Origin of the sequence: Staphylococcus sp. CWZ226 (genome assembly GCF_018986355.1) — a bacterium.
Classification (GTDB): Bacteria; Bacillota; Bacilli; order Staphylococcales; family Staphylococcaceae; genus Staphylococcus; species Staphylococcus simulans.
The window spans coordinates 1-115343 of sequence record NZ_JAHMSB010000003.1 but is presented as its reverse complement, the minus strand read 5'-3'; the positions used below and the strand labels follow the sequence as shown (position 1 = coordinate 115343).

The window sequence follows — 115343 nt, the reverse complement described above, 5'->3', positions numbered from 1 at the left end:
GCGGATTAAACGCTGCACTTAATGTCATCAAAACAGGCGATACACCAACACGCTTGAACTAATTATTGTGAGTCGAAGTTATTTTATATAAAGGAAGTCGGATCAGCTCAACTGATCCGGCTTTTTAATTTGTTTCATTTACACAAAAAACAGGTGAAGACTTCAAATCTCCACCTGTTTGATGTGTTGTGTATTAATGTTTAATGCGATTTAAGCCACGGTTTTTAAAGCCGCCGACTTTATATGCGATAAATAATAAGATTAACCAGAATGGTGAGAAGTATAAGGCTACTCTTGTATCTTCAGCTAAGAATAAAATCGCGATGACAATAACGAAGAAGACAAGGGTACTATATGAACCAACTACACCAAAGAAGTTTTTAAATTTTGAAGCAGCATGTAATTCAGGATGTGCTTTACGATATTTGATATAACAAACTAAAATAATTGTCCAAATAAAGATAAAGAAAATTGTTGCGACTGTAGTTACGACTGTGAATACAGTATCTGGAATAACATAGTTCAATAATGCTGCTAAGAATAAGACAACCCCTGAGAAAATCAATGCATTATATGGGACCCCGTGACGATTGGCTTTACCTAAAGCTTTAGGTGCGCTGTCTGAAACAGCTAAACCATAAACCATACGACTGTTACTGAATAATCCACTGTTTGCGGCACTAGATGCTGAAGTTAATACCACAAAGTTAACGATACCCGCAGCAGCTGGAATACCGGCTAATACGAATAAGTTAACGAATGGACTTTCTTTAGGATCTAATTTATCCCATGGTGTGATACTCATAATAACCATTAAGCTTAAAACATAAAAGATGATGATACGAATACCGACGCTGTTGATGGCTTTCGGTAAGTTCTTTTCTGGATCTTTTGTTTCACGTGCAGTAACACCGACTAATTCAATCCCTACGAAACTAAATACTGCCATTTGGAAAGCGAGTAAAAAGCCCATAACCCCATTAGGGAAGAATCCGCCGTGAGAGTAAAGGTTGCTGAAACCACTTTGAATGTGGTTAGGTGATGAGAATCCAGTAAAGATTAAATAAAGACCAATGACAATTAAGAATAAAATCGCAATAACTTTAATGATCGCAAACCAGAATTCGATTTCCCCATAAGCTTTAACTGTCATTAAGTTTAGTGCGAGTAGTAAGATAACTGTGATAATCGCTGTTAAGTAAGGTGGGAAAGACGGCCACCAGAAATTAATATATTTAGTTACAGCTGTGATGTCCGCAATACCTGTAGCTACCCAACAAAACCAGTACGTCCAACCTGTAAAGAAACCAGCCATATGGCCTAAATAATCTTCCGCAATATCAATAAATGAATTGTATTGACTGTTTGATAAAAGAAGTTCACCTAATGCACGCATCATAATGAACAAGAAGAACCCGATAATGATGTAGGCCAAAAGAATGGATGGCCCAGCTAACGCAATACTTTTCCCTGCCCCCAAGAAAAGCCCCGTACCGATAGCGCCCCCGATGGCGATCAGCTGAATGTGACGATTGGTCATACTGCGTTTTAAATCATTGTTTTCCATGATGTTACACCTCTTTGTAGTTTTTATATAGAGAATGGATGGCGTGCAGAGTGAAACTGCGAACTGCATATCATCTATTTTCTTTTTATGTTGTACGGAATAGAATATGTGTATGGAAGTATTATACACTAACTTTAATGAGTTGCGTGACTAATTTTTAATTTTTCTAAATCAAATTTCAATGAAAGCGTTTTATATATGATTTTAGAAGATAACATCATACATTATGAGATTTAGGGTAAAAAATGACTGAGCGAGTGAATTATTAAAAAGATAAAATAAGGCGCAGAATCAAAGGAGAAGGTAACAGTGAAAAAATTAATAACGGGATTGCTTTTTGCGTCTATGACATTGATATTATCAGGATGTGCTTCTTCAGAAGTGAAAGAAGTCAAACAAGAGGCCAAACAAGAACCGACGCAAAAAGCACCGCCACAACAAGAACACAAGAAAGATACTGGATCTGCGAAATCAGAAGGACAACAAGTGGATTTAAATCCGTCTATCTTTGACAAGAAGAAAAAGAATCAAAAATTGACTAAAGCAGAATTAAAACAAGATATCCAAACGTATTTGAATGCTGACCATGATATCACACGTATTTATGAACACTATCAACAAAAGCTGCATTCAAAAGAAGGGCTTTCTAAACGCGATGCAAAACATATTGAAAAAGCCAGTGAGCTAGCAAGTACGAATGATAATAACTTTGCGCAATATATTAATGAAAATCGTTTACCGAAAGGTTATGACGGACATGCGCATAAAATTAATCGCTACATTACAAACTCTAACCAATACCTCAGAGATATCGATGAAAAAATAGATACCGCAATTGCTTCTTCAAAAAATGGACGTGTTTCTGTAAAAGAAGTCGGTGCGATTGAAAAAGGAAACGATAAACCTAACAAACGTGAACAAAAGAAAATTGAAAAAATATTGGAAGAAGAAAATATAGATACACGAGCATTCAAATAATCATGAGGGCATTCTTTTTGGAATGTCCTTATTTATTTGTGAGCCTTTTCTTGAGTGAAACAAGTGTATAATGGAATCAAGTTCTTAAAGTATAGATGAATAATAGAAATAAGAAGGTGATCTATATGACATCAGTTCTAGAAATTAATAATCTCACAAAATGCTTTGGTAAATTCGAAGCACTCTCTAAATTAAATATGAGTGTTGAAGAAGGAGAAATCTTCGGCTTTATTGGTCCGAACGGTTCAGGTAAATCAACGACAATTAAGATAATGTTAGGCCAATTAAAACCAAGTTCCGGCAGTGTTACGTTATTTGGTAAGGATGCGTTTAAAGAAGCAGTAGCCATACATGAACGCATTGCGTATGTCCCGGGTGATGTGAATTTGTGGCCGAATTTAACTGGAGAAGAAGTTATTGAGTTCTTATTAAGTTTACAAAAGTCAGTGAACCATGAACGTAAACAAATGTTAATTCGAGATTTTGAGTTGGATATTCACAAGAAATGCAGTACGTATTCTAAAGGGAATCGACAAAAAGTTGCTTTGATTGCCGCACTAAGTATGGAAGTAGATTTGTATATTTTTGATGAACCAACGTCTGGTTTAGACCCATTAATGGAGCGCGTCTTCCAACATCATGTAAAAGCGTGCCGTGAGCGTGGAAAAACAGTATTATTATCAAGCCATATTCTTTCTGAAGTAGAACAACTATGTGACCGTGTAGGAATTATACGTAAAGGTGAATTAATAGAAACAGGCACATTGGATGAGATGCGTCATTTAACACGTATGCGCTTTACCGTCATGACACAAGAGATACTAACACATTTAGAAGCGCAACCAGGTGTACATGATGTAACCAAACAAGATGAAACGTATCAATTTCAAGTGGATACTGATCAAACCAGTACAGTGATTCAATATTTAAGTCGCTTCAACATTAAAAAGTTAGAAAGCCAACCGATGACTTTAGAAGATTTATTCATACGACACTATGGCGAGCAGCTAAAAGAAGGTGAGTAAGATGACACAAAAGCGACTGACACTTTCTAAGATAATGTTGTTTTATTTGAAGCGGAATAAATGGTCTATCATCTTTTGGTTAGTAGGATTAATCGCATTAACCTTAATGATTCCACAATCATTTGCGAATTTGTATCCTGATAAACAAGCATTAGTACCACTGTTTGAAATGTTTAAAAATCCTGCGATGCAAGCGATGCTTGGTAAATTCTCTTTAGACCAAATGACTATAGCGACGATGTTCAGCTATGAGATGTTGATGTTTACTGTGATTCTCGTCAGTATTATGAATATCTTATTTGTTTCGAAAGATTCAAGAGGGGATGAAGAAGCGGGACGTTTAGCGATGTTATCTGCTTTACCGATAGGACGTACTACATTGATTTTGAGTACGATAATTCAACAGGGAATCATTAATGTCATTTTAGGTATATCAATCAGTATAGGCTTGATGTTTACAGGTATTGATCATTTTAGTGTTGAAGGTGCATGGTTATACGGCATGCTTATTGCGGTATCAGGTTTTATGATAAGTATGTTGACATTACTTGTCGCGCAATTAACCACGACACAAAGTCAGACAACAGGCATCAGTATTAGTTTGTTATTGATAATGTATTTAATCCGTGCCATAGGCGATGTGTCAGTTTCTTGGCTCTCTTACATTGTTCCCCTTGGTTGGATCACACGCGCCGATATTTATAGTCATAACCATTGGTGGCCGGTTGCTGCGTTATTTGGAATGTCTCTCATATTATTAATTATTGCGGTGATATTGAATAGACACCGTGATATGGAGTCTGGGTTATTGCCAACGTTTAAAGGGCATTCGCGTGCATCATCTTTATTAAAATCACCTTTAGGACTACAACTTCATTTACAGCGTACGGGAATAATCGTTTGGGCTATAGGTATGTTGATGTTAGGTTTGTCGTATGGTTCGGTATTTGGAGAATTAGAAAATTTCTTTAAAGAAAATCCGCTGTTACAAAGAATGTTGACTGGCAAAGGAAATAACTATGCTGAACAATTTGTGCCGATATTGATGGCAATTATGGGCATGATTTCAACCATACCTGTTTTAATGGCAATCTTTAAAATCCAAAAGGAAATCAGATTAAGCCATACAGAAAGTATACTGGCTTTGCCCATACATCGCATACGTTATTTAATGAGCTTTATTTGGATTGGATTGATCAACAGTGTCTTGATGATCAGTTTAGCTGCGTTAGGAATGTATATGGGTGCTGTCTCAAGTATGGATAAACCTATTGCTTTTAATAAAATCTTCACTGCAGGGTTAGTTTTTATTCCAGCAATATTAGTCTTTGCGGGATTGGCTGTTTGTATTATCGGTTGGTTTAAGAAAGGGAGTTTAATTGTCTATCTCTATTTAGCTTACTCTTTCTTAGTCGTATATCTAGGACAATTATTAAATATAAAGCAATGGTTGAAAAAAGTGACGCCGTTTGGGCATGTACCACGTCTGCCGATTGCAGATATGGATTGGTCTGCGACTATAATTATGCTTGTGATAGCAACGATGCTATTTATTTTGGGCATTGTTGGTTTTAAATATAAAGATATTTCTTAGACATGAATATAGAAAACAATTCGAAAAAATTAAATTCTAATCGCTGATATATCTTTTTCTATGGAAATATGGTAGATTTAGAGGGTGTTTACAGAGCATGGAGGAGAACATGGAACAAACATTACCTAATTGCCCGAGCTGTGGTTCGGAATATACGTATTTAGATGGTGCGTTATTTGTCTGTCCGATGTGCGGACATGAATGGACGCAAGATTCAGTAGAAGAAGCTGAGGAAGCGTTAAAAGTACGAGATGCCAATGGTCAAGAATTACAAGATGGTGACACTGTGACAGTGATTAAGGACTTGAAAATCAAAGGTGCTTCATCTGTGATTAAGCAAGGTACGAAAGTTAAAGGTATCCGTCTAGTAGATCCTGAAGACGGTCATGACATCGATTGTAAAATTCCAGGTGTCGGTCAAATCGGTTTAAAATCGATTTATGTTAAGAAAATCAAATAGTCTTGTATCGATGTAAACAGATATCAGCGTTGGAAAGCCCTCCTATTCAAACCGAGTAGGAGGGCTTTTTGTTAATGTTTGTATTTAAGTTTTCGTTTTAAAACGGTACTGATGATATCGCTGATTAAACAAGTAGCAAATAACAGTGATACAAAAATAATGTTAGTAGTGCTTTCGATTTTGAACCCTGCTGAAAAACCATTTGTTTGCATATTAAAATAGAAGTTAATGGACAATAAAACTAATAAAGCAATAAAGCTGACAATCGTGATAATATCGGCAACACGCTTAGCAAAAGAAAGATTCATAGTAGACACACCTTCTTTGTATGTGATTTATATTGCTTTTCTTAATTGTAATATAACATATTTTTTAATTGAATGATTGTAGAATCTAACCTCTTATCACATGAATAATCATTAGTCAGACTATATAATAGAGGTGTATCTAAAATATGAATTGATGATTGAACACAAAAAGGGGTTGTGCACATATGAAAAAATTAATTCAAGATAAAACTACAATACTTTCAGATATGTTAGAGGGTTTAGCACTTTCAAATCCCGAGCAAACTGTCATTTCTGAGACGGTTGTTGTTAGAAAAGAGAAAAAGCAACAAGGTGTTGCGTTAGTTTCTGGCGGAGGAAGCGGACATGAACCTGCACATGCAGGCTATGTTGCACAGGGAATGTTAGATGCGGCAGTATGCGGTGAAATCTTTACATCACCGACACCGGATAAAATTTTAGAAGCGATTAAAGCTGTTGATAATGGTGACGGTGTCTTATTGATTATCAAAAATTATGCCGGAGATGTTATGAACTTTGAAATGGCGCAAGAAATGGCTGAAATGGAAGGTATCAAAGTCGGTAAAGTGATTGTCAGAGATGATATTGCGGTAGAAGATAAAGAGATGCGCCGTGGTGTAGCAGGCACAGTTTTTGTGCATAAGTTTGCAGGTTACCTTGCTGAACAAGGTGAATCGCTAGAAACGATTGTAGAACAAACCGAAGCATTATTAGCTGATATGCGTACAATAGGCATGGCACTCACACCGCCATTTGTACCATCCACTGGTAAGTATGGCTTTGATTTAGAATCTGGAGATATGGAAATCGGTATCGGTATTCATGGGGAACGTGGATTGAAGAGAGAAGCGGTTAAACCTATCCAAGATATTGCGACTGAATTAGTTCAAGCTTTGAACGAAGAAGTCCAAGAGAAAGAAGTCATAGTGATGGTAAACGGCATGGGCGGCACACCGCTTTCAGAATTAAATATCGCAGTGAAGTATATCCAAGCAGCACTTGAAGCAGAAAATGTTTCAGTCAAAGACTGGTTTGTCGGTGATTATATGACATCGTTAGATATGCAAGGTTTCTCATTAACATTATTAGAAAGTACTGAGGACCGTTTGAAAGCATTAAACGCACCGACAACAAGCCGTTATTTCGGATAACGCACAAGGAGGAAATGAACTATGAATGCAGAAACATTAAAACAACGTTTAATTCATTTACAAGAAATTTTTCAAGAACGTGAAGATACATTAACAGAACTTGATCGTGCCATTGGTGATGGTGACCATGGTGTCAACATGGTCAGAGGCTTTAATGCCTTACCACAAGCATTAGAAAATGCGGACACAGTCCAAGATGTTTTGAAAACAACGGGAATGACTTTAATGTCTAAAGTTGGTGGTGCTTCAGGTCCATTATACGGTTTCAGTTTTGTCAAAATGGCACAAGTTGCGGAAGATGAGATTACAGAAGGCAACTTACCTCAGTTGTTAGAGGCATTTTCACAAGCGGTACATCAACGCGGTAAAGTTGAACTAGATGAAAAAACAATGTACGACGTGATTGAAAGAGCGAGAGAAGCGGTAGAAAATGGAGAGACTGTTGATATCGCATACCTTCAAACACTCGCAGATAATACAGAAGATTTAGTTGCGACAAAGGGACGTGCAGCTTACTTCAAAGAAGAGTCTAGAGGTCACACAGATCCAGGTGCACAAAGTAGTGTTTATATCTTAAACGCATTGATAGGAGATGAGTAAATCAATGACAGCGATTATTGTAGTCAGTCATAGTGAAGAAATCGCAAACGGCATCAAAAAACTTATTAGCCAAATGGCTGAAGGCGTGCAAGTGATTCCAGTCGGCGGCAGTGACGGTACTATTGGAACATCCTTTGAACCTATCCAACAAGCAATTGAAGGTTTAAAAGACGATGCGATTTGTTTCTATGATTTAGGTTCAGCAGAAATGAACTTAGATATGGCTATTGAAATGTACGATGGACAATATAGAGTAGAGAAAGTAGAAGCACCTATTGTAGAAGGCAGCTTTCTAGCAAGTGTCAACATCTCTACTGGTATGAGTTATGAACAAGTTGTAGAATCAGTTGAAAGTGAATATAGATAAAAATAACGGCGCATTTGTGTAAGCAAGTGCGTCGTTATTTTATTTAGTATAGAGCAGAAATGCGTTAAATGATATAATTTTATAAAGGAATTGTGCGAAGTAGAAAAGCATCAAAATATAGATGCTTTATTTTTAAATACTACATCAATAGAAAATACGAAAGAGTGAAGACTATGAAAAGAGTGATTACATACGGTACATATGATTTACTGCATTACGGCCATATTGAATTGTTGAGAAGAGCAAGAGAAATGGGAGATTATTTAATAGTTGCCCTTTCAACTGACGAGTTTAATAAATTAAAAAATAAGAAGTCTTATTATAATTATGAACAAAGAAAGATGATGCTGGAGTCAATTCGTTATGTTGATCTAGTAATTCCCGAAAGTAATTGGGATCAAAAAACGAAAGATGTTGACCGTTATGAAGTAGATACTTTTATTATGGGGCATGATTGGGAAGGTGAATTTGATTTTCTCAAGGACAAATGTGAAGTGATTTACCTAAAACGTACGGAAGGCATATCTACTACTCAGATAAAAAAAGAGTTATACGGAAAAGATGCGAAGTAAAAAAGAAAAACACCAGAATTAACTAAAATTTTTATTACAGGCAACAGGAGTGTTCAAATTGAAAAATTTAAAGCAATTAGCAAGAAATCAATTTAAAAGAAAATATAAATTTCTAAGTGATCCGATTAAATCTAAATTTAGAAGTCGCGGTGTGAATATAGCTACGAAATATGCATGGTTTTATAAACATTTAAAGGTAAATAATACATCCATTTTATATGAATCTCGAGATGGTCAAAGCATGACTGATAGTCCTTATGCAGTTTTTGAATATCTATTCACTTCGGCATCACATAAGAATTTCACACATATTTGGGTGGCAGATTCTAAAGAAAAAATTCGAGAATTTAAGAAAAAATATATTAATAAAAAACAGGTTCGTTTTGTAGTGAAAGGTTCTGAACAATATTTAAAAGCTTTAGCAGAATCAAAATATTTAATCAATAACTCTACATTTCCGAATTATTTTTCAAAAAAACCTGATCAAGTGTATGTAAATACATGGCATGGCACACCTATAAAAGCTATGGGGTTAGACATGGAAGATAACTTATTAGCATCACAAAATGTTATTAAAAACTTTTTGAGTTCAGATATATTAGTGAGCCCTAATGCTTATACAACAGAAATTTTTCAAAGAGCATATAAACTAAAAGGGTTATATGAAGGTGAAATTGCTGAAATAGGTTACCCTAGAATCGATTTGACCATTCATGCTAATAAGGATGAAATTTTGAAAGAATTAAAACGTACAGGTTTAAAAATAAATAATAACAAACTTTTGGTTTTTGCCCCAACATGGAGAGGAGAAGATAATAAAAATCCAGAGGATAGTTTAGATGATTTATATAAAATTATAGAACAATTAAACAATAACACTGACTATGCTACGCTTATCAAAGTACATCCCTTTGTTTATAAAAAGGCCGAAAATATGCATATGCTACGTAAATACCTAATTCCTGATACTTTTGACACAAATAAACTATTGGGAGTTACTGATTTATTGATAACAGATTATTCTAGTATCTTTTTTGATTATCTCATAACAGGAAATCCGATTATTTTCTATACCCCTGACTTTGATTCATATAAAAATAGTAGAGGCTTATATATTGATACAAAGTTACTACCCGGACCTACACTTTTCAATGTAGATCAGTTGATTGAAGCAGTACAAAACAGTCAAAAACTTATGAGACAGTATAAAGAAAATTATAAACACTTTCAATCTTTGTATGTATGCAATGATGATGGTAATGTAACACAAAAATTAGTACAAAGAATGTTTAATCACAACAATTTTAAAAGCAAACACAAGAAGACAAAAATACTAATGTATCCTGGCGGGATGATTAATAATGGGATAACATCTTCTGCAATTAACTTATTGGATAATATTGATTATGACCAATATGATGTAACAATTTTTTTGGGTTATACTCGTAATCTAGAAGTTTTAAATAATATTAAAACGGTGAACCCTAATGTCAGAATCATGTTTAGATATGGACCTTTATTAGCAACAACTATTGAGAAATATCAAGATACCTTTATAAAAAATAGGGGTATACAATCCAAAATTGAAAAAGAACTTTATCCAACTGAACTTTATGAAAGAGAGTTTAGAAAGATATTTGGTATTTCTGAATTTGATGTTGTTATTGATTTCAGTGGATATTCAATGTTTTGGTCTAAGATTTTATTGGGAACAAATTCTAAAAAGAAACTGATATATCTGCATAGTGATATGGCTAGTGACATGAATAGAACGATAAATGGAGTAAAGCCACATCATCAAAATCTCAAAGGTGTTATGAGCATGTATGATAGATATGACTATTTGGTAAGCGTATCTAACGAGACAGAGAAGGTAAACAAAAGCAAAATAAGTAATGCAAATACAATTGAAAAATTTACATCAGCTATGAATACTATTAATATTGATAAAATAAATGAATTTTCAAAAGACGATTCTGAAGTATTTATTCGTCATGAAGAAACTGTTTTAGCATATGTTGAAAATAATATGATTAAAAACGTTCCTTTTAATCAGAATGATTTTAAAGTGATGGCAATGGGAAGACTCTCACCAGAAAAAGGTTTTGATATATTAATAAAATCTTTTAAAACGATAGTCGAATTGAATGTACATGCTAAACTTTATATTTTAGGTGAAGGCCCAATAAGATATTCTTTGGAAAATTTAATTCATCAATTAAACCTTCAAAACAATGTGTTTTTAATCGGCCAAAAAAGAAATCCATTTAGTATCATGAAACAATGTAATTTATTTGCATTAACCTCGCATTATGAAGGCCAATCTATGGTGTTGCTAGAAGCTTTAACACTTGGGATGAACGTTATAGCATCCAATATTCCAGCTAATCGATATGTTTTGCAAGAAGGTAAATACGGTATGCTAACAGAAAACACTCCAGAACAAGTTGCTGCTAGTATTGTAAGATTTATGGATAATAAAATTCCGGAATTCGAAAAGTTTGATAGTGAAGCTTATAATAAAATAGCAATCAGTCAGTTTTATAAATTGATTAAATAAAACTATTTTGAAAAGGCACTAGATTTGTACATTATCTACAAATTTTAGTGCCTTGTTTTTATCATGTTAAATGTAAAATTCCCTTACAAGTGTTATACTTTTGTAAAGATTCATTAAACTCTATTAAATATATTAAGTTTATACTAATGAGTAAATGTATTTATGAACGTATTTTCGGAATAAATGCATGATTGTTTGCAAAATACATAGTAGAGTATGTGTTTCATCATAAATAAAGAAAAACGAATGAAAGAGTGGACAGTATGAAGAGAGTAATTACTTATGGAACTTATGATTTATTACATTATGGACATATTGAATTATTAAGACGTGCAAGAGAAATGGGAGATTATCTTATTGTGGCATTGTCTAGTGATGAGTTTAATAAAATTAAGAATAAAAAATCTTACTATAGCTATGAACAAAGAAAGATGATGTTAGAATCAATTCGTTATGTAGATTTAGTAATCCCTGAAAATGATTGGGGCCAAAAACAAAAAGACGTTGATCGATATGAAGTAGATACATTCGTGATGGGGCACGATTGGGAAGGTGAATTTGATTTCTTGAAAGAACAGTGTGAAGTCATTTATTTAAAACGTACGGAAGGTATTTCTACGACACAAATCAAGAAAGAGTTATACGGTAAAGAATAAAGCTTTTGTTTTAATGTTGATAAAAAAGATAAATAGGAGTGTCTACATTGAATAAAGTAAGCGGATTTATACTGAATCAAGCGAAAAGAAAATATAAGTTTATTGAGCAACCTGTCAAATCGAAGTTTAAGAGCAAGTATGTCTTAAAAACAACTAAATATGCGAACTTTTATAAAAAGAACAAAGTTAACGATAGACAAATAGTTTATCAAGCACGAGATGGTAAGAGTATGACAGACAGCCCTTATGCAGTTTTTAAATATCTATTAAGAGATAAGAAATATAAAAAATTAGAACATATCTGGGTTGTAGATTCTGAGAAAAAACGTAAAGCATATACTAAACAATATAAATCATTTAAAAATGTGCGATTCATTGTAAAAGAAAGTGACGATTATTTAAGTGTACTTACAACTGCTAAGTATATTATCAATAACTCAACTTTCCCCGCTTATTTTACAAAGAAACCAGAACAAGTGTATGTAAATACTTGGCATGGTACACCTATTAAAGCTATGGGCCTAGATGTAGAAGATAACTTAGTCGGCTCTCAAAATATCATTAAAAACTTTTTAAGTGCAGATATATTAGTCAGTCCGAACCCTCATACAACAGAAGTGTTCAAAAGAGCGTTTAGTTTAGAGGGTATTTATAATGGTGATTTAGCTGAAATAGGTTATCCAAGAATTGATTTAACATTGAATAGTGATAAAAAAGATGTACGTAAACATTTAAAACAAAATGGTCTTAAATTAAAGAAACGTAAAACACTTTTATTTGCGCCAACATGGCGTGGGACTGATGTTAATGACCCCGAAGATAGTGTGGCTGACATTCATGAAATGGTCTTAGAACTTGAAAAGAAAACAGACTATCAGGTTATTGTTAAAGTACATCCTTTTGTTTATAAAACAGCATTAAATTATAAAGAACTAAAGCCATATCTTGTTCCTGATTCATTTGATACGAATGAATTGTTAGCAGCTGTAGATTTGTTAGTAACGGATTACTCTAGTATTTTCTTTGATTATCTTGTAACAGATCAACCTATTGTTTTTTATGCGCCTGATTATGAGGATTACAATAGTGACCGCGGACTTTATATTAATACAGATCTACTTCCTGGACCGTCGGTCTATGACATAGATGAGCTTGTATCAGCTGTTAATGAAGCGGAAACAAACCAAGATGTATATCAAACTAAATATGAGCGTTTTAAAGATTTATATGTTCCTTATGAAGATGGACATGGAACTGAACGTCTTGTTAACAAAATGTTCCAACCGGTTGTTAGTAATCAAGAAAACACTAAGAAGAAAATATTGATGTATCCAGGCGGAATGAAAAATAATGGTATTACTACATCAGCAATTAATTTATTAGAAAATATTGATTACGATAAATATGATGTAACGATTTTCTTGGGAGATACAAAGAATCGTGAAATCTTAGATAATTTGAAAGAAGTTAATAAAAATGTACGTATTATCTTAAGAAAAGGACCTTTATTAGGTACTACTTTAGAGAAATACAGAGATATCTTTGTTAAAAATAGAGGTGTTAAATCTGTATTGGAAGAATCAGTTTATCCAACAGAAGTATTTGAACGCGAATTTAGAAAGATTTTCGGAATTTCAAAATTTGACGTTGTAGTAGACTTCAGTGGTTATTCTATGTTCTGGTCAAAAATTCTATTAGGAACAGAATCTAAACGTAAACTAATGTACCTTCATAGTGACATTAAGAGTGATATGAATCGTAACGTAAATGGTATACGTCCGCATTACCAAAACTTAAAAGGTGTCATCAGTTTATATAATCGTTTTGACTATTTAGTCAGCGTTTCAGAAGAAACATGTAGAATAAATAAAGAAAACTTAGCAACGTCTAAAACAAAAGATAAATTTACATCAGCTATGAATACAATTAATTTAACACGTATTAATAAATTAAAAGACGAAGATACAGATTTCTTTATGCATCGCGGACAAAAAGTATTAGCATACTTAAATAATGGAGAAATCGTGAGTGTTCCGTTTAATGATCAAGATTTCAAAGTTATGGCGATGGGTAGGCTTTCTCCAGAAAAAGGCTTTGATATTTTAATTGAAGGCTTCAAAGATGCAGTTAAAGAAAATCCAACTGCGAAATTGTACATTTTAGGTGAGGGGCCGTTACGCTCTAACTTAGAACAATTGATTCGCAAACTGCAATTAGAGGACAATGTTTTCTTGGTGGGTCAAAAACGAAATCCATTTAACATTATGAAGCAATGTGATGTCTTTGCGTTAACTTCTCATTATGAAGGGCAGTCTATGGTGTTGCTTGAAGCGTTAACAGTTGGTGTTAATGTACTTGCCTCAAACATCCCGGCTAACAGATATGTTTTACGTTATGGTGACTTCGGAATTCTTACAGAAAATGAACCAGAAAAAGTCGGTGAAAACATTAAGAGTTTCATGAATGGTCAGATTCCTGTCTTTGAAACATTTAAAGGACAAAACCATAATGAAACTGCACTAAATGAGTTTTATTCATTATTAGATTAATAAAACGGTTAAAGATAGGCTTGCGCGCCATGCGTAAGTCTATTTATTTTTGAAAATAACTTTCGATAGAACTAAATAGTGTTCTTAACTCTATTGCGTAAATGATGTAAGTTACATATAATTAATGATGATGAACGTATTTGTGAAAACATATCTCTTTTAAATATCGCTTGCTGATATTTAAAAGAATTTTTTATGTATTCATTGAAAGCGTTATAATACTAGGGATAAATATTAAGGGAGTACGCAAAATGAAAAAGAAAGTAGAGCTGACATATGCGCGTGCTATTTTTTGTGTCATTATCGTTGTTGTTCATGCAATGACAGGTTTTGTGAATGATCCGCATATCACAGAGTTCCAAAAACGAAGCGCAAGTTACATTCAAGTCTTATTATTTAGTGCGACACCGTGCTTTATTATGTTATCTGAAATGTTGTTAGGTATGAGGTATTCTAAACATATACCTAATAACTTTTTAACTAAACGCGTGAAGTTTATTTTAATACCATACATTTGCTTTGCATTATTTGTGATTGTCGAGATATATTTTGATCCAAGTAAAAATTTCTCAATGAGTCACTTATTGATTAATATTTTGTTAGAAGGTAAATTCTTTGGATGGTTTGTACTGGTTATTTTCCAATTCTTTGTATTACATATGTTGTTTTATAAAGTGCTAGATCGCATGAAACCACTTATACCTATCGTTGTGTCATTAGTTATTAGTTTTGGACATGCTTTTTTAATGTACTATAGTACAACTTATTTAGAGTTTTGGAATACGTATTATCCATTATTTAACCGTACAATTATTTTAAATTGGTTGTTTTACTTTGTTATCGGTTTCTATATTGGTAAGAACTTTGATGCAGTGATGCAGTATGTGCAACAAAAAGTACTATATGTACTTGGGGCACTTTTACTAAGTGGACTAGTTATAGCATTCGATTTCTTTGTGTTGAACGTTACATGGAGAGAATCAAATCGTTTTGACCTATTCATCTTCACAGCAGCATTCTTTGTTTTAGCTATTTATGTCGCAAAACAATTAAGTCGATACCACTTAACAGCTTTATATATGATTAGTGAAATCTCGTTCTTTATCTATTTATCACATCAAATTATTATCCAACATATTTCTAGAGGACTAGCTTCATTTGTGAAGTATCCTTTCGCATTCTTTACATTAACTACTATATTCACACTAGGTTTTTGTGTAGGCTTAGCTATCATACTATCTTTCTTCCCATACGTAAGAATAGTCGTTGGCAGAAACACACTTTATCCGATGGTGTTGAACAATTATAGTATTAAACCAGAAGAACCTAAGTCTGTTGTGGAAACTAAATAATATCATTTTAAGCATTTGCACTAAGTTGCAAATGCTTTTTTTGAGAAATAAAAGTAAAAAAATGATTTAAAAGAGGGAGAAGCAGGTAATAGAAATAAGTATGATTGGTTGGGGTTATTCAGATATTTTAAGTTTGGTTTAACTACCTCAAATAAATAACAGTTTTCTTTAATACATTCAAAACACCTTTTCAAAGTTTGTTCATAAATTGTGTATATATTAAAAGAAAATGTTATTGCCCATTATGCGAGCGTGCGTTAAACTGTAACAGGAAGCTATGATTAACATTATCAAAAGGGATAAAAGTAACAGAGACAAATAAAAAGTTATTTTTTTCAGTATGTAAGCGCATTCAATAAGGAAGGGTTAAAGAAGCGGCTGAACAGTACGACACATACAAAGATTTTTAAAATCCATGTATGTGTTGTGCGGTATGGTCTTTTATTTTTGTAATAATATTGAATGATACTGTTTTAATAATGTATAGCGTCTCTCTACTTGCTTATCACGTATGAGTAAATGGAGGATAGATAGAAATGAGTAATCAAAATGAGCTTAAACGTAATTTAGGTTTCTTCTCAGCCATTTCCATAGTTATGGGAACGGTAATCGGCGCTGGCGTATTCTTTAAAGTTTCCAGTGTCGCAGAAGTAACGGGCTCTACAAGTATGGCAATGTTGGTATGGCTGTTAGGTGGTTTAGTAACAATCTGTGCAGGGTTGACTGCAGCCGAACTTGCCGCCGCAATTCCAGAGACAGGCGGACTTGTTAAATATATTGAATATACTTACGGTAACTTCTGGGGTTACTTATCAGGATGGGCGCAAGCATTTATTTATTTCCCAGCAAACGTTGCTGCTTTAGCAATTGTCTTTGCGACGCAATTTACTAACTTATTCCATATTAAAGCACATTGGATTTTGTTGATTGCATTAATAACTGCGCTAACTGTATACTTTATCAACTGCTTAGGATCTAAAGCAGGAGGTATGCTTCAGTCTATTACATTAGTAATTAAACTGATTCCAATTATCTTAATTGTAGCCGTCGGCTTCTTTGCACCTAGTAATGTAGAATTCTCACTATTCCCAATTCAATCAGGTGAGCAGCAAGGCTTCTTTACAGCCTTAGGTGCAGGTTTACTTGCGACTATGTTCGCTTATGATGGTTGGATGCACGTTGGTACAATTGCTGGTGAGTTGAAGAATCCAAAACGTGACTTACCAGGTGCAATCACTATCGGTTTAGGTGCTGTAATGGTTGTTTATCTTTTAATCAACGCAGTATTCTTAATGACATTACCAATTTCAGAAATCAGCGGTAACTTGAACGCAGCAAGTGAAGCTTCTGTTAAAATCTTCGGTAATGGCGGAGGTAAAATTGTCACAATTGGTATCATGGTATCTGTATATGGTGCTTTAAATGGTTATATGATGACAGGTATGCGTGTACCATATGCGATGGCTGAACGTGGCGGTTTACCATTCAAGAACTTCTTCTTGAAATTGACACCAGGACAAGCACCATGGGCAAGTGGTTTAGTTCAAATCGTTATTGCTTTCGTTATGATGTCTTTAGGTGCATTCGATACAATTACAAATATGTTGATCTTTGTTATCTGGACATTCTACACAATGGCTTTCGTAGCAGTAATGATTCTTAGACGTAGAGAACCAGAAATGGAACGTCCTTATAAAGTACCGCTTTATCCAATCGTACCATTAATTGCGATTGTGTCAGGTGTGTTCGTATTAATTAATACATTGTTCACTCAAACATTACTCGCATCAATTGGTATTGTCATTACTTTATTAGGTATTCCAATCTATTATTATACAAAGAGAAAAGAAGCTAAATAATCTCAATCATTACGATTAGCCGGCAAAATTGCCGGCTAATTTTTCAATATAAGTTATCTCAATATTCAAAAATAACAGAATTAAGCGTTATAATATAAACAGATACAACTTTAGATACGGTAATAACTTACCGCAATACAAACATAAGGAGTACGATGAATATGAAAATTGCAGTTGCTGGTGCCGGCGCTATGGGCGGCCGTGTAGGCACACAAATTCAAAAAGCAGGTTACGACGTTACATTTATTGATAGTTGGTTACCTCACGTTGAGGCTGTACAAAAACATGGTTTTGAAATTCAAACAGAAACTGAGACTTATCAAGTAGATGCGACAATGATTACACCTGAAGAAGTGAATGATCAATATGATTTAGTCATCATTCTTACAAAAGCAATGCAATCTGTAGAAATGTTGCAAAAGCTGAAAGATAAAGGGGCTATTACTAAAGACACAGCAGTATTGACAATGATGAACGGTTTGGGTCATGACGAACGTTTTAAACAAGTCGTACCTGAGGAACAAATATATCTTGCTGTTACAATGTGGACAGCTGGTTTAAGAGGACCGGGTAAACTATTACTTGAAGGTGTAGGTACTGTAGACTTCCAACGTGTTGATGGTAAAGAAAGTGAAAGAACAAGAGAAATTAATCAAGTCTTTGAAGACGCAGGTTTAAATCCAACAATCAGTAATCAAATTATGCAAACAGTTTGGTTAAAAGCAGCACTTAATAGTGTAGTTAATCCACTTTGTACAATTTTAGATAAACGTATCGTTGATTTTGCAGCATACGAAAATTCACGCGAAATGATTACACCAATCATACGTGAAATCGTAGAAGTAGCAGCTGCTAAAGGCGTTGAAGTAGATTTTGACACAATCGTGCATAAAATCGAAGGATCTTATCCTGTTGAAACACAAGGTTTACATCATCCTTCAATGCACCAAGACTTATATAGTGGTCGTTTAACAGAAGTTGATTACCTAAACGGTCAAGTTGAAGAATATGGTCAAGAATTTGGTATTCCAATACCAAACAATACAATGTTGAAACATTTAGTACACCAATTAGAAATGACACATGTAAAAGCATAATTAAGATCTTTAAAAGCTCTGCATGATGCAGGGCTTTTTTTCATTTGAATGGATTCATAAGCACATTGTATGACTAACTTATTTAATTATGTGATAATTAATATACAACTGAAAACGCTTCACAATGGGTTTTAACAAGGTTTCCAAGCTTTTCATAAACCTTGAGCAATAAATAAATTAGCTTTAAAGGAGGCTTTTAATCATGAGTGTAAATGTAAGAGACTATATCCAAGACAGTTATGATTTATTTATTAATGGTGAGTTTGTACCGAGCGAATCAGGAGAAACAATTGACGTTTCAAACCCAGCAACAGGTGAGGTTATCACTAAAGTAGCTAAAGCAAGCGAAAAAGATGTTGATAAAGCTGTTCAAGCAGCACAAGCAGCATTCGACAGCTGGAGTAAAACACCTAAAGCAGAGCGCGTGAAATTATTACGCGAAATTGGTGACAAATTATTAGAACAAAAAGATCGTTTCGCAGTTATCGAAACATTAAATAATGGTAAACCGATTCGTGAAACATCCACAATCGATATTCCATTATCAGCACGTCATTATGAATACTTCGCAAGTGTAATTGACACAGATGAAGGTACAGTTAATGACATGAGTGAAGATGTTATGAGTATTGTACGTCATGAACCAATTGGTGTTGTAGGTGCCGTAGTAGCATGGAACTTCCCAATGTTATTATCAGCTTGGAAATTAGCACCAGCACTTGCGGCTGGTAACACAGTAGTCATCCAACCATCATCATCTACACCAGTCAGCTTAATTGAATTAGCTAAAATCTTCCAAGAAGTATTACCTAATGGTGTAGTAAACATCTTAACAGGTAAAGGTTCTGAATCAGGTAATGCAATCTTCAATCACGAAGGTGTAGATAAATTATCATTCACTGGTTCAACAGAAGTAGGTTATCAAGTTGCTGATGCTGCAGCGAAACGCTTAGTTCCTGCAACACTAGAACTTGGGGGTAAATCAGCTAACATCATCTTAGATGATGCAAACTTAGATGTTGCGGTAGAAGGTATTCAACTTGGTATCTTATTCAACCAAGGTGAAGTCTGCAGTGCTGGTTCACGCTTGCTTGTACAAGAAGATATCTATGATAAATTAATGGATCGCTTAAAAGATGCATTCAGCCGTATTAAAGTAGGTGACCCTCTAGATGAAAATATTCAAATGGGTTCACAAACAGGTGAAGCACAATTAGAAAAAATCCAAAATTATGTAGATTATGCTAAAGAATCAGGTGCAGAAATCTTAGTTGGCGGTAACCGCTTAACAGATGGAGAATTATCTAAAGGTTATTTCTTCGAACCAACAATCATTGCAGTAGAAAATAATAAAAACAAACTTGCACAAGAAGAAATCTTTGGTCCTGTCTTAACAGTTATTAAAGTTAAAGATGAAGACGAAGCAATTCAAATCGCAAATGATTCTGAATATGGTTTAGCAGGTGGCGTTTTCTCTGAAAACATCAACCGTGCATTGAAAGTTGCACGTGAAGTTAGAACAGGCCGTATCTGGGTTAACACTTATAACCAAGTACCAGAAGGCGCTCCATTTGGCGGCTACAAAAAATCTGGTATTGGCCGTGAAACTTACAAAGCAGCTATCCAAAACTATCAACAAGTTAAAAACATCTATATTGATACAAGCAACCAAACTAAAGGACTATACTAAGTTTCATTTGGTCCAAAAAATGTATTAATTTGAATTTAACCACCAACCATCTTATTTATTGAAGATGGTTGGTGCTTTTTATTTTGTTAGAAGGATAGAGTCCTCATATACTTTGAAGTCATTGTATAACCTTCATTAAGAATATATAGATTTTGTAAAGATGCTAGGTTTTATTAGAAAAAGTCAAAGTCATCTATTATAATGTGAAACAAATTCTAAGTAGTATATTAAAAACATACTGTTTCTAAATTTAAAATACAAATTTGGGTATATAGATAAATAACCCTTAATATAAATAGAAGAAGTGGAAACATTTTACAATAGAACGGAGAAATAGAATGGTTAAAGTAAGAATGTTAATCCCATGCTTTAATGAAGAAGATGTTATCAACTACACATACAAAGAACTAAAGAAAGTTCTAGAAGAAGATTCGAAAAAACAAAACTATGAATTTGATTTGCTTTTTATTGACGACGGGAGTAAGGACAGCACAATTGAAAAGGTTAAAGATTACAGCCAATATGACTCACACGTAAAATACATTGAATTCAGTAGAAACTTTGGTAAAGAAGCTGCAATGTATGCTGGACTGGATCAAAGTAGAGATGTAGATGCAGTGATTATTTTAGATGGTGATCTACAACATCCACCTGAATTAATTCCACAAATGATTGAGAAGTATTTAGAAAATGGTACAGACCAAGTTATTGCTAAACGTAATCGTGAAGGTGAAAAAGCTACACGTAAATTTATGACGCATTGTTATTATAAGTTGGTCAATCGCTTCGTCGATGTACCAATTGAAGATGGTGTAGGTGATTTCCGTTTATTAAGTCAACGTGTCGTACGTACACTTGCTGATTTAGGAGAGACACAAAGATTCTCTAAAGGATTATTTTCTTGGGTAGGTTATAAGACAGAAACGATTGAATACGAAAACCAAGAACGCATAGCTGGAGACTCTAAGTGGTCATTCTTTAAATTATTAGATTACGGTGTAGACGGTGTTATTTCGTTTAACAACAAGCCGTTACGTACAATTATGTACTTTGGTATGGGAATCTTTGGTATTAGTTTATTATACTTGTTAATCAATTTCTTAATGATTATCTTTAACGGTATTGATGCACCAGGTTATTTCACTACAATTTTTGCGATTTTATTCTTAGGTAGTATTCAGTTGATTTCATTAGGAGTTATTGGTGAATATATTGGACGTATTTATTATGAAGTGAAGAATCGTCCGAAATACCTTCAACAAGATTCAAATTTAAAAGAACAGTCAGCAGAAAAGAAGAAAACAGAGGAATTCGAATCAACATCTGATCAACGAGAGAAATATCCTAATATAGAACCCTTGCATCATGCGATGCCAAAACCTCAAGAACCTGTATCATACAAAACAAATTTACAAGAAAGAGAAGAAAGTGAATTAAAAGAAAAAGAAAAACAGGCACAACGTATCAAACAAATGAATGTATAAAATAAAGCGGCGCGTTTAAGAAAGCAAAATCTTTCGTTAAACGTGCCACTTTTATAATATTAGTCAGTTTCATCATGTGCTTTATCAGATTTGAAACCTTGAAGTACGATGAAGAATTCACCGACTACAATAAAAATAACTGTATGAGCTAATAAGATAATACCTTGCAAGTTATACCCGATAATTATAATGAAGAATAAAACAGGAATGATAAACTTAGCTTTGCCACTTGCTTTTGACGCAATTACTTTTTGAAGAAGAATCGCAATAATCAGTGTAACAAGCGGTACAATCCAATGCATTAAAAATGGAGACATGTTTTATGACACCTCTTTCTTTTTGTCTGCTTCAGAATGTTTCTGTTTATTTTCCTCATGCCGTTTAAGTTGTTGTTCAAGGCCAAAGAGTTGAACTGCGCCTAATATAAAGAAAATAATAAAAGTTGGTAAGTTAATGATATGTGTTAAGAACAACACCAACAAAATGACTGAATATACAAGCGGTACTACAAACTTATATTTCTTATTGGTATGACGCAGTATGTAGTGCTGCGTAAATAGTGCGGCAACATAAAGAATGACGATACTGATAGTACTTAGAAAAGTAGCCAACGTTGCACCTTCTTTATAATATATTATTGATTATGGTTATAGTTTATCATATTAGTTGAGCTTGTTAAGACAATAAAAAACATACCTAAAATCAATTAGGTATGTGTGTAAGTCAGTCTTTGAAACCTTTAAAGTTTTTGACAGTACCGTGTGTGTATCTATAAACGTGAAACACAGTCACAAGTACATATAGAATGTAGACTGGAACGACGATATAGTTTGCGATGAATAAACCTGTCATCACGAGTACAGAAATTACAGGCACGATTAAATTCCAGTCGCTTTTAATACGTTTCATTAAAGAACCTTGAATTAAAATAACCGTCACGAAGAAAATTAATGATAATACCCACATTAAAACTGGAGACATATTAGACGAACCTCCTCACTTATCTATGTTTTTGAGCTTACTTTCATTCTAAAGGCAGTTGGTATGTTAAGCAAATACATGAGAAGCGGGACAGTGCCGTTTTGACACTGCCCCGCACTCTACATGATTATTAATTTAATGAGTTGTTAGAATAATTGATTGTCTTTAGGGAAGACATCATCGCCTAATGCACGTTGTGCCAAGACGTTTAGATAGTTCCATGGACGATCAAAGTTAGGTTGGAAGAAGAAGTCAACTAATGCTAAATCTTCCAATTTCCAACCCGCATTGATTGCGACTGAAATTGTATTGATAGATTCTACTAAGTCTTCTTTACTCATAATTTGACCACCTAAGATACGGTGAGAATCTTCATCATAGATAATTTTCAGATGCACAGTTGTATCATCTTGTCTGAATTTAGGACGTACAGGTACTTCGATATACGTTGCACCTAAATTACCGTCATAATTATCTTTTTCTGATTCGTGTACACCTGTTTGACCAAATTTATAATCGAATAATGATAAGCCAGATGTACCAGAAACTCTAGGCATTTTCATATCATGGCCAGCCATGTTGCGTGCTGCGACATAACCTTGACGACGAGAGTTTGTCGCAAGGGCAATATAGCGTTCTTCTTCAATAGGTGCATAAGGAATCATTGTTGCGTCACCACTTGCGTAGACATCTTTTTCAGATGTTTCAAGGTGGTCGTTAATTTCAATAATACCTTTAGTACCTAATTTCACTTTACCATCTAACCATTCTGTCGCAGGTTTAACACCTACGGTAAAGATAACTGTATCGGCTTCAAATTCTCCGTTGTCTGTCACAACGCCAGTTACGTTATTGTTATCATCTGCTTTTAATGCTTTCACATTTTCGTTACCTCTGAATTTTAAACCGTGTTCTTTCGCATTCTCTTCGAGAATATCAGTAAATTCTTTGTCTAGGTACGTCTTAATTAAACGATCTCCGTCATCCATCACTGTTGTATCAATACCAGCTTTAACGAAAGCTTCTGCAGCTTCAATACCGATATAACCGCCGCCGACAACGATTGCTTTTTTCGCAGATTTCATACGTTCTTTGATTTTGCCTGCCCAGTCAGCACCACGCATGAATAACACATTATTATAGTCATTGATGCCATCAATTGGCGGTGCGTTTGGTACGCCGCCTGGACTTAAGAATAATTTATCATAATCAACTTTAGATTCATTATTGTCTTTATCTTGAACTGTTACAGTTTTATTTTCAGTATCTAAGTCAGTTACTGTAGTATTCACATGAACTTTAATACCACGATTTTCTAGTGATTCCACGCTTGCATAGTGTAGTGAATCTAAGCTAGGCGCAACATCTTCTAGATAACTTTGAATACCGCAGGATAAGAATGAAGGTTTATCTGCACTTTCAAACACTTCAATTTCTGCTTCTGGATCTGAAATTAATAGCGTTTCGATTGCCGCATAACCTGCGTGAGAAGTTCCGACAATTACATATTTCATAAAGAAATAGCCTCCTCTAATATAAGTTGTATTTATATATAAATAGTCTCATTATCATATTTACCCATAAGGTTAATTGCTAGACTTACATATCAGGCTATTGTTCAAAGTTGATAAAATTGTCATATTTAAAATGTGTGATTAAGATGTTTTAAAAAGGTGATACGTTGTTCATAGACCAGAATGGCTTATAATGAAAGTAATATGAATATGCAATGCAGAGATAGGAAATGGGGGAGAAGTTATGCAAGCTGTCGCACAGTTAACACATGCATCTAAAGCGTTTAATAAGCAAACGGTGCTGGAAGATATTTCGTTGACGCTTCAACAAGGTCAAATTATGGGATTAATCGGACCGAGTGGTTCAGGCAAAACAACAGCTATTAAATGTTGGCTAGGTATGGAACAGTTAGATGGAGGAGAAGCTTCTATTTATAATCATTCAATGCCAAATCGTAAAGTATTGAGCCATGTCGGTTATATGGGACAAACACTCGCTTTGTATGAGAATTTAAGTGCGAAAGAGAACTTAGTATTCTTTGGAAATTTAAAAGGATTATCCGGCAAGCAATTAAACGAGGATATTAAACGCTATATGAAACTGGTCGATTTAGAAGATAAACAATCGCAAATTGTACATACATTTTCAGGCGGTATGAAACGGCGTTTATCCCTAGCAATTACTTTATTAGGGAGACCAGACCTGCTTATTTTAGATGAACCGACTGTGGGTATTGATCCGAGTCTACGTCAAAAAATCTGGCATGAACTGCGTCAACTAGCTGAACAAGGCCAAACCATTTTGATGACAACACATGTCATGGATGAAGCAGAACGTTGTGATCAAGTTGGCTTATTAGTAGACGGTCATATCTTTGCGTTAGGCTCACCAAATGAATTAAAACAACAGTTTAATGCTTCAAGTATTGAAGAGGTATTCTTAAAAGCAGAGGAGGCGAAGGATCATGAGGTTTAAAGCAGTCTTAAAACGTGTCATGATTGATCTAGTTCGTGATAAACGTACGCTCGCTTTAATGTTTATCGTCCCTTTAATCATTTTGACAATTATGTTCTTCTTGTTTAATAGCGATAATGAAGAACACTTAAATATCGGCTTCTCTGAAGATGTCCCTAAATCTTTTGTTAAAGCACTGCCAAAAGATAAAGTGCAGACAGAAACTTATTCTAATTCTGAATCTGTCAAAACCTTAATCGAACAGCATGATTTAGATGCTTATGTTCAAAAAGATGATAAACAATTAGTGGTCACTTATACGAATGAGAATCCAAGTAAAACGACAGCAGTAAAACAAATGCTAGCTGGTACCTTTCAAAAAGATAAAATGCAAGCACTTGCGGGTGAAATGAAAACTATCAAAATAAAACTGGCTGAGATGCCTCAAGCAAGTAAAGCAGCTATGAAATCAAATCAAACATCAGAATTAACCTCACTTGATGCGCATTATTTATATGGAGATGCTAACAGCAGTTATTTTGATAAAATGTTTCCGATTTTAATGGGCTTCTTTGTCTTTTTATTTGTATTCTTAATTTCAGGTATTGCGTTACTAAGAGAAAGAACGACAGGTACTTTAGAACGTATACTTGCGACTTCAATCAAGCGTAGTGAAATTGTGTTCGGTTACCTAGTTGGATACGGTATCTTTGCGGTGATACAAACGTTGATTATTGTACTGTTTTCAATTTACTTATTGAAAGTTGATGTCGCAGGCAATATCTTGTGGGTACTATTAATCAATATACTGATTGCCTTTGCGGCACTTACTATGGGATTATTCGTTTCCACGTTTGCGAATTCAGAGTTTCAAATGCTGCAGTTTATTCCGATTGTAGTCGTACCGCAAGTATTATTCTCTGGTATTATTCCGTTGGATAATGTGAATCGCTTTATCGCAAGTATCGGTTATTTGTTCCCATTACGGTATGCAGGGGATGCGTTGACTAAAGTTATGATTAAAGCACAAAGTATTAATACATTCTGGTTTGATATCGGTATTTTAGTCCTCTTTATTGTAATATTTACAATACTGAATATTGTAGGTTTAAAACGTTATAGAAAAGTGTGAGTGATTCATACATTGAGATCTGTTCAAAAAGGACAGGTCTCTTTTTTAGTTTTTGTCTACTTATTTCAATATTCATAAACATGATGCTATTTACTGCGCTCGAAAATACATGAACCACCAAACACTACTAATATTTAGTAAATCACTTGTTAAAGTGTAAGAATAAACCTTAAACGTTTAAGATATTTATTGACAACGCTTTCATTGTGGATTACGATTTATGATAACGGTTACACAGTTGTATATACAACTGTTACATAAATAGAGAAAGTGAATGAATATTAGGAGAAGGTGGAAACTGTGGAAAGGATTAAGGAACAGATTGAAGCTGGAGATATCAGTGTAGGTATAGAACTTGGGTCTACACGAATCAAAACAGTCGCGGTTAATGCACAATGTGAAACAATCGCAACAGGGTCATTTGAATGGGAGAACACATTTAAAGATGGATTTTGGACGTATTCACTTAATGATGTCTGGAACGGACTTCAAATCAGTTATCAATCGATGACAGATGAAGTAAAAGACAAGTATGGTGTAGCTATTAAACAGTTAAAGTCTTTAGGTATCAGTGGTATGATGCACGGCTATTTAGCGTTTGATGATAAAGACGATTTATTAGTACCATTTCGTACTTGGCGTAATAATAACGCACATGATGCAGCACGTAAGCTGACAGAACATTTTGGGGTGAATATTCCTGAAAGGTGGAGTATTGCGCAGTTATATGATGCGGCGATTCATGATGCACCGCATACGCAACATGTCCGATATATGACGACATTATCTGGTTATGTACATTGGTATTTAACAGGTGAACGCGTTTTAGGCGTTGGAGATGCTTCAGGTATGTTTCCAATAGACCCGAAGACGCATCGCTTCAGGGAAGATTTATTAAATCAATTTAATGACCTTTATCACAAAGAAGGTTATACGCAAGATGTGTATGATGTTTTACCGAAAGTGTTGGTAGCTGGAGAAGATGCAGGCTACTTAACAGAAACAGGTGCGAAGTTGATTGATCCAAATCAAGAGTTACAAGCTGGATGCCCGATGTGTGCACCTGAAGGGGATGCGGCAACAGGTATGGTCGCAACGAAAAGTGTCGCACCAAGAACAGGAAATATATCTGCAGGGACAAGTATCTTCTCTATGATTGTCTTAGATCATCCACTAGAGAAACTGTATCCAGAAGTTGATTTAGTGACGACACCTGCAGGTGATGAAGTCGCGATGATTCATGCGAATAACTGCACGTCTGATATCAATGCTTGGATGGATTTATTCGCAGAAGTGCTGGATACGATGGGAGCTGCATATACGAAGGAAGACTTATTTACACGGATGTTCGAAAAGGCGCTTGAAGGGGATAAAGAACTTGGTCATTTATTATCTTATGGCTATGTTTCGGGTGAATTTATTACAGATGTGCCAAAAGGTTATCCAATGTTCATTCGCAGTGTAGAAAGCCAGTTTAATTTGGCGAATGTGATGAAAACACATATTTTCAGTGCTTTTAGTACGTTGAAAATCGGTATCGATTTATTGAAACGTAATGAAGCGTTGGAAATCGACAGTATGATTGGTCACGGCGGTATTTTTAAAACAGAACGCGTAGCACAAAGCTTCTTAGCTGCAGCACTTGAAAGTCCAGTCAGTGTGATGCAGACAGCCAGTGAAGGCGGCGCATGGGGTATTGCGGTGCTTGCCCGTTATCATGTGGACCACCAAGGTCAAAAACTATCAGATTACTTAGATTATCATGCATTTGGTGATGTCGAAGCATTAGTGCTTGAACCAAAAGCAGAGGATGTAGAGAGTTTCAAACAGTATATTGAGCGGTTTGAAGCGGGATTACCTTTAGAACGTCAAGCAGATACACACTTTAATTCATAAAGATAAACAAAGGAGAATATTGTGCAGACATTAGAGAGAAATAAGTCAAAATCAAAGAAATCCGGTAAGGATAACGGCCATTGACCATTTCCCTACCGGGTTTCAGTATAGGTGTTAATTTTTAGAAAGAATAACGATTAAATTATTCGTTTTCTTTACGACGACGTGCATTTAATAAGAATAATGTACCAGCACTTGCGAATAATGAACCAGATAATAATCCGAATAATACTTGATCTTGTTCACCAGTTGCAGGTAATTGTTTTTTAGCGTCTTTAGCTTTTTGTTGAGCAGCTGCTTTGTTAGTAGTAGCTGTAGTTTGACCAGCTTTTTGAGCAGCTTTTTGACCAGTTACAACTTTACCATTGTTTTGAGCAGTTGTAGTTTGACCAGCTTTGTTAGCTTGACCTGGAGTAGTTGTAGCTTTTTGAGCAGGTTTAACTTCTTTATTAACTGGTGCTTGTTTAGCATTTTCAGCTTGAGCTTTTTGAACTATTGCTGCAACTTCATCAGTAGCTGCTTTAGCAATTCTGCTGTTGTATTCATCTTTAGCTTCTTTAGAAAGGTTTTCTAATTTGTTAACTAAAGCTTGAGCATCAGCAAGTAGTTGAGCGTGAGCTTTTTGAGCTGTTTCAATTTTTTGTTTAGCAACAGCTTGTGCTTGAGCGATTTCTGCTTCGTGAGCATTTTTAGCTGCTGTAATTTCTTTTTTAGCAGTAGCAGCATGAGTATCTTCAGCTTGAGCTTCATTAACGATTGCTTCTACTTCATTAGTAGCTGCTTTAGCAATTCTGCTGTTGTATTCATCTTTAGCTTCTTTAGAAAGGTTTTCTAATTTGTTAACTAAAGCTTGAGATTCTTTAATTTGTTCAGCATGTGCTTTTTGAGCAGCGGCAATTTCTTTTTTAGCAATAGCAGGTTGTTTAGCAGCATCTAGAGCTTTAACTTCTTTAACTAATGCTGGAATCTCATCAGTAGCTGCTCGTGAAATTTTTTCGTTGTATTCAGCTTTAGTATTTTTAGAAACGTTTTTCAATCTATTAACTTCAGCTTGAGCATTAGCAATTCTTTGAGCATGAGCTTTTTGAGCTGTTTCAATTTTTTGTTTAGCTCTTTCGTTATTACCTGGTGCTTGGTTAGCATTTAATTCTTTAGCTTGAGCTACAACAGTATCAATAGCTTTAGCATCTGTACGTGCTACTTCGTTAAGTTTGCGATGTGCAGCAGCTTTTTGTTCTGGTTTTAAGTTTTTCAAAGCTTCAACAGTATTGTGAGCTGCTTTAACTTTTTTAGCTACGTCTGCTGGAAGGTTAGTGTTGGCAGCTGCTTCACGAACGTGTTTAGCTTGAGCACTTTCAGCATCTTTTTGTTTAGCAGCAGCAACGATGTCATTAATTTTTTGACCGTTGTTGTTTCCGCTATCTACTAAGATTTGATGGTTGAAATCATCTTTTTGAGCATCTGTTAAGTTTGGTAAATTGTTAACTGTGTTATAAGCAACAGAAGTTAAAGTGTTTAATTCTCTAACTGCTTTGTCTTTTTGTTCAACAGTGCTAGCACCTGCTTCACGAGCATGTTTAGCGTTACCATTTTGTTCGTCTAAAGCTTTTGCATTAGCAACGATATTGTTAATGTTATGACCGTTGTTGTTACCACTGTCTTGTAAGATTTGTTTGTTGAATGCATCTTTTTGTTGATCAGTTAAGTTGTGTAAGCCGTTAACTGTGTTATAAGCAACTTGAGTTAAAGTATTTAATTCTCTTGCAGCTTTTTGTTCAGCTTTAGCTTTTTGTTCTTTATCATAAGCGAATTGAGCGTCTAATTGTTTAGCATCAGCAACGATAGCATCGATACGTTCGCCGTTGTTAGTACCGCTGTCTACTTCAACTTGATGTAAGAAGCTTAATTGTTGTTTGTCAGTGATGTTTTTCAAAGAGTTGATTACTTGATAAGCATCAGCAGTTTTTTGGTTTAAAGCTTTAACAGCTTTATCTTTAGCAGCAGTGTCAGCTTTAGCTTGTTCTTTACCTGCATTTTTAGCAGTTGCAATTTTAGCATCTTCAGCTTTAGCGTTTTGAACTAATCCTGCAATTTCATCAGTAGCTGCTTTAGTAATTTTTGCGCTGTATCTAGCTTTTGTAAAATTAGAAAGGTTTTCTAATTTATAAATTTCAGCTTTAGCGTTAGCGATTTTTTGAGCATGATCTTTTTTAGCTGTTTCAATAGCAACTTTTTTAGCAAGTTCTACTTGTTGGTTAACAGCTTTAGCGTCTTGTTCAGCAGCAACTTTTTTAGCAGTTGCAACTTGAGCATCTTCAGCTTTAGCGCTGTTTACAATGCCTTCAACATCAGTAAGTTTGTTATTACCAGCTGCAGCAGTGATTTTTGCGATATAAGCATCTTTTGTTTTATCAGAAATATTTGGTAAGTTATTTACCACGTTATAAGCGTTTTGTGTAATAGTTGTAGCATCTTGCGCATTGGCTTGAGCATCAACCGCTTGCGCTCCGCTTAAAAATACTACTGTTCCTAATGACACAGATGCGATACCGACTGTTAATTTACGTAAAGAAAATAGTTGTTTTTTCTTCATGATGTATTTCTCCTCCTAATGTGACTATGCATAGTAGTGATGACAATATGATAGATTATTTATAGATATGCATATATTTTACACTATGTATATAGACATGATGCTTCACTTAAAAAATAAGTGTGAAAATTTTCTGTAAATTTAGACGTGTCTTTTACATTTAGTATGACATAATATGTCTTTTATAGAGTTTTGAAAATTATTTAATGGTTTAATGTGTATAAATTAAAGTTTTAGAAGAACTATCTTAACTTACTTTTTAAGTTTCTCCTTAGAATCAGAAAAAACAACCCGATAGATATTTCTACCAGGTTGTTTGAGATAGGGGAGTTTTTATAATGTTAGATAGAAGAAAAATATTACTTACTTTCTTTACGACGTGCGTTTAATAAGAATAAAGTACCTGCGCTTGCAAATAAAGAGCCAGATAATAAACCAAATAGTACTTCGTCTGATTCACCAGTTGCTGGTAATTCTTTTGCATCAGCTTTAGGTTTCGCATTTTCTTTCGCAACTTTAGCGTCTTCTGCTTTAGCTTCTGTTAAGATTGCTTCGAATTGTGCACCTTTATCCTCTTTAGCTGATTTATCGATTTGTGCGATATAAGCGTCTTTTTGTTTTTGAGTTAGATTTTCTAATTTGTTCACTGCATCATGAGCTGCTTTAGTTCTCTCTTTTACTGAAGTTTTTTCATCCGCAGCTTTTTTAATATCTTTCTCTACAGCTTTCTCATCTGTTTTGTTTTCAGGTGTTTTTTTCTTCTTTTACTTTACCTTCAGTTTTAGCATCTTCTTTAGGTTGTTCTTTTTGATCAGCTTTCTCTTCAGACTTGTTGTCTTCAGGTTTTGCTTCTTCTTCAGTAGCTTTATCTTCTGATTTTGAATCTTCTTGTTTTTCTTTATCGTCAGCTTTGTCTTCTTCAACTGGTGCTTGTTTAGCATCTAAAGCTTTTGCTTCAGCTAAAATAGCTTCAAATTTTTCTGTGCTGTTTTGACCACTTTCAACTAAGATTTGGTGGTTGAAGTCATCTTTTTGTGCATCTGTTAAATTAGGTAAGTTGTTAATTGTGTTATATGCATCTTGAGTTGCTTTGTTTAATGCTTCTAGTGCTTCAGGTGTTTCTTTAGCAGCTTGAGCATCAGCAGCTTTAGCTTCTGATAAAATTGCATCGAAGTCAGTGCTATTTGTACCTGCAACTTCTAAGATACGCTGATTGTATGCATCTTTTTGAGCATCTGTTAAGTTAGGTAAGTTATTGATTGTGTTATAAGCCTCTTGAGAAGCTTGGTTGATATCTTGAGCTGTTTGATCATTTACTTTTTGAGCTTCTGCTAAGATAGCGTCGAAGTTTGTGTTGTTAGCACCAGCTGATTCAAGAATTTGTTGGTTATATGCATCTTTTTGCGCATCAGTTAAGCTAGGTAAGTTGTTGATCGTGTTGTAAGCATCTAAAGAAGCTTGATTGATATCTTGTGCTGCTTGATCATTGGCAGCTTGTGCTTCGTCTAAAATTTTGTCGAAGTCAGTGTTGTTAGCACCAGCTGATTCAAGAATTTGTTGGTTATACGCATCTTTTTGTGCATCAGTTAAGCTAGGTAAGTTGTTGATAATATTGTAAGCATCTTGAGAAGCATAGTTAATATCCTCAGCTGCTTGTGTATTATCTTTTTGAGCTTCAGCTAAAATCGCATCAAAGTTTGAGTTGTTTTGTCCGCTTTGTTCTAAAATTTGTTGATTGTACGCATCTTTCTCAGCATCTGTTAAACTCGGTAAGTTATTAATCGTGTTGTAAGCTTCTTGAGTTTTTTGATTTAAATCTTGTGTTTCAGCGCTTACTGTTTGTCCTCCGCCTAAAAATACTAATGTACCAAGTGATACTGAAGCAATCCCCACAGATAGCTTACGTAAAGAAAATAGTTGTTTCTTTTTCATTTTCTAATCCTCCTAATAATAAATATGCATATACTTTGATAGACTTACTAAGATGAAAAAAATATATATTGCTTATACATTTATTTTACATAATAGGTGTAGACATAAATTTTCATTTATCAGAAAAATGAATGCGCTTTTCATAAATAAAGCACACGACTTATCCACATTGTATGACACATTATGTCATCTGATGACTATATGTTTAAACAGAAAGTTAAAATGATTAAGAAAGAGTGAAAGCGTGATAGAATAAACAGAAAGTGGCTATTAATATAGGAAGAAACTCATTATAAGTTTCGACAAAAAAGCTGCATGTCCAAATTGAACATACAGCTTTCATGTTAATATTCATTTGCGCTTAGTCGAGTAAATAAGTATGTTTCTTGAAGTTTCAACAATTCTTTCATCACAATTTGATATGTACTTTCAGGTCCGACAAGCCGTGCTTGATTTCGTGCAGTGAAACAGAAGTTAATCGCATCTTCAACACACATTTTAATACGAATGACATAATACTTTTTATTAACTAATTTAATGATTTTGTGTTGGTAACGATGTCGAATCAATTCATAGAGTTCTGGCACGAGTTCAAATGTGACCCATTCTATAGAGTTATAGACGGATTGTGCATGGAAGTGATTTGGACTGAAAGTGACAACTTTTTGTTTTAAGTCAGTAGAAAGGATTTGATCATGCATCTTATAAATTAGGTTGAATGTAAAGTTATAATATTGAATGCCGATAGGGGTAATCTCTTGGTGGTTATCAGTATATAGCTTTTGAGATTTATTGATTGCACGTGAAGCAGTCACAATATGATTGAGTTCATCGAAACGTTTGCCTACTTTCAACTTAGACAAATGTGCACGTAATTCGCTTTCATGTTGCGTATGGAAAGTCGCAATCAGTAATTCTAAATAATTATAAAGATGTTGATCAATATCAGGTGAAACGGTTTCTAACAACGTCAGCAAAAAGTAAAGTGAGACTTCATGGTTTGAACTGGAACTGTCCATTTCATAAGATTCTAACTTATGATTGTAGGTAATCTCTTTACGATAACCATGCCATTCGTCTGTATCGTAAAGAAAATTCCGAATATTATCGATATCTCTTTGTATTGTCCTTGAAGAGACACCCCATTCGTTAGACAGCTCATACTTATTTACAACCTTTTGTTGAAGCAAACGCGTATAAATACTTAAAATTCTGTGAGCTTGTTCCATAAACATGCCCCCTTGTTCTCAAGATGAAAATTCATAGATAGTGAGGAAAGATTCGAGTTTATGTGAGGTTACGAAGGTCGTCCGTCCAAATCTAAACACTGTAAAATCCTCGTTCATAATTAGTATACAATAATTTTGCATACAAAAGAATAATGAATTGGATTGTGTGGTGGATAGATTATAAAGCTAACTCATTCTTTCTCAATAGCACTATGATAAAATTAAACTGCTTTGAAATAAATTTTATTAAAGGAAAGGTGGTCTGTATGTCTGATATCGTCATTCAAACCGAAGCAAGCCGATTAACAAAAGCACAATTAAATGATGTGTTGAACATAGATCGTGGCTACATTGCACAATGGGCAAACCAAACAAAAAGTATTGGTATATTAATTCAAGATCCGGCACAATTCTTGCGTGTCTATCTCGCTATACAATCTAGCGGTTATTTACCGGTAGTGTTAGATGCGAAGTGGACGTCTGAACAACTACATCAAATTTTAAATCATTATCAGATTACACATGTGATTGCTGATAAGAAGATTGAAGGTGTTAATTCACTACGTCTTGAACAATTAAATGAAGCAGAAACACCTTCCTCACAAAAGGTGACATCACCGACTGATGATTTATTGCACATCGGTTTTACTTCTGGTACGACAGGCATGCCAAAAGCATATTATCGTAATAGGTACTCTTGGTTAGTCAGTTATGATGCGAATGACGATATCTTAAACGCACCGCCTTCATGCGTAATTGCGCCAGGTCCAATTGCGCATTCACTGACCCTTTATGCCATGATGTATGCGTACCATTCTCATTGTCCGTGTTATATGCAGATGGATTATCATCCTGCGCAATTATTTCATCAGCTTATTGAGCATCCAAAGGCTGTCGTCTTTATTGTACCTTCGGTTTTAGAACAAATTTTACAATTAAACACCAAAAAGTTAAGAGATATCTCTGTGACATTTCTAACGTCAGGTGCGAAATTAGAACCGCATACGATTAAACGCTTTAAAGAAAGTATGCCGAAATCACAAGTCATTGAATTCTTCGGTACAAGTGAAGCGAGTTTTATTTCATATCATCACGTGACAGATTATGCGCCAAAGAATGTCGGGAAACTTTTCAAAGGCGTTAAAGTTATTCTAACTGATGACACTGGACAGAAATTGTCTGACCCTACTCAGATCGGCCAACTTCATGTTCAAAGTGATATGGTCTTTTCAGGCTATGTAGACGGAGAAAGCATCTCTAATCAAGACACTATTGCGACAGGTGATTACGCAAAAATGACAGAAGATCAAGAACTGATATTAGAAGGACGCGTCAATAATAAAGTAATTGTGGGCGGTATGAATGTCTATCCTGAAGAAGTGGAACGTGTAATTTTAGAAACGACACCGATCCAGCACGTTATGGTGACAGGTGAAAGGCATTATGAGTTAGGAGAAGTGTTGATTGCGTATTACCAAACAAAACAACCTATAACGATTCGAGAGATAAAACGTGATTTACGTCAATATTTAGAACGTTATAAAGTACCGATGCGCTTTATTGAAGTACCAGAAATGTTATGGACGAATAGCGGAAAAATCGCACGTAAAGAGATGGATGAACGCTATGGGAGGAAAGAAAAATGAGAGAAGCAGTCATTATTGAAGCGAAACGAACACCAATAGGCAAGTATGGCGGTATCTTTAAACATTTAGAACCTGAAGCTTTACTCAAGCCACTTATCGATGAATTGATACAGCTGCATCCGTCTATCGCTTCAAATATACAAGATGTCATCATTGGTAATACAGTAGGTAACGGTGGTAATCTCGCACGTAAATCATTACTTCATGCCGGACTCTCTTCTGATATTCCAGGTATGACGATAGATCGCCAATGCGGCTCAGGCTTAGAAGCAATCAACCTGGCATGTCGTATGATTCAAGCCGGTGCAGGAGATATTTATCTTGCAGGAGGAGTGGAATCAACAAGTCGAGCACCATGGAAAATTCAAAAACCGCAATCACTGTATGAGAAACACCCACCAGAAATATATGAACGTGCGCCTTTTACCCCAGAATCTATGGGAGATCCAAGCATGTTAGAAGCAGCTGAAAATGTAGCGCAAGTTTATCAAGTTGCTCGTGAACGTCAAGATGCTTTTGCGGCACGTAGTCATCAAAAATACTTTGAACATTTATCACAAATCCAACGTGAAATCGTACCTTTAACAATCCGTGGTGAACAAGTAACACAAGATGAAGCACCCAAACAAAAGATGTCTGCACAACGTTTAGCACGATTGAAACCGCTGTTCGATGCAGGCTCAGTCACTGTCGGCAATGCTTGTCCTAAAAGTGACGGTGCTGCGTTAGCGTTAGTTATGTCACGTGAAAAAGCAGAAGCACTCGGGTTAAAAGGTCAATTGAAATTTATAGATGCACAGGTCTCAGGAGTCAATCCCAAATTATTAGGTATTGGACCTGTCCCTGCGACTGAACAACTATTAATGAGACATCAATTATCTATTTCAGATATAGATTGGGTCGCATTTAATGAAGCTTTCAGCTCTCAAGTACTCGCTTCTATGGACTTGCTTGGTATAGAAGAAAGACAAGTAAATCCATTTGGTGGTGCGCTCGCTGAAGGACATCCATATGGCGCAAGCGGCGCAAATTTAGTCGCACGACTGATTTCTATTCTTACGTATTTCCCTGGAAATCATGCATTAGCTACAATGGGCATTGGTGGCGGATTAGGTATTTCGACTTTATTTGAGAAGGTAGAGCACTAAATGAAACAGACATTTACTTGGAAATTATCGTCAAAATACGCTTCTATTCCTTTAGATGCGTTTTATTTAACAGATATCTGGCATCGTTTTGAACCCTTTCAAGCATCAGCTGAACATTCTTTTATCTTAAGACAGAAACGCATCCATCGTTATCATTCTTTAATAGAAGGAAAAGCTTATACAGCTGAACTTAAATTAATAGATCAACGAGTGCTTAAACACTTTGATCAATCACGTTATTTACTGACAGTTACCGCAACGGATAGCGCTGATATATGGATAGAGGTTGAAACAATGTTTGTTACTATGAAAGAGACATTTCATCAACAATCCTCATCATCTAAAACACTTAACGTTAAAGAAGCATTTTCATTACCAGCCCAAGCTTTACCGTTAGAAATAAAGTGGGATGATGTTGAAACGTATTTAAAAACAGTCTCTGATTATAACCCTATTCATTGGCAAGAGGATGTGATGCCTGGAGATTTTGTGGTAATGAAAGTATTAGAGGTAGGGGCATCGCATGATCATGAATTAAAAGCTTATCGCAAGTTAGACATTAAATATAAACAGATGATCATAAAAGATGAATGGTTATACATTCAAGTGGATTCAAAAGACAGTTATACGCATATGATTGTATATAATACAGCGCATCAACCATGTATAGAGATTAAAGTAAGATAGATAATGGATGATTTATAAGAAATAGGTATGAAGAAAGAACATATTAATAAATGTTGAAAACCACACCGTGGTTTTCTTTTTTTATGCAGTTTGGTACAATTTTAAAGTTTTGTAAAGAAGCGGTTATTTAATCAAATACGGGTAGAGCCACATAAGGAGGGATTTATATTGGACCTTTATGCTGGTTCTTTTTTTATGTCTCAAAATACTAAGACTGAGATGCATTGTTAAAAGGGCCACACTGACACGGTTTATGAAACATAATGTATATATTCTCTAAAAAATGAATAAAATTTTTTCTTTGGGATTTAAAGCACATTAAATTCGCTTATTATTCATAGTTTATACATGTAAACCCCATATAAATGTATTAAATATACAGAAACATGTAATGAATAAAAAGATAAGTGTGAAAAGTACAACAGTTGTAATGTGATTTAATTCACATGAGTATCATTTGAAAGGGCTTACAATATAGATAAATAAAACAAGGAGGTTTCACAAATGAATGAACATCCAATTAAAGTAAACAGTGAGATCGGTAAATTAAAAACGGTATTACTTAAACGACCTGGTAAAGAATTAGAAAATTTAGTACCTGAGTATTTAGGAGAATTATTATTTGATGATATCCCGTATTTAAAAGTAGCACAAGAAGAGCATGACAAATTTGCACAAGTGCTACGTGACGAAGGCGTAGAAGTGCTTTATTTAGAAAAATTAGCTGCAGAAGCCATTGAAGATCCAAAAGTACGTGAACAATTTATTGAAGATGTATTAGCGGAATCTGAAGATACATTATTAGGCCATGAAGAAGAAGTAAAAGAGTTATTCGAAACATTAAATAACGAAGACTTAATCGAAAAAGTAATGGCAGGTGTTCGTAAAGAAGAAGTAAGACAAGACCATGCACACTTAGTAGAGTATGTGGACGATTCTTATCCATTCTACATGAACCCAATGCCAAACCTTTACTTCACACGTGACCCACAAGCGTCAGTAGGTAATGGTATGACAGTTAACCGTATGTTCTGGCCAGCACGTCGCAGAGAGTCTATCTTCATCACTTATATTTTAAAACATCACCCAAGATTCAAAGATGCTGATATTCCAGTATGGTTAGACAGAAACTCACCTTACAACATTGAAGGTGGAGACGAATTAGTTCTTTCTGAAGAAGTAATCGCAATCGGTATCTCTGAAAGAACATCAGCACAAGCGATTGAAAAATTAGCACGTCAAATCTTTGCGAACCCAGATTCAAAAATCAGAAAAGTTGTTGCGATTGAAATCGCGAATACACGTGCATTCATGCACTTAGACACAGTATTCACAATGATTGACTATGATAAATTCACAATCCACTCAGCTATCGAGAAAAAAGGTGAAGACATGAATATCTTCACACTTGAACCAACTGAAGATGGCAAAGATATCACAATCACACGTACACACAATTTAAAAGAAACATTAAAAGACGCGTTGAATTTAGACCACATCGACTTCATTCCGACAGGTGACGGTGACCGCATCGTAGGACCTCGTGAACAATGGAACGACGGATCTAACACATTAACAATCCGTCCAGGTGTCGTTGTTACTTACGACCGTAACTATGTATCTAACCAATTATTACGCGACAAAGGCATTAAAGTTATCGAAGTAACAGGTAGTGAATTAGTTCGCGGACGCGGGGGCCCACGTTGCATGAGCCAACCGTTATACCGTGAAGATATCTAATTCTAAAGTATACAGTGCTTTAAGTGATAAGGATTGCATCAATAGAGGCAGTTTAGCGTCATCACTTAAAGCCTGGCTTTAGATTGAATACTGCTTTGACTTAATTTGATACCTATTCACGGCGACATGTTTGTACATGGCCTATGATTTTGGAAATAGCAAGAGGCGCAGGCCCTTTAAAACAATTAAAGCAGTATAGCGTCAAAAAATAAATAAATTGACAACACATGCTTTGAGAGAGTCTCAAGCATTAAAGGAGTTTTGAAGATGAGCGGAGAACAAAGTAAACTCAGTAAAACGGCTTTAATCGGTCTGGTCGTTGGTTCAATGATCGGCGGCGGCGCCTTTAATATTATCTCTGACATGGGCAGCAATGCCGGCGGATTAGCAATTATCATCGGATGGATCATTACAGCTGTAGGTATGATATCACTCGCATTTGTATTCCAGAACTTAACAAATAAACGTCCTGATTTAGACGGCGGTATTTACAGTTATGCACGTGCCGGTTTCGGTGACTTCGTCGGTTTCTCCAGTGCATGGGGATACTGGTTCGCAGCATTCTTAGGGAACGTTGCATATGCCACGTTGCTGATGTCAGCAGTCGGCAACTTCTTCCCGATATTTAAAGGCGGCAACACACTTCCAAGTATTATCGTAGCCTCCATTTTACTTTGGGGTGTACACTTCCTGATTCTGCGAGGCGTAGAAACAGCAACCCTAATCAACAGTATTGTCACAGTTGCCAAGTTAATTCCTATCTTCCTAGCGATTGTATGTATGATCGTCGCATTTAACTTTGACACGTTTATGGCCGGTTTTGCAGGAATGAAAGGCAACATCGCATTACCAATCAACTTCTCAAACATTATGGAACAAGTGAGAGGTACAATGTTGATTACAGTATGGGTATTCACTGGTATTGAAGGTGCGGTTGTATTCTCAGGCCGTGCTAAAACGAAGAAAGATGTGGGTACAGCTACAGTACTCGGTCTATTGATTGTATTAGTGATTTACTTCTTATTAACTGTACTTGCACAAGGTGTTATCGAACAAAATCAAATCTCTGAATTAAGCAGTCCATCAATGGCAGCTTTACTTGCTCACATCGTCGGCCCATGGGGTTCAGTTGTGACAAACATTGGTTTAATCATCTCAGTACTTGGAGCTTGGTTAGGTTGGACATTGCTTGCTGGTGAGTTACCATTCATCGTCGCAAAAGATAAAATGTTCCCGAAATGGTTTGCGAAACAAAACAAAAATGGTGCACCAGTCAATTCACTCCTAATCACAAACATCTTAGTACAACTGTTCTTAATCAGTATGTTATTTACAGATAGTGCGTATCAATTCGCATTCTCACTCGCATCCAGTGCGATATTGATTCCATATGCATTCAGTGCATTCTATCAGTTCAAATATACATTGCAGTATGATCGTAAAAGCAACCTACAAATGGCAATCGGTATTATCGCTTCTATCTATGCGGTATGGCTCATTTACGCAGCAGGCGTGGACTACTTGCTACTGACAATGTTGCTATATGTACCTGGTCTGTTCGTTTACTGGATTGTACAACGCAACAAAGGTATCAAATTCATCACAAGAGACTACATTTTAATGGGATTCATTGTCATCTTTGCCATTCTTGGTTTAATAAGATTGTTCAGTGGCGCAGTAAGTGTCTTCTAATTACTGACGCATGAAATCCTGACAACAGATAAAGAAATGGCAGCCTGCAGGACCTCGCTACATCCTGTAAGCTGCCTTTCTATCTGTATACATAAGAATGTGTGTGCGAACGCAATATGATACAATAAACACGTTGCACATGTTGAAAAAAGGGCAGATATTTCAGCTGTCTCAATTAATAAAAACTATATTTTCAACACACATTCATGAAAAAGAGAGAAAGAGATGAGGTGAACGTGTATGAGCAATAGTACTGAAGATTATCAAGCGTCGATTCAAGCATTATCGAAAATATTAGAGGTACCATCAGGGCTGCTCGTTCCTCATCTTTCTGAGATTTATGTCAGGAACTATGAAAAAGGGCAAGTGATTTATTATCAAGGATCAGAAGCGGATAGTATCTATGTATTATTAGAAGGTTATGTATCAAGAGAAATGTTGAACGAAAACGGTGACGACTATTTAATGTTGAACCGACCGATTAATATGTTTCCTTTAAATCATTTATTCCATTCTGATCATTACCATGAATCATGTACAGCGCTCACAAGCAGCTTGATTGTCAGAGTACCTAAAAATGTCATTGAATATTTATGTAAAAACCACGAAGATACGTTTATTAAAATCTTTGATTTATTACGTACAGAAGCCAACCAAAACATTGAACGTAATATGGCTTTACTTGGTCGTAATGCCGAACAAAAGGTGATAAACACATTGCGCGTAATGTGCGAAACGGTAGGAAACGATCAAGGTGCTTATTACGAACTAGATAAGATTATGACTGTGACACTGTTAAGTGAGTTAGCAGGTGTATCAAGAGAAAAAGCCAGTCATGTGATCAGAGATTTAAGTAAACAAAATTTAGTGTTAAAAAATCATCAAACTTGGACTGTAAGTAAGTCCTTGTAGAAGAAGAGAGAAGCGACATGATTACTTTTGAACAAAGTAATCATGTCGCTTCTCTCTTTTCATTTATCTTTATTTAGCTCATCAAGGCTTCAATAATAAGTATTTCACATATTCTGCTTCTTCATTTGATTTCATTAACATCATAATAACATCATTACCACTGACTGTGCCCAAAACATGCGGCAGTTGCATTTGGTCAATACAGTAATTGATGGTACGGGCAAATCCCGGTTCTGTTTTAATTAGGATATAGCTGTCTTTAACGATAATAGAGTTAATACTATCGTCGCGATATTTCTTGAAAGCTTCACGAAAGCTGTTTGCTTCATTTTTTTCTGGTAATACATAATAAGAAGGGGCTGAGCCATTCGGAACTTTCGTCACTCTTAAATGTTGTAAATCTTTTGCGACTGTGGTCATACTGAAAATTAAATTGTATTGCTCTTCCATGATTTCAGCTAACTCACGTACTGTAGAAATCTTGTTATTCTTTAGTAATAATTTAATTAAATCAAGACGTTTCTCTCTTTCCATATCCTCATCCCTTAAATTAATAATTATACAGTATTATTGTATTCTATAAGTTAAGTGAACTCAAATCATTTTTGCTTATTTAACAATATTATCGCAAAGTGCTTTGAATAAATGAAAGAACTTGTTTGTAAGTTAGAAGTAATATTGAGATTAAATAATTAAAGTTTCTTAATAACTGAACGCCTTATTCAGTAAAAAAGAAGTGTACACGCGTTTTAGGTGTACACTTCTATTGTGTGGTTTCATTGTTATTTTACTGCTTTTAATAAAGTGCGATAAAGTGTTTCTGCAGTGTCTTCATCTTCAATATGATGAACATTCATGCGGCCATCTTTAAAGAGTGTGGCTTCATAACCGTCTACATTTAAAAGTTTGACGTAAGGATTCGCTTTAAGAATTTGACCTGGGAATAAGTCAGCGTTGTCAAAATGATCAGGTTTGAAGCGGAAGACGAATGTATCCCCGCAACTGCCTTCGATGACGTTTGATTGACGTTTACCTAGATATTCGTAATTACCTTGTGCACAGACTGTGCAATTAGGGTTTTTGAAGCGGCTGACATCCATAGATTGTTGTTTGACTTCAAAGGGTGACACCGTAATGAGTTTGCCAGAGAAGCCTGTGCCTGATACATAACGCATCAGCTCCGCAATCTGATAACTCACGACCTGCATAATGACAGGTGGTATCACACCATTAATTGCACAACTTTCTGCAGTTTCAGGTGTTTCTTCCATAAAACAACGTAAACAAGGACCTGTATAATCAATCGCATAGACAGAACCCTTACCTCCAACAGCTGCACCATAAATCCAAGGTAAATTTAATTTATGACAAACTTCATTAAATAAGAAGCGAATCGCAAAATGGTCCATTCCATCTAATAAAATATCTGGATTAATATCTTGAATCATCGTTTCAATATTTGTTGAAGTGATTTCTTCATAGATAGGATCTACTTCTACATTAGAGTTAATAACTTTTAGTTTATCTGCTAATGCATAGACTTTCGGACGCATTTCTGTGACATCTGTTTCATCATAAAGTGTTTGGCGATGAAGGTTGGTTAATTCAACAATATCCATATCGACGATGGTTAATTTGCCGATACCCATACGCACAAGTTGTTCAGCTATATGACTGCCAAGGGCACCCGCACCCATGACTAATACATGTGTGTGTTCAAGGTTGTGTTGACCTTGTGCGCCAAAAGGCGCAAAGCGTGTTTGGCGGCTATAGCGTTCGTTGAATTCTGGTGTTTCTGACGGTGTAGGCATTATAAGAATCCTAAACCTTCGGTAGGGCTTGATGCTTGTGCAGTATATTTAATTGGGATACGGCCAGCTTCATAACTTAAACGACCTGCTTCAACACCAAGTTTCATTGCTTCTGCCATTTTTACTGGATCTTTGGCACGTGATACAGCAGAGTTTAATAAGATACCATCTGCGCCAAGTTCCATCGCTTGTGCCGCATCTTTCGCTGAACCAATACCTGCATCAACGATAATCGGTACATTTGAATTCTTAATAATATAGCTTAGGTTTAATGGGTTGTTGATACCACGGCCTGTACCTATAGGTGAAGCTAAAGGCATTACCGCATGAACACCTAATTCTTCTAAACGTTTGGCTAATACTGGGTCTTCAGAGATATAAGGACATACAATGTAGCCACGTTCTAATAAAATTTTACATGTTTCATACGTCGCAATCGGATCAGGTAGTAATGTTTCATCGTCACCGATAATTTCGACTTTAATCATGTCGCAAACACCTGCGTGTTTTGCGATTTCTGCGATACGAACAGCTTCTTCAACTGTTTTCGCACCAGCTGTATTAGGGAACGTAACGAAGTCTTTTAAGTTAACGTTCGCAAGGGGGTTCGGTAAGTTTTTGTCATAGAGATTCATACGACGTACCGCAAATGTCAGTACGTTTGTACCTGAAGCTTCGATAGCTTTCGTTTGTACATCTTCATTTTCAAATTTTCCTGTACCGAGTAATAATCTTGATTCCATTTCATAAGGTCCAATTTTTAACATATTATCCGCCTCCAACAAATTCTAATAGTTCTAAACGATCATCTTCGCGTACGATTTGGTTTGCGAAGTCTTCACGTTGTATTAAGTTTTGGTTATGTTCTGCGATGACACGTTTTTTGTCGAGTTCTAAATGATCTAAAATATCTTGAATTGTGACTTCAGTATCGAATGTGAACGGATCACCATTAATGATGCACTTCATGTTTCTCCCTCCTTAATTCAAATTGAAAGGGTTCGAGTGTTTGTGGACGATGTCCAGTCGCAACCCATTCGGCCATTAATTCACCGATAACAGGTGATAATAAAATACCATTACGGTAATGGCCAGTGATAATCCATAATCCTTCTTGTACTTCATCCATAATCGGCTGTTCTTCTTTAGTCCATGGACGAATACCTGACCAGTATTTGAGTTCTTTGCTTCCCGCAAGTTCAGGCACACGTTTAATCGCTTCTTCTAATAACCATGTTTTACCTTGTTCAGATACACCGACAGAGTAATCATCAAAGTAGCTTGTTGCGCCGATTAAGAAACGATGCGGGGGTTTAGGTACGATATAGCATCCGTTAGTCATAAATAACGTTTGTTTTAAATCTAAGTCTTCATTTTCAACGAGCAAGACTTCGCCTTTAACGCCGCTGACTGCTTCTTGAATGTCTGGTTGTTCTGAGACATTGCCAGCCCAAGCACCTGTAGCTTCAATTACTTTATGTGCTTTTGTTAAAGTGCGACGTCCGTTACGCTCTGCCTCAATATCATAACCTTCACCGACACGATGAATTGCGGTTACGTTCGTGTGTGAGAAGCGATCAATATTTGGTGCGTTTTCGAGTGAAGCATGAAGCGCCTTAGTATAATGATTGGCATTGATTTGATGATCGTGCGGCACAAACATCATGGCTTCTGTACTTTTAACTAAATGATTGGTCAGTAATGCTAAATCAGTATCTGATAAATCTTGAACATCCTCATCATGTGAATGAAGAAATGCATATTGTTGTTTCAATGATGGGACATCTTCTGTTTGAGTGGCTAACTTAATCAGGCCATTTTGTTGGTACTGAATATCAATACCTGTTTCTGAAAATAAGTCTGTACTTAATGCGTTGAACTTAGCACGGGATGTAAGTGCTAAACGAAAGAGGGGGCTATCCTCTTTAAATTCATTTTGTGCACCTAACATACCGCCTGCTTTATAAGAGGCATGTTTGCCTTCGATATCACGGTCGATTAATGCGATAGATAAACCACTGTCTTTTAAATGTCTTGCGATAGACATTCCGATGACGCCTGCTCCGATAATGGCTAAATCATACATAATGTTCACCTTCCTTGAGGGTGCGAAGTGTTTGTATATCATGTTGTAAGAAGAAAGAAATGGCTGCGATACCACTAAAACCATGCGACACTTGTGATAAGGTATTTTCGTTAATACCGCCAAGTGCGATGGTAGGCATATCTACTTGTAAGGCATCTGATATTTCAGATGGCGTACGTGGCGGTAAACCTGGTTTAGAACCGGTCTCGAAAAGATGACCGAATAACACAAAATCTAAGTGATGATTTTTAGCGGATTGAATTGTATCTTTATGATGTGTAGACATGCTGACACATGCATCTGGATACTTGTTTTTAAATTCAAAGGCACGCTCGTCCATCTCTTTAAAATGAATACGCTTTAAATCAAAATTTTCAAATAGTTTTATATTGGAATGCGCAGTGATTTTAGCTTTAGGAAATCCAGCATCTAGTAAGCGTTGAATATCCGTAGCTTGAGTTGCTTGGTCAGTACGTACAATTAAACAGTCAATCACAGGCGCTATTTCAACATATTGAGCTATGGTTGTTTTTGTGAGTTCATATGGCGTTATCGCGACCCACACGATGGATTCACCTTCTTTAATCAATAAGTCGCAAGAAAAGCGAAATAAAAAAACGCTATTTCCATATAAGAAAATAGCGCATTAAACGTACAATACGCCACTTTCCTACGCTAGTATAAACTAGATCAGGTTCCAAGAATTTCCTTATCATACATAAGGATCTCAGCCTGTAGGAACAGGCACTTCCAGTGGACTTATTGAAATTATTTGATTCATAGTATTTCAGGAAGTCATCATATTCAATACTTTAACTAATCGTGTAGCGAGGCGTTAACGTATTGGACTGACTTTTTCATTCTTGAAATATAACTTCCTTCTATATACAAACACATCATAAATCACTTGCATTAAAATTGCAATAGCGAATCGCTTTCATTGTAGGTTTTTACTGCTTACAAGTAAGACTATTGAAACAAGCAAATACAGCCGTTAATACGTGTGATACAATGAGAAAAAACATAAGGGGATATACATGAAACATATATTCAAAAGTGCAGTTGTATCACTTGCGGTTGTGGCTAGTTTAACTTTAACAAATACAGAAACGTTAGCAGCAGGTAGCTATTATTATAATGGGATGACGGATTATAATGCGTCTAAAGCTTATCCTAAAACAAAGCGAATTTCTAATAATGATGTACAAATTAAACACATCGCAAATGCATACAAAGGAAAATATAAAGCAGTAGGACGTATTAGTAATAAAGATGGTTGGAAAGGTAAAGGTAAAGACAGTATGGGGACAGGGACTGTTATAGGACCTTATACATTAATTACCAATGCACACGTGATAGATGATGCTAAAGGTGCGGCAGCTAATCCTAAATATATTACGTTTGATTTAAATCGCGATGGTAAGGCAAAAACTTATACTTTCCACGCAACAAAAGTAGTTAAAGTACCTGAAGCAGATGTCGCATTAGTCTATACCAAAGAAAAGCTGACGAACTACACACAAGCATTACCTCTTGCGTCGAATTCACAAATCAACAACTTAACTTATAATCGCAATCTCTATTCAGTAGGTTATCCATGGCAAAATGGAGATAATACAAAATCCTACTGGAGTAAATTAAAATTCATACAAAAATCTTCAAACGGAACAGAACTACAAACCAAAGATAAATTCCGTGCAGGTGCTTCAGGATCAGTCATGGTTGATGGTAATTATCGTATCTATGGATTACGCACATACGGCTATAACCTCTGGGGTACATCACCTTATAATTACGCCAAAGTTGAAATGGCAGGCGGAGAAGCGTTAAATGGATCAACAGGAAGTTTTGTGAGAAGTCATATTAGATAGACTTTAAATACAATCTCTTTAAAAGTGTGAAATGAGTCGCACGGATTAGGGGGATTGTGTTTTTTGTTTTTTATTTACCTAGTTTGATTCAATTTCGTAAAAAAGATGACAATTATTTTACCTAAATAGTAAAATTAAAATTCAAGTTGTATATGGAATTAAGAATTGAACCGTAGTATAATTATATTAATAAATATCTAGGGGAACTAGTGAGTGCTTCAGTGTTTAAATATAAGGAAGGGCGGTATCAACTATGAAAAAATCTTTAAAATATCTACATCGTATGCCTTATTTTGCTGGGGTTCAGCCGTCTTAGCGTAATGACTTTATAACTATTCAGCGAAGTTATAAATAAGTAATTAATAATCGAGGACGCTTAAAAATATAAATCTATACTTCAAAGGAGAACATCAAGATGACTACGGCAGATAATAATTTAGTTCCTAAGTATAATGAGGAAAAAGGTAATGAAATTTTTCCAGTGAAAACACCATTAGAAAGATTAACAGCTATTGAAAATAAATTTGAAATTTTAGCACTTGACGTTAAAAATATCCAAATAGAACAAGCAAGAACAACCCAACATTTAAGTAACATACAAGAAAATTTTAAAATAGAATCCGAAAATGTAAAAGAAAGATTTAATGGAGTTAATCAACGCTTCGAACAGGTGAATCAACGATTTGACCAAGTAGATAAACGTATTGATCAAGTAGATAAGCGTTTTGAACAGGTAGACAAGCGCTTTGAACAAGTAGACAAACGATTAAAAGAGATGAATAATGAAACGAATCAAAACTTTAGTGAAGTTAAACAAGCAATAAATAAATTAGATGAGAAGTTTGAATCTAGATTAGAAAACAAGTTTTGTACATGGAAAAAAGAAATGATAACTACCATTACAATATCTTGTACTATAATCGGAGTCATTGTATCGTTGTTCAATTTTTATATCGTTCATTAATTAGTACTTTAAAAATTAAAGATTTAGAAAGCAGTAAACATCATGAGTGTAAGACAAAAACATTGAGTGATACGGCAGAAGTCTGACAGGCTTCTGCTTTTTTTGATGTTTTGTTATGAAATTAATTTTCAAGTTTGGGGCGCTGTTATGTGTTAAAATACCAATGGTATATATTATGAATAAAGAAGGTTAGAAAATGACTGAATATGTAGTGACAAACGGTAAAGTTTATACAGAAACAGGTGTCTTAGATAAAGGTTATGTGAAAATTTCTGATGGCAAAATTTCAGAGGTTGGTCATGGTGATTATCAAGGAAATCTAGAAGTAGTGGATGCACAAGGACAATATGTTTTACCTGGGTTTATTGATATTCATATTCATGGTGGGTACGGACAAGATGCGATGGATGCTTCCTTTGACGGATTGAAACATTTAGCTGAATCGTTACTTTCTGAAGGTACTACATCTTTCCTTGCGACAACAATGACACAATCAGTGGAAAACATCGATCGTGCCTTAGAAAATATTGTGGAATATAAAGCAGTTCAAGATAAAGAAAATGCGGCTGAAATTGCAGGAGTTCATTTAGAAGGTCCGTTTATTTCAGAACATAAAGTAGGCGCCCAAAACCCTAAATATGTACAACGTCCTTCAGTAGATGCGATTGAACACTTCCAAGAGAAAGCTGACGGTAATATTAAAGTGATTACCTTTGCCCCAGAAGTAGAAGGTGCAAAAGAAGTTCTAGAAAAATTATCCGACCAAATTATCTTTTCTATGGGTCATACTGTTGCGACATTTGATGAAGTGAATGAAGCAGTAGAACATGGCGCAAAACATGTCACTCATCTTTATAATGCAGGAACTCCATTTGAACATCGTGCGCCTGGACAATTTGGTGCGGCATGGACCAACGACGGTATCCATACAGAACTAATCGCAGATGGTATTCATTCACATCCAGCATCAGTTAAAATCGCTTATACAATGAAAGGCAATAAACGATTCTACTTAATCACAGATGCGATGCGCGCAAAAGGTATGTCAGATGGCGAGTATGATTTAGGCGGACAAAACGTTATTGTCAAAGGCTCAGAAGCGCGATTAGAATCAGGTGCTTTAGCTGGCAGTATCTTAAAAATGAATGACGGCTTACGCAATATGCTTACATTTACTGGTGCATCACTCGAAGAAATGTGGCGTGTAACAAGCCTAAATCAAGCCATTGCGTTAGGTATAGACGCTCATAAAGGCAGCATTAAAGAAGGCAAAGATGCAGACTTAGTCTTATTAGATCAAGACATGCATGTCAAAACAACAATTAAAAACGGTCAAGTTCATAACTATTAATTTATAGTTAGAGGCACTCGTATTTAAAACGGGTGCTTTTTTTATTTGTGTTTTTTGATGTCTACAATTAGATATATAACGTCGTATAATAATGTGTTTCATTATAAAAATCACATACAGTATACCCATGTATAGTTGTTTTAGTTATTGTTTATACTTTTGTTTAAATAGAATTTACAAACCAAACACCAACTTAATAATAGCTTAAAGATTGCTTGCTACAATTTGTGTTGAGAGGAAGTAAAGGTCTATTGAAGACAGATATCACGGTGTCTTTTAATTTTGGGACTTCCTTTAAATTTCAACCTATTTTGGAGGTAGCGCATTGAAGAATATCAAGATGACTAAGATTGTAGCAGGAAGTATGGCAAGTTTAATGCTTTTATTATCAACAGGGGCAGCACAAGCAGATGCCAGCGGCCAACCAGCGCCACAAGCAGCACCGCAAGCGCAACAAGCACATCAACAACAACAAGGTATTAAATTATTAAATAAGAAACCAAAAGTAGCACCTGTTAAAAAGAAAAACAGTCCGAACCGTATTATGACAAACTTTAATGGTGATACTAAAACAGAAATGGGCTTCAACTGGTTTACAACAGATAAAGCTGAAGCACCACAAGTTTGGGTCTCAACTTCAAAGAATATGAAAGACGCGAAAACATTCACAGCTAAAGCAGAACAAGTGGACTCTCAATACATAGAAAGAGATCATTCAGGCCACTTCATTTTCGCTGATGTGGAGAAAGATGATAATGGTGAGCCAGTCAAAGATGAAAATGGCAAACCAAAAATTAAAGGTTATTACACAGATAAAGGTGCAGGCGGTCCAGAATGGACAAGCGGTGATCAACACGGTAAAGCATCTTTAATGAACGTGAAAGAATATAACTATAAAGCACAAGCAACAGGCTTAAAACCAAATACAACATACTACTACCAAGTTGGTAGTAAAAAAGGCAAACAAAGCCAAGTCGGTACATTCAGAACATCTGGTAACGCAGGTGATCCATTCAAATTCGTACAATATACGGATACACAAAATGCTTACTGGAACGAACACGTACGTAACGAAGCGAAATTCGGTGCAAACACAATCGCTGAAGCAATTAAAACAGCAGGTAATCCAAACTTCGCATTGCATACAGGTGACTTCGTAGAGAACTCACAAGTTGAAGATGAGTGGAATGACATTTATGACCAATCTCGTCCATCATTCATGTCTTTACCAGTTGCAGCAGCAGCAGGTAACCATGATGAATATGCATTCGATGAGAAGAACAAAAAGTTATTAGATCGTTTCAACCGTCACGTGAACGTACCTAAAGCAAATAACGCAGTCAACGGTGGTTCATACTACTCATTTGACTACAACGGAGCACACATGGTTGTCGCAAATACAAATGACAACAAAAAAGGTGAAGATAATCCAGAAGGTAAAGCCATTGGTAAAAAACAAATGGAATGGATTAAACAAGATATCAAAAAAGCACGTGAAAACGGCTCAAAATGGGTTATCTTAAACTTGCATAAACCAATGTACTCTAAGTCTTACCATGCCTTAGAAGATGAAGACATTAAGAAATTACGTGAAGAATTAACGAAAGAAATCGATGATTTAGATGTGGATTTAGTATTACAAGGACATGACCACGTACTCGCTAGAACTAAAATGTTACAGCATACTTCAACAAAAAATAGCTTCGTAAACGCTAAAATTGAAGATGCAAAACAAGTTAAAGGTGAAGATGGTGTCACATATTACGACAATCCAAAAGGTTCAGTTTACGTGTTGCCAAACACAGGTGGTACAAAAGCTTATGATGATATCTACAGCAAACCATTAGAACATATCAAGAAAATTCGTCCGAAATTGAGCTGGTTAACTGAAGCACAACGTCAAGAATACAACAACTTATTCGCAGTAGGTGAACAACCTCAAAAAACAGATGCGTTTAACGATAGCCATGAAAATAACCGTGACTCATCAGCTCAAAACTTCTCAGTTTATGAAGTGAAAGGCGACAAATTGATTGTGAAAATCTATCAATTAAACGGTGACATCAGTAAAGGCGAACAAAGAACAGTTAAGTTAATCGACCAATTCGGTATTTCAAAAACTGACAAAAAATAATAACTGTTGATAGCTTTAATTAAGTCATTTGACTCAGGTAGGGACTCGTAAATCATACGAGTCCTATACCTTTATACATAGGAGGCAACAAAATGAAGAAATTTTTAACATATACTGCGGCAGTCGCAAGCTTGAGCTTATTATTAACAGGATGCAGCGATCAACAAGAGAAAAAGACAAGTGACGCTAAAGCACAGACACAACAAAATCAACCAGCCTCAAGTTCTAAAGACATTAAAATAAACAAAGAGAAATTATCTAGTCAAGAACAAGCAAAATTAAAAGAAGAAGTGATGAAGTGGGCAGACAAACGTGCTAATCAACAAGGTTTAGCAGCTTCTAATCGTTATTTTGGAGCAGGGGAAATTTCAACAGGAGACTGGTATGCGATGACACCTAAAGGTGAGCTGCAAGTCAGTAATCAAAATGAACCAGGCCCTAAAGCTTTTGAACGTCATAATTTAGTAGGCGTGGTATTTTATCACTCTAACCAAGGTGTAACAGGATTTGATGAGAAAGCGAAAGATTTATCTAATATAGAAGGTTATCGTAATGTGGCAGATTTAAATCAACCCATCACAAAATACTTATTCGCAGATGACGGTAAAGTTTACGAATGCCAATTTAAACCGAGTCAACAAGTAACATTGTCTTCAGGGTTTGCGCCAAAAGACCATAATGACAAAGATCCTAACTTAAGACCAGACGAGTTATTTAAACCGACTGAAGATGAAACTGCGACAGAATTAATGAATCAATTGATTAAGCAATACGGTAAACAATGATGTACAAATATGTGCATAAGCTTTAATAATTTTGTTTAATTTGTACATATTTAAAATAAGAAAGTCATAGTAATATACAGAATAGAAGTTGATTTCTTATAAGTACCCTAATGAATTGAAATGCTAAAATTCCCAAGCGAACGATTGCCGCTTGGGAATTTTTTTATTTTAAAGTTAATTTTTATTATATTCTAGATACTCCGCAATACCTTTAGATACAGGATATTCAGGTTGATAACCTAATGCTTTTAACGGTGTCACATCTGAACGAGAATATTTAATGTCACCTGCACGTTCATCTTCAAATGAATAATGAACCTCATAACCGAAGTAGTCAGAAAAGGCTTTGAAAACAGTTAATAAATCTGTTTCTTCTCCAGTACCCGCATTATAAATCTTTCCGTTTGTTTCTTCTTTTTCTAACACAATCCAAATTGCTTGAAGTAAATCTTTGATGTAAATAAAGTCACGTGTTTGTTTGCCGTCACCAAAGAAAGTGAAGTCATCTTTGTTTAAGAATTTTTGATTTAAAATTGATAATACCCCTGAGTAGTCTGACTCTGGATTTTGTCTTGGACCATAAACGTTGAAGAAACGTAAAGAAACAGTCGGCAAGTTATAGAGTGAATGATAAATCTTTGTATACTGTTCACTTGCGAATTTTTGTACTGCATAAGGTGATAAAGGATTAATTTTGGAATCTGTTGATTTTGGTAAATCTGGCAAATCACCATAAATTGCGGCAGATGAAGCAAATAAGAATTTTTTCAAATTCGGGTTATGTTGACGGTTTGCTTCTAATAAATGAATCGTTGAATCAATATTGTCCCCATTAGATTCAACTGGTTTGCCCACAGTTTCTACGACACTGACCATTGCAGCTAAATGAAAGACGTAATCGAATTGATGCACTTTCACAAGTTCTTCGAGTAATTCAAAGTCTTTCACGTCATTTTGATAAAAATGATCTTCATCTATAAAAGGAATATTGTCTCGTTTACCTGTAGAGAGGTTATCTACGACAAACACTTCTCCACCTTCGTTGTTAAATTTCTCTGCGATGTGCGAACCGATAAAACCAGCGCCCCCTGTAATCAATACTTTCATAATAAGTACCTTCCTTGTTAGAAAATTAATGTCTTATATCTATTTTAATATGTATACGTCTAAAGTGTAGCATTATACTTTAAAAGTTGAAAGACAAAAGACATGTTAAACTATTAAAATTATGTAAAGGGATAAAACGCTGTCATGACAATGTTTATAAGACATACGGCAGTCTGACTTTACACTAATTTAATAATAAAGTGCTTGCTAGTAACGCAACGTTATAGCGTAAGCTAAGAGTGTAGAGAAATTAAAGAGGCAAGGAGGAAGTTTAAATGGAATATTCAACAGGTGAATTAGCCAAAGCTTGTGAAGTATCTGTCAGAACAGTCCAATATTATGACCAAAAAGGATTGCTGAAACCAAGTCGTGTTGAACATAATCGCAGAGTATACAGTGAAGCAGATAAAACACAATTAGAAAGTATTGTTTTATTAAAAAGCATGGGCGTTTCGCTTCAAGAGATTCATCATATATTAAATGAATCAGAAGATACAGCGACATTAAAAGTTTTGTTGAAAAAGAAAGAAGTTGAATTAGAAAAAGTTTTAACTCAAACGAAACAAAAATTAGAACGTCTTCAAAAGTTAGATGAGCTTGTAGGAGATGACAGCACAGGTTTACTAGATAATGCGCATCATTTTGAACAATTATCATCACGTATGGACCAAATGAGTCAGATTCGTCGTAATATGTTAATAACTGGTATTGCTGTTGGTAGTTATCAAGTTAGTGCTTTAGTACGTGCACTAACTAAAAAAGATTGGAAAATTTGGGCGAAAGCCATTCCATTCAGAGTGCTTGTTGCGGCAGGGTTAACAGCGTATTACTACCAAAATGTCAGTTACGTTTGTCCAAATTGCCAAACAGTCTTCAAACCTAAATTAAGTCACATGATTTTCGCTAATCATACTTTCAAAACGCGCAAACTCACATGTCCAAATTGCGGTGAAACGCATTATTGTATTGAGGTAGCGGATAACAATAAGTTGATTTGAAGAGAGGAAGATCATCATGATTGCGAAAGTTGAACATTTATCTAAAAGTTTTGGAGATGTGGAAGTTATAAAGGATATTTCGTTTGAGTTAGAAACAGGAAAAATTCATGCGATACTTGGTCCGAATGGTTCCGGTAAAACAACAACCATAAAATTGATGACCGGTTTGTTGAAACCGGATAAAGGTGCGGTCACCTTATTTAATCAAACTTTAGACCAACCGCACTTCAATGAAGTACGACAAGCTATGGCTGTCCAAAATGATGGGGCTTTATATGAAAATTTAACTGTTGCTCAAAATTTAAAGTTTTGGGCGCAGTTGTATGGTTTAGATACAACTGATTTTAATCAAAACAGTACTTATTTATTAAAAGTGTTTGATATTGAAGCACATATGCAAGCCAAAGCAGGTGCTTTAAGTAAAGGTATGAAACAAAAGGTATTGTTAATTCGAGCGATGATGACAAACCCTAAATTATTAATATTAGATGAACCAACTTCAGGGTTGGATCCTATTGCTTCAGAACGCTTTATTGAATTACTTAAACAGATGGCTAAAAAGCAAGGAACTACCATTTTAATGTGTACGCACCAACTTCAAGGTTTAGAAAAAATTGCGGATAATATTTTCATTATGAAAAAAGGAACATTTATTGCGCAAGGGACAGTATCACAATTGATACAAACAGAATGGCCAGGACATGAATTTCATTTAAAAGTGTCAGATATTCAAGAAGCAGAACGTCTTTTAAGTCAAGCATCTATTGATCTAGTTTCTTTCTATGATGTTAGAGATGATCAATTGATTGTGAAAGTGGATGCATATAAGGACATTTCTGAAGTTATTACTGTTTTAGTAAAAGAAAATATAAAGGTTTATGAAGTTACACAATATCAACATGCGTTACAAGAACTCTATGAGAAAAAAGTAGGTGGTTTATAAGATGAATACACATCGTATCAAAGCATTGGTTAAAAAAGAATTGTTAGAAATGATGTATGATAAGTCGACGTTATATCCTATGCTTTTCATCGCTGTCTTTTTCAGCGTCATACTGCCGAATATCTTGATTATTTTCAGTACGAAAGTTGATTTAGTTAATTTGCCGAGTGAATTTGAAAAATCGATTCACCAGTTAAATACACTTGATTTACCTGTTCATGCATCGCCTGAACATATTTTAATTTATATAGTATTGATGTATTTCTTAATGCCACTCTTTCTTTTGATGCCTGTCATTATTTCAAATGCTTCTGCGAGTTATAGCTTTGTGGGAGAAAAAGAACACAAAACGTTAGAGGGATTGTTGTATACACCATTATCAGATAAATAAATGTTGTTAGGAAAAGTTATCGCATCTTTTATACCTTCCATCGTCATCACATATGGCGCCATTGTACTCTATGGTATAACAGTGAATTTATTTGGTTGGAAACAATTCCTTCAATTAATTTTTCCTAATGGAGCATGGCTCTCTTTAATTCTGTTGATTATACCATCAATGACTTTTCTTTCGATATGTCTCGTGATGATGGTTGCGAATAAGGCAAAGAGTATGAAGTCAGCTCAAAGTGTTGCGTTATTCTTAGTTGTACCGATTATCGGTTTAATCATTTCTCAAGCTTCAGGTATTATGCTGTTAGGTTATCAAATCATCTTAATCGCAGGTTTCGTGTTAATTATCTTAGACATCATTATATTCTTATTACTTGTGAAGTCATTTAATAGGGATAAAATGGTTTCGAAATTATAAATGTGTAAATACAAAATATTTAATGGTTTTTAACGGTCATCAGTAGTGTCTATGAAATCGTATTTTAAAATTTCTTTAGGTTCTTTTTTAGTGAATTTATCAAATAAGCTTTGATTGATATTGGCTAACTGTGTTAAAAATTCAGGTTCTACTTTTAAGATGTCTAACAATTTTTGCGGTGTAATGAGTTTTCTTACAAACATGTATTCTAAATGAGCGGTTATTTTAATTGGATGTCTGCGAGCCAGTGTATCATCTAAAGGTTCAACCGCTTCATATTGCTTTTCATGAATCGCATGACAAAAAGCAATATATTCTTCAAATGTGAGTAATCCTAACTCATAAGCACGCTGACCCATGGCTTTGATAGATACATACCACTTCTGTTTTAATGGTGTGTAATCATCTGGATTAGACAAGTTAGATACCTTCTTCATGTCTTCCTTAAATGCTTGTTCAGGCAATAGGAATGAAGCGGCGAAGATATTTGCTTCACGTTCTATATCTTGAAATTCTTTATACGTGAGTAAATCAAATTGAATATGCTTATGTAACAGTAAATGACCTAATTCATGCGCAACATCAAACACGCTTTTTACCGCAAAATCATTGTTGTGGTTTAGAACAATATAAGGCATACCTTTTTCAGACCAAAAACTGAAAGGTTTCGCTTCGTTATTGATATTTGACTCGCATATACATAAACCTGCTTTTTCTAACATGAATAGCAACCTTAGGTTCGACGGTTCTTTTATAAGTAATGTGCGTGCTTTTTCAGCAGCGTTTTTAATAAAATCGATTTGGCTATTAGCTTGATCGTAAAGAAGCTCTATTTCAGCCGTGATGTCTAAAATCTGTTTAAAAGGTGATTTGACGAATCTTGATTGGAATTCTACAAAGTTCGCTAGATATATGGATTGGTAAAATTGCTGGGTGTGTGTATGAAAGTTATAGTTGCTTATAGAAACATGGCCGCGTTGTACTGTATTGGTTCTAGAAAAGACTGTATGTTCGGCTGTTAGATAACTGGTTCTTACTTTGAAAAATTGACTTAAAGTTAAAGTCAGATTGAAATCAAAAGGTGCATGCTTATTCTCGCATTGTCTTAATTGGTATTCACTTATATTTAAGTGTTTAGCTAAAGCTTTGTAACTATAACCGTGTAATTGACTTAAGCGGACGAGTTGTTTTCCAATATTCATAGATGTTGTGTGCTCCTCTTATAGTTATGTAATTATGACTGACTTCTGATGGAGATGGAAAGTTGTTTGCTATTTATTATTTTATTATACATAAAACCCGAGAGGAAACATGAATTTTTCTCTCGGGTTTGTTTTAACTGTTTAATATTCAGTTTGGTGTTTTTATTGTAGTTTGACGTCTGCTTTTGCCACTTCAATCACTGTATCGATAAGTGTTTGAATACCTTTTTCAATTTCTTCTGGTTCAACAGACTCTTTAGGTGAGTGGCTGATACCGTCTTTACATGGAATGAATAACATGCTGGTAGGGCAGATTAATGCCATGTTCATGGAATCATGACCGGCACCGCTGAACATGAAACGGTAACTGTAGTCATGTTGTTCGCACACTTGTTTAGTAATTTGGGCAATTTCTGCATTCAGACCCACAGGCATATCTTGTCCTAAGTCTTTAACCTCAGCTTGTATATTACGACGTTTTGTAATCTCTGAAATGGCTTGTTGTACCTCAGTCGCAACTTGTTCACGTGATTCTAATTCTTTACCTCGAATATCAATCAATAATGTTACATCGCCAGGGATAGCATTCATGATATTAGGGAAGGCATCTAAATGACCGACTGTCGCAACGACACCTGCTTTATGGTAATGTTGTGCGATGGCTTCAACTTGTAAGATGATTTCTGATGCGGCAGTTAAAGCGTCATAACGCATTGGCATAGGTGTTGATCCGGAATGACTTGTTTCACCTGTTAATTTAACTTTAAAACGGTGAGGTGCTGCGATATGTGTCACAATCCCAATGTCTTTGTGTTTGTTTTGTAAGATAGGTCCTTGTTCGATATGCAGTTCTAAGAAGGCCTTTAAATCTCCTTGATGATAGAAATCTTGTTCTGAAGGCAAGCTTTGTTTTAAAGTGTCGACCAATTGGAATAGCGTTTTGCCTTCATTATCTTTAATTTCTTTCATATCGTCTTGAGACAAGTTGCCTGTAATGTATTTACTGCCGAGTGTCGCAGTGTTGAAACGTGCAGATTCTTCTGCTGTAAATGCGACGATTTCAATCGGATGATCTGTTTCAATTTGGTGTTCGTTTAAATGCAGCATAAGTTGTAATGCAGCTACAACACCAAGTAAGCCGTCGTAACGTCCGCCATCTTTTACGGTATCGATATGTGATCCAATCATGACAGGCGGTAAGTTAGGTTGCTTACCTTCTCTTCTTGCGATGACGTTGCCGAAGTAGTCGAAGCGGACATCTAATCCCGCTTCTTGGCACAACATTGAGAATTTCAATGCGGCTAAGCGTTCAGCGTGACGAAAGGCAATGCGGTTTGTGCCGCCTGTTTCTGTATTAAAACCATAGTTATTAAAAGTGTCTAAATGAGACATGACAGTATCTAAATTCATGGAGCTCCCCCTGTTTGATTAATGATTGATAGATAGTTATAACGTTATTATTGATCGAAGAGTATTTCTTCTGATGCATATAATGCGAGACGGATATTTAGTGAGTTGAACGGATCTTCAACCGTGCAACCTAATATTTCTTCACAATTTTTAATTCGATATTTTACAGTGTTACGGTGAATGAACATTTTCTTCGCAGTTTTGGTAATATCACATTGATAATCCATGTACATTTTAAGCGTATCTTTTAACTCTTCATCCTTTTTCGTTTTAGGATAGGCTAGGTCACCTAAAGTATGTTGAATGAAAGGTTTCAATTTACTTGGTGGCAACAGCTGTAAGAGTTCTTTCATACTCTTTGATTGATAGAAGTTCATGAATGCTTTACGTGCTTTATCTAAGCCGCTTTCATAAGCTTCGTTCGCTTCCATAAAGGACGTTGATAATTGAGAGAATTCTGTGACTCTATTACCAATCCCGAATGAAATACTGCTGTCGAAGAACTCATGGTATTCTTGTTGAATATGTTTTAAGTAATTTAAATAATACTCATGTTTAGATTGTAGTAAAATCGCAAATCTGCGATTACTTGGCATACTGTAAACACTGATACGTGAATCTAAATCTGTGAGTTTGTGTATGAGCCATGTGTAAACGAATTGATAACGCTCTTCAACGTATTGACTGTTTTCTAAATTATCCATTGGGTCAATGGCACAGATAATGACTTGATAATAATCGGAAGGGTAAATACCGTATTGTTCAAATAAAATCGGATGATTATGAACAGATAAAGATTGATCAGAACGATTCGTAATCAGGGATTCAAAGAAACGATTGATATCTGAGTGTTCAGCTTCTTCAATCTTTTTATTTTTATATATCGCAAAGCTCAATGTTGAGACAATTTGTTCAATCGTTAATAAACTGAAAGGATAAGACAGCTTATTGATATCTGACACCATTAAATAATATGGGAAATAAGCATAGGCTTGTACTTTGAAAATCGCCACGTCATTAGTGAACTTCGTTTGATTGCGAGTAATTGTATTAGCGTTTTCTGAACGTAAGTATTCTAAAAAGTAACGGATATGTTGTTGTTTCAACAAATTATTCTGTTGGTAATGCCAGCTTTGAGAATCAACCATATAGAATGGATTGAATAACAGAACGGGTACGCCTAAAATACGGCTCATTCTTTCTATCATTGTTTCGACACCGAAACCTTTAATCAGCATATCGTTCAGTTCTTCTTGAATATTCAAAGCGTAGTTTAATTTAGCTGTTTGTTCATCTGAAATATAAGTTGAAATTTGTCTTGTGATTTCCCCTAAATTCCACTCTTCAGAGATTTCTATCAATGGAAATTCTAATTCGTTTGCGTAATCAATCACTTCTTGATTGATATGTTTTAAATAACGAGACGTTTTAATACCTAACCCCGCGGTATCAATATCATTTAATTCTTTAATCATTTGTTTCAAGCCTGCTTGATTATCCCGAAATAATAACCCCGTCGTGAGTATAAATGACTCTTTAGCAGTGTAGTCTTTAATATCAATATTTTCTGTGATGTCTAAGTGGCGAACTTCTCTTTTTAAATCCCCATTTTCGTTAATGAGTTTCAACCCGGCAAAGCTCGGAGCAGCGAGTATGTTTTGCAACGTCGGCATTTAATCACCTTCCTTAAAGTTGGTATGTTGAATTTCAGATGTTATTACAATGGTTTCTCTTTATACAAGTGAATTTACTTATTAATTCTATATGTTTATTTAAATGAGTAGTATTTAAACGCCTTCAAACACTCTATGTAATCGTCATTATAAGTTTTTGAATACTATATGCTCTTGTTATTGTAACGCATCTACTGAAATAAATTTTAACATGAAATGGCAGAATTTGTTCGAAATCGATAATTTTATAAAAAATTACTGTCAAACTGCACAAAGAAAAACGCTTCCAGTAACTGTAAAATTTTAAGTAAAGATTATACGTATAGTCATATTTATTCCAACTCAAAGGAGATATAGAAATGACGAAACAGGGGCAAGCGCAAAGCGGCATTCATGATGCGGCTTTCTTCGAACGCAGAGGCTATAACAAGGATGTTATGCCTAAAACAGACAGCCAAAGAAATATATCAACATTCAACTTCTTCACCCTTTGGATGGGTGCTGTCCATAACATTCCTAACTATACTGCCGTAGGCGGATTTTTGCTACTAGGGCTTTCGCCGTTACAAGTAATTTTCGCATTGATCTTCAGTTCATTTATTATTGCGACATTACTTGCGGTTAACGGTTATGCTGGTTCTAAATACGGCATTCCATTTGCCATGCAGTTACGTCAAACGTATGGTGACATCGGGGCAAAACTTCCTGGTGTGTTACGTGGTGTAATTGCGGGTATTGGTTGGTTCGGATTACAAACCTTCGCAGGCTCACAGGCATTACTCATTTTGCTTATTAAGATCTTCCCGGGGTTCGAGCATTTTGGTAATGGAACGACAATTTTAGGCATCACGATACCTGGTTTAATCGCATTTTTAGTATTCTGGGCTATTAACTTTGCGATTGGTATCGGCGGCGGTGAGACACTAAATAAATTCACTGCAGTTTTAAACCCGTTAATTTACATTGTATTCGGCGGTATGGCAATCTGGGGCTTCATGGTTGCCGGCGGCTGGGACAACATCATGCATTATGAAATCACAACAAAATCAAGTGGTATTATTTATCCAGCTATTTTATCATTCATCCTAATTTTCAACTCAATGATGGGTGTTTGGGCTGGACCTGGAGCAAGTGTTTCTGACTTTACACAAAAAGCAGTTTCAACACGTGCACAAATTGTAGGACAAGTTTCAGGTATTGTTGTTGCACACTTATTATTCGCATTCAGTAGTGTGTTCATCATTATTGGTGGTTCTATCTTCTTAGGTCACCAAGAATGGAATATCTTAACAATTATCAATAACTGGGATAATATCTGGACGATTTTAATCGCCACAGGTGTATTATTGATGACTACAATTTCAACGAACGCGACAAGTAATATCATTCCAGCAGCATATCAATTAAGTGTATTGATGCCGAAGTTGATTAACTATCGTCGTGGTGTAATTTTAGCTTCTGTTGTGAGTGTTCTGATTATGCCTTGGAAATTAATGGAAAATGAAGATAGTATTTTCGTTTTCTTAAATATGATCGGTGCAATTTTAGGACCGGTTGCAGGTGTATTAATCGTACATTTCTACTTAATCAACAGATGTAAAGTCGACATCGAGAGATTGTATTTTGATACAAATAATCCAAATCATGGCGGATTAAGATTTAACTTCTCTGCTTATGTGGCTACAATTCTTGGTGTTGTTGTTTCACTATTAGGTTTCATTCCGAAATTCCAAGTCATTTCTGACTTCTCATGGTTTATCGGATTTTTCATCGCAGGCATTTCTTACATCATTTTATACGTGTTAGAAAAGAAATTTAGAAAGGATAAAGGAGAGAAAGCTAATGAAATATGATTTATTGATTAAAAATGGTCGTGTCATTTTAGACGAAGGCGAACAAGAAGTAGAAGTAGCTGTTAAAGACGGAAAAATCGCAGCAATTGGTCATGACTTAGGTGACGCAGAAAAAGTTATCGATGCAAAAGGACAAGTCGTTGCACCAGGTATGGTAGATGCACACGTGCATATTACAGAACCAGGCGGCGGCTACCGTGACGAGTGGGAAGGCTACGAAACAGGATTGAAAGGTGCTGCAAAAGGCGGCGTTACTACAATCGTTGAAATGCCTTTAAACCAAGTACCAGCAACAACTGATAGAGCATCAATCCAAGAAAAATTTGATGCAGGTAAAGGCAAATTATCAGCTGACGTTGCAAGTTATGGCGGTTTAGTGCCTTATAACTTAGATGGTGGTATCCAAGAATTAGACGAAGAAGGCGTTGTGGCTTACAAAGCGTTCTTAGCTACTTGTGGTGACCGTTCAATCGATGGCGACTTCGAAAACGTAGATGACTATTCACTTTACGAAGGTATGAAACAAATTGCGAAAACAGGTAAAATCTTATCTGTACACGCAGAAAACGCTGATATTACAGACCGTTTAGGCGAAATCGCTTATAAAAACGGCGAAAAATCATTGGCAGCTTACGTAGATTCAAGACCTGTATTCACAGAAGTTGAACCTATCCGCAAATTGATTTTATTCGCAAAAGAAACTGGCTGCCGTTTACACATCGTACACGTTGCATGTGAAGAAGGCGTGGATGAAGTTATTAAAGCACAACAAGAAGGTGTAGACGTAACATGTGAAACTTGTACACACTATCTATACTTCTACAAAGAAGAATTAGATGACATTGGTCCAGTTGTTAAATGTTCACCACCAATCCGTGAAGAATCACGCTTACCAGGTATGTGGGAACGTGTTATCAATGGTGACATCAACTTCGTAACATCTGACCACTCACCAAGTACACCTGACTTAAAAGATACTGACAACGCATTTGAAGCTTGGGGCGGTATCGCAGGTATCCAAAATAACGTGGATATCTTATTCGACGAAGGTGTTCAAAAACGCGACTTATCACTTAAACGTTTCGCTGAAATTATTGCGACTGAACCTGCAAAACGTTTCGGCTTAGACAATAAAGGTAGTATCACAGTTGGTAAAGATGCAGACTTCGTCTTCATCAAACCAGAATCTTCATACACATTACAAGCTGAAGATTTAGAATACCGCAATAAACTAAGCCCATATGTAGGTCGTACAATCAACGCACAAGTTGCGAAAACAATTTTACGCGGTGAAGAAACTTACAGTCTTGAAGACGGTGTTTCTAATGACTTCCGTGGTGAATTTATCTAAGTCTTGGTTAAATTCAAATAAGTATGCATGCTGTATCACAGCATTAATATAAAAAAGGCCTCCGAACCATTTCAGTTCGGAGGTCTTTTGTCGCATTTAAACAAGATTTAATAAGAATGTTTTAGCTTGTTGGTAGATATCTAAATTAAAGTCATTCACTTCGCGATCGAAATCGTGATCTTTGTTATCGAAAGCGATGAATTTAGTTTCTGGAATATTACGGTCTAAATGTTGGGCTTCACCGAAAGGCACATCTGGATCTTGTTTACCATGCACAATAAACGTAGGTGGAAATGCTTTAAGTGTTTTAGGCGCAATATTATAGGCAGCATCTGTAGATTGTTGAATGCCTAGTAACTTCAGCCATTCGTTTTGTCCGCGTGCATAAAGGTAAATGAGATAACGTGTCTGTAAATCACCTTGTGTTAAAGGTTCTGTTTGAATCATATTATTTAACAGTTCTGGTGTGATTTGTTGAGACATGGCTTTGTATTGTGGATTCGCACGTAAGAATTGCGGTACGTGGAAACGGCTATAACCATAGAAATCAAGAATACCTTGGACATCGCGTTTAGAAGCAATGATTAAAGATAAGAATGATCCTGCTGAACGACCGAATAAGAAAATCGGCAAGTCAGGATGATTAGCTTTGACATCGTCGAATTGTGTTAATGCATCATTCATAATCGTATCGATATTGCTTTCAGGTGCTAAACGATAATCTGCTGAAATTATTGTGAAATCTTCAGTTAACAAATCAACGTAGGCCTGTGGTAAATCATCAGGTTGACCGAAAATTAAGCCGCCACCATGAAAGTAAAGAATGATACCTTTAGGTTCATTTTGAGCGGGTGTAATGAGTTGCGTTAACTGAAATTGGCCTTGGGTTGTGATGTGTTTTGTTTCTGACAACAAAAGAACCTCCTTTGGTTATGTTAGATTGCTTTAAATTGTTCATATTTACCCAAAATAATTATCGCAAATCTTATATCTATCGTATTTGTACAAAATGAATAAATACGAGGATGTTAATTGTCGGAATTGTGGATGTAGTAACAAAAGTAAACATTTATAATAGATGATGAGATGAAAAGGAGTTGTTGAATATGAACATCCGTTCCTCTTTTGAAGCTTTAGATAAGCAGTTTACCGCATATGGCGGTTTGATTGGCGGAGGAATTACACGCTTGCTTTATTCAGATGAATGGCAGCAAGCCGTGCATGCTTTAAAAGAAACATTAGAATCAGCTGGATTTGACGCAACTTTCGACGACATCGGCAACTTAACAGGTCGTTTAGAAGGCAGTAAATATCCAGATGAAAAAATTGTTTCAGGTTCTCATATTGACACAGTCGTTGAAGGCGGTCATTTAGACGGTCAATACGGAATCTTAGCTGCTGTGACAGCAATGAAGGCACTTAAAGAAGAACACGGCCAACCGCTTCGTTCTCTAGAAGTCCTTGCCTTAGCTGAAGAAGAAGGCAGCCGTTTCCCATTCGCATTCTGGGGCAGTAAAAACTACTTCAATCTTGTAGACAAATCAGAAGTTGAAGAGATTGCAGACGCAGAAGGTGTGCGTTTTGAAGATGCGATGAGAGACTCTGGCTTTGACTACAGAAAACAAGACCAAAACCACGATGACATCAAAGCCTTTGTTGAAGTGCATATCGAGCAGGGGAAAGTGCTTGAAACTGAAAACAAAGCAATTGGTGTAGTGAATGGGATTGTCGGCCAAAAACGTTACACAGTTACATTAAAAGGTGAAGCGAACCACGCAGGTACAACACCGATGGGCTTAAGAAAAGACGCAGTTGTAGGATTTAGTGAGATTGCTTCTAAATTAACACAACGCGCTAGAGAAATCGGCGATCCGTTAGTACTGACTTTCGGCCGTGTTGATCCTGTACCGAACACAGTTAACGTAGTTCCAGGTGAAATTGTCTTCAGTATTGATACACGTCATATTGACCAAGACGCATTGAATCAATTCGCTGACGAAATCACAGAAACAATCAAATCAGTATCTGAGTCAGAAGGCTTAGAGTACGATATTGATTTATGGATGGACGAAGCCCCAGTATTAATGGACAAAGGTTTAGTAGATAGAATCGAAAAATCAGCTGACCAAATAGTGGGTAAAGAACAATATAAAGTCATGGCATCAGGTGCCGGACACGATTCGCAAATCTTTGCGAAATTTGTTCCGACAGCAATGTTGTTCACGCCATCTATCAATGGCATCAGTCATAACGTTGAAGAAGAAACAAACATCGAAGACTTAGTAAAAGGAATCGAAGTATTAAAAGACGTTTTATATGAATTAGCTTACAAAGAATAATTAATGTAAAGGAGTTTTTAATAATGGGTTACTTAAATCACAATCAAGGTTATAGAGAAGGTTTATTAGAAACAAGAGCAGTTATCAAAAAAGACAATTACGCAGTTATCGTTCCAGACGGTTTAGTAAATAACGTAGTACCAGGATTCGAAGATTGCGACGTTACTATTTTAGGTTCACCACGTTTAGGTGCACGTTTCGTTGACTACCTAGTTACATTGAAAGACCAAGGCGGCAACACTCAAGGCTTCGGCGGAGACGGTATCCAAACATTCATCTATGTTGTATACGGAAACATCAATGCGTATGCTGGCGATGAAAAATACGAATTATCACAAGGTGGTTACTTATACGTACCAGCTGATCAAGTGATGAAATTCGAAAACAACAACAATAACGAAGACAGCCGCGTATTCTTATACAAAAAACGTTACCAACCACTTGAAGGTCACAAACCAGAAGTTGTGACAGGCAATGTTAATGACCTTAAAGCAGAACCATATGAAGGTATGAAAGAAGTATTAGTTCAAGACTTATTACCAAAAGATATCGCATATGACATGAATATTCACATCTTATCATTCGAACCAGGTGCTTCACATGGTTATGTTGAAACACACGTACAAGAACACGGTGCTTACGTATTAAGCGGTCGCGGTATGTACAACCTAGACAACGAATGGTTACCAGTAGACAAAGGTGACTATATCTTCATGGGTGCTTATGCTCCACAAGCAACTTATGCTATCGGCTTAGAAGAACCATTCGCATATATCTACTCTAAAGATGCTAACCGTGACATCGAACTATAAGAGAGGGTTTCTAAATCATGAGTGAAGAGAATTTAGTTTATGTTGGCTATGATGAGTTACGCCAATTATTTAAAGAAAAGCTTATGCTTGCAGGCATGCCTGACAAGTATGCAGACAAAGTCGCTGAGCTGATGGTATTCGCAGACGCACGTGGTATCCATTCACATGGTGCCGTGCGCTTGCGCTACTATGCAGAACGTACAGCAAAAGGCGGATTCAACTTAGAACCAGAAATTAAATTTGAAAAAACAGGCAAATCTACAGGTATTTATCACGCAGATAATACAGTGGGTCATTACGCAGCTTACCATGCGATGGAAGAAGCGATTCAAATGGCGAAAGAAAACGGTATTGCTGCAGTAGGTGTCAAAGAAATGGGACACAGCGGTGCGATTGGTTACTACACACAAATGGCTGGTAAACATGGTTTAGTGTCATTAAGTGTCTGCCAATCAGATCCGATGGTTGTACCGTTCGGAGGAACAAAACCTTACTTCGGTACGAACCCGATTGCATTTGGTGCACCTCGTAAAGACGGCAAGCCTATTGTCTTTGATATGGCTACAACTGTACAAGCGTGGGGTAAAATCTTAGACGCACGTTCAAAATATCATTCAATCCCAGATACTTGGGCAGTGGATGATAAAGGTGAACCGACGACAGACCCTTATAAAGTCAGTGCATTGTTGCCTGCAGCTGGACCGAAAGGTTACGGCTTGATGATGATGGTAGATATTCTATCAGGCAGCTTGCTTGGCTTACCATTTGGTCAGCATGTGTCTTCAATGTATGAAGATTACAGTGCGTACCGTCGTCTGGGCCAATTCCATTTAGTAATCAATCCAAGTTACTTCGGTGACGAGGAACAATTCTTATCACAAATGGAACAAATGGTTCAAGAACTTCATGACATCGATCCTGCAAAAGGCTTTGACCAAGTCTACTATCCAGGTGAAATTCAAGAAGATGTGGAAGCAAAATACGACGAAACAGGTATTCCAATTCCACAATCTATCTATGATTACATGAAGTCAGAACAAGTTTACTAATTCAATTGAATGAGCGGTGCTGGTCATTGCACCGGCACCGCTCTTTATTTAGTTTTGCAGACTAATAAATTGCAAGAATCTTCAAAAAAGTCAGGAGGGTTTTAGTGATGCGTGTTACAAAAAAAGAACTTTATGAGTTAATGAAAAATAAATTGATGAAAGCAGGTTTGCAAGAAGATGCAGCTGCTGACGTCTCAGATGTTTTAACATTCGCAGACCATCGCGGGATTCATTCTCATGGTGCAGTACGTGTTGAATATTACGCAGAGCGTATTGCCAAGGGTGGTATTAATGCTCATCCGAATTACGAGTTTGAAAAAACAGGTCCATCTTCTGCAGTGTTCCACGGCGACAATGGCCCAGGACACCAAGCAGCAAAACAAGCTATGGACAAAGCGATTGAAATGGCGAAAGAAAATGGTATCGCAGTTGTGGGTGTGAAAAACATCAGCCACAGTGGTGCGTTAGGCTATTTCGTTGAAATGGCAGCAGACCAAGATATGGTCGGCATCAGTATGTGTCAATCTGACCCAATGGTTGTACCATTCGGCGGCACTGAACCATATTTCGGTACGAACCCGATCGCTTTCAGTGCGCCGACAAATGATGATCGTGTGATCACATTTGATATGGCAACAACTGTACAAGCATGGGGCAAAGTGTTAGATGCACGTTCAAAAGGCCAATCTATCCCAGATACATGGGCAGTAGATGAAAACGGTGAACCTACTACAGATTCAAGAGCAGTACACGCTTTAGTACCTGTTGCAGGACCTAAAGGTTACGGCTTGATGATGATGGTAGACATTTTATCAGGTAGCTTGCTTGGTTTACCATTTGGCGGCCACGTGTCATCTATGTACAAAGATTTAACAAAAGGCAGAGATTTAGGCCAATTACACGTTGTAATTAACCCGGCTTACTTCACTGACCCTAAACAGTTCAAACAACAACTTTCAACAATGATTGATGAGTTGAAAGCACAACCAGCTGCGAAAGGTTATGGCGAAGTTTACTACCCAGGTGAACGTGGACGTTTACGTAGTGAACGCTATGACAAAGATGGTATTGAAATTGTAGATGACATCTATGACTACTTGAAGTCAGATGATGTGCATTATGACCGTTATCACGGTAAAAACAGATTTGCAGAATAATAATGGAGGACTATTATGTTATATACAATCATTAAAGAGAATACGTATCAAGACTCTATTGTATTGATGTTGTTATCAAACAAATTATCAGCAATGGACGGCGTTAATAAAGTATCAATTATGATGGGTACACCCGCAAACAAAGACATCTTCAGAGCTTCAGGCTTCGATTCACCTGAACTAGATGAAGCAAAACCAAATGACATTGTTATCATGATCGATACAGATGATGAATCAATGGTTGATGAAGTGAATCAACAAGTTGAAGATGAATTAAAAGGTAAAGCGGAAGACGATAAAGCTGAATCAACACAAGAAGTTTCTAACTGGAACCAAGCGTTAGATAAAGCTACTAACCCTAACCTTGCGTTAATTTCAGTGCCTGGTCAATATGCGGCTATGGAAGCTGAAACTGCATTAAGAAACAACTTGCATGTATTCATGTTCAGTGACAACGTACCTAAAGATGATGAAGTACGTTTGAAAGAAATGGCACATGACAAAGGTTTACTTGTAATGGGTCCTGACTGTGGTACAGGTATTATCCATTCATTACCATTAGCTTTCACTAACATCGTTAACAAAGGTGACATTGGTATCTTAGGTGCTTCAGGTACTGGTATCCAAGAGGTCACTACAATTGTTGACCGTGAAGGTAAAGGTGTAACTAACGCAATCGGTACAGGCGGCCGTGACTTATCAACAGAAGTCGGCGCAATTACAATGATGGACAGTATCAAAGCGTTAGCACAAGATCCAGCTGTTAAAGTCATTACAGTTGTTTCAAAACCACCAGCTAAAGAAGTAGAAGAAAAAGTATTGAACTTGCTTCGTAATATCGACAAACCAGTTGTGACATTATTCTTAGGTCACAAACCAGAATACACTGAAGCAAACATTTACCATGCATATACGTTAGAAGAAGCTGCACGCGTATCAGTTCAACTTTCTAATGGTGAAAAACCTGAATTCAAACCAGCAACAAAAGAAATCAAAGCAACATTGAAAGATGGCCAAGACGGCATCAAAGGTTACTACTCAGGTGGTACATTAGCAAGCGAAGCAGCAATGCTTGTAAAAGATGCGTTCGACGGCTTAAAAGATGAAACTACAGAAGGTTTCACTTACAAAGCTGGCAACCATGAAATCATTGACTTAGGTGATGACATGTATACACAAGGTCGTCCTCACCCAATGATCGACCCAGGTAAACGTATCGAAAAATTACAAGAAGCTGCAAATGATGAAAACACTGCAGTAATCATGTTAGATAACGTAATCGGTTACGGCAGCCATGATGATATGGCAGGTCAATTAGCACCAGCTATCGAAGATATCATCAGCGAAGCAAAAGCAAATGGTCGTGACATTGCTGTATTAGCAACTGTTGTTGGTACAGAACACGATCCACAAAACTATGAACAACAAATCAAAACATTAGAAGAAGCAGGTGCACAAATCTGCGAAACAAACGATCAAATGGTACGTTCAGCAATCGAATTAACAGGTCATAAAGCTGAACAACCAGAATTGAAAGAAGAGTCATTCGACGCAACTTCAGTTGACTTATCTGTAGACGATAAGATTCTTCAATTAATCAACACAACTCCAAGCGTTATCAACGTTGGACTAAAAAGCTTTGCGACTGCAATTGATGAAAGCGGCGCAGACGTTGTGCAATTCAACTGGAGACCAGTTGCTGGCGGAGACGAAAAACTAATGAAAGTATTACAATTCTTAAACAACTATGAAGGAGAGTCTGTATAATGGGTTACCAAACAATTGATGAAGCAAACCAAGCTGTCATAGATAAAATGATCGCAGCAGCACCATTCCTAGTTGACGTGGTACCTGCGAAAGATAAAATTCCTGAATTGAAAGAGCATGTTTTACTACATGCAGGTCCACCGATTAAATATGAAAACATGACTGATCCAATGAAAGGTGCATGTATCGGTGCAATCTTATTCGAAGAATGGGCAAATGATGAAGATGCTGCACGTGAATTACTAGAAAACGATAAAATCGAATTCATTCCTTGTCATCACGTGAATGCAGTAGGACCAATGGGCGGTATCACTTCAATGAACATGCCTGTATTGGTTGTTGAAAACAGAGAAAGCGGCAACGAAGCTTATTGCCAAATGAACGAAGGTATCGGCGCAGTATTACGTTTCGGTGCTTACAATGAAACAGTTGTTAACCGTCTACACTGGATGAAAGACGTATTAGGTCCAGTATTAGGTAAAGCTGTTCGTCAAATGGAAGACGGCTTAAACGTTAACGTTTTAATTGCGAAAGCAATCGCAATGGGAGACGAATTCCACCAACGTAACATTGCAGCTTCACTTGCATTCTTAAAAGAAGTTGCGCCAATCATCTCTGAATTAGAAGATGTTGAACCAGAAAAACGTACAGAAGTTATTCAGTTCTTAGCAGACACTGACCAATTCTTCTTAAACGTTGCGATGGCAACAGGTAAAGCAATGATGGACGCAGCTCGTGAAATTCAACACGGTACAATCGTTACAGCAATGTGCCGTAACGGTGAAAACTTCGGTATCCGTATCGCTGGTATGGGTGACGAATGGTTCACAGCACCTGTAAATACACCACAAGGTTTATATTTCACAGGTTATTCATCAGACGATGCTAACCCTGATATCGGTGACTCAGCAATCACTGAAACAATCGGTGTCGGCGGTATGGCAATGATCGCAGCACCTGCAGTTACACGTTTCGTAGGTAGCGGCGGCTTTGCAGATGCCTTAGCAACTTCAGACGAAATGACTGAAATTTGTATTGGTGAGAACCCTAACTTCTCTATCCCGACTTGGGACTTCAAAGGTGCTTGCTTAGGTATCGATGCACGCTTAGTAGTTGAAAAAGGTATTACACCAGTGATTAACACAGGTATCGCACACAAAATTGCCGGCTTCGGTCAAATTGGTGCAGGTACAGTGCATCCACCAATCGAATGCTTCGAAAAAGCAATCACAGCTTATGCTGAAAAATTAGGATTTAATGGATGATTCTCACAGCACAAGCCATTGGCGCAAGTGCAAGCAGAATCTTGAATCATACAACAGAACTTAAAGTACACAGTTGCTTTAAAAAAGGTTTTAATGTGGTGGATAAAGATGACAATCTCATCTTTATCGGTACCACTGAAAATGGGATGTTCCCATTTGGCGTTGTAGTTGATGCATACACTAGAGATCGATTACTACAATCGATTCAGGTGGGTCAAACGTTAAAAGCACATCCACGTGCTTTAGCGTTTGATCGCAATCTACAACTGAATATCAATGTGAATGTATTTAAAGCGAGTCAAAATTTTGAAGTCATTCATTTGAACCAATTAAAGGAGAGTATCCAAGCATTTGATTTTTGTGAATATGCTGACGGTGACTTTAATCCTGCTAAAATGCAATCGATTTATGATGCATTGTCAAACCCACATGGAGATGCGAAGACTGAATTACGCTATTTAATAGGTCGAGGACAAGGTTTGACGCCATCAGGCGATGATATGTTAGTCGGGATGTTGTTTGTTCACTTTATTAGACCGTTTATTCAGCCGCAGCATTTAACAGAAATTGAACAGCTGGTGGATGAACCTTTAACGACATTGGTCAGCCAAACCTTTTTAAAGTATGCCGTTAAACGTATTTTTAGTTCTAAATTAACTGATTTGATGGAAGACGCCTCTAAGTCGACGTTAGAAAAACTTCTCCAAGTAGGCTCATCATCAGGTAAAGACACACTTTATGGTATGTCTATAGCTTTATTGAAGGAGTGAAAGAAGAATGGGTAAATATGTTGTTTTAGCACTTGGCGGTAACGCAATTTTACAACCTGGCCAAGAAACAACGTTTGAAAATCAATATAACAACGTAAAAAATGCGGCAAGCAAAATGGCCGACATTAAAGAAAGTGGACACAAAATTGTTGTGACACACGGTAACGGACCGCAAGTAGGTAACATCATCGTTCAAAACGAAGCGGCTAAAGACCAAGTTTCACCAATGCCGATTGATGTTTGTAACGCTGAATCTCAAGGTTTCATCGGTTATATGATGGAAAGCGCACTGAAAAACGATTTATACCAACGCGGTATCGATTCAAATGTTGTGTCATTTTTAACGATGGTTGAAGTCAGCAAAGATGATCCAGCTTTCGATAATCCAACGAAACCAATCGGTGTGTTCTTCTCAGAAGAAGAAGCAAAACGTATGGAACAAGAACAAGGTTTCACTATGGTTGAAGATGCTGGCCGTGGCTATCGTCGTGTTGTACCTTCACCAGAACCAATGGTGATCAACGGTGTAGACGCGATTAAACGCTTAATGACAGACACAGTTGTCATTTCATCAGGCGGTGGCGGTATCCCTGTATATCGTGACGATGACGGTAAAATTCATGGCTTAGAAGCGGTTATTGATAAAGACCGTTCAGGCTTGAAATTAGCTGAACAAGTGAACGCTGATACGTTCATTATGTTAACTGACGTACCGAATGTTTATATCAACTACGGTAAAGAAAATGAAGCGAAATTAGAAAACATCTCAGTTGAGGAAGCGGAACAATATGTTGCGGAAGGTCAATTCCCAGCAGGCAGTATGTTACCGAAAATCCAAGCTGCGATTGAATTCGCGAAAACAGGTAAAGAAGCGATTATCTGTTCATTAGCAGACGCTGTCGATGCTTTAGAAGGTAAAGCAGGTACACGTATCACTTTAAATAAATAAGTGACGTGATGCATAGTAAGGTATGTTAATCTTCTATACCTGTACTTGCATTGATGAAACGAAAGACATAGAATAAAGTTAATTCAATGAGGTGGGGAGATTAGGTTCTGTCCTACCTCTCTCTTTATTTTCAAATAAACTTAAATAAATGGAGAAAGGGTGAGCATATGGTACAGGATGAACGCTTCCAAAAACATAGATTGCGCGATTCGTGGTTGATTGTTCTTGCGATGGTCTTTGTCGCATCAACATTACGTGCACCGTTAACAGCAGTTGGTCCGGTTATTGATCAAATTAAAGATGCCTTATCAATAAATAACAGTGTGGCAGGTATCTTAACAACGATCCCGCTGTTGATTTTTGGTATTGTATCACCGTTTGTATCTAAAGTATCCTCGCGTCTGACAATGTCTAAGACGGTGTTCTTATCTACGATTTTAGTCATTATTGCGTTAATCGTACGTGTCTCTGGCGGATTCCCGATTTTCATCCTTGGTACAGTGTTGCTAGGTATTGGTATTGCCTTTGGTAATGTCGTGCTGCCAAGTTATGTAAAATGGAAATTCCCGCTTCAAATCGGCCTAATGACAGGCTTATACAGTGGTACAATGAACTTCACTGCAGGTTTAGGCGGCGGCTTAAGTTATCCGTTATCTGAAGCGGGTACATATCGTCTATCGTTAGGTTTTTGGTTAGTATTTGCGATTATTGCGATTATATTATGGGTTCCGCAAATGCTTTCAGGTACGAAACAAGAGAAAGCCATGCTTGAACAAGCAGCTAAAGAAGAGAAAAAGTTATTTAAAATCAGTCGTTCTAAACTCGCATGGACAGTCGCATTCATGATGGGCTTCCAATCTATGATTTTCTATACAGTTGTCGCATGGGTACCGTCTATCTTAGTAGATAGAGGTGTAGATGCTTCAACAGCAGGCTACTTATTGATGCTGAACCAATTCGCACAAGTACCGATGACGTTTATTTTCCCTATTTTAGCGTCACGTATGAAGAACCAAAAACTATTAGTGACTATCGTTTCCGCATTCTTTATTATCGGATTCGCACTGTTCTTCTCACAATCATTCACGCTATTAATTATCGGTATGATTTTAGCCGGCTTTGGTATGGGTTCTGGATTTAGTTTATGTATGACATTCTTCTCAATCCGTGCACGTACAAGTGATGGCAGTATCGCATTATCTGGCTTCGGTCAATCCATCGGTTACTTCATCGCCGCAATCGGACCATTCTTAATTGGTTTACTACACGATGTGACTGGTGGATGGATTTCTGGAATTATTTCACTCGTTGCGATGGGTGTCTTATTCTATGTATTTGGATTGCTTTCTTCACACGGTGAAGTAGAAGATGAATTAGCATAGTTACTTTAAGCATGACAGTAAATAGACTTACGCTGTCATGCTTTTTTAATGGAAATTTAGAGATACATTCATAGCCCTTTTGAGAATGGTCTCATATAATGGAAGTAAGTCGAAATAAAGGGAGAAATCAATGGAAAATTTTAATGAGTATTTAAATAAAATCGAGGATCCAAAACAAAAGGAAATTTTAACAACTGTTTTTAACTGGGTAGATGAAACGTTTCCTGAGTTGGAAAAAGCCATTAAATGGAATCAACCTATGTATACACATCATGGTACCTATATTATCGGGTTCAGTCGTGCAAAGGCACATTTCTCTATAAATCCTGAAGCTGCAGGAATGAAGCCGTTTATAGACCGTTTTGACGCAAATGGCTATACGTATACTGAAAACTTATTCCGTATTAAATGGACGCAAGATATAGACTATGACTTATTAAAGGATATGATTCAATTCAACTTAGAGGATAAAGCAGACATTACGTCTTTTTGGCGTCATTATAAATAAAGTCAGTAGGTGTTTATATGGATGATAAGACAATTGAAATGTTGAAAACACATGCAATGTACTTATTAGGGCTAGAATTAAAAGTGTTTGATAATCGTCATATTAATCAAATTGTAAATGAAATTAAAACGCCGTTTATGAATTACGAAAGTAAACAATTACGTAAGTCTTTAAAGACTTACATTAATGAGATGAGCAGTCAGCACATTTACTTTTATACCAATGCGTTTAATGTCCATTATTATTTCTTCAAGTATCGTAAACAAAAACAATTTATTATGATCGGTCCTTTCTTAAATGAACGACCGACTGAAAAACAGAGTCATGAAATGCTGCAAGAAGCGGGCATTAAAATATCAAAGATGGCTACTTTGAAACAATATTTATTGAGCATTCCGGTTTGTAATCGTAGAGACGCATTGAAAATGACACGATTAGCCGTACGTTTTATTAAAAATCGAGATGTGAATTATGAAGTCATTCCATTTACATTAAAGATGCATACAACAGAACTAGGTTATACAGCGACACAAGAACAATATGAATTCACATTGAATGAATTAGAAGAAAGATATAAAGTTGAGAATCAATTAATCACTGCGATGGAAAATGGTGATAAAGAAACAGTATTTAATTGTCTGATAAAATTAATGAGTAGTGTGGCTGGTATGAAACGTTCAAATGATTACGCTTTAAACGCAAAATATAAAGCTTATATTTTAAATACATTCGGACGTAAAGCAATCGAAAAAGCAGGCGCAAACTTGTTGCTAGTCGATCAGATTTCTAAAAAATATGCTGCTGAAATAGATGAAGTAGTTAATTTGCAGGGACTCAGTGATGTGATGCATGCGTTAACTATGGAATACACCGATATTGCTCAAAAAGTGAAACAGTACGAACACACACCAAAAGTTAATAAAATTCTGCAGTATATCGATTTACATTTAGATCATCCACTCACGCTTCAATATTTAGCAGAGATGGTTGATTTATCTCCTTCTTATTTATCTAGAATCTTTAGCGAGGAATTAGGCGTTACCTTATCACAATACATCATTAAAGCTCGCATTAAAGTTGGGCGGGACTTGTTAGTGCGAACCAATATGTCTGTCTCTGACATTGCAGTTTATGTCGGGTTTAAAAATCAAAGTTATTTTACTCAAAGATTTAAAGAAGTATATCACATGTCTCCATTAAAGTATCGAAAAATGAAAAAACATACAAAATGATGAAACCGTTTACAATCGCTACACCATTATTGTATCTAAATTCATAAACATAAACAATTTTTCATAGTATCAATTTGTCAGAAATCTCGGAAAAAACGCAAATAAGGTAAAAATTTGTATAAAAACGTAAAAAAAATGATAAAAACAGCGGATATTCCAAGAGTAAAAAGTAAAATAGTAACGTAAAATTTCATATCATTTTTCGCCGGAAATTCATTGTTCGTGTAGATAAATATTACAAAGAAACGCTTTTATATCAAGGGTTTAACTTGATTGATAAAGGCGTTTTTTTATTTGCATTTTTTGCATAAAAAGAGGCCTGAAATCTGATGGAAAATTGACCATTCTTAAAAAAACTTTTACTTTAGTGGTGAGCTAGCTAGTTAAAAAAAGTATTTTTAAGGGAGGATTAAACAATGCATAAATATACAATATTGGAACAGTTGCATAACAATTATCTGGTCGCAGTTGTCAGAGGCAAATCACAAGAAGATGCACAAAATATGATTGATCAAATTATAGAGGGCGGAATCAAAAATATTGAAGTAACATTTACAACACCAGGTGCAGAACATGTGATTCAACATTTACAACAACATGCTGATGACACAGTTGTGATTGGTGCTGGCACTGTACTTGATGCGCATACTGCGCGTATCGCAATTTTAAACGGCGCTAAATATATCGTCAGTCCAAATTTTGATGGAGACATTGCACAGTTATGTAACTTGTATTCAATTCCGTATCTGCCTGGTTGCGGGTCGGTCACAGAAATTACAGATGCATTGAAATCAGGTGTAGATTTAGTCAAAGTCTTTCCAGGTGATGTGCTTGGTTCAGGTTTTATCAATGCAGTTCACGGACCTATTCCAAATGTCGAAATGATGCCTTCAGGTGGTGTATCCATTGATAATATGGACGAATGGTATAAAAAAGGTGCCTATGCAATCGGTATTGGCGGCGGATTAACAAAAGGTGCGAAAGACGGCAGTGATAACATCATTTATCAGAACACGAAGAAATTTGTAGAACGCTTCGAACGTATTCGAGGTGATAAGTCATGAATTTTATCACACTAGGTGAAATCATGATGCGTTTAACACCTCCAAACCATCAAACGATTACAGAAACCACATCGTTTGATGCGGTCTATGGCGGTGCAGAAACGAATGTAGCTGTCGGGTTAGCTGGATTCGGCGTATCAACACAAGTGATAACGGGATTACCTCAAAATGAGCTTGGGCAAGCTGTATTAAGAACTTTAAGAAAGTACGGTGTCGGGACAGATCATATCGTACAAGCTGATGGCAGATTAGGTGTGTATTACTTAGAAAAAGGATTTGCTTATCGACCTTCTAAAGTAGTGTATGATCGTGCGAATTCAGTATTTTCACAGTTGGATACAACGTCAATTGATTTTGAAGCAGCTTTTAAAAATCAACAGTGGTTCCACTTTACAGGTATTACACCTGCATTGAATGAACAGTTGTTTAAGGTTACGTTACAAGCCGCAAAAGCCGCAAAATCACAAGGCTTATTTGTAAGTTGTGATTTAAACTTCCGCGCAGCATTATGGTCTTTTGAAACAGCACGTGAGGCGATGTCTGAGTTGTTACCTTATGTTGATTTAATCTTTGGTTATGAACCTTTATCACTTACAAATGAAGATGGAACGGATAAAAAGGATGGCTTAGATAGATTAGCTTCGATTGAAACATTAAAACCATATTTAGCTGAAATACACGAACGCTATGACATTGAATACATTGCTTTTACACAAAGAAAAAATTTTACGAACTCAAGAAACCGCTTACAAGGTTTTATATCACATAGAAACCATATAGAACAGACAGCACAATTTGATTCAGATATTTTAGACCGCGTCGGTACTGGTGACGCATTCAGCACAGGGATTATTTATGGATTAATGGAAAATTGGGATTTGAGAACGACAGTTCAATTTGCGATTAACAATATGTTGTATAAGCACGCCATCCATGGTGATTATCATACAGCGGATGTTGAAACAATTTTCCAAATTACAGATTCAGCGGATATTAAACGCTAGAAAAGAGGTCATGCTATGGAAACGATGACAAAACGACAAGAGGAAAAAGTTGAAACATTTAAAGCGATAGAAAAGCCGAAATTACCGCTCAAAGAGAAAATTGCTTATGGATTTGGTGACTTAGGTAACGGAATGATGTTTGACTTAGGTCAAATCTACTTACTTAAGTTCTATACAGATGTTTTAGGAATATCAGCAACGTATGCAGGTTTAGTATTCCTAATTTCAAAAATATTTGACGCTTTTGTCGATACAGGTGTCGGATCTTATGTAGATTCACGTAAAAATATTGGTCCAAGAGGTAAGTTCAGACCATATATCTTATTTGGGACAGTACCTTTAGCAATTATGACAGTAATGACCTTTATCACCCCGAATTTAGATTATACCGGTAAAGTGATATGGGCATTCGCAACTTATATGATATTCAGTATGGCTTATTCAATTGTTAATATTCCTTATGGTTCACTTTCTGCATCTATGACAGTAAACGCAGATGACCGTACACAACTTTCAGTGTTCAGAAATATGGGGTCACAAGGTGCGTTGTTCATTACAGGTATCATTGTTTTACCTATGGTAAGCCAATTCCCTAATCAAGCAATTGGGTTCCCAGTTGTTGTAGGTGTACTTGCGGCAATTGGTGTGATTTTCCACATCATTTGTTATAAAGGTGTTAAAGAACGCTTTACAGTAGAACCCCCTGATACAAAAGGACAAAGTAGAATTGCGTTTAAAAACTTATTGAAAAACGGAGCATTCGCAGTGCTTGCCTTCTATACATTACTAACAATTACAGCCATGTTCTTAAAGCAATCTACACAATTGTATTACTTCCAATATGTACTTGGCGAAGTTAATTTAGTAGGCATTGTTAGCTTGTTCAACTTTATCGCACTGATTCCAGCATTATATCTTACAACTGTTTTAAGTAAGAAGTTTGGTAAAAAAATGACTGCGATTATTGGTGTTGTAGGCTTTATCATTTGTGAAATGTTAAACTATGCATTCTTTGGAGAGAACGTTGTAACCTTCTTAATCTTTAGTACATTAGGCATGTTCTTCCTAGTGATTCCTAATACAGTTACATGGGCATTTATCGCAGACGTTGTAGAATACGGACAATGGAAATCAGGAGTTCGTACTGAGGGGATTATTTATTCAAGCTACAGCTTCACACGTAAAGTATCACAAGCTTTAGCTGGATTTATTCCAGGTATAGCACTAACGTTTATTGGTTATCAACCGAATGTCGAGCAAACTGCCGATACATTACAGGGGTTAGGACTTTTATACTTTGTCGTACCTGCTGTTATCAGTTTAATTGCGGTAATTGTCTTCGGAATATTCTATAAATTAACAGATAAACGACATGAACAAATTGTAAAAGAATTAGCGTTAAGAGAAGAAATTTAAAAGGAGCGTATATACTATGGCATTTATCAATGAAACTTTTATGTTACACAATGATAAAGCAGTACAACTTTATGAAGATTATGCAAAAGACATGCCAATTTATGACTACCATTGTCATTTAGACCCTAAACAAATCAGTGAGGATCATCACTTTGATAACATTACAGATTTATGGTTGAGCGGCGATCATTATAAATGGAGAGTTATGCGTGCTCAAGGTATCGAAGAACATTACATCACTGGAGATGCGGACAAAAAAGAAAAGTTTGTCAAATGGGCACAAGCACTTCAAAACGCAGTCGGCAACCCAGTGTATCACTGGTCACAATTAGAACTTGCGATGTACTTCGGTGTCTATGATTTATTAACTGAAGATAACGCAGAAGAAATTTATGAGCGTGTGAATCAATATCTGAAAGACAATCATGTGACAACGCAATCTTTAATTAAAGAATCAAAAGTTAATTTGATTTGTACGACAGATAATCCAACAGATGATTTACATTATCATGATGAAATTAAAGCCCAATCTGATTTCAAAACAGCAGTTTTACCAGCATTCAGACCTGATGCAGCATTTAAAATCGGTTCACAAGATTTCTTAGATTTTGTTGAAAAACTAGCTGAGATTACTCAACCGATTCAAAGTGTTGAAAGCTTCATTGACAGTTTGAAACAACGTATCGATTACTTCCACAGCAAAGGCGGCAGATTAGCTGACCATGGTTTGGAACGAATTGATTATGAAGGTTTCACATCAGAAGAAATCACGGACATCTTCAGAAAAGCATTAAGCAAAGAAACGGTTTCTGATTTTGAAAAAGCACAATTTATCACATTCGTCTTAAATGAGTTAAGCAAAGCATACGCTGACAAAGGATGGACAATGCAAATTCACTTCGGTGCGATCAGAAATAACAATACGAGAGCATTTGAAAAGCTAGGTCCAGACACAGGTTTTGATTCAATTAACGATCAAACGAACTTAGCCTATAACTTGAACCATTTACTAGACATGATGGAACGTGAAGATCACTTACCAAAAACGATTCTTTACAACTTGAACCCAAATTATAACGACGTTGTAGGTTCAACAATTGCGAACTTCCAAACAGAGCCAGGTATTGCGAGTAAAATCCAACACGGTGCTGGCTGGTGGTTCAACGATACAAAACGCGGCATGTTGAGACAAATGTCATCACTAGCTGATCAAGGTATGCTGATGCACTTTGTAGGTATGTTGACTGACTCAAGAAGCTTTATCTCATACGCACGACATGAATACTTCCGTCGCATTCTATGCACATATATCGGAGAGATGGTTGAAAATGGAGAAATTCCAGATGAACCATCATTATTAGAAAAATTAATTAAAGGCATTTGTTACAACAATGCTTATCATTACTTTGGATTAATTAAGGAGGAGAATAATCAATGAAGATGACATTTCGTTGGTATGGTAAAGAAGATCCAATTAGTTTAGAGTACATTCGTCAAATTCCTGGTATGGAAGGGATTGTCAGCGCAATTTATGATGTACCTGTTGGTGAAGTTTGGCCATTAGATAAAATCGAAGCACTAAAGAAAGAGATAGAAGATGCTGGTTTAGAGTTATCTGTGATTGAAAGTGTACCAGTACATGAAGATATTAAGTTAGGACGTCCTACACGTGACAAGTATATTGAAAACTACCAACAAACATTACGTAATTTAAGCAAAGCAGGAATTAAAGTTGTGTGCTATAATTTTATGCCAGTGTTTGATTGGACGCGTTCAGACTTAGAATATCGTTTAGACGATGGTTCAACTGCTTTAATCTATAACGAAGACCATATCAAAAAGATGGATCCATTAAGCGGGGAACTTTCATTACCTGGTTGGGATTCAAGTTATACGAAAGATGATTTAGCAGATTTATTTAAAGCTTATGAATCTGTTGATGAAGAAAAGCTATGGGAAAACTTGTCTTACTTTATTAATAAAATTATCCCTGTAGCTGAAGAGGAAGATATTTTAATGGCGATTCATCCGGATGATCCACCATGGAATATTTTCGGCTTACCACGAATCATCACAAATAAAGAAAACTTAGAACGCTTCATTAATCTATATGATTCAAAATCAAACGGTTTAACAATGTGTTCAGGTTCATTAGGCTGTGATAAAAACAATGATTTCCCTGAAATGTTACGTTACTTCGGTAAAAAAGACCGCGTACACTTCGTGCATGCGCGTAATATCAAACATACAGGTACACATTCATTTGAAGAGTCTGCACACCCTTCAGATAAAGGTTCTTTAGATATGTATGAAATTGTTAAAGCTATGCATGACTTTGGTTATGAAGGTCCTGTACGTCCAGACCATGGCCGTATGATTTGGGGCGAAACAGGTAAACCAGGTTACGGTTTATATGACAGAGCACTAGGTGCGACATATTTAATCGGACTTTATGAAGCAGTAAGTAAAGGTAAGGAGTGAGCATATGATTCCATACGAAATTGATTTGAACAATAAAACAGTAGTAGTGACTGGTGGTAATGGTGTCATCGGCTCAGCGATGTCGAAATCATTAGCTCAAGTCGGTGCTAATATTGCGATTATTGGGTTGAATGATGAGACAGGTGCACAAGTTGTACGTGAGATTGAAGAAGCGGGCGGTAAAGCACTTTTCATTTCAGCAAGCGTTACAGATAAAGCACAGATGGAACAAGCAAAAACAAAAATCCATGAAGCATTTGGCAAAGTGGATGTGTTAATTAATGGTGCAGGCGGTAACCATCCTAAAGGTACAACGGATGATGAACATTTTGATAAAGATAATAAAGATCAAATGCAGACGTTCTTTGAATTGGATGAAGCAAGTGTTGGTTTTGTGTTCGACTTGAACTTCTTAGGTACGTTCATTCCATCACAAGTCTTTGCGCAAGACATGATTGATAACAAAGAAGCAACAATCATCAACATTTCATCAATGAACGCATTTACACCATTAACTAAGATTCCAGCATACAGTGGAGCAAAAGCAGCTGTCAGCAACTTCACGCAATGGTTAAGTGTTTACCTTGCTGATACAGGCGTACGTGTTAATGCGATTGCGCCAGGGTTCTTAGTGACATCTCAAAATGAAAAGTTATTAATTAAAGAAGATGGCAGTTATTCAGCACGTGCAGAAAAAATCTTGAATGCGACACCTTTACATCGTTTTGGTAAACCAGAAGAATTAATCGGTGCATTATTCTTCTTAGTCGATTACCGTTCATCAAGCTTTGTGGACGGCGTAGTATTACCAGTTGATGGCGGGTTCAATGCATATTCAGGCGTATAATAAATGAAGGAGAGAATGATATGTTATATCCAATTACAACAGAAACAAGAAATATTATTGATTTAAATGGCACTTGGAAATTCCGATTAGAACATGCGAATGAAAAGTTAGATGCGACACAACCATTAGATACTGATTTAGTGATGAGTGTCCCAGGTTCATATAACGAGCAAGGTGCGATTAGTGAGATTCGTAACCATGTGGGTACTGTCTTTTACGAAAGAGACTTTATCGTACCAAAAGCATTACGTGACGAGCGTTTAGTTTTACGTTTCGGATCAGCTACACATGAAGCGATTGTATATATTGATGGTGAAGAAGTTGTATCTCATAAAGGTGGTTTCTTACCATTTGAAGTAGATATTACAGATAAAGTTGGAGCAGGCAGCCACCGTTTAACTGTGTCAGTAAACAACATTTTAGATCACTCAACACTACCTGTAGGTAACTATGAAGAGTTTACAGATGAAGATGGCAACTTAATCAGAAAGAACACACCAAACTTCGACTTCTTTAACTATTCTGGCTTACACCGTCCGGTTAAAATCTACACAACACCACATAAATATGTAGAAGATATTACAGTGGTGCCTAAGGTTGAAGGTGACAATGCGACAATTCGTTATGAAACTGAGGTTGTCGGTGATGTGGAAGAGATACGTGTTGAATTATTAGATGAAGAAGGTACAATCGTAGGTTCAGCCACAGGTGTACAAGGTGACATCAAAGTAGAAAATCCACGTCTATGGGAACCGTTAAACGCATATTTATATAACTTAAAAGTAACATTATTCGACAATGGTGAAGTGGTTGATACGTATACAGAACGTGTAGGTATCCGCTCTGTTGAAGTGAAAGATGGTCAATTCTTAATCAACAACAAACCATTCTACTTCAAAGGATTCGGTAAACATGAAGATACACCTATTAATGGTAGAGGCTATAATGAAAACGCAAATGTTATGGACTTGAACTTAATGAAGTGGATCAATGCGAACTCATTCAGAACAGCGCACTATCCTTATTCAGAAGAAATGATGCGTCTTGCGGATGAACAAGGTATTGTAGTAATTGATGAAACTACTGCAGTAGGGGTTCACTTGAACTTCTTAGTACACTTAGGTAAATCAAATAATCCTATTGATACATGGAAAGACATTAAAACAAAAGAAGCGCATGAACAAGTGATTCGTGAATTAATCGCACGTGATAAAAACCATGCATGTGTTGTAATGTGGTCTATCGCTAACGAACCAGAATCAGATGCTAAAGGTGCGAAAGAATATTTCGAACCGCTTGTACAACTGGCAAGAGACTTAGACCCACAAGATCGTCCAATGACAATCGTAACAATCATGTTCTCGCAACCTGATAACTGTCAAGTTCAAGATTTAGTCGATGTACTTTGCTTGAACAGATATTATGGTTGGTATGTAGACCAAGGTGATTTAAGAGCAGCGAAAGCATCATTGAAGAAAGAAATGGATGGCTGGTCTAAAGTACAACCGAATAAGCCAATTATGTTTACAGAATACGGTGCAGATACTGTAGCTGGATTACACGCAATCGATGACATTATGTTCACAGAAGAATACCAAGTGAAATATTACGAAGCTAACCATGAAATCGTAGACCAATATCCACAGTTTATCGGGGAACAAACTTGGAACTTCGCTGACTTCGAAACAAGTACAGGCCATATTCGTGTCCAAGGTAACCGTAAAGGTATCTTCACAAGAGATCGTAAACCAAAATCTGTAGCGTTCTACTTCAAAGAGCGTTGGGCAAATATTCCAGATTTCTACTATAAAACAAAGTAAGCCAATGATTGAAACTCACTGAACATTAAAATATTAAATAATAATTACTCCCAAAATCCAATATGTAAGTATATAAACAAAGCCTACTATATAAAAACAGCGCAACCTCCCAGGGTTGCGCTGTTTGTTTCTGTTGATTAATTCAATTGTTTATTTCGCTTATCTTTCAAGTATAAGAGTGTTTCTATAATAAAGACGATAATGAGTGAGAAGCCGAATAAAGGCATTAAAACTCCTAAGATAATCAAAGTAATTATAAGTGAAATAGACATCGGCTTTTTCACACGTCTTGGTAGCATTTCAGCTTGTTTCATGTGTTTTAAGCGTCTAAACCAAGACATGAAACCAAAGATGATTCCGCCTAAAAAGGCGATACATACGAGTAAGTTAATAATTTTGTTAGCCATACCGAAGAGGTGGCCTTCGTGAAGCGAAATGCCCCAAGTTAACCATTTCGCTAGGATACCGTAATCTTGATAATCCACTTTACCTAATTGTTTACCAGTATATTGGTCCATATAACGTGTGGTTTCTTTTTCAGGTGCGACATCAAAGCCGGTTACACCACTATTGCTGGCTTTAGATAGCGTAAAGGAACCATCAGGACTGGTTGGATAAACAATCGCAAAAGGACGTGTTAAACCTTGCTTTTCAGCGTTGTGAATCACTTTATCCAAAGATAATTGACCGGGAATATTTGTCATCGGCATCGCCATACTACCGTGATGCCCGCCACCTTCTGATTGTGGTGCTGCTTTTTGTCTTAAAGCCCATGGAATTTCATTGGCTTCTGATTTAGGTGGATTTGCGACGAGTTGAGTTTGTCCTAATTGTGGGTACGCAGTTGAAATCTGATTGATTTTAGCACCCATGAAGCCAGACCAAGGTAAGCCTGTAAAGACTAAGATTAACATCGGAATGGCGATTATTAATCCGACAATCGCATGCCATTTTTGGAATTTGAGTACTTTGTTGTTAGATTTTAATAACTTTTTACGTACTAACATATAAATACCAGATAATATCATAAAAACAGTCCAACATGCGGTTAATTCAACTAAGTAGTTAATCGCAGTATTTTCAGTCGAAAGGGAACTATGTATACTTCTGACCATATTGGAATAGGTGTATTTCGCATTTTGTTGATCGACAATTTGGTTATGATTGTCTAGAAAAATATAGTAAGAATTACCTTCCATATCACCAATTGTGATGCGGTTATTGTAAGGTGACTCCATCACACTGACTTTATTGATAGTGTAACCAGGATGTTCTTTTTCGATTTGTTTAATCGCATCGGTCATAGATTGTTGTTTTGTATGTTCGCTTTGACCATAGAATTCGTGCTTATACAATTGATTTTCAACTTCAGGGAAGAAAAGATAAGCAATACCTGACAAAGTCAAAGTAATTAATAAAGGCGTAATAAAGACCGCAGCGTAAAAGTGTAATCGCTGCATAGGATTAAATGTGTTGGGTTTCATAATTTACCTCTTTATCTATATAAAATATAATGATTTCGCTTTATATAAAAGCTACATTATATTATTACAGATTTTTAAATAGATGAAAGGACAAATGTTTGTCATATTTTGAAAATTGTATGACGGAAGTGTGAAAATTATTGGTTTTTAATAAAAAGAATGAGAATTAAGTAGCATTGTTATTCATAAAAATTAAAATTGTTTAAAGTAGTCAAAAGGTCGTGTGAAAATTGGAATTTTTGCCAATGTTCGCCTTTTTTATGTTCGGTAAGCTTAAATTGAAAGTAATTTTAAAGGAGCGATCATTATGAATAACAACAAAGCAAATCAAGTTAGTAATCGATATTGGATAAAACTTGTTGCAGTCTTTACATTAGGTTGGTTAGTTATTTATGCAGCACGCACAATATTAAATCCGATTATGGGTAATATTAAAGCTGAATTTACCTTAGATAATGCTCAATTAGGATTAATAATGAGTTTGTTCTTTATTGGTTATACCGTTACACAAATTCCTTCAGGTATCATGGGGGATAAAATAGGTCGAAAGAAAATATTAGTACCTAGTTTTTTAGTTTTTGGTATCTTTATGGTTATTACAGGTTTGATGCCTAGCTATTTCTTATTTGTTATCGCATGGGTGATTGTAGGTTTAGCACAAGGTATGTTCTATGGTCCACAATATGCACTTTCGTCAGAAGCTATACCAGAAAAAAATATCACTTTAGGCAGTGCTTTAATTAATAGTGGTATGGCTTTTGGAACATCAATCGGTTATTTTATCTCGAGTATTTCAGTTTCTGAGATGGGAATGAGCTGGAGAATACCATTTTATATTATGGCAGTACCGATACTTATCATCGCGTTTTTAATGTATCGTATTATTAAAGAACGCCCACGTAAACAAGTGCAGCAAGACGAAAATATAGCGCCATTTAAAATGTCTAGTTTATTTAAAAATCGAAATCTAATTCTAGCTTATATTATTATCTTCTGTTCCATTTATGGATTCTTTATGATTATTACTTGGTTACCGTATTACTTAGAATCAGAAAGAGGTATCAATGGTGCACAGGTAGCTTTTGTTGCATCACTCGTACCTTGGGCAGCTATTCCAGGCTCTTTATTCTTTAGTTGGTTATCAGATAAGTTAGGAAGAAGAAAACCAGTATTAATGATTATGTTACCGTTAGCGTTTATTTTTACAGCATCTATTGTATTTTTCGATAACTTAGTCATTCTATATATTGCATTAATCGGCTATGGAATTGTTGGTAAAATCAGTACAAACCCAGTTTTAATTGCTGTTGTTGCGGATAATGCGCCTAAAAGTGCATTAGGTACATCATTCAGTGTTTATAACTTCATCGGAATGACCGCTTCAATCTTAGCCCCATACATTACAGGCTTCTTAACCGATCTTACAGGTTCAATGGCCATTGGGTTCTATTTAGCAGCGCTATTACTTGTGGTTGGTTTAGTAGCAGCATTGATGCTAAAAGAAAAAGGAAAAGTACAAGCACATTAATAATATAGTAATCATGAATAAAACGATAAATAGAAGTTTATAATCATATTTAAAAATTCCCTCGCTATTCGTAGTAGTGAGGGGATTAGTGCATCCATGTCAGTTTCTTTGTTAATAAATTTTTGCATTGTTCGATGAGACAGTGAAAAAATGAGCCACCTCTATTTCATTTACGAACATTCCGCAAAGTTTGTTTAGTTACTGTAAATAGGGTTTTTAAAGAAGGCAAGTTTGGTTACGTTAAAGATGAGTAAACTAGATAAACTTAGGAGGCCTATAATGAGAAAAATCGGTATCTTTTTAACAACGTTAGTTGCGGTAGCATTAATTTTTACTGGAATTGAAGACATTGTGAAAGGTGCAGAAGCGCAAGCAGCTAAAGCAGTTACGGGTGAAGTAGTTTCTGATGAATTGGATCCAGACGGTGACGGATGGGCAAATATCGGATTTGAAAATATCAAATTAGATGAACCTTACCAAACTAAGTTAGTTCAATTAACACATCTGAAAGATACAGGTAAAATGTCTACGACTGAATATAATGAAAAAGTTGCTGCATTAATTTCAGAAGCAAGATCAATTGATGCATCTCAATCACAAGAATTACCAGCAGCCGGTGAAGCTGAAATAAATCTTGTATTAGTAATCTTTGGCTTGTGTATTTCATTAATAGGTATGGTAACTGTTATGGCTAGTAGAAAACGTAAAAGTGAATAGTTCAGTACTCTGTAATTTTTAAGCAGCTTCGGCTGCTTTTTTCTATTTTCTGTCATTGACATACTTTAATGATAGGCATACAATAATTCTGAAAATTACGAAAACATCAGGTCTTTTGCATCACGAGAGGAGTCTTTTTATGGAACACACAGCGATGAATCATACTTCACCCACACATCCAGGGACCAAGATAGGTCCCAAATATTTTCTTTTTAACTTATTAAATGGGGTTGCGATTGGTATCGTAGCAGGTTTAATCCCGAATGCGATTTTAGGAGAAATCTTAAAAGCACTTGTCCCATTCAATCCAGTCTTTACTCAATTACTACACGTTACGACGGCTATTCAATTTGCGGTGCCTTGTTTAATCGGTGCGTTAGTTGCGTATCGTTTTAAATTTACACCTTTAGGTATCGCGGTAGTTTCAGCGGCTTCCTTTATCGGTAGTGGCGCTGTCGTCTTTAAACATAATGCATGGGTTATCACAGGTATTGGTGACTTAATCAACACTATGTTCGCAGCTGCAATCGCTTCACTTATGATTTTGTTTATTGGTGAACGTTTTGGCAGCTTGAACTTGATTATATTACCAACATTTGTGGCAGTAAGTACAGGTTTCATCGCATTGCATACACTACCTTATGTCAAACTCGTCACAACAGCCATCGGTAATATGGTCAACAGTTTTACTGAATTACAACCGATACCGATGTGTATTTTGATTTCATTAGTTTATGCATCAATTGTTATTTCGCCAATTTCAACTGCCGCATTATCCATGGCAATCGGTATTGAAGGATTGGCTGCAGGTTCAGCTTCTATCGGTATAGCGGCAGTAGAAGCAGTATTAACAATCGGAACATTGCGCGTTAATCGTTTAGGTGTACCGATGACAATCTTTTTAGGTGGCGTTAAAATGATGTTGCCGAACTTAGTACGTCATCCGATTATTTTCCTACCTATTACTACGACTGCGGCAGTAACCGGCTTTGTGGCAAGTTTAATCGGTATTGGAGGAACGAAAGAATCAGCTGGTTTCGGTATCATCGGTTTAGTTGGACCGATCAATGCGTTCAGATTTTTAGATTACGGGGACTTCTGGCTTAAAGCGATACTTTGTGCAGTCGCATTCTTTATCGTTCCATTTATTACTGCGTTTATCGCGCACTTTGTTTATAGTAAAATTTTTAAAATTTATGATGAAGAAATCTTTAAATTTATCGATTAATACATTAATGAGACAGTAATCATATGTGTGGTTTCTGTCTCTTTTTTATTGTGATACAAAAGACAGCTTATTTAGAAAGGGTTATAAGATAATTCATTCTACCATTTTAGTGGTTTCTTACTATTATATGTTCTTAAAACCATTATTAAATTCGAGCAGATATTGACTTTAAGTATTTTAAATATTAGAATTATCAGAATATTACAAACATAATTAACAACACAGAAAACGGAGGAGAATATATGGGAGGAACTATGACAAGACCAGGTACCAAGGTGTCGGTGGGTACATTTTTTTATAACGTATTAAACGGGGTCGCATTCGCAATTATCGCAGGACTCGTACCGCATGCGGTATTAGGGGAAATTTTAAAAGCATTATCACCGTACTCTAAATCAGCAGGTGTTCTATTACAAGTAGCAACAGCCATTCAATTTACGGTGCCGATGTTGGTTGGTGCATTAGTCGCACATCGCTTTAAATTCACACCGCTTGGCATTGCGGTTGTTGCGGCAGCTTCATTTATCGGAAGTGGGGCAGCGCAATTTAAAAATGGTGCATGGGTAATCACAGGTATTGGTGACTTGATCAATACGATGTTAGCAGCTTCAATCGCCTCACTTTTAATTTTATTCATAGGTGAACGCTTCGGAAGCTTGAATTTAATCATTTTACCTACTTTTGTAGCAGTTATTACGGGTTTTATTACATTACATACTTTGCCATACGTAAAATTAGTCACTACAGGTATTGGACATATCATTAATACCTTTACAGAGATGCAGCCAGTGTTAATGTGTATGCTGATTGCGATTGCTTATAGTATGATCATCATTTCACCGATTTCCACAGTAGCAACATCTATGGCCATCGGTATCAGCGGTCTAGCAGCTGGTGCAGCATCAATCGGTATTACAGCAGCTGAAGCAACATTAGTCTTTGGGACAATCACTGTAAACCGTCTCGGTGTTCCTGCCACAATTTTACTAGGCGGTGTTAAGATGATGCTTCCAAATATGGTTAAATATCCTGTGATGTTAGTACCGATTACAGTTACCGCAGCCATTTCAGGTTTTGTGGCAAGTTTTATCGGTATTGGCGGAACAAAAGAGTCTGCAGGTTTCGGTATTATCGGTATGGTCGGACCGATTAATGCCTTTAGATTTATGCATGTTGATGAAGTTTGGTTGAAATTAGTCTTGATTATCACCGCATTCTTTGTCGTTCCATTTACGGTTGCTTATATCGCGCACTTTATTTTCATCAAAATCTTTAAACTTTATGATAAAGAAATCTTCAGATTCCTAGGATAATCGTATTTCTGACAAATAAAATCAGAAATTTAATAGGATTGTAATATCGTCTAAACCCTGTTGTACCATTGGATATTAAATTAAACACAATTAGAAGTGTAAAATTATAGCAAAAAAAGTCTTTTACTTAGGCAACAAATGTATTATATTAAAACAATACGCATGAAAAGGTTTTCATCTAAATTGTCAGAAAACTTATGAAAATGGCGATAAAAGGCATGATTTCATATTATTAAAATTTCTTATAGAATTTGAGTTGTGATTTTAATACCCAAGTTAATCGATACGGATGGGGCATAAATGTTATAATTAAATTTGTTGGCCGTTTTTAAAACGGTTACAATTTTCAAAAGTATCTTAACAACTGAAGAGATAACAGTGTTAAACATATAAAGACTGCCCGAGCTGAAGCTGAGTTTCAGTTTGTGCAGTCACATTCTTAAACAAAGGAAAGAACGTCTGGATAGATGTTCAGTATTACCTAACACAAAGGGGAGGCAAAACAATGGATTACCAAATTATCAGTGAACAAGCTATCTTAGTTCGCTTTGAACCACAGATTGCACCTGAGACATTCAAGAAAGTACAACAACTTGTGGTTTATTTGGAACGCCAAGATCATGAAGCGATTAAAGAGATTGTACCGTCTTATCGTGCAGTGATGATTCACTTCGATGATCATAAGATTCATGCGAAAGCATTAATCGAAGACTTGAAGCTTGATACGCTCGATGTAAGTGATATTGAGACGTCAGAAAGCTCCAAAGTGGTACGTATTCCAGTCATTTATGGAGGAAAATATGGACCTGATATTGAAGAAGTCGCTAAGCTTAATGATTTAACAGTTGAAGATGTGATTCAATTACATACAGAACCAACTTATTTAATTTATATGCTAGGATTTATGCCTGGTTTCCCATATCTTGGTGGATTAGATGAGCGTCTGTATACACCAAGAAGGGATGAACCAAGAGTACGTATTGATGCTGGCTCTGTCGGCATTGCGAAAAACCAAACTGGTTTGTATCCGCAAGATTCGCCAGGCGGTTGGCAAATCATCGGACGTACACCTTTAGATGTGTTCGACTTGGACCGTGAACCAATGACACTTTATGAAGCGGGAGATCGTATTGAATTCTATCAAATCTCACAAGATACGTATGATGAGATTATCGCACAGAAAAACGATCCTGATTTTGATATAGAAAGATGGGTGACTGTTCAAGATGAGCATTAGAATTATTAAACCAGGACTATTCTCAACAATTCAAGATATCGGACGTTATGGTTACCAAAAAGAAGGCTTCTCTAGTGCAGGTGCATTAGATAGATATAGTTACCGTTTAGGTACACAATTAATCGGTAATGAAGGTCCAGCAATCGAAGCAACTATTATCGGACCGACATTACAATTCTTAGAAGATAATACTGTAGTTATTACAGGCGCAGAATTTAAAGCAACATTGAATGGTGAGCCGATTTCCCACCAAACGGTTGTACAAGTATATAAAGGTGATGTACTCGCATTAAACGCCGCAATTAAAGGCGCAAGAAGTTATTTACACTTCGGTCATCCGATTGACGTACCTGAAGTTGCAGGAAGTTATGCGACGCATACACGTACTAAAATGGGTGGTTTCCATGGCCGTGCATTAAGAAAAGATGATATGATTCCGGTTCATTATAATAATGATTACCGTCGTCATGTCGGTTATACGAGCGATTTAGATTTAATCCATGAAGGGACAGATGCGATCAGAGTTGTGGAAGGCCCGCAATATGATAGCTTCCCTGATGCTAGCCATGAAGGGTTAGTGTCAGAACCTTTTGAGATTTCTGAACAATCGGATCGTATGGGCTTTCGTTTGAAGGGTGCTTCTATTCCGCCGACTGACAGTGCAGATATTATTTCTGAACCTGTTGCACTCGGCAGTGTACAAGTACCGAATGACGGTAACCCGATTGTATTGATGAATGATAAACAAACAGTCGGCGGTTACACTAAGATTGCGACAGTCTGCCAGTCAGACTTAAGTGTCTTAGCACAAAAACAACCCGGTCAAAAAGTGAACTTTGAGTGGGTAACTGTGGAAGAAGCCATTCAACATTTAGATGATTATAATAAAGGTTTCGAAGCTTCATTAGAAGCAATAGAAAAAGAACCGTTGTTTGACATGAGGGAAATGAGAACAACATCAAAACGTATTAGCGAATTACTAGAGGGGGATGAATAGAAATGAAATTAGAAGAAATCAAAGATTTAATTAACTTAGTTAAAGAGAACAAGGTGAACAAGTTCAAATATAAAGATGAGGCACATGAAATTGAATTAGATTTTTCATCACCGCAACAAACACAACCAGCAACACAAATTCAAAATCAAGCAACATCTAATCCAGCACCAGAAGCGGCTCAAGAACCACAAGCTGATAACCAAGCATCTGGTGAAACAGTGAATGCGCCAATGGTCGGCACATTCTTCTTGCAAGATACAAAAGAATTAACTGAACCGATTGTGAAAGTCGGAGACAAAGTTAAAAAAGGCGATGTTATCGGTTATATCGAAGCAATGAAAGTCATGAATGAAGTAACTAGTGAAGTAGAAGGCGAAGTTACAGATATCTTAGTTGATCATGGCACAAATGTAGAATATGACCAAGCACTGATTGAAGTTAAGTAAAGGGGTGAGAAATTATCATGTATCGTTGTTTAATTGCGAATAGAGGAGAAATCGCTGTACGTATTATTCGTGCCTGCCGTGAAGTGGGCGTTGAAACAGTAGCCGTATATGCGAAAGGAGACGAAAAGAGTCTGCATGTCAGTTTAGCAGACCAAGCCATTTGTATTGGCGAAGCGAATCCGCTTGATAGCTATTTAAATATTAATCGTATTATTGCAGCAGCAGAAATTACAGGTGCCAATGCAATCCATCCAGGTTATGGTTTCTTATCAGAAAGCCCTAACTTTGCGCAAAAAGTAGAAGAAAATGATATCTACTTTATTGGACCGACAAAACGTACGATGGAAATGATGGGTGATAAAATCACTGCACGTCAAACAGTTGAATCTGCCGATGTGCCGATTATCCCAGGTTCTATCGGTGCGGTACATTCTGTTGATGAAATTAAAGAAATTGCTAAAGATATCGGTTATCCAGTCGTATTAAAAGCCGCAAGCGGCGGTGGCGGTAAAGGTATCCGTATCGTTAAAGAACCAGAACATTTAGAGAAAGCTTTTAAAGAAGCACAAAGTGAAGGTAAAAAATACTTCGATGATGATCGTATTTACGTTGAAGCATTTATTCCAGTTGCGAAACACGTAGAAGTACAAGTTATCGGTGACGGTAAAGAAAATTATGTACACTTAGGTGAACGTGACTGTTCAGTACAACGTAAAAACCAAAAATTAATCGAAGAATCACCATGTGCAGCACTATCAGAAGAAAAGCGTCAAAAGATTTGTGAAGACGCGGTTAAAGTTGCGCAAGCATCTAATTACCGTAGTGCGGGTACAATCGAGTTCTTAGTAACTGATGATGCATATTACTTCATCGAAATGAACGCACGTATCCAAGTAGAACATACTGTCACAGAAATGCGTGCTGACAGAGATTTATTACAAGCACAACTTTACTTAATGAAACATGGAGAACTGCCATTCAGCCAAGATGATATTCACTTCACTGGCCACGTGATTGAAGCACGTATCAACGCAGAAAATCCAGAACGTAAATTCCAACCTTCACCAGGTAAAGTCAAAGCATTACATTTACCACAAGGTTTCAATGTACGTGTCGATTCATTATTGTATCCAGGTTATGTCGTGTCACCTTACTATGATTCACTTGTCGCAAAAGTGATTGTCAAAGGTGCAAACCGTACGCATGCGATTGAGAAATTAAAAGCAACACTTGATGAAATGGTCATTGACGGTTTCTCAACAACGGCTGATTTCTTGTATGCGGTATTATCATATCCAGCATACGCTGATGGTGATGCTAAAGATGTCGATATTAAATTCTTAGACCGTCATCAAATTACTAAGGGGGCTGCTTTAACATGAAAATAGATTTGAATTGTGATTTAGGCGAAGCATTCGGCAATTATTCATTCGGTGGAGATCACCAAATTATTCCTTTGATTACCTCCGCAAACATTGCCTGCGGATTCCACGCAGGTGATGAAAATGTAATGTATGAAACTGTGAAACTTGCGAAAGAAAACGGTGTGGGCATCGGTGCACACCCAGGCTTCCATGATATTCAAGGTTTCGGACGCCGTAATATGGATTTATCACCTGATGAGATTTATACCTTGGTTGCATACCAAATTGGTGCTTTATCAGCGTTTTGCCGTATTCACGATGTCAAAATCAATCATGTTAAACCTCATGGTGCCTTATATAACATGGGTGCGCGTGACAAAGATATTGCACACGCAATTGCACAAGCAGTATATGACGTGGACCCATCACTAATTTTAGTGGGCTTATCTAATACATTATTAGTATCAGAAGCCGAAGCAGTTGGTTTGAAAGCCGCAAATGAAGTATTCGCAGACAGACGTTATGAAGAAAACGGTCAACTAGTAAGCCGTAAAGAAGCTGACGCTGTGTTAACGGATACGGATGAAGCGATTGAACAGGTTGTGAAGATGGTTAAAGAAAACAAAGTCATTGCGAAAACAGGAAAAGAAATTGAGCTTAAAGCAGATACAATTTGTGTGCATGGCGATGGCGCGCATGCATTGGAATTCGTATCGAAAATACGAGAAAGACTAACGAAAGAAGGTATTTCGATTACGAAATTAGGGGGTTAATCTATGGGAGAAAACAAACAAAACAAACCGGAGTTCCAGTTCACTAAGGAACATAAGAGACTGTTATTAGGGTCAGTCTTCTTAATGGCGACATCAGCCATCGGTCCGGCGTTCTTAACACAAACAGCGGTTTTCACACAACAATTCGCCGCAAGTTTCGCGTTTGCGATCTTATTATCTATCATTATTGATATCGGAGCGCAAATCAATATTTGGCGTATCTTGGTTGTGACAGGCTTACGTGGACAAGAAATCGCGAACAAAATGGTTAAAGGGTTAGGGACCTTCATTTCCATTTTAGTTGCGATCGGTGGTCTGGCCTTCAATATCGGTAACGTCGCAGGAGCCGGTTTAGGTTTAAATGCGATTTTCGGTATTGATGTAAAATGGGGTGCCGCAATTACAGCCATTTTAGCAATTGGCGTATTCATTAGTAAGAGCGGTCAAAAAGTGATGGACTTCGTAACGATGATCTTAGGGGTAATGATGATTGGTATTACAGCGTATGTAATGGTGAAATCAAATCCACCATACTTAGAAGCTGCAGAGAAAATGGTTATGCCTGAACATCCAGGTGCTTTAGTATTACCGATTATCACATTAATTGGTGGTACTGTGGGTGGTTATATCACATTCGCAGGTGCACACAGAATCTTGGATTCAGGAATCAAAGGGAAAGACTATCTTCCGTTTGTTAACCATTCAGCGATTGCTGGTATCTTAACAACAGGTGTCATGCGTGGTTTATTATTCTTAGCTGTATTAGGTGTGGTTGTTACAGGTGTGACATTAAACCCTGAAAACCCGCCAGCATCAGTATTCGAACACGCACTTGGACCAATTGGTAAGAATATCTTCGGTATCGTATTATTCGCAGCTGCCTTATCATCAGTAATCGGCTCAGCGTACACAAGTGCAACATTCTTGAAAACGTTAAGCAAATCATTGATGAAACGCAGTAATATCATTGTGATTGTGTTCATCGTTGTTTCAACGATTACATTCTTATTAATCGGTAAACCAGTTAAATTATTAATCATCGCAGGTGCGTTGAACGGTTTAATCTTACCGATTACATTAGGTGTTATTTTAATCGCAAGTAAGAAGAAATCAATTGTCGGCGATTACAAACATCCAACATGGATGTTAATGTTCGGTGTACTTGCTGTACTCGTAACAATCGTAACAGGATTCTTATCATTCCAAGGTTTAGCGGATTTATGGAATTCTTAATAACATCAATCAAAGACACACGAGCAAACGTTGCTCGTGTGTCTTTTTTGAGTAATAAGGTATGTGAGGTTTCTAGCATACCGATGTATACATAATAAAGATAAATTTAGTATAAAGGATATATATTTATATAAATGAAAACGCTATACTATAACTAATGAGATAAAAAGTAATACTTGATTCATCAAAATACTCGTATTTAATCGTTTGGAAAGGATGATTTACATGACAACAGAAGCGGTAATCGGCATCGATTTAGGAACGAGCGCAATTAAACTGATTGCGGTCGATCGCTTAGGCAATGTACTCGGCACACAAAGTGAACCGCTCAAACTTTATCACGACTATCCAGGTTATTCAGAACAAGCACCAGAAGAATGGGTGGCAGCTGCAGTAAATGGGCTCCATCATTTATTAGCACAGCCAGTATTATCAGATGTTTCGATTGAAGGTCTTTCATTTTCAGGTCAAATGCATGGACTTGTTATTGTAGATCAGGCAGGTCAACCATTAAGACGTGCAATTTTATGGAACGATACACGTACGACTCCTCAATGTGAACAAATCAAAGCGAAGTATGGTGATCAAGTTCTTGGTAATCCTGTGGTCGAAGGATTTACACTGACTAAACTCTTATGGGTACAACAACATGAACCGGATTTATTTAAACAAATTGATACGTTTATGTTGCCGAAAGACTTTTTACGCTTTGCGTTAACAGGTGTATTGCACACAGAGTATTCAGATGCGGCTGCAACGATGTTATTAAATGCACAAACTAAGGCATGGGATAAAGCGTTAGGTGCTTCGTTTGATATTCCAGACCATATTTATCCAGACTTAGTTGAATCACACGCACAAGTCGGTGTATTAAAAGCTGAGTTACAACAACAATTGTCTCTTAATAAACCTGTACCTGTTTTTGCGGGCGGAGCAGACAATGCATGTGCAGCGTTAGGCTCAGGCGTGATTCATCCTGATGATGCGATTTGTAGCATCGGTACATCAGGTGTGTTATTAATTTGCGAACCTGTCGGAGAATCAGAAGGCTATGGTCATAAAATTCATTTGATGAATCATGCGGTACCGGATGTTAACTATTTAATGGGTGTGACGTTAAGTGCAGGCTATAGTTTGAGTTGGTTTAAACGTGAATTTTATCCTGAAGATGATTTCACCACTTTAATGAAAGATGTCGAAGCCTCTCAAATTGGAGCACACGGTTTAATCTTTACACCTTATCTAGTTGGAGAGCGTACACCGCATGGTGATGCGTCAATTCGAGGCAGCTTTATTGGTATTACAGGCAATCATACACGTGGTGATTTTGGACGTGCAGTGGTAGAGGGTATTACGTATTCTTTATATGATTCATTAGTGTACTTGCGTAGTATTGGACGCAATGTGACTAAGATTGTCTCAACAGGTGGCGGTGCTAAGAGTGATTTCTGGCTCCAACTTCAAGCAGATGTCTTCAACACTGAAATCTATAAGTTGAAACATGAAGAAGGACCAAGTATGGGTGCAGCAATGTTAGCAGCATACAGCTTAGGTTGGTATGATTCATTGAAAGATTGTGCAGAAGCCTTTATTCATTATTCAAAAGTGTTCCAACCTGATTTAAAACGTCATCAGACGTATGAAGCATACTTTGAAATTTACCAACAAGCATATCAAGCTACACGTCATCTCACAAGTGACTTGTTAGCACTTCAAAAATAAATAAAAATCCCTTGAGTACTTTAATAAAGTGTCTCAAGGGATTTCTTTACATAGCGTCTATCAAAATTATTAACCGTTTTTCTCTAAATAGTAACCAATCCAAGCGCCTAATGGAAGACCGATAATTGGTGTTGTGATCGCACTTAACACAATGGCAGAAACAATCATGATAATACCGTTTTTAGAACCAAAGCGCATATGTTTGATTGTTTCTACAACATCTTCTACATATTCCTTGAATGACATAGGATGACCTCCTTTTAGAATTATTATTTAGTTAATTTCAATTTAAATATAACATTTTTGAATGAAAAAGCGTAAGAATGTGAATAATCCAGATTAGAAGAGAGGAGGGAAGAGATGCAGTTTGAATACTTAACAGAAACAACAGAACGGTTAGAAGTCAAACCAATGAATACAGAAGATTATGAGCAATGGGTAAAAGGCTATGCAGGTCGAGCCATGCCTCAAAGTCCTTTTGATGAAGGTTGTTTAGAGATATCTCATTACTCTAAAGCGTGGTTTCAGCGTTTGATTGCACAACAACAAGCGCTTATTCAATCAGATGATACTTATGTCTTTGGTGTATTTCGCAAAGCTGATGGTGTACATCTCGGCAACTTCAATTTAGTAACGTTAGCACGTCAACATTTTCAATGGGCAGAATGCGGTTATGCGATTCATAATCAATTTTGGCGTCAAGGTTATGCGTATGAAGCTTTTACTGCCATATTTAAAATCGCTAAGCGTTTAAAATATCATCGACTAGAAGCCCATGTACATCCAGGTAATCATGCCTCCATCGCCTTATTGAAGAAGTGCGGTTTTGAGTATGAATGTACCAGAACACAATTTATTTTTGAGAACGGGGAATGGACAGATCGTCTGGTTTATTATATCAACTTGAATGATACACCACCGCTTCACCCAACCTCTTTCTAACTTTACAAAAATTTAAAAAACAATTCGGCAGTTTTTCGCTATACTAAAAACAAGCAAACAAAATAGAGAGAACACGATAAAGGAGGCATGCATCATCATGAAAGGCAGATTACTCGTCTCATCAGATATTCATGGACATAAAGAAGCACTCGCAACCTTACTTGCTTATGTAGATTATAATCCTAAACGTGATCAGCTGGTTTTGTTAGGGGATTATGTCAATCATGGACCTGATTCTGATGGGACCCTTAAAATGGTACAACAGTTACATCGTGAAGGTGCGATTGTTTTATTAGGCAATCATGATGTACGCTGGATGAAGTCAAAAGAAAAAGAGAAACGCAAATGGAAAGCTGTCTTAAAACAATTCGACAGTATGGCACATATTGGGGATTACTTATTTGTTCATGCAGGAGTTAACCCTAAGAAGTGTTTATCCAAACAAAAATTAAAAGAAGTATCTGGGTTTGAACCGCCCGCAAAATTATCGCGAAAAATTAAAGGAAAATGTGTCGTACATGGTCATGTACCGACGAAACGATTAGGGGTTAAACAACATCGCATTCACGTCGCAGACCATACGATTGATATCGATACAGGCGCAGGACACGGTAAACGTTTATCACTCGTAGATTTAACACATCAACACGTCTGTGCGGTAGAAGTCGGTCGACTCAAGAAAATTTATGAATATAGCTATGCATAAAAAATAAACCTAAAGGTTGTCGGCCTTTAGGTTTATTTTGATTACTATCTTTCATCAGCTTCTTTATCCGTTTTTCTGAACATCATAAAATTCACCACATTAAAGACAACCAGCAAAATTAATAAGATAACCACTTCAGTCGTGACAGCTTGTTGGCTTTCGTTATTACCAAATATCATAAATGTGATGAGGTTAGGCAACGTAATAAGTAAAGCGACCATCATCAACATCCACTCTTTCTTCAGTGCTGTAATACATAAAATGATGCCAATCAGCACACAACCTACAATTAAACTTGTACGACTTGAAAGTGTAATGAACGTATAAATAGGATAGTGTGATGTGAAATATATACTTGCGACAAAAAGGCCCATGACAATGATTCCTAAAAAGAAACAAGCGACATAAAGCTTAATAGGAGTCTTGTCTCTGGATAAGATTTCATAACCCCATTTAATCACTATTGTTTTAATAACCTTCCAAATTAAAAAGCCGACTAAGAGCACTATAGCTAAATGAATGATAAGGCCTAAAGTCAAATTAAATTGACCATAAAAGAAACTGGGCAGAATAGTAAGTAACAACACCATAGTGATTGTTTTAGTTAAAAAACGTACCCATTTACGATCATGAGGGACTTCTTGTGAGATATGATTGATATAAGACTCCACAGAATGATCAGTAATACTTTTGGTCGAATGTCCATGTGCGTGTGCTTCATGGAAATGATCGCGCAATTCTTCTTCAATTGCTTCTACCACGTTTTCATCTTTACCTCTCTCTAGCAACGTCATACGTAATTTCAGTAAAAATGTTTCTTCTGATTGATTTAACATTCTTTGTCACTCCCTAATAGGTTGTTCATGCCTTGATTTAACGCATGCCACTTTTGTTTGAATTGTTTCAGCTCTGATTGTCCTTCATGCGTAATGGTATAGTATTTACGTTTAGGACCACCGGAATCTGATTTACGCGTTTCGCTTTGGATGTAACCTTTTTTACTGAGACGCAGTAATACAGGATAAATACTGCCGTCACTGATTTCTGGAAATTGTTGTGCATTAAGTTTTTCTAGGATTTCGTAACCATAAGTTTCTCCTTGAGCGATTAAAGCTAAAATAGCACCATCTAGTAAACCTTTCATAATTTGATTAGAAATTGTCATATATGTCACCTCGTTACATCAGCAAAAACTAACTAACTTATAATGTAAGATAGTATAGATTATAGTCTTTGTCAACTATCTTATAATAAAAGGTAGTTGACTAAAAAAGACATACACCCCTATGAAAGGATGTATGTCTACTGTTAGTAAATTTATGATGAGTGATGTTGTTGATGTTTTTTCATTTCTTTAGGCATTGAATGACCACAACCTTTGTTGATGTCGCAAGCTGCGCATTTGCCTTGTTTTGATTTTTTGAAGAAGCGGACGATTGTAAAGGCCGCATATCCAAATATCAATAAAAAGATGACAAGATTAATGAGTAGTGTCATAAATAATTCCTCCTAGAAAAAGAGTTGGCTAGATTGGTAGAACACAAATGCTAGGAGATAGGCAATCGCAATCGGATAAAGCGTTGCGATAATCGTCCATTTCCAAGACACTGTTTCTTTTCTGATGGCTGCGACAGTGGACAAGCATGGAATGTACAATAAGATAAATAACATAAACGCATACGCTGATGCGGGTGTGAAATGACTCGCAATCATATTTGTTAAACCTTGGCTGTCTACGGCGTAAATAATCGCCATTGCGCTGACAACGACTTCTTTAGCTAAGAAGCCAGGGATTAATGTAGCACCCGCTTGCCATGAACTGAATCCTAATGGAATCAATAATGGCGCAATCGCTGCACCGATTAAGTGTAAGAAACTATGGTCAACATCAACGCCAAAGCCAGTTGGACCTGCATAGTTTAATAACCAAATAACGACTGATCCACCGAAGATAAATGTACCTGCTTTTTTCACAAAGCCTTTTGCTTTTTCCCATGTACTACGCCAAAGTGTTTTTGCTGATGGTAAACGATAAGGTGGTAATTCAATCACAAAAACTGAGTTTTCCTTTTTCAAAATTGTTTTTGTCATCACAAAGCTGACAATTAATGCGACGACAATACCAATCACGTATAAACTTAACACGATGAGTGCTTGGTGTGTTTGGAAGAAAACACCTACAAATAATGCGTATACAGGTAAACGCGCTGAACATGACATGAATGGTGTAATTAAAATCGTCGTTAAACGCTCTTTCTCTTGTTCAATAGAACGCGTTGCCATGACACCTGGTACATTACAACCAAAGCCGATAATCATTGGGATAAATGATTTACCATTAAGACCTAAGCCTTCCATGACTTTATCCATAATCAAGGCAATACGTGCCATATAACCTGAATCCTCTAATACTGAAATAAAGAAGAATAGAATTAAGATTTGCGGTACGAAAACTAAGACAGCACCGACACCTGCGATAATCCCATCTGTAATCAAATCTTTCATGAATGGGAAGAGTCCAATCGCATCCATTCCTTGGTTGACCCAATCTGTAAAGGTACCGCCGATAAATTCATCTAATTTATCTGACAGCGGGGTACCGATCCATGAGAAGGTCGCTTGGAAAATCAGCCACATGATACCTAAGAAGATAGGGATACCTAAAATCTTATTTGTTAAAATTTTGTCGATACGGTCAGTCAAATATTGTTTTTTCTTATCTTGATGCGTAATGACATCTTCAATAAGTGTATCGATAAACTCAGTACGTGAACGGCGCATACTATCCACAATTGAAATATCTAATTGTTCAGCAAGATGATTACGGATTTGACGTAAATCTTCATGATGATGTGCACTGATATAGTGTTCAATGGCTGGATTGCCCAGTAAATATTGAACAGCGATAAAACGATGGCGTTTCTCAGGCAATTCTAAATGATGTTTTAAATAATGTTGTATTTCAGATAAGGCGTGTTCGACTTTATGCTCGTATGGAATTTTCAATGGTTGTGATGTAGATAAAGTTTCTTCTTTCAAGAGTTCTAAGATGCTATCGATACCTTGGCCGCTTCTCGCCACAATCGGCAAAATCGGCAACTTCAAACGACGCATCAATAAATTACGATTGATTTGGATGCCGCGTTTCTCTGCGACATCGCCCATATTTAAACAAAGTAATAAAGGTGCCCCGAATTCCATCAATTGTGTCGTTAATAATAAATTACGTTTTAATTGTACTGCGTCGACAATATTGATGATTTTTGAAAACTCATCGTGCAGTAAATAATCTGTCACGACTGTTTCATCTTTCGAAATCGGTAATAAGTCATAAATACCAGGTAAATCGACCAGATCTCCTTGCTTATCTGATAAAATACCGACTTTCTTTTCAACGGTCACACCGCTCCAGTTGCCGACATATTCATATGAACCTGTCAGGGCATTGAACAGTGTGGTTTTGCCGACATTCGGATTGCCGACAATACAATAGGTATTAGACATGCGCTTGCTCCAATGTGATTTTACATGCATCACAATGTCTGATGCCGATACATTGTCCGTCCATTTCTAATGTGCATGGACCTTTCATAAAGAATTTCTGACGTACTTTAATTTTGCTTCCGACTGTAAAACCAAGTGCGCTTAAGCGATGTGCTAGCATTGTATTATCGAAGTTCATGTTGATGATTTTATAAGTTAAACCTTTTTTGGCGTTTGCTGCGTCTACCATACGGGACACCTCTCTCGTTTATTACTAATTGATAACTATTATCATTGATATTTTACACTAAAAAGAAGATGACTACAATATAAAGTTTAAAAGTTATTTCGAACATTATTTGAACAGTGTTACATTTTTTGTTTGTTTCAAACAAACTGAGTATGTGTATGAACCTTTACAAAATTTTGAAAATGGATTGTCAAGCCTATTGCCTTTTAAGTTTGTTGTATATTATAATCAATCTTGTTAACAAACATTTTGTCATCATAATAATGATAGAAATGATTTTTTTGTTTTAGGCACAAATTTTAGTGCGATTATTTATTCCTCATCTTAGAACATCTCCAACTCGCAACGAAAAAGCTAGGCTGTTTATGTAAGAATAGACAGTTGCTTAAACTTCATGACCACGCATGTAGACATGCGTTATTTTCAAATGATGCATTTTTTTATTCCATTAACCTAAAATTAATTTAACACTTGATCATGCACGCTTATGCATATCTTAGTTGTTTTTGTGACTTCAATGTTTAATGCATTTAATGTTAAGCAAGTATGAAGCTATTTTTGCGTTTCTTTAGGTTTATTGTATACTTTGTTGTTTCTGTCGTTAATTGCGATTTAAGAATGTTAATTACATGTAAAACTTATGCAACAATTCAATTAATGTGAATTAATTTATTTTGTTTTCCTTTATAATGGTTATCAAACGGTCGGAATTTGTTGTGTAAGTTAAAATAACTTTAACGTTTCTGACATGTATCATTCAATTTCCGCATTACGGAGGTAACGAAGCAATATGGAAGAAAATAATAGTTTTGATTTTTCAAATGTATGGAGGATAATCAAGCGTTACTTAAAGTGGTTGATTATTTTTCCTATTGCAGGTCTGATTTTAAGCGTGCTGTTAACAGCACTTATAGCGCAACCGAAATATGAAGCAACTTCACAAGTATTGATTGAAAAAAGTGATAAAGGCGATTTGACGATGGCTGAGAAATACCAAGCTGATTCTCAAATTGTGGCTACATATACAGATATTGCGAAAAGCCCACGTGTCTTAGGCAAAGTGGCAGAAGAGATTGGAAAAGATGAAGATGCGAAATCCATCACTGAAAAGGTAGAAGTGAACAACCAACCGAATTCTCAAGTATTGAACTTTACCGCAACGGCTAATAGTGAGAAAGATGCGGTGAAAATCGCAGATACTGCTGCTGAAGTACTTAAAGAAGAGGTCAATGCAATATCACCAGATGGCGGTATTGAAATTCTTTCTAAATCCAAAGATGATGTGAAAGAAATTTCATCAAGCATTGCTAAAAATGCATTTATAGGGTTGGTCGCAGGCTTTATTATCGCAGTTATTTTAATCTTAATCCGAGAGTTCTTAAATCAATCAAAAAGTTCTTCAAAATCAAATACACATCAGACACAACATACACAACAACGTAGACGTACAAAACGAGAAGATTTAACACAAGATGACTTTGAACGCTAAGATAAGCGCAAGTCTTGCAGCAAGAATCTGAGAGGAACAGCGGGTTGGGACAGGTAAGCTTCCCAACCTTTTCCATTTCATTTAGAAATAACATAAACATTACACCGAGAGTAAACAGAGATCAATTAATTGAGGTGAAATAAAGTGTCAAAAATTTCCGCAAGACAGCAGCGACTGATATTACTATTGTTTATTGATTCAATCATTGTTGCTTTTTCTGTCTTTTTGAGTTATTTAATTCTTGAACCGTATTTCCGCGGTTATTCTTTATCATTGTTAATTTTATCATCACTGGTATTGCTGTTTTCTCATCACATCTTTGCCAGTGTATTCAACTTATACCACCGGGCTTGGGAATATGCGAGTGTCAATGAAATGATTGTCATAGTTAAAGCGGTCACATGTTCGATGGCCATGACCGTTTTAATCGTACCGTTCTTTACACATGAAGGTCCGTTTTTGAGATTATACTTCATCACATGGATGATGCATGTGTTATTAATCGGTGGCTCTCGTTTATCATGGCGTTTATTTAGAAGAACACTGGTACGTAAAGGCGTTAAACGTAAGAATACATTAGTTATCGGTGCTGGTGAAGGCGGTTCAATGTTGATTAACCAAATGTTGAAACGTCCGACTATGGGCATGGAACCTGTTGTAGTCGTGGATGATGATCCAAAGAAACAAAAGTTGACGATTACAGAAGGGGTTAAAGTTCAAGGTACTATTGAAGATATCCCAGATCTAGTTAATAAATATCGTATTAAAAATATCATTATTGCGATACCAACGTTAACACAACAGCGCTTAAGAGAAATCAATAGTATTTGTGAAAATACACAAGCGACTGTATTGAAAATGCCGAATATTGAAGAAGTTATGTCAGGTAAATTAGAAGTCAGCCAATTGAAGAAAGTGGAAGTTGAAGATTTACTTGGACGTGATCCTGTAGAGTTGGACATGGAAATGATTTCCAAAGAATTAACACATCAAACGATTATGGTTACAGGTGCCGGCGGTTCAATCGGTTCTGAAATTTGTCGACAAGTGTGTCGTTTTGCACCCGCACGTATTATTTTGTTAGGACATGGTGAAAACAGTATTTACTTAATTCACCAAGAACTTCAAAAACAATACGGCGATCAAATTGATATCGTACCGGTTATCGCTGATATTCAAGACCGTTCACGCTTATTTAAAATCGTCAGTCATTACCAACCATATGTGGTTTACCATGCAGCTGCACATAAACATGTGCCGATGATGGAATATAACCCAAGTGAAGCGATTAAAAATAACGTAATCGGAACGAAAAATGTGGCTGAAGCAGCGCGAGAAGCGAGAGTATCTAAGTTCGTTATGATTTCTACAGATAAAGCAGTGAATCCGCCGAATGTGATGGGTGCGTCTAAACGTGCCGCTGAAATGATTGTACAAAGTATGAATGAAGAAAACAGTCATACGAACTTTGTGGCAGTAAGATTCGGTAATGTATTAGGTTCACGTGGTTCTGTTATCCCATTATTCAAGAAACAAATTGAAGCGGGCGGTCCAATTACAGTGACACACCCTGAAATCACACGTTACTTTATGACAATCCCTGAAGCAGCACGTCTGGTATTACAAGCAGGTGCGATTGCGGATGGCGGTGAAGTCTTCGTATTAGATATGGGAGAACCTGTTAAAATCGTAGATCTTGCGAAAAACCTAATTCGCTTAAGCGGTTATAGAGATGGAGACATTGAAATCAAATTCACAGGTCTCAGACCTGGTGAAAAGTTATATGAAGAGTTGCTTGATGAAGACGAAATCCATCCAGAACAAGTTTATGAAAAAATCTACCGCGGTAAAGTAGAAGAAATGAAAAATGAAGATGTCCTACGTATTTTAGATGAGATTATTCATAGTAAGGACTATAAACAAAAATTAATTGATCTTGCGAATCATCGCTACGACATTAACAATAAACCACAAAAAGATGATGAAGGGAACTCTGATATCCCTCCCTTTCGTCTAATCAAATAACACCTCAACTAAGCATCTGATGAAAATCAGGTGCTTTTGTTAAAAGTTGACTATTACACGATAAAACCCTAATATTATCAGTGATGTAAACGTTACAATTTGTGATGAAATCACAGTTTGAAGATAAAGAGATGAACGTTTTAAATGTGGCTGTTTAAAAGATAAGTCAAGGTATAATCTTGATAATTTCAGACCACCTGATGAAAAAGGAGATATTGTATGACTAAGATTAAAAAAGCAGTAATTCCCGCAGCAGGCCTAGGAACACGTTTCCTACCAGCAACAAAAGCGATGCCGAAAGAAATGTTGCCGATTTTAGATAAGCCGACGATTCAATATATCGTTGAAGAAGCCTATCGCGCAGGAATTGAAGACATTATTATTGTGACAGGTAAACACAAACGTGCCATTGAAGATCACTTTGATAATCAAGTTGAACTTGAAAACAACTTAAGAGAAAAAGGCAAAACAGATTTATTAGAGAAAGTGCAACGCTCTACACACTTAGCCAACGTATTTTATGTCCGTCAGCGTGAACAAAAAGGTTTAGGCCATGCGATTTGGACAGCAAGACAATTCATCGGTAATGAACCGTTCGCTGTGTTACTTGGTGATGATATTGTGGAGTCTGATACACCAGCGATTAAACAATTAATGGATGTTTATGATGAAACAGGCAAATCTGTCATCGGTGTACAAACAGTGCCAGAAAAGGAAACACACCGTTATGGTATTGTGAAACCTGAGAAGCAAAATGGGCGTTTGTATGAAGTGGAAAAATTCGTCGAAAAACCAGCGCCAGGGACAGCACCATCAAACCTTGCGATTATGGGACGTTATGTCTTAGCACCTGAAATATTCGATTATTTATCTACGCAAGATAAAGGCAGCGGCGGCGAAATTCAATTAACAGATGCGATTGAACGCTTGAATCATGACGATGAAGTGTTTGCGTATGATTTTGAGGGACATCGTTTTGATGTTGGAGAGAAAATCGGTTTCGTTAAAACGACGATTGCTTATGCATTAAAAGATGATGAAATGAAAGAAGAAATCAAATCATATATCCAATCTTTAGATTTATAAGCCATAATTTATAACAGAGGATGTTTATTCGCATCTTCTGTTTTTTTCATGCACAAAATAGGAAGTTTCCGTTATAGATTAATAACTTAGGGTATATTAATAATGAATAGGTTAATACTAAACTTTATCAAGAAAGAAGTGAAGTTGTATGTATAATAATATTTTAGTACCGTATGATTTCGGTAATGCGTTCAACAATGTACCAGACCAATTAGAAGCTTTAACAAGAGGAAATGATCAAGCCAAAATCACTGTGTATCATGTGATTTCTGAAACTGAATTAGCAAACTATGTACGCTATCAAAACAAACACTTTGAAGAAGTGACAAAAGAAAAAGAAGTCGACATGAAACCATTTATACAAATCCTTGAAGATAAAGGCATGAACTATGAAATTGTCTTTACAACAGGTAGTCCGACAATTGAAATTTTAGATGAGTTAGAGAAAAATCATTATGATATCGTTGTGATGAGTAACAAACGTTCTCGTATTGAAATTAAACACGTACTTGGCCATGTGACTCATAAAGTCGCAAAACGTTCTAATACGCCAGTATTAATCGTTAAGTAAATCTATAACATGGTCGTTGAATAGATATGACAGTTAGAAACCGCTTCGGCGGTTTCTTTTACATTTCTCTGATAAAAAGGGGTAGAGGTAAGAAAAAGAGGAGGTATTTCCATGGAAATCTTAAAGTATCAAGATTGGAAAGAAGAGCATCAAACATTACATTTAATTGCGCAAATACTAGGTAAATATAAATTAGCGTGTGCTTATCAAGCACCTCAATGGGAACATGTAGTCTTAAATATTACACCTGAAGGCTTTACGACAGGGATGTTGTATTTTGGTGAAAAATATTTCTCAATCAGCGTGAACGTATTAGATGACCAAATCGAAGTGCGTGTGAATGAAGATATGACAACCTTCCCACTACAAGATGGCAAAACAGTTCAAGACTACTACAAACAAATCACAGGAACAGTTAAAGAGTTTGATATTGAAGTCGACATTAATCCAGAACCTCAAGAATTGGCAGATAAAACACCATTTGATGAAGATACGAAACATCACCATTATGACCATGATAAAGCAGTGAAAGCTATCCAACTCTTTCAGTATGCGAATCGTGCATTAGAACGCTTTGTGCACCCTTTACGTGCACGTGTAGAAGGTCCTGGTTTATTCTGGGGAACATTCGATGTATCAACATTAGTGGTGTATAACGAAATGCATGAAACATTCAAACCACGCCAAGTGATTGAATATGGTTGTTTCGATGAACGTTTTGTAGAATTTGGTTTCTGGTTTGGTGATGATAACTTTGAAGGACCTACATTCTTTGTTTTACCTTATCCATTCGTAGATGCTGACTTTACGTATGAAGGTACATTACCAGAAGGCGCTTATTTCAGTAAACAATTAACAGAATTTGTTTATGAGTTACAACGCGGTGATTTAGATGAATTAGATACGATAGATGAAACATTTAAACGCGGCTTTGAAATCTTTACTGAGCACCAAGGTTGGGAAGACACGTCACATTATACGATTCCATTGAATATGCCGAAGAATAACGTATCAGACCATGAGTAATAGCACATCTATGATAATTCCGTTATAATAAACGCACATATAAATTCTCAACTAAGAAGGAGCGAAGACATCCATGATTGAAATGGACGGCATTGTAGCCAAGATGAAAAATCAAAAGATCAATTACGATAGAGTCTTAAAGAAAATGATACAGCAATGGGAGCGCTCAGAGGAACGTCCTAAAATCTTATTGCACAGTTGTTGTGCGCCTTGTAGTACGTATGTGTTAGAGTTTTTGACACAGTATGCGGATGTGGCGATTTATTTTGCGAACCCGAATATTCATCCAAAGAAAGAATATGAACGCCGTGCGTATGTACAAGAAGCATTTATTAAAGATTTCAATGAACGTAATGGGACAAATGTCCGCTATATCGAAGCCCCTTACAAGCCGCATGAATTTATGAAGATGGCGAAAGAACGTGGTGTGACAGATGAACCAGAAGGTGGCTTACGTTGTACGGCATGTTTTGAAATGCGTTTGGATATGGTGGCAGAAGCGGCTGTCAAATATGGTTATGATTATTTCGGCAGCGCATTAACATTATCGCCAAAGAAAAATGCGCAGTTGATTAATGAAATAGGATCAGAAGTTCAAAAATTATATGATGTTAATTATTTACCGAGTGATTTCAAAAAGAATAAAGGCTATGAACGTTCTTTAGAAATGTGTCGAGACTATAATATTTATCGTCAATGTTATTGTGGCTGTGTTTTTGCGGCACAAGCACAAGGGATTGACTTTAAAGAAGTGAATAAAGCAGCCCAAGCTTTCTTTGATGAGCTTGAGTAAAATGAAACTACACAATCATAAATCAATTAAGCTCCCGATGAGGCAGACACTGATACAGTGAATCCTTTATCGAGAGCTTTTTATTTATTTGAGTTTGTGATTAATTTCATTGACTAAGCGTTTATTCTTAATATAGTTGATGATCCAAATCATACCGTAGATGAAGAGGAAGATGAGTGTAAATAACAAGATATTTAATAAATCGAGCGGGAACCATCCAGCTAACATCGCAAGCGGTAAGAATCCAACATAACAGAGTACTAAATGGACGAGTGTTGTTTTAAGCAAGCTCCAATCTGTTTTATAATAAATCATTTCAGCGAGTGTAAAGAGTACGCCAATTAATCCCCATATGATGACACATACGAACATGGTCATCACTTCAGAAAGATGTGTATGATAGTACATTCCCATTGTTGAAACGGGTGATAAGGGTTCGTATTGACCTTGCGCAAAAATAAACGAGAAGATAAGAGACATTGTGATACCTATCGTTATGCCAACCATAAAACCGATACATAATTGTTTAATCATATGTTTCATTGGAATAACCTCGCTTTCAATTGTTTTAAATAACGTCGTGAGGAATAAGTTGCTTCACCATGTTTCATTTCGATATGAATCATACCGTTTTTACTTAAGCTTAAGTGCTTAATATTATGCATGTTAATGATTTCTGATTGTGAGATTCTGATGAAATCCTTTGGCAAGGATTGTTCTAGCTGATAAAAGCGCTGTTGAATGTGCAGACGATGCGATGTTGTATAGGCGAAGAGTTTGCGCTGTTCTGAACGGATGTAGAGGAAATCTTCTATGGGGAAGCGGTATGTTTTATCATTTTCTTTGCCTGTTAAAGTTTGAATGGTTGATGTTTGTTGTGCAGCTTGGATAATCGCATCGACTGTTTTGGAATGTTCGTGTGCGTAGATATCAACATATTCTTCAGGATAAGTCGGATCAAAATAGGAATTGATTTTCATGAGCACTCGCTCCTCTCTTTAATTCTATTAAAGCAGAGCTTGATGATTATGAGAATAGTTTTGATACATGTGGTATCAAGGGGACGACAAGTGGTTAAAAAACAAAAAAAGAGAGAAGGTCTGGGGAAACCTTCTCTCCATTACAGTGATTTTAGAAATGAAGGGGAATCATTTCTAGTACTTGTAATAACAATATCAATTTTTAAGGAGTTTACTCATTGTTCAATACACTCAGGGGAAAGTGTATTGAGACTAACCATTTAGTATATTTCTATCAGAGTTCATCAATATGATTGGTTATCATTCTTATTACTTACTTTGCCTACAATTTTTAAGGAGTGGATTGAGCATGTATGACATGCAGACGTTGAATCCTCTGTCATCCAATCTATCTGTTTCATGAATGCTCAACTTTTGAATATACCTACGACTCATTTTTAGAGATAAGCTCGTGCATTCTATTCATATTATCGGGGCACATCATTCCTTACAGCCGCTTACGAAAGTTGGGAGTATACTAAGTAAATGGTTGGGGAGCCACTTACTTTAAAATGCAGCTGTTTTGAAATTTTGTTGTTAACTTGATGTATCAGGGGAAACACATCAAAGTTTAATATGATTCGAATGTGTCAGCATCGAAATTAGGATGGGGTAATCCTGTCTTCGTTTTCGCTTATATGAGCAACTCACCTCCTGAAATATACTAAAATTGATACATGTTTCTTTAGGATGCGGGGAACATCTTTAAAGAAATATGCAGCAACATGACAGAAATCCTACCACGGTGTTCCTGCCAATGACATTTCTAGGTTGTTGTTCTGAGATGTACTCGTTCACTGTAAAGCGTCGCATTATCGTAAAATAATGCCGCCAAATTAAAATATTAAATAGATAGCGTTGTTTAAAGCGCTCATCTATCTGTTGTTCGTGTCTCAGGGGTCTCTTGAACAACATTATCGCTTGAAACAACTTTGTTATCTATTTCACATACTACAATAACATGAGTTGTGATTAAAATCACTATAAATGGTGCATAACTTTTTAGAGTTGTGACGTTATTGTGAAACTGTACAGTTTACTGTTGTACTATGTAAGCGCTGTACCACCACAGAATGATTGTATACAATACGGAATGTTGTGTTTCTTCCTATTAAAATAAGAAATGAGCGTCGTTTGTGTATATAGGACAAGGGTATAATAAATATAAAGTGTTGATTATTGTTTGAAAGGAAGGATGCTTGTATGGCAATCAAAGTAAAACGTATTTATGATGACAAAGCAGAAGACGATGGTGTACGTGTATTAGTGGATCGAGTTTGGCCACGTGGTATTTCAAAAGAAAATGCGAATTTGGATGAATGGTTAAAAAATATCGGACCGACAAAAGAATTAAGAGAGTGGTTCAACCATGATGCAGATAAGTTCGAAGACTTTAAAAAGAAATATATCAAAGAACTTGAAAACAATGATGAACAAAATGAAGAACTCAAAACACTAGAAGGCATGGTTAAAGATGCACGTAAAGATGTGATTATTTTATTTGGCGCTAAAGATGAAAAACATAATCAAGCTGTTGTCTTACAATCTTATTTGAAAGATCAAGGATACAAGTAAGGTTAAATTAACCAGTAATCATTGAATAAATATTGAAGCAATCCAGTAATGCATATAACGCTTTACTGGATTGTCAGACCGTAGACAAACTACCGTTATAACTTGAAAAAGTGTAACGGTAGTTTATTTTTTTTATGAAATTTTCGAAAATATGTATAAAAATCTTTATAATAGAAGTCCTCACGGACTCTTATGTAA

The 115343-nt window shown here is 36.3% G+C and carries 105 protein-coding genes and 1 riboswitch (1 of these 106 running past the window's edge); of the genes, 75 read left to right on the top strand and 30 right to left on the bottom strand.

Annotated features, from left to right (window positions below):
* Nucleotides 1–62, top strand: the final stretch of a protein-coding gene (locus KRR19_RS03775) for a D-lactate dehydrogenase (RefSeq protein WP_002479959.1). 931 nt of this gene lie to the left of the window's left edge; the window shows 62 of its 993 coding nt (coding positions 932–993); its start codon lies off the left edge, out of view; the stop codon is at nt 60–62.
* Between the two features lie 131 nt (nt 63–193).
* Here the strand turns inward: KRR19_RS03775 and KRR19_RS03770 are convergent, their stop codons facing one another.
* Nucleotides 194–1567, bottom strand: coding sequence for an amino acid permease (locus tag KRR19_RS03770; RefSeq protein ID WP_002479958.1), 1374 nt, complete (start codon nt 1565–1567; stop codon nt 194–196).
* Nucleotides 1568–1876: 309 nt separating this feature from the next.
* On the opposite strand from KRR19_RS03770, the gene KRR19_RS03765 reads away from it, so the two are divergent.
* From KRR19_RS03765 to KRR19_RS03750, 4 genes are all read left to right on the top strand, one after another.
* A complete protein-coding gene (locus KRR19_RS03765) occupies nt 1877–2545 on the top strand; it encodes an NDxxF motif lipoprotein (protein ID WP_002479957.1) in 669 nt (222 codons plus the stop codon).
* Between the two features lie 125 nt (nt 2546–2670).
* Entirely contained in the window at nt 2671–3570 is a 900-nt protein-coding gene (locus KRR19_RS03760) for an ABC transporter ATP-binding protein (RefSeq protein WP_002479956.1), read from the top strand.
* 1 nt (nt 3571) lies between these two features.
* Complete coding sequence (locus KRR19_RS03755; RefSeq protein WP_002479955.1) at nt 3572–5164, top strand: ABC transporter permease; 1593 nt, start codon at nt 3572–3574, stop codon at nt 5162–5164.
* Nucleotides 5165–5273: 109 nt separating this feature from the next.
* Nucleotides 5274–5624 carry a zinc ribbon domain-containing protein YjdM gene (locus tag KRR19_RS03750; RefSeq protein ID WP_002479954.1) on the top strand — a complete coding sequence of 117 codons (351 nt, stop codon included), beginning with the start codon at nt 5274–5276 and terminating at the stop codon, nt 5622–5624.
* A gap of 71 nt (nt 5625–5695) precedes the next feature.
* Here KRR19_RS03750 and KRR19_RS03745 read toward each other — a convergent pair whose 3' ends face one another.
* Nucleotides 5696–5932 carry a hypothetical protein gene (locus KRR19_RS03745; protein ID WP_002479953.1) on the bottom strand — a complete coding sequence of 79 codons (237 nt, stop codon included), beginning with the start codon at nt 5930–5932 and terminating at the stop codon, nt 5696–5698.
* Nucleotides 5933–6117: 185 nt separating this feature from the next.
* Here KRR19_RS03745 and dhaK point away from each other — a divergent pair, with 185 nt between their 5' ends.
* The 12 genes from dhaK to KRR19_RS03685 all read left to right on the top strand — a co-directional run bounded on the left by dhaK (nt 6118) and on the right by KRR19_RS03685 (nt 21869).
* On the top strand, nt 6118–7083 hold the full coding sequence (gene dhaK, locus KRR19_RS03740) for a dihydroxyacetone kinase subunit DhaK (protein WP_002479952.1): 966 nt from the start codon (nt 6118–6120) through the stop codon (nt 7081–7083).
* Between the two features lie 21 nt (nt 7084–7104).
* Nucleotides 7105–7683: a dihydroxyacetone kinase subunit DhaL gene (gene dhaL, locus KRR19_RS03735; protein WP_002479951.1), complete on the top strand. Its 579-nt coding sequence runs from the start codon at nt 7105–7107 to the stop codon at nt 7681–7683.
* A gap of 4 nt (nt 7684–7687) precedes the next feature.
* A complete protein-coding gene (dhaM, locus tag KRR19_RS03730; RefSeq protein WP_002479950.1) occupies nt 7688–8050 on the top strand; it encodes a dihydroxyacetone kinase phosphoryl donor subunit DhaM in 363 nt (120 codons plus the stop codon).
* A gap of 173 nt (nt 8051–8223) precedes the next feature.
* Nucleotides 8224–8622, top strand: a complete 399-nt coding sequence (gene tagD, locus KRR19_RS03725) for a glycerol-3-phosphate cytidylyltransferase (RefSeq protein ID WP_002479949.1) — start codon at nt 8224–8226, stop codon at nt 8620–8622.
* Between the two features lie 58 nt (nt 8623–8680).
* Nucleotides 8681–11182, top strand: coding sequence for a glycosyltransferase (locus KRR19_RS03720; protein ID WP_070468969.1), 2502 nt, complete (start codon nt 8681–8683; stop codon nt 11180–11182).
* Nucleotides 11183–11445: 263 nt separating this feature from the next.
* On the top strand, nt 11446–11838 hold the full coding sequence (gene tagD / locus KRR19_RS03715) for a glycerol-3-phosphate cytidylyltransferase (RefSeq protein ID WP_002479946.1): 393 nt from the start codon (nt 11446–11448) through the stop codon (nt 11836–11838).
* A gap of 47 nt (nt 11839–11885) precedes the next feature.
* Nucleotides 11886–14387: a glycosyltransferase gene (locus KRR19_RS03710; RefSeq protein ID WP_002479945.1), complete on the top strand. Its 2502-nt coding sequence runs from the start codon at nt 11886–11888 to the stop codon at nt 14385–14387.
* A gap of 251 nt (nt 14388–14638) precedes the next feature.
* Complete coding sequence (locus KRR19_RS03705; RefSeq protein WP_002479944.1) at nt 14639–15739, top strand: acyltransferase family protein; 1101 nt, start codon at nt 14639–14641, stop codon at nt 15737–15739.
* 536 nt (nt 15740–16275) lie between these two features.
* Entirely contained in the window at nt 16276–17598 is a 1323-nt protein-coding gene (locus KRR19_RS03700; RefSeq protein ID WP_002479943.1) for an APC family permease, read from the top strand.
* 161 nt (nt 17599–17759) lie between these two features.
* Nucleotides 17760–18695 (top strand): ketopantoate reductase family protein, encoded by a 936-nt coding sequence (locus KRR19_RS03695; protein ID WP_216733448.1) that lies wholly within the window; start codon nt 17760–17762, stop codon nt 18693–18695.
* 202 nt (nt 18696–18897) lie between these two features.
* Nucleotides 18898–20385, top strand: coding sequence for an aldehyde dehydrogenase family protein (locus KRR19_RS03690; protein ID WP_002479941.1), 1488 nt, complete (start codon nt 18898–18900; stop codon nt 20383–20385).
* A 338-nt stretch (nt 20386–20723) separates the two neighbouring features.
* Nucleotides 20724–21869 carry a glycosyltransferase family 2 protein gene (locus tag KRR19_RS03685; protein WP_002479940.1) on the top strand — a complete coding sequence of 382 codons (1146 nt, stop codon included), beginning with the start codon at nt 20724–20726 and terminating at the stop codon, nt 21867–21869.
* Nucleotides 21870–21928: 59 nt separating this feature from the next.
* Here the strand turns inward: KRR19_RS03685 and KRR19_RS03680 are convergent, their stop codons facing one another.
* The 4 genes from KRR19_RS03680 to KRR19_RS03665 form a co-directional block, all read right to left on the bottom strand.
* Complete coding sequence (locus KRR19_RS03680) at nt 21929–22186, bottom strand: hypothetical protein (RefSeq protein WP_002479939.1); 258 nt, start codon at nt 22184–22186, stop codon at nt 21929–21931.
* Nucleotides 22187–22189: 3 nt separating this feature from the next.
* Nucleotides 22190–22480, bottom strand: a complete 291-nt coding sequence (locus KRR19_RS03675; protein WP_002479938.1) for a hypothetical protein — start codon at nt 22478–22480, stop codon at nt 22190–22192.
* 112 nt (nt 22481–22592) lie between these two features.
* Nucleotides 22593–22850: a hypothetical protein gene (locus KRR19_RS03670; protein WP_216733447.1), complete on the bottom strand. Its 258-nt coding sequence runs from the start codon at nt 22848–22850 to the stop codon at nt 22593–22595.
* A 146-nt stretch (nt 22851–22996) separates the two neighbouring features.
* Nucleotides 22997–24364 carry an FAD-dependent oxidoreductase gene (locus KRR19_RS03665; RefSeq protein WP_002479936.1) on the bottom strand — a complete coding sequence of 456 codons (1368 nt, stop codon included), beginning with the start codon at nt 24362–24364 and terminating at the stop codon, nt 22997–22999.
* 244 nt (nt 24365–24608) lie between these two features.
* Here KRR19_RS03665 and KRR19_RS03660 point away from each other — a divergent pair, with 244 nt between their 5' ends.
* From KRR19_RS03660 to KRR19_RS03650, 3 genes are all read left to right on the top strand, one after another.
* Complete coding sequence (locus KRR19_RS03660) at nt 24609–25340, top strand: ABC transporter ATP-binding protein (protein WP_002479935.1); 732 nt, start codon at nt 24609–24611, stop codon at nt 25338–25340.
* Nucleotides 25330–26451, top strand: coding sequence for an ABC transporter permease (locus tag KRR19_RS03655; protein WP_216733446.1), 1122 nt, complete (start codon nt 25330–25332; stop codon nt 26449–26451). The genes KRR19_RS03660 and KRR19_RS03655 overlap by 11 nt, the downstream gene beginning before the upstream one ends.
* 300 nt (nt 26452–26751) lie before the next feature.
* The gene (locus KRR19_RS03650) at nt 26752–28347 is read left to right on the top strand and encodes a xylulokinase (RefSeq protein WP_002479933.1); all 1596 of its coding nucleotides are present in this window, start codon (nt 26752–26754) and stop codon (nt 28345–28347) included.
* Nucleotides 28348–28489: 142 nt separating this feature from the next.
* Here the strand turns inward: KRR19_RS03650 and KRR19_RS03645 are convergent, their stop codons facing one another.
* The 4 genes from KRR19_RS03645 to KRR19_RS03630 all read right to left on the bottom strand — a co-directional run bounded on the left by KRR19_RS03645 (nt 28490) and on the right by KRR19_RS03630 (nt 34101).
* Nucleotides 28490–30940 (bottom strand): YSIRK-type signal peptide-containing protein, encoded by a 2451-nt coding sequence (locus KRR19_RS03645; RefSeq protein ID WP_216733445.1) that lies wholly within the window; start codon nt 30938–30940, stop codon nt 28490–28492.
* Nucleotides 30941–31299: 359 nt separating this feature from the next.
* Complete coding sequence (locus tag KRR19_RS12345) at nt 31300–31587, bottom strand: LPXTG cell wall anchor domain-containing protein (RefSeq protein WP_107552781.1); 288 nt, start codon at nt 31585–31587, stop codon at nt 31300–31302.
* A gap of 97 nt (nt 31588–31684) precedes the next feature.
* Nucleotides 31685–32872: a YSIRK-type signal peptide-containing protein gene (locus KRR19_RS03635; protein ID WP_216733444.1), complete on the bottom strand. Its 1188-nt coding sequence runs from the start codon at nt 32870–32872 to the stop codon at nt 31685–31687.
* Between the two features lie 344 nt (nt 32873–33216).
* Nucleotides 33217–34101, bottom strand: a complete 885-nt coding sequence (locus KRR19_RS03630; RefSeq protein WP_002479930.1) for a helix-turn-helix transcriptional regulator — start codon at nt 34099–34101, stop codon at nt 33217–33219.
* Between the two features lie 266 nt (nt 34102–34367).
* Here KRR19_RS03630 and KRR19_RS03625 point away from each other — a divergent pair, with 266 nt between their 5' ends.
* From KRR19_RS03625 to KRR19_RS03600, 6 genes are all read left to right on the top strand, one after another.
* Complete coding sequence (locus tag KRR19_RS03625) at nt 34368–35747, top strand: AMP-binding protein (protein WP_002479929.1); 1380 nt, start codon at nt 34368–34370, stop codon at nt 35745–35747.
* Nucleotides 35744–36895 carry a thiolase family protein gene (locus tag KRR19_RS03620; protein ID WP_002479928.1) on the top strand — a complete coding sequence of 384 codons (1152 nt, stop codon included), beginning with the start codon at nt 35744–35746 and terminating at the stop codon, nt 36893–36895. Before KRR19_RS03625 ends, KRR19_RS03620 begins: the two co-directional genes overlap by 4 nt.
* Nucleotides 36896–37582, top strand: a complete 687-nt coding sequence (locus KRR19_RS03615; protein WP_002479927.1) for a hypothetical protein — start codon at nt 36896–36898, stop codon at nt 37580–37582.
* A gap of 504 nt (nt 37583–38086) precedes the next feature.
* On the top strand, nt 38087–39322 hold the full coding sequence (gene arcA, locus KRR19_RS03610; RefSeq protein WP_002479926.1) for an arginine deiminase: 1236 nt from the start codon (nt 38087–38089) through the stop codon (nt 39320–39322).
* Between the two features lie 267 nt (nt 39323–39589).
* Nucleotides 39590–41014, top strand: coding sequence for an arginine-ornithine antiporter (arcD, locus tag KRR19_RS03605; protein WP_002479925.1), 1425 nt, complete (start codon nt 39590–39592; stop codon nt 41012–41014).
* A 240-nt stretch (nt 41015–41254) separates the two neighbouring features.
* Entirely contained in the window at nt 41255–41926 is a 672-nt protein-coding gene (locus KRR19_RS03600) for a Crp/Fnr family transcriptional regulator (protein WP_002479924.1), read from the top strand.
* A gap of 81 nt (nt 41927–42007) precedes the next feature.
* On the opposite strand, the gene KRR19_RS03595 is transcribed toward KRR19_RS03600, so the two are convergent.
* The 6 genes from KRR19_RS03595 to KRR19_RS03570 form a co-directional block, all read right to left on the bottom strand.
* Nucleotides 42008–42460: an arginine repressor gene (locus KRR19_RS03595; protein WP_002479923.1), complete on the bottom strand. Its 453-nt coding sequence runs from the start codon at nt 42458–42460 to the stop codon at nt 42008–42010.
* A gap of 248 nt (nt 42461–42708) precedes the next feature.
* Nucleotides 42709–43737, bottom strand: coding sequence for a ThiF family adenylyltransferase (locus tag KRR19_RS03590; protein ID WP_002479922.1), 1029 nt, complete (start codon nt 43735–43737; stop codon nt 42709–42711).
* On the bottom strand, nt 43737–44504 hold the full coding sequence (locus KRR19_RS03585) for a thiazole synthase (protein WP_002479921.1): 768 nt from the start codon (nt 44502–44504) through the stop codon (nt 43737–43739). The genes KRR19_RS03590 and KRR19_RS03585 overlap by 1 nt, the downstream gene beginning before the upstream one ends.
* A 1-nt stretch (nt 44505) precedes the next feature.
* Nucleotides 44506–44706: a sulfur carrier protein ThiS gene (gene thiS / locus KRR19_RS03580; protein WP_002479920.1), complete on the bottom strand. Its 201-nt coding sequence runs from the start codon at nt 44704–44706 to the stop codon at nt 44506–44508.
* Complete coding sequence (locus KRR19_RS03575; RefSeq protein WP_002479919.1) at nt 44690–45823, bottom strand: NAD(P)/FAD-dependent oxidoreductase; 1134 nt, start codon at nt 45821–45823, stop codon at nt 44690–44692. The genes thiS and KRR19_RS03575 overlap by 17 nt, the downstream gene beginning before the upstream one ends.
* Nucleotides 45816–46319: a thiamine phosphate synthase gene (locus tag KRR19_RS03570; protein WP_308903671.1), complete on the bottom strand. Its 504-nt coding sequence runs from the start codon at nt 46317–46319 to the stop codon at nt 45816–45818. Before KRR19_RS03570 ends, KRR19_RS03575 begins: the two co-directional genes overlap by 8 nt.
* Before the next feature lie 154 nt (nt 46320–46473).
* Nucleotides 46474–46585, bottom strand: a riboswitch (TPP riboswitch).
* Between the two features lie 275 nt (nt 46586–46860).
* Between KRR19_RS03570 and KRR19_RS03565 the strand changes: the two genes are divergently transcribed.
* From KRR19_RS03565 to KRR19_RS03545, 5 genes are all read left to right on the top strand, one after another.
* Nucleotides 46861–47694 carry a trypsin-like serine peptidase gene (locus KRR19_RS03565; RefSeq protein ID WP_002479917.1) on the top strand — a complete coding sequence of 278 codons (834 nt, stop codon included), beginning with the start codon at nt 46861–46863 and terminating at the stop codon, nt 47692–47694.
* 415 nt (nt 47695–48109) lie between these two features.
* Nucleotides 48110–48658 carry a hypothetical protein gene (locus tag KRR19_RS03560; RefSeq protein ID WP_002479916.1) on the top strand — a complete coding sequence of 183 codons (549 nt, stop codon included), beginning with the start codon at nt 48110–48112 and terminating at the stop codon, nt 48656–48658.
* Between the two features lie 196 nt (nt 48659–48854).
* Nucleotides 48855–50009, top strand: coding sequence for an N-acetylglucosamine-6-phosphate deacetylase (gene nagA / locus KRR19_RS03555; RefSeq protein ID WP_002479915.1), 1155 nt, complete (start codon nt 48855–48857; stop codon nt 50007–50009).
* Nucleotides 50010–50349: 340 nt separating this feature from the next.
* Entirely contained in the window at nt 50350–52143 is a 1794-nt protein-coding gene (locus KRR19_RS03550; protein WP_037556196.1) for a purple acid phosphatase family protein, read from the top strand.
* Between the two features lie 92 nt (nt 52144–52235).
* Nucleotides 52236–52928: a putative periplasmic lipoprotein gene (locus KRR19_RS03545; protein WP_002479913.1), complete on the top strand. Its 693-nt coding sequence runs from the start codon at nt 52236–52238 to the stop codon at nt 52926–52928.
* A 174-nt stretch (nt 52929–53102) separates the two neighbouring features.
* On the opposite strand, the gene KRR19_RS03540 is transcribed toward KRR19_RS03545, so the two are convergent.
* A complete protein-coding gene (locus KRR19_RS03540) occupies nt 53103–54035 on the bottom strand; it encodes an NAD-dependent epimerase/dehydratase family protein (RefSeq protein WP_002479912.1) in 933 nt (310 codons plus the stop codon).
* Between the two features lie 275 nt (nt 54036–54310).
* Here KRR19_RS03540 and KRR19_RS03535 point away from each other — a divergent pair, with 275 nt between their 5' ends.
* The 4 genes from KRR19_RS03535 (at nt 54311) to KRR19_RS03520 (ending at nt 56787) form a co-directional block, all read left to right on the top strand.
* Nucleotides 54311–55033 (top strand): MerR family transcriptional regulator, encoded by a 723-nt coding sequence (locus KRR19_RS03535; protein ID WP_002479911.1) that lies wholly within the window; start codon nt 54311–54313, stop codon nt 55031–55033.
* A gap of 16 nt (nt 55034–55049) precedes the next feature.
* Nucleotides 55050–55976, top strand: coding sequence for an ABC transporter ATP-binding protein (locus tag KRR19_RS03530; RefSeq protein WP_002479910.1), 927 nt, complete (start codon nt 55050–55052; stop codon nt 55974–55976).
* A 1-nt stretch (nt 55977) separates the two neighbouring features.
* Complete coding sequence (locus KRR19_RS03525; protein WP_002479909.1) at nt 55978–56367, top strand: ABC transporter permease subunit; 390 nt, start codon at nt 55978–55980, stop codon at nt 56365–56367.
* Between the two features lie 222 nt (nt 56368–56589).
* Nucleotides 56590–56787 carry a hypothetical protein gene (locus tag KRR19_RS03520; protein ID WP_051035981.1) on the top strand — a complete coding sequence of 66 codons (198 nt, stop codon included), beginning with the start codon at nt 56590–56592 and terminating at the stop codon, nt 56785–56787.
* Between the two features lie 29 nt (nt 56788–56816).
* Here the strand turns inward: KRR19_RS03520 and KRR19_RS03515 are convergent, their stop codons facing one another.
* From KRR19_RS03515 to KRR19_RS03505, 3 genes are all read right to left on the bottom strand, one after another.
* Nucleotides 56817–57989 carry an ImmA/IrrE family metallo-endopeptidase gene (locus KRR19_RS03515; protein WP_002479907.1) on the bottom strand — a complete coding sequence of 391 codons (1173 nt, stop codon included), beginning with the start codon at nt 57987–57989 and terminating at the stop codon, nt 56817–56819.
* 162 nt (nt 57990–58151) lie between these two features.
* Entirely contained in the window at nt 58152–59399 is a 1248-nt protein-coding gene (locus KRR19_RS03510) for a Zn-dependent hydrolase (RefSeq protein WP_002479906.1), read from the bottom strand.
* A 47-nt stretch (nt 59400–59446) separates the two neighbouring features.
* Entirely contained in the window at nt 59447–61072 is a 1626-nt protein-coding gene (locus KRR19_RS03505; protein ID WP_070684320.1) for a PucR family transcriptional regulator, read from the bottom strand.
* Between the two features lie 359 nt (nt 61073–61431).
* Here KRR19_RS03505 and allW point away from each other — a divergent pair, with 359 nt between their 5' ends.
* Both allW and allB read left to right on the top strand, forming a co-directional pair.
* A complete protein-coding gene (allW, locus tag KRR19_RS03500) occupies nt 61432–62925 on the top strand; it encodes an allantoin permease (RefSeq protein ID WP_002479904.1) in 1494 nt (497 codons plus the stop codon).
* Nucleotides 62915–64276 (top strand): allantoinase AllB, encoded by a 1362-nt coding sequence (gene allB / locus KRR19_RS03495; protein ID WP_070684322.1) that lies wholly within the window; start codon nt 62915–62917, stop codon nt 64274–64276. Before allW ends, allB begins: the two co-directional genes overlap by 11 nt.
* Before the next feature lie 96 nt (nt 64277–64372).
* Here the strand turns inward: allB and KRR19_RS03490 are convergent, their stop codons facing one another.
* Nucleotides 64373–65188: an alpha/beta hydrolase gene (locus tag KRR19_RS03490; RefSeq protein ID WP_253901105.1), complete on the bottom strand. Its 816-nt coding sequence runs from the start codon at nt 65186–65188 to the stop codon at nt 64373–64375.
* A 194-nt stretch (nt 65189–65382) separates the two neighbouring features.
* Between KRR19_RS03490 and allC the strand changes: the two genes are divergently transcribed.
* The 18 genes from allC (at nt 65383) to uidA (ending at nt 86138) form a co-directional block, all read left to right on the top strand.
* Complete coding sequence (gene allC / locus KRR19_RS03485) at nt 65383–66615, top strand: allantoate deiminase (protein ID WP_002479901.1); 1233 nt, start codon at nt 65383–65385, stop codon at nt 66613–66615.
* Between the two features lie 23 nt (nt 66616–66638).
* Nucleotides 66639–67427, top strand: coding sequence for a (S)-ureidoglycine aminohydrolase (gene allE, locus KRR19_RS03480; protein WP_002479900.1), 789 nt, complete (start codon nt 66639–66641; stop codon nt 67425–67427).
* Between the two features lie 17 nt (nt 67428–67444).
* Complete coding sequence (allD, locus tag KRR19_RS03475) at nt 67445–68476, top strand: ureidoglycolate dehydrogenase (RefSeq protein ID WP_002479899.1); 1032 nt, start codon at nt 67445–67447, stop codon at nt 68474–68476.
* 107 nt (nt 68477–68583) lie between these two features.
* Complete coding sequence (gene allD, locus KRR19_RS03470; protein WP_002479898.1) at nt 68584–69633, top strand: ureidoglycolate dehydrogenase; 1050 nt, start codon at nt 68584–68586, stop codon at nt 69631–69633.
* A gap of 15 nt (nt 69634–69648) precedes the next feature.
* Nucleotides 69649–71400, top strand: coding sequence for an acyl-CoA synthetase FdrA (locus tag KRR19_RS03465; RefSeq protein WP_216733442.1), 1752 nt, complete (start codon nt 69649–69651; stop codon nt 71398–71400).
* Nucleotides 71400–72665, top strand: a complete 1266-nt coding sequence (locus tag KRR19_RS03460; RefSeq protein ID WP_002479896.1) for a YlbE family protein — start codon at nt 71400–71402, stop codon at nt 72663–72665. The genes KRR19_RS03465 and KRR19_RS03460 overlap by 1 nt, the downstream gene beginning before the upstream one ends.
* On the top strand, nt 72662–73435 hold the full coding sequence (locus KRR19_RS03455; RefSeq protein WP_002479895.1) for an oxamate carbamoyltransferase subunit AllH family protein: 774 nt from the start codon (nt 72662–72664) through the stop codon (nt 73433–73435). Before KRR19_RS03460 ends, KRR19_RS03455 begins: the two co-directional genes overlap by 4 nt.
* A 7-nt stretch (nt 73436–73442) precedes the next feature.
* Nucleotides 73443–74384 carry a carbamate kinase gene (gene arcC / locus KRR19_RS03450; RefSeq protein ID WP_002479894.1) on the top strand — a complete coding sequence of 314 codons (942 nt, stop codon included), beginning with the start codon at nt 73443–73445 and terminating at the stop codon, nt 74382–74384.
* A gap of 167 nt (nt 74385–74551) precedes the next feature.
* Nucleotides 74552–75766 carry a CynX/NimT family MFS transporter gene (locus KRR19_RS03445; protein ID WP_002479893.1) on the top strand — a complete coding sequence of 405 codons (1215 nt, stop codon included), beginning with the start codon at nt 74552–74554 and terminating at the stop codon, nt 75764–75766.
* 130 nt (nt 75767–75896) lie between these two features.
* On the top strand, nt 75897–76274 hold the full coding sequence (locus KRR19_RS03440) for an iron chaperone (RefSeq protein WP_002479892.1): 378 nt from the start codon (nt 75897–75899) through the stop codon (nt 76272–76274).
* Between the two features lie 17 nt (nt 76275–76291).
* On the top strand, nt 76292–77506 hold the full coding sequence (locus KRR19_RS03435) for a helix-turn-helix domain-containing protein (RefSeq protein WP_002479891.1): 1215 nt from the start codon (nt 76292–76294) through the stop codon (nt 77504–77506).
* Nucleotides 77507–77922: 416 nt separating this feature from the next.
* Nucleotides 77923–78570: a bifunctional 2-keto-4-hydroxyglutarate aldolase/2-keto-3-deoxy-6-phosphogluconate aldolase gene (locus tag KRR19_RS03430; protein WP_002479890.1), complete on the top strand. Its 648-nt coding sequence runs from the start codon at nt 77923–77925 to the stop codon at nt 78568–78570.
* Entirely contained in the window at nt 78567–79574 is a 1008-nt protein-coding gene (locus KRR19_RS03425) for a sugar kinase (RefSeq protein WP_002479889.1), read from the top strand. The genes KRR19_RS03430 and KRR19_RS03425 overlap by 4 nt, the downstream gene beginning before the upstream one ends.
* Before the next feature lie 15 nt (nt 79575–79589).
* Nucleotides 79590–80990, top strand: coding sequence for a glycoside-pentoside-hexuronide (GPH):cation symporter (locus tag KRR19_RS03420; RefSeq protein WP_002479888.1), 1401 nt, complete (start codon nt 79590–79592; stop codon nt 80988–80990).
* A 16-nt stretch (nt 80991–81006) separates the two neighbouring features.
* Nucleotides 81007–82428: a glucuronate isomerase gene (gene uxaC / locus KRR19_RS03415; RefSeq protein WP_216733441.1), complete on the top strand. Its 1422-nt coding sequence runs from the start codon at nt 81007–81009 to the stop codon at nt 82426–82428.
* A complete protein-coding gene (uxuA, locus tag KRR19_RS03410; protein WP_023015517.1) occupies nt 82425–83471 on the top strand; it encodes a mannonate dehydratase in 1047 nt (348 codons plus the stop codon). The genes uxaC and uxuA overlap by 4 nt, the downstream gene beginning before the upstream one ends.
* Nucleotides 83472–83475: 4 nt before the next feature.
* Nucleotides 83476–84318, top strand: a complete 843-nt coding sequence (locus KRR19_RS03405) for an SDR family oxidoreductase (RefSeq protein ID WP_002479885.1) — start codon at nt 83476–83478, stop codon at nt 84316–84318.
* A 20-nt stretch (nt 84319–84338) separates the two neighbouring features.
* The gene (gene uidA, locus KRR19_RS03400) at nt 84339–86138 is read left to right on the top strand and encodes a beta-glucuronidase (protein ID WP_002479884.1); all 1800 of its coding nucleotides are present in this window, start codon (nt 84339–84341) and stop codon (nt 86136–86138) included.
* 137 nt (nt 86139–86275) lie between these two features.
* Here the strand turns inward: uidA and KRR19_RS03395 are convergent, their stop codons facing one another.
* Nucleotides 86276–87622: a PepSY-associated TM helix domain-containing protein gene (locus KRR19_RS03395; protein ID WP_216733440.1), complete on the bottom strand. Its 1347-nt coding sequence runs from the start codon at nt 87620–87622 to the stop codon at nt 86276–86278.
* 307 nt (nt 87623–87929) lie between these two features.
* On the opposite strand from KRR19_RS03395, the gene KRR19_RS03390 reads away from it, so the two are divergent.
* The 11 genes from KRR19_RS03390 (at nt 87930) to xylB (ending at nt 100180) form a co-directional block, all read left to right on the top strand.
* Complete coding sequence (locus KRR19_RS03390; protein ID WP_002479882.1) at nt 87930–89150, top strand: MFS transporter; 1221 nt, start codon at nt 87930–87932, stop codon at nt 89148–89150.
* Between the two features lie 279 nt (nt 89151–89429).
* A complete protein-coding gene (locus KRR19_RS03385) occupies nt 89430–89867 on the top strand; it encodes an LPXTG cell wall anchor domain-containing protein (RefSeq protein ID WP_070684328.1) in 438 nt (145 codons plus the stop codon).
* A 139-nt stretch (nt 89868–90006) separates the two neighbouring features.
* On the top strand, nt 90007–91095 hold the full coding sequence (locus KRR19_RS03380) for a PTS sugar transporter subunit IIC (protein WP_002479880.1): 1089 nt from the start codon (nt 90007–90009) through the stop codon (nt 91093–91095).
* A gap of 242 nt (nt 91096–91337) precedes the next feature.
* Nucleotides 91338–92408, top strand: coding sequence for a PTS sugar transporter subunit IIC (locus tag KRR19_RS03375; protein ID WP_002479879.1), 1071 nt, complete (start codon nt 91338–91340; stop codon nt 92406–92408).
* Nucleotides 92409–92913: 505 nt separating this feature from the next.
* Entirely contained in the window at nt 92914–93645 is a 732-nt protein-coding gene (pxpB, locus tag KRR19_RS03370) for a 5-oxoprolinase subunit PxpB (protein ID WP_002479878.1), read from the top strand.
* Entirely contained in the window at nt 93635–94642 is a 1008-nt protein-coding gene (locus tag KRR19_RS03365; protein ID WP_216733439.1) for a 5-oxoprolinase subunit C family protein, read from the top strand. The genes pxpB and KRR19_RS03365 overlap by 11 nt, the downstream gene beginning before the upstream one ends.
* 2 nt (nt 94643–94644) lie before the next feature.
* The gene (locus KRR19_RS03360; RefSeq protein WP_023015510.1) at nt 94645–95088 is read left to right on the top strand and encodes an acetyl-CoA carboxylase biotin carboxyl carrier protein; all 444 of its coding nucleotides are present in this window, start codon (nt 94645–94647) and stop codon (nt 95086–95088) included.
* Nucleotides 95089–95105: 17 nt separating this feature from the next.
* Entirely contained in the window at nt 95106–96470 is a 1365-nt protein-coding gene (locus KRR19_RS03355; protein WP_002479875.1) for an acetyl-CoA carboxylase biotin carboxylase subunit, read from the top strand.
* The gene (pxpA, locus tag KRR19_RS03350; protein ID WP_057510028.1) at nt 96467–97225 is read left to right on the top strand and encodes a 5-oxoprolinase subunit PxpA; all 759 of its coding nucleotides are present in this window, start codon (nt 96467–96469) and stop codon (nt 97223–97225) included. Before KRR19_RS03355 ends, pxpA begins: the two co-directional genes overlap by 4 nt.
* A 3-nt stretch (nt 97226–97228) precedes the next feature.
* The gene (locus KRR19_RS03345; RefSeq protein ID WP_002479873.1) at nt 97229–98458 is read left to right on the top strand and encodes an NRAMP family divalent metal transporter; all 1230 of its coding nucleotides are present in this window, start codon (nt 97229–97231) and stop codon (nt 98456–98458) included.
* Between the two features lie 225 nt (nt 98459–98683).
* Nucleotides 98684–100180, top strand: a complete 1497-nt coding sequence (gene xylB / locus KRR19_RS03340) for a xylulokinase (RefSeq protein WP_156666722.1) — start codon at nt 98684–98686, stop codon at nt 100178–100180.
* A 69-nt stretch (nt 100181–100249) separates the two neighbouring features.
* On the opposite strand, the gene KRR19_RS03335 is transcribed toward xylB, so the two are convergent.
* On the bottom strand, nt 100250–100426 hold the full coding sequence (locus KRR19_RS03335; RefSeq protein ID WP_156666721.1) for a VraH family peptide resistance protein: 177 nt from the start codon (nt 100424–100426) through the stop codon (nt 100250–100252).
* 114 nt (nt 100427–100540) lie between these two features.
* Here KRR19_RS03335 and KRR19_RS03330 point away from each other — a divergent pair, with 114 nt between their 5' ends.
* Both KRR19_RS03330 and KRR19_RS03325 read left to right on the top strand, forming a co-directional pair.
* Entirely contained in the window at nt 100541–101122 is a 582-nt protein-coding gene (locus KRR19_RS03330) for a GNAT family N-acetyltransferase (protein WP_060803564.1), read from the top strand.
* A gap of 97 nt (nt 101123–101219) precedes the next feature.
* On the top strand, nt 101220–101828 hold the full coding sequence (locus KRR19_RS03325; RefSeq protein ID WP_002479869.1) for a metallophosphoesterase: 609 nt from the start codon (nt 101220–101222) through the stop codon (nt 101826–101828).
* Between the two features lie 44 nt (nt 101829–101872).
* Here KRR19_RS03325 and KRR19_RS03320 read toward each other — a convergent pair whose 3' ends face one another.
* From KRR19_RS03320 to KRR19_RS03300, 5 genes are all read right to left on the bottom strand, one after another.
* Nucleotides 101873–102664, bottom strand: a complete 792-nt coding sequence (locus tag KRR19_RS03320) for a hypothetical protein (protein WP_156666719.1) — start codon at nt 102662–102664, stop codon at nt 101873–101875.
* Nucleotides 102658–102993 carry a PadR family transcriptional regulator gene (locus tag KRR19_RS03315; RefSeq protein ID WP_023015505.1) on the bottom strand — a complete coding sequence of 112 codons (336 nt, stop codon included), beginning with the start codon at nt 102991–102993 and terminating at the stop codon, nt 102658–102660. The genes KRR19_RS03320 and KRR19_RS03315 overlap by 7 nt, the downstream gene beginning before the upstream one ends.
* Before the next feature lie 152 nt (nt 102994–103145).
* Nucleotides 103146–103325, bottom strand: coding sequence for a FeoB-associated Cys-rich membrane protein (locus KRR19_RS03310; protein ID WP_002479867.1), 180 nt, complete (start codon nt 103323–103325; stop codon nt 103146–103148).
* Between the two features lie 12 nt (nt 103326–103337).
* Entirely contained in the window at nt 103338–105332 is a 1995-nt protein-coding gene (gene feoB, locus KRR19_RS03305) for a ferrous iron transport protein B (protein WP_023015504.1), read from the bottom strand.
* Nucleotides 105325–105561, bottom strand: coding sequence for a FeoA family protein (locus tag KRR19_RS03300; RefSeq protein ID WP_002479865.1), 237 nt, complete (start codon nt 105559–105561; stop codon nt 105325–105327). Before KRR19_RS03300 ends, feoB begins: the two co-directional genes overlap by 8 nt.
* A 790-nt stretch (nt 105562–106351) precedes the next feature.
* Here KRR19_RS03300 and KRR19_RS03295 point away from each other — a divergent pair.
* The 6 genes from KRR19_RS03295 (at nt 106352) to KRR19_RS03270 (ending at nt 112551) form a co-directional block, all read left to right on the top strand.
* Nucleotides 106352–107050, top strand: a complete 699-nt coding sequence (locus KRR19_RS03295; protein ID WP_023015503.1) for a YveK family protein — start codon at nt 106352–106354, stop codon at nt 107048–107050.
* Between the two features lie 144 nt (nt 107051–107194).
* Nucleotides 107195–109075 carry a polysaccharide biosynthesis protein gene (locus KRR19_RS03290; protein WP_057510023.1) on the top strand — a complete coding sequence of 627 codons (1881 nt, stop codon included), beginning with the start codon at nt 107195–107197 and terminating at the stop codon, nt 109073–109075.
* 219 nt (nt 109076–109294) lie between these two features.
* Nucleotides 109295–110161, top strand: a complete 867-nt coding sequence (gene galU / locus KRR19_RS03285) for a UTP--glucose-1-phosphate uridylyltransferase GalU (RefSeq protein ID WP_156666717.1) — start codon at nt 109295–109297, stop codon at nt 110159–110161.
* Between the two features lie 148 nt (nt 110162–110309).
* Nucleotides 110310–110732: a universal stress protein gene (locus KRR19_RS03280; protein WP_002479861.1), complete on the top strand. Its 423-nt coding sequence runs from the start codon at nt 110310–110312 to the stop codon at nt 110730–110732.
* Nucleotides 110733–110843: 111 nt separating this feature from the next.
* Complete coding sequence (locus KRR19_RS03275; protein WP_002479860.1) at nt 110844–111758, top strand: DUF5996 family protein; 915 nt, start codon at nt 110844–110846, stop codon at nt 111756–111758.
* 73 nt (nt 111759–111831) lie between these two features.
* A complete protein-coding gene (locus KRR19_RS03270) occupies nt 111832–112551 on the top strand; it encodes an epoxyqueuosine reductase QueH (RefSeq protein WP_156666716.1) in 720 nt (239 codons plus the stop codon).
* A gap of 84 nt (nt 112552–112635) precedes the next feature.
* On the opposite strand, the gene KRR19_RS03265 is transcribed toward KRR19_RS03270, so the two are convergent.
* Both KRR19_RS03265 and KRR19_RS03260 read right to left on the bottom strand, forming a co-directional pair.
* Nucleotides 112636–113094 carry a DUF3021 domain-containing protein gene (locus tag KRR19_RS03265; RefSeq protein ID WP_156666715.1) on the bottom strand — a complete coding sequence of 153 codons (459 nt, stop codon included), beginning with the start codon at nt 113092–113094 and terminating at the stop codon, nt 112636–112638.
* The gene (locus tag KRR19_RS03260; protein ID WP_002479857.1) at nt 113091–113531 is read right to left on the bottom strand and encodes a LytTR family DNA-binding domain-containing protein; all 441 of its coding nucleotides are present in this window, start codon (nt 113529–113531) and stop codon (nt 113091–113093) included. The genes KRR19_RS03265 and KRR19_RS03260 overlap by 4 nt, the downstream gene beginning before the upstream one ends.
* Before the next feature lie 1242 nt (nt 113532–114773).
* On the opposite strand from KRR19_RS03260, the gene KRR19_RS03255 reads away from it, so the two are divergent.
* Nucleotides 114774–115145, top strand: coding sequence for a DUF488 domain-containing protein (locus tag KRR19_RS03255; protein WP_002479856.1), 372 nt, complete (start codon nt 114774–114776; stop codon nt 115143–115145).
* Nucleotides 115146–115343 lie beyond the last annotated feature (198 nt).

Coding starts and splice junctions, on each gene's coding strand:
- KRR19_RS03395 (WP_216733440.1), bottom strand. CDS start 87,622: ATGAAACCCAACACATTTAATCCTATGCAGCGATTACACTTTTACGCT.
- KRR19_RS03690 (WP_002479941.1), top strand. CDS start 18,898: ATGAGTGTAAATGTAAGAGACTATATCCAAGACAGTTATGATTTATTT.
- KRR19_RS03520 (WP_051035981.1), top strand. CDS start 56,590: ATGAAGTCAGCTCAAAGTGTTGCGTTATTCTTAGTTGTACCGATTATC.
- KRR19_RS03770 (WP_002479958.1), bottom strand. CDS start 1,567: ATGGAAAACAATGATTTAAAACGCAGTATGACCAATCGTCACATTCAG.
- KRR19_RS03665 (WP_002479936.1), bottom strand. CDS start 24,364: ATGAAATATGTAATTGTCGGAACTTCTCACGCAGGTTATGCGGCAATC.
- KRR19_RS03695 (WP_216733448.1), top strand. CDS start 17,760: ATGAAAATTGCAGTTGCTGGTGCCGGCGCTATGGGCGGCCGTGTAGGC.
- allC (WP_002479901.1), top strand. CDS start 65,383: ATGAACATCCGTTCCTCTTTTGAAGCTTTAGATAAGCAGTTTACCGCA.
- KRR19_RS03445 (WP_002479893.1), top strand. CDS start 74,552: ATGGTACAGGATGAACGCTTCCAAAAACATAGATTGCGCGATTCGTGG.
- KRR19_RS03630 (WP_002479930.1), bottom strand. CDS start 34,101: ATGGAACAAGCTCACAGAATTTTAAGTATTTATACGCGTTTGCTTCAA.
- KRR19_RS03360 (WP_023015510.1), top strand. CDS start 94,645: ATGAAATTAGAAGAAATCAAAGATTTAATTAACTTAGTTAAAGAGAAC.
- KRR19_RS03595 (WP_002479923.1), bottom strand. CDS start 42,460: ATGGAAAGAGAGAAACGTCTTGATTTAATTAAATTATTACTAAAGAAT.
- thiS (WP_002479920.1), bottom strand. CDS start 44,706: ATGAAGTGCATCATTAATGGTGATCCGTTCACATTCGATACTGAAGTC.
- allD (WP_002479898.1), top strand. CDS start 68,584: ATGCGTGTTACAAAAAAAGAACTTTATGAGTTAATGAAAAATAAATTG.
- KRR19_RS03325 (WP_002479869.1), top strand. CDS start 101,220: ATGAAAGGCAGATTACTCGTCTCATCAGATATTCATGGACATAAAGAA.
- KRR19_RS03345 (WP_002479873.1), top strand. CDS start 97,229: ATGGGAGAAAACAAACAAAACAAACCGGAGTTCCAGTTCACTAAGGAA.
- KRR19_RS03355 (WP_002479875.1), top strand. CDS start 95,106: ATGTATCGTTGTTTAATTGCGAATAGAGGAGAAATCGCTGTACGTATT.
- KRR19_RS03405 (WP_002479885.1), top strand. CDS start 83,476: ATGATTCCATACGAAATTGATTTGAACAATAAAACAGTAGTAGTGACT.
- KRR19_RS03280 (WP_002479861.1), top strand. CDS start 110,310: ATGTATAATAATATTTTAGTACCGTATGATTTCGGTAATGCGTTCAAC.
- KRR19_RS03685 (WP_002479940.1), top strand. CDS start 20,724: ATGGTTAAAGTAAGAATGTTAATCCCATGCTTTAATGAAGAAGATGTT.
- allD (WP_002479899.1), top strand. CDS start 67,445: ATGAGTGAAGAGAATTTAGTTTATGTTGGCTATGATGAGTTACGCCAA.
- dhaM (WP_002479950.1), top strand. CDS start 7,688: ATGACAGCGATTATTGTAGTCAGTCATAGTGAAGAAATCGCAAACGGC.
- arcD (WP_002479925.1), top strand. CDS start 39,590: ATGAGCGGAGAACAAAGTAAACTCAGTAAAACGGCTTTAATCGGTCTG.
- KRR19_RS03635 (WP_216733444.1), bottom strand. CDS start 32,872: ATGAAAAAGAAACAACTATTTTCTTTACGTAAGCTATCTGTGGGGATT.
- KRR19_RS03615 (WP_002479927.1), top strand. CDS start 36,896: ATGAAACAGACATTTACTTGGAAATTATCGTCAAAATACGCTTCTATT.
- KRR19_RS03275 (WP_002479860.1), top strand. CDS start 110,844: ATGGAAATCTTAAAGTATCAAGATTGGAAAGAAGAGCATCAAACATTA.
- KRR19_RS03430 (WP_002479890.1), top strand. CDS start 77,923: ATGCATAAATATACAATATTGGAACAGTTGCATAACAATTATCTGGTC.
- KRR19_RS03295 (WP_023015503.1), top strand. CDS start 106,352: ATGGAAGAAAATAATAGTTTTGATTTTTCAAATGTATGGAGGATAATC.
- allE (WP_002479900.1), top strand. CDS start 66,639: ATGGGTTACTTAAATCACAATCAAGGTTATAGAGAAGGTTTATTAGAA.
- KRR19_RS03680 (WP_002479939.1), bottom strand. CDS start 22,186: ATGTCTCCATTTTTAATGCATTGGATTGTACCGCTTGTTACACTGATT.
- KRR19_RS03390 (WP_002479882.1), top strand. CDS start 87,930: ATGAATAACAACAAAGCAAATCAAGTTAGTAATCGATATTGGATAAAA.
- KRR19_RS03455 (WP_002479895.1), top strand. CDS start 72,662: ATGATTCTCACAGCACAAGCCATTGGCGCAAGTGCAAGCAGAATCTTG.
- KRR19_RS03315 (WP_023015505.1), bottom strand. CDS start 102,993: ATGACAATTTCTAATCAAATTATGAAAGGTTTACTAGATGGTGCTATT.
- KRR19_RS03380 (WP_002479880.1), top strand. CDS start 90,007: ATGGAACACACAGCGATGAATCATACTTCACCCACACATCCAGGGACC.
- KRR19_RS03590 (WP_002479922.1), bottom strand. CDS start 43,737: ATGCCTACACCGTCAGAAACACCAGAATTCAACGAACGCTATAGCCGC.
- KRR19_RS03515 (WP_002479907.1), bottom strand. CDS start 57,989: ATGAATATTGGAAAACAACTCGTCCGCTTAAGTCAATTACACGGTTAT.
- KRR19_RS03420 (WP_002479888.1), top strand. CDS start 79,590: ATGGAAACGATGACAAAACGACAAGAGGAAAAAGTTGAAACATTTAAA.
- arcC (WP_002479894.1), top strand. CDS start 73,443: ATGGGTAAATATGTTGTTTTAGCACTTGGCGGTAACGCAATTTTACAA.
- KRR19_RS03260 (WP_002479857.1), bottom strand. CDS start 113,531: ATGAAAATCAATTCCTATTTTGATCCGACTTATCCTGAAGAATATGTT.
- allB (WP_070684322.1), top strand. CDS start 62,915: ATGAAATATGATTTATTGATTAAAAATGGTCGTGTCATTTTAGACGAA.
- arcA (WP_002479926.1), top strand. CDS start 38,087: ATGAATGAACATCCAATTAAAGTAAACAGTGAGATCGGTAAATTAAAA.
- uxaC (WP_216733441.1), top strand. CDS start 81,007: ATGGCATTTATCAATGAAACTTTTATGTTACACAATGATAAAGCAGTA.
- KRR19_RS03310 (WP_002479867.1), bottom strand. CDS start 103,325: ATGACACTACTCATTAATCTTGTCATCTTTTTATTGATATTTGGATAT.
- KRR19_RS03255 (WP_002479856.1), top strand. CDS start 114,774: ATGGCAATCAAAGTAAAACGTATTTATGATGACAAAGCAGAAGACGAT.
- KRR19_RS03460 (WP_002479896.1), top strand. CDS start 71,400: ATGGGTTACCAAACAATTGATGAAGCAAACCAAGCTGTCATAGATAAA.
- KRR19_RS03550 (WP_037556196.1), top strand. CDS start 50,350: ATGACTAAGATTGTAGCAGGAAGTATGGCAAGTTTAATGCTTTTATTA.
- uidA (WP_002479884.1), top strand. CDS start 84,339: ATGTTATATCCAATTACAACAGAAACAAGAAATATTATTGATTTAAAT.
- KRR19_RS03575 (WP_002479919.1), bottom strand. CDS start 45,823: ATGTATGATTTAGCCATTATCGGAGCAGGCGTCATCGGAATGTCTATC.
- KRR19_RS03300 (WP_002479865.1), bottom strand. CDS start 105,561: ATGGTAGACGCAGCAAACGCCAAAAAAGGTTTAACTTATAAAATCATC.
- KRR19_RS03705 (WP_002479944.1), top strand. CDS start 14,639: ATGAAAAAGAAAGTAGAGCTGACATATGCGCGTGCTATTTTTTGTGTC.
- KRR19_RS03660 (WP_002479935.1), top strand. CDS start 24,609: ATGCAAGCTGTCGCACAGTTAACACATGCATCTAAAGCGTTTAATAAG.
- KRR19_RS03435 (WP_002479891.1), top strand. CDS start 76,292: ATGGATGATAAGACAATTGAAATGTTGAAAACACATGCAATGTACTTA.
- KRR19_RS03750 (WP_002479954.1), top strand. CDS start 5,274: ATGGAACAAACATTACCTAATTGCCCGAGCTGTGGTTCGGAATATACG.
- KRR19_RS03585 (WP_002479921.1), bottom strand. CDS start 44,504: ATGTTAAAAATTGGACCTTATGAAATGGAATCAAGATTATTACTCGGT.
- pxpB (WP_002479878.1), top strand. CDS start 92,914: ATGGATTACCAAATTATCAGTGAACAAGCTATCTTAGTTCGCTTTGAA.
- allW (WP_002479904.1), top strand. CDS start 61,432: ATGACGAAACAGGGGCAAGCGCAAAGCGGCATTCATGATGCGGCTTTC.
- KRR19_RS03545 (WP_002479913.1), top strand. CDS start 52,236: ATGAAGAAATTTTTAACATATACTGCGGCAGTCGCAAGCTTGAGCTTA.
- nagA (WP_002479915.1), top strand. CDS start 48,855: ATGACTGAATATGTAGTGACAAACGGTAAAGTTTATACAGAAACAGGT.
- KRR19_RS03530 (WP_002479910.1), top strand. CDS start 55,050: ATGATTGCGAAAGTTGAACATTTATCTAAAAGTTTTGGAGATGTGGAA.
- KRR19_RS03645 (WP_216733445.1), bottom strand. CDS start 30,940: ATGAAGAAAAAACAACTATTTTCTTTACGTAAATTAACAGTCGGTATC.
- KRR19_RS03525 (WP_002479909.1), top strand. CDS start 55,978: ATGAATACACATCGTATCAAAGCATTGGTTAAAAAAGAATTGTTAGAA.
- KRR19_RS03320 (WP_156666719.1), bottom strand. CDS start 102,664: ATGTTAAATCAATCAGAAGAAACATTTTTACTGAAATTACGTATGACG.
- KRR19_RS03700 (WP_002479943.1), top strand. CDS start 16,276: ATGAGTAATCAAAATGAGCTTAAACGTAATTTAGGTTTCTTCTCAGCC.
- KRR19_RS03655 (WP_216733446.1), top strand. CDS start 25,330: ATGAGGTTTAAAGCAGTCTTAAAACGTGTCATGATTGATCTAGTTCGT.
- KRR19_RS03330 (WP_060803564.1), top strand. CDS start 100,541: ATGCAGTTTGAATACTTAACAGAAACAACAGAACGGTTAGAAGTCAAA.
- KRR19_RS03385 (WP_070684328.1), top strand. CDS start 89,430: ATGAGAAAAATCGGTATCTTTTTAACAACGTTAGTTGCGGTAGCATTA.
- KRR19_RS03335 (WP_156666721.1), bottom strand. CDS start 100,426: ATGTCATTCAAGGAATATGTAGAAGATGTTGTAGAAACAATCAAACAT.
- uxuA (WP_023015517.1), top strand. CDS start 82,425: ATGAAGATGACATTTCGTTGGTATGGTAAAGAAGATCCAATTAGTTTA.
- galU (WP_156666717.1), top strand. CDS start 109,295: ATGACTAAGATTAAAAAAGCAGTAATTCCCGCAGCAGGCCTAGGAACA.
- KRR19_RS03670 (WP_216733447.1), bottom strand. CDS start 22,850: ATGTCTCCAGTTTTAATGTGGGTATTATCATTAATTTTCTTCGTGACG.
- KRR19_RS03265 (WP_156666715.1), bottom strand. CDS start 113,094: ATGAAACATATGATTAAACAATTATGTATCGGTTTTATGGTTGGCATA.
- KRR19_RS03745 (WP_002479953.1), bottom strand. CDS start 5,932: ATGAATCTTTCTTTTGCTAAGCGTGTTGCCGATATTATCACGATTGTC.
- tagD (WP_002479949.1), top strand. CDS start 8,224: ATGAAAAGAGTGATTACATACGGTACATATGATTTACTGCATTACGGC.
- KRR19_RS03565 (WP_002479917.1), top strand. CDS start 46,861: ATGAAACATATATTCAAAAGTGCAGTTGTATCACTTGCGGTTGTGGCT.
- KRR19_RS03425 (WP_002479889.1), top strand. CDS start 78,567: ATGAATTTTATCACACTAGGTGAAATCATGATGCGTTTAACACCTCCA.
- KRR19_RS03625 (WP_002479929.1), top strand. CDS start 34,368: ATGTCTGATATCGTCATTCAAACCGAAGCAAGCCGATTAACAAAAGCA.
- dhaK (WP_002479952.1), top strand. CDS start 6,118: ATGAAAAAATTAATTCAAGATAAAACTACAATACTTTCAGATATGTTA.
- pxpA (WP_057510028.1), top strand. CDS start 96,467: ATGAAAATAGATTTGAATTGTGATTTAGGCGAAGCATTCGGCAATTAT.
- KRR19_RS03540 (WP_002479912.1), bottom strand. CDS start 54,035: ATGAAAGTATTGATTACAGGGGGCGCTGGTTTTATCGGTTCGCACATC.
- KRR19_RS03270 (WP_156666716.1), top strand. CDS start 111,832: ATGATTGAAATGGACGGCATTGTAGCCAAGATGAAAAATCAAAAGATC.
- dhaL (WP_002479951.1), top strand. CDS start 7,105: ATGAATGCAGAAACATTAAAACAACGTTTAATTCATTTACAAGAAATT.
- xylB (WP_156666722.1), top strand. CDS start 98,684: ATGACAACAGAAGCGGTAATCGGCATCGATTTAGGAACGAGCGCAATT.
- KRR19_RS03510 (WP_002479906.1), bottom strand. CDS start 59,399: ATGAATTTAGATACTGTCATGTCTCATTTAGACACTTTTAATAACTAT.
- feoB (WP_023015504.1), bottom strand. CDS start 105,332: ATGTCTAATACCTATTGTATTGTCGGCAATCCGAATGTCGGCAAAACC.
- KRR19_RS03620 (WP_002479928.1), top strand. CDS start 35,744: ATGAGAGAAGCAGTCATTATTGAAGCGAAACGAACACCAATAGGCAAG.
- KRR19_RS03535 (WP_002479911.1), top strand. CDS start 54,311: ATGGAATATTCAACAGGTGAATTAGCCAAAGCTTGTGAAGTATCTGTC.
- KRR19_RS03365 (WP_216733439.1), top strand. CDS start 93,635: ATGAGCATTAGAATTATTAAACCAGGACTATTCTCAACAATTCAAGAT.
- KRR19_RS03760 (WP_002479956.1), top strand. CDS start 2,671: ATGACATCAGTTCTAGAAATTAATAATCTCACAAAATGCTTTGGTAAA.
- KRR19_RS03375 (WP_002479879.1), top strand. CDS start 91,338: ATGGGAGGAACTATGACAAGACCAGGTACCAAGGTGTCGGTGGGTACA.
- KRR19_RS03440 (WP_002479892.1), top strand. CDS start 75,897: ATGGAAAATTTTAATGAGTATTTAAATAAAATCGAGGATCCAAAACAA.
- KRR19_RS03600 (WP_002479924.1), top strand. CDS start 41,255: ATGAGCAATAGTACTGAAGATTATCAAGCGTCGATTCAAGCATTATCG.
- tagD (WP_002479946.1), top strand. CDS start 11,446: ATGAAGAGAGTAATTACTTATGGAACTTATGATTTATTACATTATGGA.
- KRR19_RS03560 (WP_002479916.1), top strand. CDS start 48,110: ATGACTACGGCAGATAATAATTTAGTTCCTAAGTATAATGAGGAAAAA.
- KRR19_RS03465 (WP_216733442.1), top strand. CDS start 69,649: ATGTTATATACAATCATTAAAGAGAATACGTATCAAGACTCTATTGTA.
- KRR19_RS03505 (WP_070684320.1), bottom strand. CDS start 61,072: ATGCCGACGTTGCAAAACATACTCGCTGCTCCGAGCTTTGCCGGGTTG.
- KRR19_RS03755 (WP_002479955.1), top strand. CDS start 3,572: ATGACACAAAAGCGACTGACACTTTCTAAGATAATGTTGTTTTATTTG.